Below are 98,769 nucleotides of genomic sequence, written 5' to 3' on the forward strand. Positions count from 1 at the left end.
AGCATGACTCTTTTTATTTACAAGCTCTTTTTACACAAAATTACGGATTTAATCTTCTGAGTTTAAAAAATTCTCCATTTTAAGTTTACTTTTATAACTCAATGACTCTAAAGCCAGTTACACAAGGAGGTCGTTATGTATCCAAGATCTCTTTTCCAGCTCGTCTCGCTTCTGATGCTTTGTGCTCTTTTTGTGCCGATTTATTTTCTGTGGGCAACGGTTCCAGCTCCGCCTGTACAGGTCCAAATATCGATGGGACTAGAAAAGCCTGTCATCCTAAGAGCGATTGACCGTGAGTTTCCTGTGCAGGTCATGGTATTTTTTCTGCCTCATCTTGATGAAAAAGCCTTAAAAAAATTCGATCGAGGTCTGCTGCTGCGCGTGACCATGCAGCCGATTGATCCGACGCAACGAACAAAAGCTGAGCGACTGTTCGAGCGGCGGATCAGTTACAGCAAAGATACGCTGACTGTAGCGATTCCTTTGCCGTTATTCATGGCCGATAAAGCCGATTTGGAGGTGGAATTCTGGATCGGACCGGTCGACGGCGATGGAGCCATCGATCGTCAAATCCGCTATTTGATAAAGGGAAGTGACGGCACCCTGTTGTTTATGACGCCTAAACAATATCAAACCAAGCGCCACCAAGATCGCTATCTCAGGTTTGAAGAACAACGTCGACGCGAGCCCGATAACCCGGATATCCGATTATTATGGGATACTACAAGAAAGATAGACGACCGCCAAGTCATATCACCTTTCTCAACCGAACAGCAGTTGTTGGTTGATCCTGTTGGACCTGCCGATGCCTTGCGGCCGTACTATCGCTCCCATTCTACGGAGCGGAAAAAAACCGATCCATTGACCATTAAGGGTCGCGTGGTCTATACCGATTTTGAGGGCACGCAGCGGCCTTTACCGATTGTCAGCATCGATATTTATGACAGCGACTGGGGACTGGATGAACATCTCGGAACCGTGCTGACCAATTACAATGGCGATTGGAGTTTTTCCTGCGATAATGATGACGGCATTGGCGCAGACGGGCGCGATATTTACTACACCTTTAAATTGGAAAACAGCCGTATGCGGATTCAGGACTGCGGTCCGTGGCCGGATGTGACCTATACCTATGAATCAGCGACACACGATGATCTGGACGATGGTACGATTTTGGATTTCGGTACGGAAACCGGATCCGGTGATATGGGACCCATGATTGTTTGGGGATTTGAGGTCCGTGCATGGAATCATGCTGTCAAGACCGGCAAACAGGATCCGGGATTCGTCGATACTTGCTTTCCGGAGAACGGCACTCATTGGGATCGATATTGGGAAGAGATCGATTACGAGCAAGGTTATACGGACGGACCGGATATATATTTGCACGAATACGGCCATGCCATCATGTACTATGCCTATGGCGAAAACAGTCCCAGCCCTGGAGGCTACCACGATTTCACTCAGGTGACGCAGAATGAGGGATTGGCGTGGAGCGAAGGTTGGGGCACCGGGTGGATGCTTTCCTTATGGCCGGACGGCATCTATGATTGGCACGAAGGAACCACGGAATCGGCCGGTGAATATCCGACCGGCACCCTGCAATTGGATACCGGCGGCGAAAGCATCGAGTACTACTCATCAAGCAACCGTTCGGGATATTTGAATGAAGGGCGGGTCGCCGCTGCCATCAACGATATGCTAGATAGCCACAATGACAACAACGGCGGTGACACGGACATCGGCCGCTCTGACCGCAGCGACGCTAACTCGTCCTATCGCGTAACATTGGATCTTATGATGCATAATACACTGTGGGGTTCTTATCATAATAATTTTCTCGAATTCTATAACAGTCTGACCGGCGAACTCGGCAGTCTGGAATGGAATGAGGCGCTGCAGGCCTGTCAGTATAATTGGATGGCTCTAGCGGATCCGATCATACTGTGCGTGGCAACCCGCATCGTCACCGGCGATATGGCCGGTCGGGGTGAAATCTTTGACGGATTGAAAAAATTCCGCGATCTGGGACTCAAATCATATGACGGCGGCAGACAATTGGCCCAGTTGTATTATCGACACAGCCCGGAATTAGCCTTCATCTTTCTGCAAAATATGGCACTGAAAGAAGAAGCCTTGAAGGTGCTCGACCACTTTGCCCGTATCGGCCATGCTCTGGCGAACAACAAATCACAAAATGAATTGTTCCGCGTCGAAGCGCCGGTCATACCTGTTGACCTGGAAGCCGTCATTGATCACTTGTTGCAGGAAATTGAGAAAAATGCAGGTGAAAAGTTGAAAAGCGATCTCATCGATGTGAAATCTTACTACCGTAGCGTTCGTGGCTTGACGTTTCGACAACTCTCCCAAAGGATGGAGGATAAAGCGCAGTTTAAGGGTGACCGAAGCGGGCGCTCGATTAAGCCAATGGATATTTCCCCGGATAGTCAGGAACGTCTAAGATTATTGGATTTGCATTTGCCGAAAACAGAAATGGAAAAAAAGCAATGATTTTTATAAAGATTGATTGGTTGAATACCGCATGCTTGTTCTGATAAAGAGGTCTCTTGTTCAAATCCAAAATCTGTCTAACGGATGCATCATGATATTGTAAATCTCCAATTTTATTCAATATTTTTTTGATAGAGGTTATCAATATGAAAGCGAAGTTTTTGTTCGCCTCAATCTTTAACTTTTTGGCGACGATTTTTTCTAATTCTCCTGGTCAAATCCCTGCAAGCGTCCCGAAACGTCTTGCCGTGTTACCATTTGCCAGTCTGAGTACCGATGAGACTTCGGTGCTGACCGCTCAAGCCCTCTTACGGCAGGCACTTCTTGATTATATTGCTTTTTTTTACAGGCGAGCCGCGAAACCGGCCTATATGGGAAATGACGGAAATTTCGAGCCTGCTGTCGGAAAACTGATGATACAGGCGCCGCATCAGCTGGGCAGCAAGGATCACGATTAATTTATTTACATAGCTTTAACCGCCTACAAGGTGCAGGCACGCCCTTTGCAGCATGATTGATGATTGGATATGCATTTTAATGGAGGCCCCATGAAGAGATGGCATTGGCTGGGCATGATGGCGCTGCTGCTCCTAGCGGGCGCCGCTTCCCTTCCGGCCCAAATGATCGCCGAAATCAGCCGTCCGGTGGCGACTGAATTCGGCACCTATATCCCCTACCCGGTCACCATCACGCCGGCGGCGCCAGCCTGGACGGTTGCACCGGATCTCAGCAACGTCGTCAACAAGGCCGATTTCTCTTTCACTGCCCAAGAGAGCAGTCTCCTCGTCAACCAGGGCTTTTTTGTCACGCCCCATGATAACGGCTCGGGATACCGCGAGATCTATGACAGTTATAACGAGGCGCGGGAACAAAACATCCCCATCTTCGTCACCACCGACGCCCTCCTCCATACCTTTCACCTCGTCTTCGACCGCATGCTGATGGAGATCGAACTCGATCATTTTTACGGCGATCTCGACCGCCTCCTTACCGGACTGCTCGATATCACCCTGCACCGGCACTATCCGGCGCTGAGCGACGACTCGACGCGGGCGGCGCTGATGCGCACCATCGACTATCTGATTGTCGCCAAAAAACTGCTCGAGCCGAACTATGATCCCGGCATCAACGGCGGCAGGTGGCAGCTGGAGCTGCCGCTGATCGCCGCGCATCTCAAGCCGGAGAATTCGCCCATCTTTGGTTATGAAGAAGACTATACCCAGTACATCGTCCGCGGCCACTATACCCGCAGTGACTCGCTGCGCCGCTATTTTCAGGCGATGATGTGGCTCGGCCGCATGACCTTCGCCGCAGACCCCCGGCTCACCGCGGAAGTGAACCGCAGCGCCACGCTCAGCGCCCTGCTCCTGTTGCAGGCGCTGCAGCAGCTCGAGATCACCGGCCAGTCGGCCCTGTCTGTCTGGGAGCGCATCTACTCACCCACCGTCTTTTTCGTCGGCAAATCCGACGACACTACCCCCTCTACCTATAATGATCTCATCGGCCAGGCCTGGGGCGATAAATTTGCGGAAATGGAGATCAATACAATCCGGCTTGCTCCGGCTTATGACCAATTCATGCAGGCGGCCATGGCTCTGCCGGGCCCGTTGATAAAATATCCGGGACAACCGCAAGGCTTCCGTTTCATGGGACAACGCTTCATCCCCGACTCCTATGTGTTCGATCAGCTGGTTTACAGCAATATCCCCGGCCGTTTCATGCCCAAAGGATTTGATGTGATGACGGTTCTGGGCTCGCCGCGCGCCCGGGCCCATCTGCAGGCCATGGGCGAAATGGCCAACTCCGACTATAAAAAACGGCTGGATGAGCTGTGCGCCGAGTTCGCCGGCCTTCCCGATACCGCATGGGCGCAAAACCTCTACTGGAACTGGCTTTACAGCCTGATGCCGCTGCTCTTTCCCAAGGGCGCCGGTTATCCCCCTTTCATGCAGAATCCGGCCTGGGAGGATAAGGAGCTCTTCGCCGCCCTCGGCTCCTGGGCCGAGCTGCGCCACGACACCATCCTCTATGCCAAGCAGAGCGGCACCGAGAGGGGCATTGCCGAAAAAAATCTGCTGCAGCGCGGCTATGTCGAACCCAATCCCCATTTCTATGGCCGCATGGCCTCACTGGCGCAGTTTCTCATGACCGGGCTGGAGAACCGCGGACTGCTCACGGCGAAGTACAAGCTGCATCTCAGCGATTTTTCCGCGCTCTGCCTGCAGTTTAAAACCATCTCCGAAAAGGAGCTGCTCGGCGAGTCCCTCAGCTTTGCCGAGTACCGTGCCATCGTCGAATTCGGGCTGGCGCTGGAAAAACTGGCCGAATTCAGTGAAACCGGCGAGGTGACCGGACCGGGACCGATGCACGACCACAATATGCCGGTCATCGCCGACGTCCACAGCGATTTCAACAGCGGCAATTGCCTCGAGGAGGGTGTCGGTTATCCCTTCACCCTCTATGTCGTCTGCCGGATCGAAGGCCTGCTGGTGATCACCCGTGGCGCCGGCTTTTCCTGGTACGAGTTCGAGCACCCGATGAGCGACCGCCTCACCGATGAGGCGTGGCGTGAGATGCTGCAAAAAGGATCAGCACCGGCGCCACCGCCGTGGACCAGCAGTTTTGTCACCAACACACCGCACTCCCTTGTTCCGCAGTTCTATGAGCTCGATAAAATAGGGCTGGAGGCGCTGATCTTGGAGACCGGCCGGGATACCCTCCTGGCTGGCGAGGAGCAGAGCCTCTTCATCGCCTCGGCGGGTAGCGCCCTGACCGCAGCGCCAACCCTCTGGCTCATCGCCCCAAATGGCGATCAGTCGCCCATCACTAGTATCACCCCCAAAGGTGGCGGCTGGGGGGCGCAGATCATCACCGCGGCGCTGCTGCCCGGCCATTACTGGCTCAACGCCCAGGGCAAAATTCAGGATCCAATGGGAAACGTCACCCGCCTCGACGGCCGCACCGGCTTTGTGGTCCGCGGCGCGACCGGCGTGCATGAACGAAACGAGGAGGCCCGGCCGCACACGGCCAGGCTCATGGCCAGCTATCCCAATCCCTTTAACAATTCAACGCTGATCCACTTTACCCTGGCTCGAGCGGCGGCGGTTCGGATGACGATTTGCAATCACCTCGGACAGGAGGTCGCCTTGCTGGTCAGCGGCCGGCAGCCGGCCGGCGCGCAGGCGATCCGCTGGGACGGCCGCGACGCGGCGGGAAGGCTCCTGGCTTCCGGCCTCTATTTTGCCGTGCTCGAGGTGGAAGGCCAGCGCCTGGTGCGCAAGATGGTGATGGTGGAGTGAGAAGGGTATAATTCGAGCGTCCGAATACGGAGGTGAGGCAGCCGTGTGAAAGGCCTGCAGATCATGACGCTCTGGTGGCAGCTGCCAGGCCAAAATCGAAGGAATGAGCTGTGATGACAGAAGAGGCGGAACTGCAACTGAGACGATTTTAGCGCGCAAGGCGCGACTGCGGATGATACGGTGATGTTCCTGATCCATGCTCAGCCGGAAATCCTGGAGAACGTGCGTTCCGACTATGGGCTCGGAGCCGGCAGGGCCGAAGATAATATTGCCGGCGACCCTCTCACCGCCGAAATCGAAAAGGCAAAAGCCATAGGCCAGCTCACACGGGCATGAATCCGCCCGTTCGACGGAGATGGTCCCCTCGCGCAGAATGCCCAGCCGGTGGACGATATCCTCGGGCAGCCATGCGCGTGACGCTCCGGTGTCTACCAATAATGCATCTTCCTGGTGCATCTCCGGATCGTTAACATTGAGAACAGTCAGGTCGATATAAATATCACCCATACTGATCCAACAAAGAGTGACTGACAAGTCGCAATAAAGCCACATTATACTATTACAAGACCTTTCCGATCTGATATCGCAATGTGTCAATAGCTCTGCCTCTTTTCAAGGGGAAAAATCGCCATTCAGGCCTTCTGCTAATTTGCAGGTATTTCTACCACCCAACAGGCCGCCGGATTTAAGCTGTCTTCCTGCGGCGGGTCCTGGAAGGCAAGCCGCGGCCGATCAAACTCGTCGAGGGTGAAAGAGTGGAGGTCCATTCTGCCAACGGCCGCGTCACCTCGCTGCCGTATCTCGAGACCATACTCATCCCGGCGGCCGCTGAGGCGGTCACCTTTGTCAAGAGGGGGGAGCTGTCCTGCCGCCTCATACTCCTTTACGTCAAACCCGAGGCCGGCCTTTCCGTGACGGTCAACGATCCCAATGATTAGCAGCGAGGCCGCCGCACAATGGCCTGGTTCAGCAGCTCGGGATCTATTGCAATCGTCAAAGAATTCATTCAACCATCAACGATGCAGTACCATCACAGTTCGAAATCTCAAACCATGCGGCTTAACGTATGTCGCAATTTTCGGGGACAGACCAGGCCGACAGAATGCACATCAACTCCGCTGATTCCGCACAACGCAGCGGTTTTTCCTTTGAGCTGTTTTGGAATCTTTGCGGCGGGAGGTAAAATCAAGGCGGTTATTCAAACGAATAGAGGTATATTATTAAGATTCTTGCCCTCATCGCAACGTCATCTTGTGGCTCTTCTTTTGCATGGTCGTGGTGACGGATGGATTACCAGCGGGAGCTGACATTGGCATCGCACTGTTCTCCTTCCATATGCCGATACTCAATGTCGTGGTGATTCGGTTCTTCTTTTCCCCCGCCCGCAGCTTGAAAATTACTTTGTTGATCTGCAACCTTATCTGGATTGGTCTCGCTGGCTGGCTGATCGTCTCCCGATATCCCTCACATCCTCAATAGGCAGGATTGATTGAATATCTGATCATAAGGGCGGTGACACCAGTCATCATCGCAGTGGTGATCGGTCTTGGATTGCGGACACCTAAGGCTTGAGTTACGCCAATCCAACCAGAGGCAGCAAGACCCGCAAGCCCAGCCAAATCAGAATTCCCCCGAGAAGGTCGAAGAGGATCCCTGCCCGTATCATTTTGGTGATTGGCACCAGGCCGGATCCATAAACGATGGCGTTCGGCGGTGTGGAGACCGGCAGCATGAAGCCCCAACTCGCCGCCAGGGTCGCACCGAGCGCAGGTGGAACAGGATTGATATGAGCCGTCAGGCACAGGGAGAGCATGACAGGGACGACCATGTTGGCGGCCGCGGTATTGGAGGTGGTTTCGCTGACCATGATAGCGATGTAAATGGCCGCCAGGGTCACTCCCCAAGTGGAACTGGCCCCGCTCCACGACAGTAATTCCTTGCCGACCGCTTCGGCCAGCTTGGTTTCGAACATCAGCTGCCCTAACGCGATGCCGCCGCCGAAAAGCACCAGGGTGCCCCAGTCTATCCGGGTTGCTTGTTTCCAGGTGAGCGTGAATTTCCGCTTCGGCCAATCTATGGGCAAAACAAAGAGAAGGCCAGCGCCAATAAGGACTGCAGCTGCCTCGGGCAGTCGATCGTTGATGCTTTTAGCCAGAGGTGAATCCGCTCCCTGGAGGAGAGTTATAATCCCGGGCATGATCCAGAGCAGCACGGTGACGAGAAAGGCCCACAGCGCGTTGAACTCGCCGCGGGAGAGGGGGCGGATTTCTTTTTTAAAGCGGGTGAATTGGAGATTGCCCGCAGCGGGCCGGTGCGGACGGTGCAGCAGATAGAGCAGGGCAAAGAGCAGGGCGTACATGCAAATCAACAGCGGGATTGCAAAAAGCATCCACTGGAAGAACGAGATCCTGATCCCGGCAAACTTTTCAATCATAGCCAGACCGATTAGATTAGGAGGAGTCCCAACTGGTGTACCAATGCCTCCAGCCGATGCAGCATAGGCCGCCATCAGCAACATTCCGGTGCTGAAACGGGGCTGAGGTTGTTGCTCATCCAGGGCGCTGACGATGCCCAGACCGATTGGCAGCATCATAGCCGTTGTGGCTGTGTTACTGATCCACATCGATATCGCAGCGGCCGCTGCGCCATAAACCAGCAGGATGCGCGCTGGACTGTTACCGACCCAACGCATCGACATCAGGCTCCAGGCGATACGTTTATGCAGCCCGTGCACCGACATCCCTTCTGCCAGAATGAAACTGCCGAGAAACAGATAAATCGTCGGATCGGCAAAGGGGGCGAAAACCTGCCTGGCCGGAGCGATCCCGAACAATACGCACAAAACAGCGCCGAGCAAGGCGCTCATGGGAATGGGGATGGGCTCGGTGATCCACCAGATCACGATCCATCCGATGATCCCCGCGAGCTTGTGGGCAGCCGGGCTCAACTGCGGTATAGGCCAGAGCATCAGCAGCAGGGCAGCCAACGGGCCGATAAAAAGTCCCACTGTATGGCGACCCCGCTCGAAATGACGCTCTGCCGGTGTGAGCTTTTCCATTAGCGCACCAAAAGTATTTTGCGCATCTGCAAGGTGTCGGTTCCCTTCATTGTGCGGCAGTAAACGACTCCGCTTGGCAGAATGCTGGCATCAAGCCGGATGAAGTGGCGCCCCGATTGCTGCGCTTCCGCATGCAGGTTGTTCTCCTGTATTAACACACCCAATCGCCGTTCCATAATTTACGGCAGAAGCACCGAGTCAGTAATTGTGAATGGACTCATTGACAGAAGCTTCCCTGCTCACTCAACACCTTAGAGTTCTCATTTTTTTAATTCGAGGAGGAATACGTCACCGATCTCCGTACCGGCGGTGATGTAATTGCCAGCCTGGTCAAAACAGCTCACCGGCAGAGGGAAACGCCACATGGCTGGAGGGACGCCAATATCGCGAATCACCAGGGATCTCTCAACGCCGCCCATGATAATTCGTTGCCCCTCATTGCAGCACATGACGCGGACATTCTTAGATTTAGATCGTATAGAAAACAAGAGCGACCGACGGGATAGTTGTAAAATTTCTACAACTGTGCCATCCGGAATGTTGCGCACCACGGCTGCGATATCGCCAGATGCCGACACGGCCGCAATATGTCCATCACGAGCCCCGATGATGTCGATTTCGGCGAGTCTCGCCGGATCGAGCAACCGGAGGGAACCATCCGGCCATGCGCAGACAATTGTCCCATTCCCGGCCAGGCTGATTGCAGATAATGGATTCGCACTATTTCTTGCGGCACCGGGACCGCCACGCACAAGCAATCGTCCGCTAGCAATTTCCCACAAGATGACCTGGCCATCATCCCCGGAAGAAACCAGATTCCGGCCATCTGCTGTACAGAGGAACTGCCGCACCCGGGCTTGATGTCCGGCAAGCTTGAACAACGGCTTGAGTGTAGTCGCATCCCACGCTTTGATGATCGAATCCAAACTGTCGGCCGAAACCAGTATCTGATCGTGATTCACGAAACGGAGCGGTGCAATCGTCGGGCGTTGCAGTTCAAAGAGTAGCTGAGCAGCCAGATCATGGGCGGGAGCCTTACCGTGTTCCGTTGCGGCAATGGTGCGGCTTGCCAGTTCCACTCCTTCGAGCATATCCCAGATCTTGATGGTCGCCGATCGGTCCGCCGCAGCAATGCGGCGTTCATCAGAGCTCAGGGCCAGGGATGAGAGGCCATGTTTATGGCCTTCGAATACAAGTTCGGTGGTTCCTTTCTCGATTTTCCAACTCCGCACGGTATCGTCCAGGCTGCCCGTGACCGCTCGTTGCCCCGAACGCCCCATCTCGACACAGGTCACACTATTAAAATGCTTTCTGCTCCCGGACATGAGGTAAAGTAATCCTTCGAACAAGGCAGCAGAGCGAACGGGATCGCGATCATCGGCCGCAGTCCCATACTTTTCCCTCAGCTGTTTACGCGCATGTTCGATAAAGTCGCGATCGAAGTTGGGATCCCACACGCGGATCATCCCATCAGCGCAGCCGGAAACGAGACGCGCCCCATCCGGAGTGAAGGCAACGCAAGAGACCGGCCCAATGTGCCCACGCAAGATGGTTTGCATCTCCCCGCGGATCAAATCCCAGATGATGATCGATCCTTCGATTCCGGCGCCGGCCAATTCTGAACCATTCGGTGAAAACGTTAGATCCTGCACGACTCCTTGCCGGCTGTGTATAGTCCGCTCCACCTGCCAAGGCTCGCACTTCCAGAACTGGATATCGCCGCCCCATGAACTCGCCACAACCGTGCATTCATCTGGGGCAAAACGCAGCCATGAAATGTATTCGCCGCTCGTATGTGCAGTGCCTGTGACCGCCCGGTTGTTTGTATCTATGGTCTGCAACGCTGAACCTGACCCAGCGATCAGCAGACGCGCACCCCGGCTGAGAGCCAGCGCGTTCACAGGTGCCGTGAAGCTCCCGAAATCCACAGCTTTGCCGCTTTGCAGATCGTATAGGAGTATGGTGGTGACCTTCTCTTGCAGAGTCGCGGCTGGAAGCGTTGATGCTCCGGCGGCGAGGTAACGGCCACTTGCATCGACGGCGAGGGACGATGCCTTATATCCTGGAGCAGCCAGCTCGCCGGCTGGTTGCAGGTGTTCGTAATCCCAAAGCACGATTCGGCCGCCAGAACCGGTCACTGCCACAAGGCTGGATCCCGGGATCAGTGTCAGCCTGGTCTCGCTCGCAACGAAATCGCGAATAATCTCCATAGCACTCCCGGTGCGGAGATCCCAGACGCGAAGAGTATTATCGACTCCGGCCGAAATCAACCGCTCGCCGTTAGGTGTGACCGCCACGGCCGTTATCGCACCCTCATGACCGGCAAGCGTCATCAAACACGCGCCGGCGGTTGGCTCCGGATTGAGCCGTCTAATCCATGGCCGGGATTCCAGACCCATAAGCTGGCGGTAGATCGCCGCCTTGGCCGGAGCACTTTGACTGCCCTGTATTGCGACTGAGAGAATGGTATTGGCGGCCTGCTGAAAGGTTAATTCAGGCCAGCGCGCCAGAATGTGCGCTTGGTGTCGAACAAAATCAGCAAATTCTGTGAGAGGGATGGTACGCATCGACTCAGGGAGTTGTAGATAATCATCGACCAATTCATACATCTGGCCCGCCGCGGATTTGGCCTCGATGAATTCGAGATCGGTAAGCACTTTCTCCAACCTTTTACCCTCGCCTGCACGACTCAGATGGTAGGGGAGCTCTCCGGTCTTGCGTTCATTGGGGCTACGGCCATTGCCCGATGATACTATCCAGAGCGGGAGGGCATGGAAATAATTGCCCAATATCGTGTGCCAGGCCGGAGCAGGACGCGCTGCGGCAGTTGCGCCTTCGTTCCCGATGACATACCGGGTAGACGCCGCCTGCCGGAAGGTCTCATAGAAAAAATCAAACCGTCCCTGACGCCGGGCCAGAAAGGGGCGCACTTGCCGAAGAACCAGGTAAGTCGCATCTTTTGCTCTCTCCCATGCCGCCGGTTCCCTTGAATTCTCCCCTAGGGTTGTGCAGAGCATGGTCGCAAGCTCATCGCCAGAAAGGCCGCGGCGGGCATGCGCCATCAAGCCAAAGAGGAGTGGAACTGAAACTGAAGGATCGATTTCAGAGTAGGCTGGATCGGTTTCAAGTCGACGCAACACAGCGGTAAATGCGCTTGCAGGCGTCGTGCCGAAATCATTTTGGATTTTCGCCGCTAGATTGCCGAATGCACCAAAAATACGCAGCTCACTGAGTGCTACTTTCAGAAAAAGGGGATTCGAGGCGCCGGGCGATGTGATCAACGCCTCAAGATGTGGCGTATCGAGTTCCTTGAGATACTGGTCAAGATAGGCCTGGACGAGTTTTCGTCTGTCGTTCAGTTCCTGAAACGGCGGCACCTCTGCTAGATAAGCGCCTCCCTGCTGAAAATAGGCGATTGCATTTTCACCTCCCCGGGCGTCGCTGCGGAAACTGATGATAAACTTGACATCGGGGGGAAGAAGACGCGGCACCCAGGTGAGATCATCCAGGCCTGAGTTGAGTTGATCGAGCGAGTCGATGACGATAAACAAGGGTCCCTTTGAAGCTGCCTGCGCCAGCAATTCCGGCCAGGCTTGACGCAGATGGACCGGATCGTCAGGAAGATCGCCGCTGATCCTTCCGGCAGAATCCTTCAACTCGAGGAGAAGCGAATTGATCAGATTGATCACTGACGTGGACTGGTCGCTTGCGCCGATAAAGCGATAGAGCAGCGTCCTGTTCTTGCCTGCCGCTGGTTCAGCCCGGAGGCGATCAATCCAGCACGCCAGCAGCATGGACTTTCCCGCCCCGCCTGGCGCAGTAAGGACAAAGGGCCTGCAGGATTCGCCCAGCGCATAGGCATCGAGTACTGCAAAATCACCCTTCCGCTCGATGAAGCCTTCTGCTGCGGCAAACTGAAACTGCTCCTGCTGCGAAAGCTCGACCGCCAATGGGCTTTGGGGCAATACGACGGTCCGGCCTGGGAAGTGCGTCTCGATTGCCACCTGTAAATCAGTCAGCACACGTGCAGGAAAAGATTCATTCCCTGCCCTCAGGTCGCCAAGGCGGCCGGTGGTCAAACGCTCATTATAGCGGCGCGCTTTTTCCTCTTCCTCTGGTCGGTCCGCGACATCCAGCCCTTCCACAGTTACACCGGCCTTCTGCCATTGCCGGCGCCAGCGTTCGACGTTCTCGGGCAATACGGATGGACACCGCAGCGGCATTGCCAGTTCAGGAGAACGTGCTGCGCTGTCCCAGGTGCCGCGGTAAAGCACCACCGGGCGTTGGGTGGCCGGCAGTATCTTTTTTCGAAGCTGCCTTCTCCGGGTCAGAAGAAATCGGCGCGCAGCTGGCTCCGGTTCGGCTATGTCCGTGAAGGTGCGCCAAAGCTGTGTCGGTTCGTGTGGGAGGTGTCGTAAAGAGGCGGGGTGGCGTTGATAGAACAATGCTTGTCCGGAAATGACCTGTTCCGATTGTTCGCTAAAGGGCCGGACGATGGCATGGAGAATTTCAAGTTCAGTAACAGACCGCCCGTCATCAATCGCTTCGGCTAGACCCGGGAAGCTATCAAGGGTTTCGGCAGAGACTTCACGGTGGCTTGGCACCCAGCCGTAACGTTGCCCAAGCAAACAGAGGAAAAATGGCCGGCACTCGTCGATGCGCTGGAGGCAGACTTGAACTACATTCTGATTACGGGTGGCATCCTGTTCCGTCACACCCCAGCGTAAATCGATATCGACCATGCGCAGACGGCGAGCTTCGCACCAATCCGCCAGCTGCGGGAACACCTTCTTCACCAGGACGTCCCGCTCCGCATGCATATCATTGAACGTGCTGCTGATAAAAATATAGACCTTCTCCCACCGGAGGTTTTGAAAAACATCATCTGACCTGCTCTCGTCGATGGAATCCATCTCTACGGCCTAGCTATAGAGGTACATGACTTCATCAAAATGGCTGGCGCTAATCCCGGCGAGCTCAATGGGTGAGAGATTGAAAATATACTCCAGACTCGTTTTTGCTGTCCTGATATCTGTCTTGTTCCAGGGTCCCAGTGCATTGCCCGGCTGGCGTGAAAGCACCTCCTTCGGAGAGAAGAAACTTTGCAGTGTACATTTCCTGCAGTTGAGATGGAAAAAAACAGCATGAGCCGTAGGGTCGATAATAGCTTGTTTTAGAACTTCCAGCGTTTGATTGAGATCCCCCTTTTCAAGCGGAAGACCGCAATTCTTACAGAGAAATTGTCCATGTAAATCATAGATAGGGTAGGTTCCATCGAAGATGATTCCTGGAAATTGCTGTGCCATGTACATCCGGACCTCTTCGACAGGAATCGGGGGAAGAGATGGAATCTGCAAGTCAAAGCTGGCCACAGATCGATCTGAGCAAAATGAAGGTTCGGGTTTTGGCGTGCGCAGTCGTTTGTACCAGGGGAGGTTCTGCCACGCTGCCAGGCGCGGATTCATGGTACCGGCCGGAGCGACCGCAGGCGGCGGCGTGAAGGCTGACGGCTTCATCTGCAGATACCCGCTTTCTGAGATGTCGATGGCGGCTGGAGCAGCCGCCGGTGGTGGTGTGGAGGTTTCTTTTAGAGCCGTTGGAGCTAGGGAGGAGGCGGTCACATCAGAATTGGCGCCCAGCATCCCCATGACAGGGGCGATCATACCATCCACCAATGCTGTCAATCCATGGGCCCGCGCCAGTTGATCCGCTTCCTTCACGATAGGCACACCAGTACCGGGATCTCCCATCTGGCTGTGCAGCAAAGCCTGCATGGTGAGTGCTTTGGCCAGGCCTTCCACATCGCCCAACTCCCGGCAGATGCCGGCGGCTTCCTGCTGCAAAGAGAGGGAGACTGTGTACTCGCCGCGCTGCATTAGAACAATGGCGCGGCCACCAATAGTGTTGGCCAGTTGCTGGCGGTTCGAGCCTTTACGAAGCAGGCGTTCCGCTTCATCGAGCAGTCCTTGAGCTTGTTCAAGGTCATTCTGGGAGATCAGCAGCAACCCGCGATTGCTAAGTGTAATCGCCACGTTTTCTTCACCGCCGAGTTCCCGGGCGAGCGCTTCCGATTGTTCAGCCAACTCAGCCGCATGTTCGGAATCGCCAGCCCAATACAGCAATTTCCCTTGAATGGCGAGGCAGTTGAGTAAACCATTCTGATCGCCCATCTCGCGACAAATTTTCACGTGTTCGGCCACAAGCGGCAGCACGTGCTGGTTGTCACCAATCGCCATCAAAGCTTCGGTCGCACCGGAGAGGGCAGTTTGCAGCATTCGCTTATCATCGGCCTCGCGGAAGTACTGTGCAGCCTCCTCGTACCCTTGAGAGGCTGCCAGCTGATCACCTGAACGGCGTGCCACCCCGGCGAGTTGCATGATGATGACGCCCACTTGCCGCCTGCTATCCAATGGCAGGTTTTTCGCCGCAATGCGGTCGCGGAAAAGTTCGATCACGCCTTGCATGTCACCTGATTTGCCAGCGTTTATCGCCTGGTTTTTCAGAGACTGATAGAGAGCCTCCGTCGTTACTTCAGAATTATCATTCATTTGTCATCTCCTATCCGCCTGAGCGATTTAGAATAGCGGAATTTATTACCCAAACCGGCCTTGTTAAGCAACATAAGTAAAGGCTAAATGCCGAAGTTTGCGCCACTGGCAAGAGTTTTTTGAGATGTTGACGAAATAGGAGGTGGGCGCTCGGACAGAAGGGGCGTGCGTCAAATTATGAATTTCTTCAGGATGCCCTTAAATCAAAGTAGCGATTTAGCTGTCGAAATGCAAGCGCTAATAAAAAATTCTAGTCTAAGCCCCTTGTCTGTGAAGAATCGAGCCGTCACTCTGATCCTCGGCATCAAATCCCTCGAAGGCGTTTCTCGGGCGCAGCAGCGGGAAGGGAACAATTGGTCGATGGCCTCGATCTCCAGAAGCAAGGGAAGAGGAGCGGCGGGATGGCCCGCCTGCATTTCCCGCATAAAAATGCACGTGGGCAGGGACGATGCGTTGAAATCAACCTCATACTGGGAGGAACCCTGCCTTTATTCTACGGAGGTGACGGTGAACCGGGCTGCATGATGAAAATAGTGGGACGAAGATCATTGGGCACGGTGCCGGCCGTTTTTAATTCTCGCCAGTGCTCCATTGATAGCGAATAGGAATAAATCACAACACCGTTTGGTACACGGGCATCCAGAGGGCCTATCTGAATTTGCCAACTGGTTACATTCAGCTTTTCAATGCATCCAATGACCATAACCCCGATGGGGGGCACCTTTCGCGCAAAATAATGGTTCGCACCTGAAGATACCGCCTGATCTCCCTTGTACACCTGTGGCCAGGCCTTGAAGCTGTGCGCGTTTTCTCGAGCAGCGTATCGGCAAGACGCCGGCATAGATTCTGGAGTATGCCGTTCCCGAGGTATCACCGTTAGGTGAAAGTGATGGCTCTACAATGCACTGGCTGCCAAATTCCGGGACCATCACTTCAACGGGCGAAAGCTCCAGGAAATGAATGCCCACGGCCGCCTCCGTCAACCTGGTTGAAGTATTCAAAATGGCATCTGTTTCATCCCGAACCATGACCGCAATTTTGCCGGCCTGTGCAGACTGGTGGAGATAGTCGATATGCACCTGCACGCTCACCCTGGATTGGGGCGCCCAGGAGGCGGATCGATGAACGTTCTTGGGCCTTCTCCGGGCGAGCGAATGTTCAGGTCTGAATCCGTTCGCACATAGAACAGTCGACGGCGATCTCCTTGTCAGAGGCGAATCAGCATCTCCTTAATCGCCATGATGATTTCATCGTATCAAATCCCTCCGAAAAAATCAATTCTGTGCCTGTTGTCATCCCAAGATTTTCTGAATTGAATTATCCAGCCAGATGGGCTATCTTAGGCGCCCAGAAAGAATTTCGGATGAATTCAGGAGTGTTCTATGTTTAATAATAACATTTATTTTAACCTCCTCCTTCTGATTATTTCTTCTGAGGTCTCCGCGCAGGACTTTTCTGCCGGCGGCATGGCCGGTTTCTCTCAGGGACCCGGTGCTGAAGCGCAAATCAGCGCCTCCGGTTTTGCTCAGGGATTCCCGTTTGTGCTTCGATTCACAATCGGCTTTTTCACGCTTGATCCCGGAAATCCGCAAGCGGCCCGCGAGATTTTCATCAACGACGCTACCAATGGTGTACCGGAAGAAAACGGCCATTTCTGGAGCTTTCGGCTTGATTTCATGTATCCCGTAAAATAGTTCGGCTGGAACCGATGCTATTTATATGGTGGACCGCGGCGCTCTTATTTCACCGGCAATTTTAAATTTGTCGGCGGCAACGAGGACTTGGACGTCAGATGCAAATCCTGGGGCGCCGGCTTGGAATTGGAGGAACTTTATGCCATCAATCCGGCGCTGGATTTATCGCTCACTGCCGGCCTGGCTTATTATCCCAAAAGCACCCTTTCAGGGCATGACACGGAGTTCTAGCCGGATGGAGAGAGCGCAAATGGCCGCAAAGGTTTTGGCTATCAGGATGCGGACAAAGCTGTCAATCAACCCTAGCGGGTGACACGCTTGCTCATCGGCGCGACGGTCAGGTTGTAGGGAACAATAAAAAGGAGCCGGCCGCCTCCAGTGACAAGTAGAGGTTCCGACGGCGAGATGGGTGCAACTTACAGCTATTCGAAGCGCGTCTGCATTTCGAGTCCTTTCCTGGTTTCTACGCAAGTTGATCCCGCAGCCATCTCACTTACTACCTGCTTTTAATACATCGGCTTTATTTGCAGAGCCGGACCGAAATTGATTTTCAGGGCGATATCTTTGACGCAGAAATCTGCACTTTGTTTGAACTGGCGCGGAGCGATCATTCTCTTCGCACCCTCCTCTTAGCTCTTCGCCGCCATAACGGCTACTCCGGGGAATTTGGAGGTCACCATCTCCGGAGGACACTGCAGTTCAAGAGATCTTTCAGTCATTCTCGCCAGCGAACCGGCACCCGTAAAATTGTCGTCATCATAGGGGACGCCCCTGTGCACGACTGTGACTTTTTGCCCCGGCTCTTATGGCGGTGATCCTGGACGGGATGAGGTGATGGGCACCGCCGATGATCTCGATTTTCAAACAATCGTCGCCGAACTGGCAGCAGTGGGAATCCAGGTGGTATCGATCGACAGCAGTCCACGGATTGAAGACGCCGTCAAGAACTTCACCTACATGGCAACGCAAACCAACGGCAAGTACTTCGTGGCTTCGGACGCCATTGAAATTCCTCCGGCGATTATCTCGCTGATCGGGGAGATTTTCGCCATCATCGCTTGGCTGGATCTCGAGGTCTATGATACAGCCACGGCATCCATCTCTTCAACGCCAATCCGGTCACAGAATACTGGATCCCGGGCAAACACGACGTATAGCTGGGCGTCACGAACTGCGGCGATGCGGACGTCCTGTTGCGCTGGAATTGTGACCGGTTATTCGTTCTGGTCTATGGACCCACTGGATACACCCTGTTGGAAGTGAAAGAGGCCTCCACCGCCTATGTGGATGAACCCTGGACGAACGGCATCGACGGGGATATCTGGGGATGGAAAGGCACAGATACCGTAAGCACCACCCTTACGCCCTATGCCGAAGAAACGGATCTTGTCGCAGCTGTCCCTAAGGGTTATCTCCTTAACCAGAATCATCCCTATCCCTTCAATCCGGTCACCACAATCAGTTATCAACTTCCTGAAGAATCACGGGTGAGTATAAAAATCTACAACGCCCTGGGGCGGAAGGGGCCAAGCTTATCGAAGGCTTGATGGAAGCGGGGATGCACTCGGTGACCTAGAATACCGCGGAGGCGCCTGCTGGTGTCTACCTCTGCCGGCTGACGTCAGGATCCTTCAGCAAGATGACCCGTATGCTGCTGCTCAAATAAACCCAAATAGCTTGCAGTGTTAGCGGGGCAAACGGGCATTCTCTCCACACCGCTCTCACTCAAAGGGGCTGAGTGGATTCGCTCGGCCCCTTTCTTCTCAGTCCTGGCGGATTCTGCTCTGCTACTTCACCATGGTGCCTGGGGATGCTGTTGCGAGGCCCGAATCCGCCACCCACGCCTCTCACAGGTGTCGGCGGCGGGAAAGCCAGTTCGCCGTGAAGAGGGCCGCAACGAGAAATAACGGTCCGGAAATAGCTAGCCAGGCGCTCCACCAGAATTTACGCCAGGTCATGCCTATATAAAGGATGCCCAACAGGGCAAATAAGACAGAGCCGATCCATTCCCAGCGCCAGGCGAGTACGAGAAGCAAGGCGACAATCAGGACCGGGATCTGATGAATGAAAAAAACAGCAGGTTCTCGAACCAAGGCCGCCCCGGCTGAAACGCGTCGAAACTGAACAAGCTGAGGAAAAGGGCCATGGCGATACCCGCAATTCTTGGAGCCCAATAGAGCAGACGCAGAATGTTGTTTTGCATCTTCATCTCGTTTGACTGATGCATACCGTATCCAGCCCCAACCCGGTTCGCTCTGGGCATCAGGCCTGGCGCGACCTCCTATTGCGCCCTCTGAACCTCTTCAATAAAACGCTCCATTTTACGAATATCCAGATGGCCATCGGTTCTCACCCCGCTGCAGACGTCAACCGCAAAGGGTTCGACGGTCTCAATGGCCTCCCGCACATTCTCCGGCGTCAATCCCCCGGCAAGAAAAACCGGACAGTGAACTTGCATCCGGATTTGCCGACTGAGCCGCCAGTCATGTACTCGCCCGGTGCCCCCCAATTCTTTAACCCGCAGGCCGGGATTCCCGCTGTCGAGCAGCAAAGCATCGACTGATTCCGAAATCTTAATCGCCTCTGCCACAGAGGCCGCATCCATCACATGAATGACCTGGACGATCTTGATGGCCGGTAACGCCATCTTCAGCCCGGCATGAGTTCCCTTGATCAGGGTATCGACGATCTGGATGGTAGTAGTTTGCGTCCGTTGATGATGCCGGATGATGGCATCTGTTGCGCTCTCACTCGTTAACAGGAAAGTGGCAATCGGCGGGGGCAAAGCCGCCGCGATCTCACGAATCAGATCATCCTCGATAGGGCCCGGTCCGCTGGGCATTTTGCCAACTAGGCCAATAGCGGAAGCGCCAGAGCCGATGGCCATTCGGGCTTCGGCTATACTTTGAATGCAGCAGATCTTGATCCGGGTCATTCCTCTCCTCCGCTTGCGGCTGGCTCCTGCAGCTTGCTTATGTCTCAACATAGCCTATTTCGCCTTGAATAAAAAGAAAAATAGCCAAGATCACTGTATTCAAAAGTATGGCAGGCGGAGGAGAAACCATCATACAGTTTGCCACCCGGCGTGGAGTGAAATTTGCGGCATTAGCGGGCAATATCCTATGGCTTGCTTGTGGTCTGGCTGATTGTGACCCGCTATCCCTCGCATCCAAAGTAGGAAGGCCTGGTTGCCTACCTTATTGTGATGGTAGTAATACCCCTTATCAATGCGGTGGCCATCTATTCCGGCTGGCGATCGGCAAAAGCCTGGTTCAAATCCGTCCCACCATGTGGTGGTGACTTGGCAATACCGCAATACCCGGCAGAAACTTTTTTGCCGATTGCAGATTAATTTGTGTATGGAAAACGGAAAAATGCTACTTTTCCAATGAGGTTCCGCCGGTGTAGAAAAGTTTATTTTTGCAGTACGACTTTTTGTGTTTGTATCCTATCCTCTAGATGTAACCGGATCACATACTCCCCGCTTGCGAGCCCTGTCGTCTCCCACCGCACCGTATGTTCGCCTGCATTGCGATAGCCGTCGGCCAGGGTAGCGACCTTTTGGCCGCGTATATTGAAAACCTCCATAGTGACCGAACCTGCCTTAGGCAGCTCAAACCGCACCGTCGTGATTGCATTGAAGGGATTGGGGTAAGCGGGGTAGAGGATGAAGCGATCGGGTTGATCGCTCCGCGCCGCTATTCCCGTATTGACCTCGGTCAGATAGGCCGTATAAATGCCGTTACCGTGGCTAGCTACAGCGATATAACCGTCCGATTGGCGGACGTCGATCATATCTATCACGATGTTACCGATACTCCCGGCGCCTTCCTGCACCCAGACGGTATTCATGCCATCGAGCTTGATAGTGGAGAACAGGCCGACACTGGTGCCGGCCAGATAGACCGGCTGCTCCTTGACATAGAGTGTCGCCAGCCAGCGTACAGACGGACCGCTGCCAGACCCGTCAGGTTTTTCCTCGAGGTTACCGGCGACCGGGATCCAGTTGTCGCCGCCGTCCTCAGAGTAGTAGATGCTCATCGTCTCATAATTGGGGAATACAGCCAATACTTTATCGATATTCCTCGGATCGACAGCCAGGCAATGTACATAACGGTGGCCATACCACTGGATGCCATTGCCAGCCACCTCGACAGGGATGGGCTGGCCATCGTGGGGATTATCCAGGCGATAAATTCGTCCGACAAACGTGCCATAGTACAGCCGCCGCGGCTCCGCCGGTGACATCCCCAGAGCGGAGATATGGAATTCAGGCTGAACATTCTCTAGTTTGTTCCAGTTGATGGTGGTGGGCGTCCCCGGGAACACCTCGGGGATGGCGGTCAGATCAGAGTTGCGCCACAGTTCTCGTTGGGAGGGAAGATACATGATCCGGGTGTCGTGGGGATCGAGGAGAAAAGGATTCATCCACAAGCCCATCCCGATGGCCGAGGCTGGCGTGATTACCGTCCAATGATGGATGCCGTCAATGAATTCGTTGCGGTAAAATCCGAACGAGGCCGCCTCGCCGGTATACAAGTACTGTCCCCCATCGCTGATGGCGCAGAAACCGCCATCCATCGCCCCCGGGAAGATCCCCGTCCACGGCAGAGATGAGTCGGTCGCCGCGGTGAAGAGGAAGGAGTTGTCCTGGGTTCCCCCCAGAACCAGTTCACTGTATGGTGTAGCATGATCGATGGCGACGCTGTAGAACTGGGCGGTTACATAGCCGTTATTCAGGGAACGCCATGAGATACGATCGTCGCCATAGACGGGATCCTGGACCGTCACGGCAGTATTATCATCGGTACGAAAAAGCCCGCCGTCATTCCCAACGATCATCGCCTTGGGATTGCCAGGGAGGAATGCGATCGTGTGCTGATCGACGTGGAAATCACTGAAACTGCCGATCACCTCCCAGGTCGATCCACCATCCCGGCTGCGGTACAGGCCAACCGTGCCCATAAAAAGGGTCTTTTCATCATCCGGTTTGACGTGCAACATCATCATATTGGCGCCATAGGTTGTCATCTGGGCATGATGGGGCAGATTCCCGGTTAGATCGCTCCAGCCCTCCCTTTCCGTATATTTTTTTAAGGTTTGCTTCAGATTCGCGACTTCAGTGAGGAAATAGACTGTTTTTTCGTTGGATGAAGGTATAGCGATCACCGTCCGGGTGGTTGTGTCTGGCCAGTCCGGCGGTGAAAAATCCTCCCAAGTCAGGCCATCGGCCGACCGGTAGAGGCCAGTGCTCGGCCCTGCGCCATCGATAGCAGCATAGAAAAAGCCCTGACTGGTTATGGCGGCATCGCTGCTGGGATAATTGGGACCGAAATCGAGAACATGTTGCCAGGATGCCCCGCCGTCGCTGCTGACAAAGATGCCGCTTGAAGTGGCTGCTAGCACGCCCTCTTCATTGAAGGTAAGCACCTTGTAGATAAAATCAAAGTTGTCGGTCTTTTGCGCCGTGCCGGAGACCGTGGCAGGCAACAGCGACCATGTGGAACCGCTGTCTGTGGATTTGAATATCCCGTCTCCGCGATCGAACGCGGTCGTTCCCAAAGGCCCTGCAGCGCTGCTTCCTCTACCGCCGGAATACTCGCCTGTTCCATAGTACCAGATATTTTCTTTGCCCGGTCTTTTATTTTGCGCGATACAGGAGACACTTTGCAGCTGGTCCGGTGCGGTGGTCTTGCGCCAGGTTTTTCCGGCATCGATGGATTTCCACATGCCGCTGGAGGTGCAGCCGGCGAGAATGAGATTCTCGTTCTTGATATCAATGGCCAGCGCTTTGGTACGCCCGCCGATGTTGGCAGGTCCGCGGTTGGACCAATGCAGCACCTGGGACAAACGCCCCAGCCGGCGATTTTCTTCTGCCAACCGATGGATGAAGGCATTCTGCCGAATGCCGATATCCTTCGGGATGGTGTTGGTCTGCGGACTGCTCAACAGCATCCACTCATAGCGGCTGCGTGCGGAGGGGTCCTCCTCGCTCCCCTCGGCAGCGGCTCTTTTCCCGACAGCCGGCTGGCTGCTGATATGATGATCCCGCCGGGTGAGAAAGAAACCTGCAAGCAGGATCAGGATCATTCCAATCAGCACAACAGTTCTTTTCATGACAGCGCTCCTTTCAAAAAGTCACCCAGCGTTAAGCATCGTTTGAAATCTTTTTTAAATGACCTAGCAATTCATTACTTTCTCTATTAAGAAAATAATGTAAATGAAGAGAAAAAACAAGATGCCGCAAGGAAATACTTCAGCTGCATTGGCAAAATATATCGCAAAACGCCAGCAACCTCTGATGCAACGGGCATTCCGGTTCGCTCCTTCACGTTCCAGGATGAATGCCTGCATACCATTCCGGATCTGTATTGCCGTGTTTTTATTGTTCCTCTCCGCACCGGCGCAAATACTTACGATTCGCGATCATGTTTCAGGATACCCGCTGGAGCGCGCGTTGGTGGCAAGCATCCACGGCCATACCGCCACCACGACCGATGCGGAGGGACGAGCGGATCTTACCGCGTTCGACCATTCCGACACCATCCGCGTGGAGCTCATCGGATACCATCCGGCAAGACTTGCCTATCTCCAGCTGGAACGATTGCGCTTTGCCCTTTATCTGGAGAGGATGCCCCTCCACATCGGCGATGTGGTAGTCTCTGCCACGCGCTGGCTCTTGCGGGAGCGGGATATACCACATCGATCCGTTCAGATCCGCGCTGAACAGATTCAGCTTATAAATCCCCAAACTGCAGCGGATCTCGTCGCGTTCTCCTCTGAGGTATCTGTGCAGAAAAGCCAGCTGGCTGGCGGCAGTCCGATGTTGCGCGGCTTCGCCACCAACCGCGTGCTCATAGCCGTGGACGGCATTCGCATGAATACGGCTATTTTCCGCACCGGCAACGTCCAGAATATCATCTCTCTCGATCCTCTCACGACTGAGCGTACCGAAGTATTATTCGGTCCCGGTGCAGTGATGTACGGCAGCGATGCCATTGGCGGAGTGATGTGTTTCCAGACACTCGTGCCTCGTCTGTCTCATGACGCCCGCCCCCTTTTCTCCGGCCATGCCGTTGTCCGCACTTCTTCCGCGAATCGCGAGAAAACCGGGCATCTCGATCTCTATCGAGGATGGCAAAAGTGGGGATGGGTATCCAGTGCGACCTGGTCGGATTACGGCGACCTCACCATGGGCAGCCATGGCCCCGCGGCTTTTCTGCGCACACGCTACGTACAGCGCATCGACGGCCTCGACAGCCTAATCACGAATCCCGATCCAAAAAAGCAGGTCCCCAGCGGTTACAGCCAGCTGAACCTGTTGCAGAAAATCCGCTGGCGTCCCGGCGATGCCTGGGATGCCACCTATGCCTTTCACTATTCGGCCACCTCGGATTATCCGCGCTATGACCGTTTGCTGCGTCCGCGCGGCAAACTCCTCCGTTCCGCGCAGTGGTATTATGGCCCTCAGATCTGGATGCAGCAGGCCTTGGTTGTTGCGAATAGGCGCGGAAATGCCTTATGGGATGAAGCGAAATTGATCCTGGCCTATCAATATTTCAGGGAGAGCCGGAATGACCGCGACTATCGCAGCCCGCTTCTGCTCCACCGCACAGAACGGGTGGATGCTTTCTCTGCCAATATCGACCTGATCAAAGCGCTCCTGCCGGTGCACAGCATATCCGGCGGCGCTGAACTGCTGTACAACCGCATCGGATCGACCGGCGAAAACGAGAATATCATCACGGCAATCCGAACTCCAGGTCCCAGCCGCTATCCCGACGGCGCCAGTTGGAGCGCCCTCGCGCTCTATGCCCATTACCGCTGGATTCCCGACAGCACCTTTACCGTCCAGGCCGGACTGCGCTGCTCCCTGGTCGGACTTGATGCCCGCTTTGATACCACGTTTTACAAATTCCCCTTCACTTCAACCAGCATGCTCAATGCCGCAGTGAACGGCAGCCTTGGCGGCGTCTATTCCCCTGCATCCGCACTGCAGATCAAAGTGGCGTTGTCGACTGGTTTCCGGGCGCCCAATATCGATGATGTGGGTAAAGTTTTCGACTCATCCCCCGGTTATGTCGTCGTGCCGAATCCCGCTTTGAAACCCGAGTATGCCTGGAATGCCGAGTTGGGGGCGACGCTCACCTGTTCGGAGGCGATCAAACTGGATGCAACCGCTTTTTATACTGTTCTACAAGATGCCATGGTAAGGAGAAACTTTACCCTGAACGGCCGCGACAGCGTGATGTATGACGGCGAAATGAGCAGGATTCAAGCCATCCAGAATGCTGCTGAGGCAAATGTGCGCGGCATGCAGGCCAGCGTGGAAGTGCAACTGCCGGCCGGATTCGGGCTCAACGCACATCTCACCATCATGCGCGGCACCGAGGAGATGGACGATGGCAATCTGGGCACGCTGCGCCATGCTCCCCCGCCTTTCGGCGCCCTGCATTTGACCTGCAAACGGCATCGCCTGGAGATGGATGGCTATATGGATTACAGCGACGGAGTGAATGCGGCGGACCTGGCACCGGGATTGGAGGGGATGGATTATCTTTTCGCACGCGATGCAAGGGGTAGACCGTATGTTCCTTCATGGTATACATTTAACCTCAAGGTGCGACTGATGATTTCGCATGTTTTCAGCATCATGACGGGGGTGGAGAATATTACCGATCAGCGGTACCGGACCTACGCTTCAGGAATAACCGCCTCGGGCCGCAACTATACCGTTGCGATAAGCGCAGCCTTTTGAAAACAGCACCAGTTGGAGATGAGGCGATAATTCCCCTGATGCTGTCTGAAATACCGAGGCGATAAGGAACTTCCGGTTCGTTCACTTGATCAACAGCATCTTGAGCGTCCAGGTCTTGGTACCGGCACTCAGTCGCATAAAATTGACAGCGTTTGAGATCTCCTGCGCGTTCCAGATCAGCTGGTGGATACCAGCATTCTGCATTTTCTTGTCCAGAATGACCACCTCGCGTTCGCGCAGATCATAGATAGCCAGTTTTCCCTGGCACTCTTCCGGGAGGGCATAGCGGATGAACATTGCGTTGTGGGAGGGATTGGGACACTTCTGCTCAAGTGTATACTCCTCCGGCAGAACGGCCACCTCAACGGCCGTCTCACCCGCCAGTCTGGCGCCCTGGTGGTTCCGCTCGTTCACCTTGAACTCCAACGGCTGACGCCAGCCACCCCAGTTAGGCTCATTTCACCAAAGTGGATATGGATCGATGTACAGAGGCATGGCGTGAGATGGTATTTGATCTGCTGCTGCGTGAGGAAAAGATCGATATGGAGGTGGTGCGATCGACGCGGGGATGGTTGCACTCGGGATTCAGCATCGATAATTTGGTACAGATTGGGTCAGAGGATGAAGAAGGCATGAAGCGTCTGGTCTCCTATGTATCGCGCTGTCCCTTTTCGCTGGTGCGGATGATCAAGGTCACGAGAGATGGTCAGGTGATTTACCGGGCGGGGAAGAGTGGGTGCGTACGGTTTCCGCGGCCCGGAGATGAGCGGCTGCGGGAAGGGGTATCGCGCAATTTTCAGGTATTTGAACATATTAATCTTTATCTTGCATAACTCCATAATTTAATTATATTGCCAATAGGCCCGCTTCACTTCCTACTACTCTAACGCCGCCTTTGAACACTTCTACCCCCGATCATTCCAGATCGACAAAAAAAGAAACGATATTTTTAGGTAAATAGCAGAAAACCGCATAATCAATTGTTCCGCTTTCACTTACATTCCGGCGGAATCGTGGCGCTGAGCATCGAGTGCCTGCGCCTTCTCAAGCCCGGGCGGAACCAGGCACTTGAGCAGATACGCCGCCTTCGGGGGCTACTGCTCAGCGCCGCGATTGGTCTCATAGAAATAAAGTACTTTGTAAAAACAAACAGTTAATTGGGGAGGTTTGTTATGAAAACTAAAATGAAATTAGTGACGTCTCATTATTATTTGCATCGTCTTTAATTTGGGCTGCAAATTCGTTTTCGCACAAACCGACTTTTGGCAACAAACAAACGGACCATATGGGGGTTCAATTTGGTCTCTTGCCGTCAATTCGAGCGGGTAAATCTTCGCCGCGACTTATGGCGATGGGATTTTTCGAAGTGTGCAATCAACGACGTATGTGAAAAAAAACACACAAAGGTGCCGTTAGCTTTTGAGCTGAAACAAAATTATCCGAATCCATTTAATCCAATAACCACTATTGAATATCGACTGCCTAAAAAAACTCATGTCATAATAATAGTCCTGAATATAAAGGGCGAGTTAATTTTAATCTTAATAAACGAGGAACAATCATCCGGGCTTTATCAGGTAAACTGGTATGCCTGTGACAAGCACAACAATCCTGTTGCAAGAGGGATATATTTTTATTGCTTGCAAACTTCAGGCTTTTCGTATTCAAAAACAATGGTTTTCGTCAAGTAATCGGCTGACGATTATGCGTTCACACCCGACGCGCTAGTGTGGGTGTGCAACGCGGGGCTTGACTAGGCAACCGAGAAGCGGCATTCTTCGGACAGCACTTGTTCGCTCGCGCAAGCGCTTGTGAAATTAAGAGTTCAGTGCGAAATTTTCGTGGCGATTTTGTCCCTCGATAGCATTTGATAGAATGCTTTTATTCCAAATGTGGCATAGGGGCCACTGCTTTTGAATACCGCACCTTTCTGGAAAGGCGCAACCGAGCGCCTGATCAATCCTTCTCACCTATCGGGCGCTTTTTATTCCCGTCGGTAACTTCCCAGTTATCAATTTTACTGCATCCGCTTCGACAATCAGCAGTTCCCACATTTTTCCGACGTCCATCTAATACCCCTTATTTCTATTCATTTCATTTTCATCGATGATTGCCAACTGGTAGTCCATGGGAAAATATCTGGATATAGTGAGTCGAAAACGTCCACTTCAATTCTCTATTTGACATGATTGGTTTGAACAGTTAATGGACAAATTCAATGGCAGATCACTGCTACTCGTGTGCGGGCGCTAGCCACTTTGCTGCGGTTCAACAGAACAGGCAGTGATCGAAAGAATTGAGTTTTTTCTTGTTTCGTGTTGTTTTTTACTGTATACTTAATTGAATATCATATAGCTTATCTGTATATAGCTATAAATGGTCCGCAAAGGCATGGTGCATTTATCCACTGGATAAATGCATAATGCCTTTTTTATTTTCTTTTCCACTGGAATCGTATGGAAGATCAAATCATTATTTCATGGAAGGAGTGTTCTAATGAAACGACTGTCCCTGATGAAATGGATGACCATACTGTTATTCACTTCAAACCACCTGCTGGCACAGTGGATTCAAACCGCCGGTCCTAAAGGCGGTGAAGTAAAATGTCTCGCTTCTGTTGATTCGATTCTTTTTGCAGGAACTGAAGATGGTGTTTTCCGCTCTATAGATAACGGTGCAAGCTGGAACCCGACCGGCCTAGAGAACATTGTATATTCTCTGGCTGTCAAATCCGACGACGAATCCAGCTTGAACCTCTTTGCAGGCACTTATAATGGTGGCGTGTTTCTATCGACCGATAATGGCGACAATTGGAATCAAATGAATTTCGGACTTTTAAACCATTACGTCAATTGTCTTGCCGCGAGTGACTCCAATATTTTTGCAGGAACAAAAGATGGCGTTTTCCGCTCGCCGAGTAACGGCACCTACTGGATTCCAGCCAGTAGTGGACTTGGCAGCAAATCCATTAGATCACTCAATATTTATGGAAAAAATCTGTATGCCGGTACGGATTCGGGATTATTCATTTCTACCGATAATGGCGCCAACTGGACTTCAGCCGGGCTGAAAGGCGAGGCCGTCAATGCTTTTACCATCAATGGCTCATATTTCTTTGCTGGTACGGATACCAGCGGCGTTTTGATTTCAGCGGATAACGGGGTAAATTGGCAAATGATCAGTATTCCTGATATGAGCAAAAGAGTCTTTTCCCTTGCGGTTATGAATAATTCGCTCTATGCGGGAACAGGTATGGGGATATATCGTACGCCCAGCAACGGTGCCTACTGGATTCCCTCCAACACTGGACTGGGCAATCAACCTGCTTATACGCTTTATATCAGAGGAACCGACCTGTTTGCAGGAACAATGGGTGGTGTGTTTCGCTCTACAAATAGTGGAGATAACTGGACTGATATTAATACCGGTCTGATAACGACTAAAGTTCACTCTCTCATCAGTAGTGGCACAGATCTTTATGCCGGCGTATGGGGCGGAATATTTCAATCACATGACAACGGCAATACCTGGACGGCTCTCAGCAGGGGCAGCGCTTGTTTTTCCCTTCTCCTGAGCGAAACTAAACTCTATGCAGGAGGCGGAAATCATGTGGGGTGTTATGATCTGGTCAAAGGCAACTGGGAATGGGTCCCGGTAGGTATGGGATGGATCAGGGCACTGGCGACCAACGGAACAACATTATTTGCTGGATCGGAAGGCTCTGGAGTATTTCGTATCATACATCACGCGCCTGGCTGGTGGACTATAACCAAAACCAATATGCAGGATACCATGGTTTTTGCGCTCGCTGTCAAGGATTCGTTTATTTTTGCGGGGACTGGAGGGGGTGTGTTTCGTTCATCAAATAATGGTGCTACCTGGAGTGATGTAAATAACGGTCTAACAAACCTTTCAGTTGCTGCTCTGGCTGTCAATGGCGCCAAGCTTTTTGCAGGAACAGCTGGTGGAGGTGTGTTTCTAACAACCAATGATGGAGCTAGCTGGACTCCTGTAAATGATGGCCTATCGGGACTGGCTCTGGATATCTTGTCTTTTGTATTTAGCGAAAACAATCTTTTTATCGGAACCTGGCAAGGAGGCGTCTATGTTTTAAAAGAAAATGCAACCAGTTGGACTGCCATAAATACTGGTTTGATGCATTCGATGACACAACCATCCTCAGTAGTTCATGGTTTGGCCATTGCAGGTACTGACCTTTATGCCGGGACCCGTGGTGCTGGGGTTTGGCATCGGCCTCTTTCTGAAACAATCACTTCAGGTGGCAGCATTTCAAGAGAACAGTTAATGATTTATTCTTTAGAGCAGAACTATCCCAATCCCTTCAATCCCAGCACTACTATCGAATTTGTACTCCCCAAATCAGATTTCGTCATGCTCAAGGTCTTTAACTTGTTGGGCGAAGAAGTCGCCACGCTGGTTTCTGAACAACGGGCAGCGGGAATTCATCGCCATAACTGGGATGCCAGTGGACTGGCAAACGGGATCTACCTGTACAGGCTGGAAGCAGGGGAGTTTGTGCAAAGCAAAAAGCTCGTTCTAATGCGATAAATATCAGGCTTGCTTTGCCTACAAAACTGCTCAACGAACCAGATACTTGAGTTTCGTGGCGCTTTTCTCCCTTGACAGGATCTGTTTAAATGCTTTTTCCCCTAATGTGGAATAGGGCCACTGCTTTCTAATACCGCTCCTTTCTGGAAAGGTGCCCATATGCGCTCGATCACACCCTTCCGATCGGGCGCTTTTAAATTGGTCGCCGCTGAAAAACCCTTAATTGTAAGAAAAATGTAGATTCGAAGTTGATATGCCCAAAAATGAGAGATATATTGCGGCCAGTCGTTGGACCAGCTGCCAGATTTTTTCTGGCAAAAAGAAAACTGCCAGCAGTTTTCTCAAGTTGTATCCACAGGCGCACATGACAGCGTTGATCTGGTCGCCGTCTCTACCCTTGAGGTAGTTCCTTGACATTCTGTGATCAGATTTCAAGTGGCCAAAGACAGGCTCGATGGCAGATCTTCTTTTGAACCAGTAACGGATCGCTCGAGTTTTCCGTTTCATGTGCCGCCGATCGACGATGTGAACCAGTGTTTCTTTCGGGTCCACCGCATGCCCGCGATAGCCGCGATCGACATAGGCTTCAGCAGGCTGCCAGCCGGTGTACCGTTTGGTCTCTGACAGACAGGCCGGCAGGGTATGGCCGTCGAAGGGATTATCGTGAAACGCCTGAACGCCAACAATCCAGTTGTCCCGGCTGGTGGTAACCAGACCGACTTTGTTGCCGAACTCGTAACGCTTGTGAACCTTCCCTTTGGCAATGCACTCCACCTCAGGGGCATGAACACTGTAGAGTTTGTGTGAATCGTTCTTTTCTTGCAGCAAGAGCTTCTCAGCTCTTTTCAATAGCTCAGCCAACGGCTCATCCGGATTATTGATTTTTCGAAGGATATCTCGATAAACCCGTCCCAGCATGGTCTTTAATCGTTTGGTTTCCCGACGAGCCCGGCGATACTGTTTGGCGTGTGAGTAATGCCCTTGTTTGGAGAGAGCTCGTTTGGCGAGGCGACGGTAGTTTTGCCGTAGGACGATCTCCCGTGACTCGGCCGCCCGAACCAGCGCTTCACGCATCTTGTAGTAGAGCCGGGCATCGGTCGGGAAGGCGATCGCCTTTTCCTGAACCGTGGTGTCGACATTGACCTTGTTCAGATGGCTGCGGGTAAGATGGCCACCCCGCTTGGCAGTATCGATCACTTGCTCAAAGAGCTTTTCTGCACCACCGGTGCCAAGGCGTTTCCGGAATCTGGTCATGCTGCTGGAATCGATCGGAAGCTCGTGTTGAAAGTACTCAAAACCACAAAAGAATTGCCAGTAGGGATTCTCCAGAAAGCGATCCAGAACCGATTCATCGCTTTCATTGAAGGCATATTTCAGATAGTGCAGGCCAACCATCAACCGGGTTGGACAGCCTGGTCTGCCGGTCTTGTCGTCATAGGACTGACCAAAGACTTCATCGAAAACTGACCAGTCAATCTTGTTGGCCAAGACATAAAGCTGATGAGAATGATCGAGTATCTGATCCAGTCTGGCGCGGAAGAGATCGGGTGTTTCGAAGTGCTTTTTGGGCTTCATAAATCACCGGATTTTGAGGTCCTTTTCTCAATTTCTGGCAATTTATGAAGCTAAATCGAATTTTCAAAGTCAATATTTATAATCTGTTAAAATATTTTTCAACGGCGACTAAATACCCTCGGCTTCCTGGTTGAAGTATTTTGAATTCTGCCGACTAACCCCTCCTGGGGTCATATGATACTTATCTAAGAAACAATAGCTTTTTCGTTTCAACGAATGTTCCTGCCTTCATCCGACAATAGTATATTCCGCTCGCGACATAAGATCCGTCCTCGTTTTTACCATTCCATGCTGCTTGATGATGACCTGCTGATTCGGTTGCGTCGACCAATATACGAACCTCCTGTCCAAGCATATCATAGATTGCCAGTTTGATATGAATACTTTTGGGTAAAGAGTAGTTGATAGTCGTGATCGGATTAAAAGGATTTGGATAATTCTGCTCCAATTTAAATTCATTCAATTCAGCTTCTTTTTGTGCGATTGCCGTTGGTCGTTGTGCGAGTTCATAGATACCTACATATGACTGCCCCAGTTTATATCCCCAATCTATCACATAAGACACATATAGGAAATTTTTATGCAACATTAACCATGGACTATGAGCTCGTTTATTAACTTCCGGCGTTGTGACGGTAATGTCATCCAGGGAATTCCAGTATTTATCAAAAGAGGCCAGACGTATACATGATTCTTCGCCCAGACTGCGGTGGGTGTAATCAATATAAGCAACATAAAATCGATTACTGTCCGCGGCTATACCTGCTGGGAAACGCCCTGGTTTATCAAAAGTTTTCTGCTCAATGCAGTTCCATTCCTTGTCAAACTTAAGCAATTGTATGTTTCCATTGAAAGATGTAGCTGCAAACATTATAATATCTCCCTCTTCAGTCTGGAACATCGATACTTTCGGGCAGTGAGAGGGATAGTGCGGCGGCTCAAGGATCATCTTGCCTTGAGGTACAAGATCTGTTGTAAAGAAATGATGATGTGAACCTTTTCCCAAGAGACTTGCGGGATCGCCATTAACATAGTACTCGCCCGAAATATCCAATAGTCCGTTGACGTAGGAAATCGTCGGGCTATTGTTAGCTTCAAGGAGAGTCGAGTTAGGCACAGAAAGCGGGATATCGATGCTGTTCAATTTGATCCAGCTGCTGGTATCAAATTTTTCAAGCCGCCATCCGATCCACTGAGGCTCTCCTGTTGCGGGCGCAGCGGGTCCTTCAACCATACTTACTAAATAAAGATAGTTCCCGATCACTTGTGAGGCAACATCGGCCAACGCTCCATTCAGAGGCCACGCCCGTCCAGTAGGCTGCATGGTCGTGAAATACTCCTTTGCGATTGTTGCTTTGCCTATATAGCCCCCTTCCGGTTTGTCAAGGAATGTTGAGGCAATTACAATAATGCGATCTGTCTGCGGAAGGTAATGGATATTACAAAAGCTGCTATTTTTAAAATTTTGAAAAATTGTATCCGGTGTGACCTGTACCGTTCGGATGAATTTAAAGATACTGGATGGCTTGGAGAGTGATGCAGGTAATTCATACACTATTACACACATCGGGGGCACCTCGAAGACCTGGGAGGCAGCACTTTGTTCTCCTTCTTCAATCGATACTCGTGGCGGGTGACCTGGTTCGTTATAAGCAAGCGGATCCGGCGACTCAATACGCCACCATCGTCCCTTATCGGTTAGCCGGGCATTTTCTAGTTCAAGAGAGAGAACTCGGCTCTGTTGCATTGGATTCACAATACTCAATGTAATGTAATTGCCATCGTCCGTCCACGCAGCTGCGACATCAAGTGTGTCGATGTTGCCACTTATGGTGATGGGCAGTGAGCCGAAATGGTGGCGGTAGATGATCAATGGCAGAGCGGTTACTTCGAATGCTGCGTCGGTATCGGTTGTTTTTATATTCCCGAGAACATTGACCGGCTGTGTATTTGCCATATAGATTATGTCGCTGTTGCGAAACATTGCATTCAAAGCGCGGGCAAAACCCAGTGCATCTCTAAAATAATACCGCACGCCGGTATCGCCATATAGATACGGCTTTTGAAACCAGATATAATTCCATTCATCCAGTGCAATACGTATATCTTTACCCTGAAGAAACGGCAGCTGTTGTCTGAAGCGTCGATGAGCTTTTGCATATAATTCTACCCCGATGGCGATCATTTTAGAGTGTAGAATAGGGTCGTCCTGGGGCATCATGTAATCATGTTCGCTAATCAGGTGCATGTAATCTGCGCAATGAGTAAGCATAATTTCAGACCAATCGCCTTCGCTTATGGCAGGACCTGAGCTTTTATAGCCGCCGACGGCAATAATTTTAATACTTGGATCCACTGCCTGCATTGCTTGAGCTACTTGGTTATGGATCGCGGTGTAGTCGCTAAGTTTCGAGTAAAAATAAGCTTCATTGCCGATGCCCCAAAACCTTACACCATAAGGATCAGGATGGCCGTTAGCGGCCCTAAGCAATCCCATGGGCGTATTTGTTGCTCCATTAAAATATGCAACTTCATCAGCGGCAAGCTGAGCGTCCCCGGCATTTATCGCTTTAGCAGCTATATAGGCTTCTGCACCTAATTCCTGCACAAAGATCATAAATTCATCCGGGCCGAAATCAAAAGACTCGATTTGTTCCGGTCCATAAACATGGTTTATAGACGGGGCACGCTTGTCTCGGTCGCCGATGGCATTTCGCCAGTCATAAACATTGACAAAACTTCCTCCAGGCCAACGATAAATTGTTGCATCAAGTTTTTTCAACAAATCTATTACATCAGCGCGCATTCCTTTTATGTTATCGGCGGGCATTAACGATATTGTGCCAATACGAAAAAAGCCTTGTCCCTCCCCAATAATCTCAATATGACCGTAATTGGTGCTGGCCGCACAGGTGAAACGCAGAGGTATTGTGATATATTTTGGAGAGAGCCTATCGATAATAATGGTCTGTCGATCGCTCGGCTCATCTCCCCAAATCAGGCTTACTTTCACTGCGACCGACTCGCTGCCCATGAGGAGGATACGGCCTGTATATTCTTTGCCTTGCCGTACAGCCAGGCTATCCTGGATGATCCCGCCAGGAGAATGTCCATCAAGATCGATTCGAGGACTATGTTTGCCAACAAAAGCAAAAGCTGTATCCATTGTCACGTGAGAGCCTATCGTTGCAATATGCCATGGCGATTTTGCCGCAGTATCATCAGGAGCATAGGTATTGATCGGGTAGAAAAATTTACGGTCCTCGATCATCTCTGCCCAAATGCCGCCATAGATACAGCGACCCTGGTGTTCGATAAATTCGCCATAGATATAAGGAGATATGGGTTCACCAATCTGATCGGTATGGAGCACCATTGAAATAACTTCATTAGATGTGTTTTTAACCTGCTTTAAGCGCAATTCCGGTTCTAAGGATTCGTTTCTGGCGCTGATCCGTGAGTTGCGTGACGGCACTGATAGATTTTTTCCAATTCTTGAACCATCTTTTGCATGCTCTGCAAAGGCTGTGTCTTTTCTTTGTTCCATTTTCGCCGTCATGTTGGAAGCAAAGGTGATAACGGCACAAAAAGCCAAGAGGCCAATTCGGCTTCTCATGCCTCTAGCCAATTCGGTTTTCATCTTTTTGCCTTTCTTAATCTTTTCGCTCTTGAACCTAACTACAAACAAACGTGAGAGGTATTCGTCAACTGGCTGGCGATGGGAAATGCAAATTCTGCATAACAATGATACCAATAAAAAAGGCACTCTCAATGCAATTAACTTGCATTAATAGTGCCTTTCCAGTCTGCATAGAAACATCAGTAGAGCGAAATATGCCTCTATTTTAATATACTATAAGCACTATGAGAATGCAATATTTTTTTTTATCAAGCAACTGGTCTATTCCCGAAAATTACGAAGCACGGTTAAGCCGCATGATTTGAATGTTCACACTACAGGGACTGCGTAGTTGATGGTCGAATGTAGTCTCTGGCGGTTGCACAAGATCTCGAGGTACTCAAACAGCTGGATGTTGGCCTGCTCTCTGGGAAGCTGGAAGAAAAATATCCCAAGGTCGCCGTCTGGGTCGATGAAAACATGGAATCGTGTCTCACGGTCTTGCATATCCCTGTTGAACACAGACGAAAAATGAAATCAACCAACATGCTGGAGCGATTCAACGAGGAACTGCGACGGCGCAGCCGGGTTGTCCGCATTTTTCCTAACCCAGATTCCTGCTTGAGATTGGCTGCTGCGCTATGCCAGGAAACTTCGGAGATCTGGGAGACGGGTAGACGCTACCTCAATTTTGACGAAGAACAGGAAGCCAGCTCATCAGAAAACGATGAAAAGGATACCGCGTAAACCTGTTAAGGTTAACCCTTAATGGGTTTAATCCTCAAAGGCATGACTTTTACACAAGATTTTGGACTTGACTTCTTTAGGAAAAAACATTGTCAAAAATTATTTAATCAATAAATCAAATTTTTACTTAAATTACCTGTCAGTTATCAACCTATCGGTCACCTGTCAGTTGAACTCTCAAATTAAATTCCCCGTCAGTCACTCAATCGGATGTGCGGAAAATGAAAAGTGCCTGCCCCCGCTCGGTTATCTTATCCGCTTCATCTCTTTTGTCCGTGTTTCTTCTCTCGTTCGCGGTCACCCCATCCGCCCGGGCTAACATCACCGCCCAGTGGGACGAAGCCGCTAAAACGCGTACTATCACCCGTGACGCGGACGACGACATTGTCGTCTCGGGTGAACCAAGCGACCCGGACCATCGTGGAGTGCTGATCAACGGCAACATGTACATTCTGCCGACCTTTGGCACGGTGGATCCACTCGTGGTGGAAAAGATCGTCGTTAAAGGAGGGCCCGGCGACGACTTTCTGGACGGCGGTCTGGGCCATGACGAGCTGGACGGCGGAGCCGGCAACAACACGCCGATCTTCGACTCTAAAGGATTGAACGCGACAAGGACCGATTCGATGATCACCCTGCCGGGATACGCGCCCGTCACGTTTTTCAATTTCACCGAGGTTCGCATTGTCGAAAGGGCCGGATTGACGCCGCAGGACGTTTGCCCACCCGGGGAGTTTTGCCTGTTCCAGAATTTCCGGAATCCCTTCAATCTGTCGACCTCGATCGGGTTCAGCCCCGCGCCCGAGGGTTCGGTTTCGGTGCAGGTGTATGACGTAATGTGCCGTCTTGTCGCCGTTCTCGCGGCCCGCCGCATGGCCGCGGGCGTACATCGCCTCGAATGGAACGCTTCCGGGCTCTGCAGCGGCGTGTATTTCTGCACGATCCAGGCCGGCGGATTCAAGGCCATGAGGAAGATGGCCCTGATGAAGTGAGCACCTGCTGCGTGATGGTGAAATTTTAGGATCAGGAGAACGCATTAAAGAGAAAAGCCAATTCCGGTTGCTCCTGTTAGCTTTGTCATGCATTATCAATCGTTGCACAGAACATCCCGCGGCGTCGGATGTAAATCACCGCGGGCAGATCGATGTCGTACCAGCGGAGCCGGCCGTTGCCGATCCGGAAGAAGGTCCTGTCAAGGCCGCAGCCCAGGCAGACGATGGTGCTCCCGGGGTGCCCGGCGAGGATCCGATTGAGTTCGCTGCCGGTGGTCCTGGCGAGAGCCATCCAGGCCAGCCGGTTTACGGGGTGCTGTTCTTTTCGCACGGGGACAAGTCGATCCCGTTGCGCTCCACCAGATCGAAGCATCGCGCATCGTGGATCAAGCCGTCGTTTTTTTGCTCTCGGCGTACCGGCCCCAAAGCGGAAACAGCATCGTTCATCAGAATCATATTGTCTCTCCTTCAATCAACGGAACCGGTGAATGATTTCTTCGGAGAGTAGCGCACCATGATTCCATTCTCCCAGAGGACATTCTATCCCGCAGGCCGGCTTTGGTTCAAAGCATTCCTGCTGGTGATGATCCTTCTCCCGTGCATGAACTACGCCGCAGGAGAAGCCGCCTTGCTGCCCAAACCGCAAAAAGTCATCCTGACGACCGACCGATTTTACTACGCCGTCAGCGATCCCTGCCTCGACCCGAGGGTAAAGTGGATCACGGCCGACTCGATCGCCGGGGTGACCATGAACAGGAAGGAAGCCTACCGCCTGATCGTGCGCTCCGATTCGGTTTTGGTGACCGCTGCCGGTGACGAGGGCTTCTTCAGGGCTGCGGCCACCATGCGACAGCTTGTAAATCGGGACCAGAAGGGCAGCAATATGGCCGGCTGCAGCATCACCGACTGGCCGGCGTTCCGGATACGGGGATTTATGCACGACTGCGGCCGGAGCTTTATTCCTGTAGAAGAACTCAAAAAGGAAGTCGAGATCCTTTCCGGGTTCAAAATCAATACCTTTCATTGGCATCTGACCGAGGACATTGCCTGGCGGCTTGCCAGCGATATCTATCCGGGACTCACTGCGGAAGCAGTTGCTCTCAGGGACAAGCAAGGATATTATTCCCGGGAGGCGGTCAAGGATTTTATCGCCTTCTGCAAAGCCCATTTTGTCGAGGTCATCCCGGAGATCGACATGCCCGGCCACAGCGCCGCATTCACCAGGGCGACGGGGCAGACCATGCAGTCGGTGGAGGGGAAGAAAATAGTCAGGGAATTGCTCGTCGAGGCCTGCCGGCTCTTCGAAGGCGGCTATTTTCATGTCGGCACGGATGAGGCGGCTATTTCCAGCCCCGATTTTGTCTCCGAAATGATGCAGGTGGTCAGGGATTGCGGCAAGGAGGTGATCGGCTGGCTTCCCGGTGCGCCTATGGATCAGATGGCCGTCCGCCAGTTATGGGCCGATGTATCCCTGCCGCAGAACACTCCGGTGATCGACTCGCGGTACCGTTACCTCAATCATACCGACTATTACGCCGACCTCTTTGCCATCTATAACGCACGTCTCTGCGACTCACCTTCAGGGTCCGATCTGCTGGCCGGGGGGATCTGCAGCGTCTGGAACGACCGGAAACCGGCATCGGTTGAGGATATTCTCCTCTCCAATGCCTTTTACCCGGTCATGCTCGCCTTTGCCGAGAGGTCATGGCTGGGCGGCGGCGAGGATATCAAGAGCCGCGGAGTGCGCATGGGCCTGCCGGGCGATCCCGCCTTTGAGAGATTCAAGGACTTTGAGTGGCGCATGATGGCGGTACGGGACAAATTCCTCTGTGATGTCCCGTTTCCCTACCTCCCACAGACCGGGATTATCTGGAAGATCAGCGGTCCATATCCCAATGGCGGTGACCTCTCCTTTGCTGCACCGTTCGAAAAGGCGCTGACCGCCGATCCGGGCAGCATCTCATCCTCGCAGAAGGATTTCAGACCGGCAGCGGGCGCCGCGATCTACCTCAGGCACACCTGGGGAGAAAAAGTGCCTGCCTTCTACTCCGATCCGCAGCCCGACCGGACGGCCTATGCCTTTACCTGGATTTACAGTCCGGTGGACCAGAAGGCCGGGCTCCATTTCAGTACCCACAACTATGGAAGGTCCGAGCTGGATATGGCGCCTCCTAAAGGGGAATGGGACTATAAACAGAGCCGGATATGGCTCAACGGAGAACAGCTTCACCCCCCGGTCTGGGATAACCGTGGCATCAAGCCTGATCATGAAACACCCTATGCCAATGAAAATTTCTGGAGCAGGCCGCCTGTGCCGGTCACGCTTGCAAAGGGATGGAACAGTTTGGTCATAAAGCTTCCGGTCGGCCGCTTTTCGTCCCCTGAAACCAGGTTGGTGAAGTGGATGTTCACCGCCATGATAACCACACCCGACGGCAAGGGCCAACCTGCCGGTATCGTCTATTCACCGGAAAGGTTACGGCCTGAGGATAAAACCAGGATCGCCTGCATCGGCAACTCGGTTACTTACGGAGTCGGTGTTGCTGGCAGGGACACCAGCGCCTATCCCGCTGTGCTGCAGGGCATGCTGGGCGACAAGTACACGGTAGGCAACTTCGGCCGGAGCGGCGCAACCTTGCTGAAGAAAGGATTCAGGCCCTATTACCGGACGGAAGAGTCCATGGCGGCGCTCTCTTTCAGACCGGATATCGCGGTCATTCACCTGGGTCTGAATGATACCGATCCCAGGGCCTGGCCGGATTATCGTGATGAGTTCATCAGCGATTACCTCTGGCTGATCGATACCCTCAGGTCTGTGGGCACAAAAGAGTTCTACATCGCCAAATTATCCCCGATTTTCAACGGCCACAAGCGCTTCAAGGCCGGTACGCGGGACTGGTACTGGCAGATACAGGAGAGAATAGAAGAAGTAGCCCGCCTCAGCGGGGCCACCCTGATCGATTTTAATGCGCCGCTGAAAAACCGGCCTGACCTGCTGCCGGACAATCTGCACCCGGATAAGCGGGGCGCCGCCATGCTTGCGGCAACGGTCTTTTCGGCCTTGACCGGCCACTATGGCGGCCTGCAGCTGCCGCAAGCATGGAGCGACGGGATGGTGCTGCAGCATGACCGCAGAACAAGACTGCGCGGCAGGGCGGACAGGGGTGAGAAAGTGCAGGTCTACATGGCCGGCAAAAAATACTCGGCTGTTGCTTCTGCAACCGGTGCATGGGAGGTCTCTCTCGATCCGGTGCAAGCAGGAGGTCCCTACAAACTTTTCGCCACGACGGCAAAGGATACCGTCATCATAAAAGATATCCTGGCCGGCGAAGTATGGCTCTGTTCGGGCCAGTCCAATATGGAATGGCCCACCGGCAGTGCTGCCGGATGGGAGGGGATCCGCGAGTCGGTTTCGGACGAAAATCTACGGATCATCAATTTTCGACATAAGCCGCTGGCGTGGGATGTGCCGTGGGATTCCCTTGCGCTGGCACAGGTCAACAACCTGGAGTACTTTGAGGGCGGCAGTTGGAATGCGGCCTCGGCTGCGACGGTAAAAGACTTTTCCGCGGTGGCCTATTATTTCGGCCGGAAGCTCAGGGAAGAGCTGGGAGTGCCGGTCGGGCTGATCGAGATGGCGGTGGGAGGCTCCCCGGCCGAAGCATGGATTGAAAGGAAAGCTCTCGAGCTGCATCCACAACTGGTTGACCTTCTTTATGACTACCGCAAGAGTGAGTTCAGGGATCCCTGGGTCAGCAAGGTCATGACCGCAAACCTGCAGCGGACGGATAATCCAAGACAGCGCCACCCCTTTGAGCCGGCTTACCTCTTTGAGGCAGGCCTTTCCAGGCTTGCAGGTTTTCCCATCCGGGGATTCATCTGGTACCAGGGCGAATCCAATGCAAATTTCTCCGAACTCTACCAGGTAATGTTGCCAGAGATGGTTAAAAACTGGCGGGCTTCGTGGGCGGATAGCACCCTGCCTTTTTACTTCGCCCAGCTTTCAAGTCTCAACCGGCCGGCATGGCCGGAGTTCCGTGATGTCCAGCGTCGGCTTGCTTTGCGGATACCTTACTCGGGCCTGGTAGTGACCACGGATGTGGGTCACCCGACCGATGTCCATCCCCGTGACAAAAAAAGTGTGGGCGATCGATTTGCCTTCCTGGCTTTGAAGGAAATCTACCGCAGGGATTCCTTCGCGAGAAGTCCTGAGCCAGTGAAGGCCGCCAGAAAGGGCGACAAGGTGATCGTCTCTTTCAGATATGCCGGCAAACTGAAGACCTCCGACGGCATGCCCGTGCGGGAGATCGAAGTTTCCCGTTCGGGTGAATTCTTCGAGCCGGCCTCCGCAACCATCCACGGCGACCGGATCCTCATCGCATCAGCCGGAGCCGTTTCGGTACGATACGGATGGAAGCCTTTCTCGGGAGGGAATCTGACCGGGGCATCAGGGCTTCCCGTGCCGACATTTAAGCTCAGAGTCGAGTGATCAAGAGAATACATACAAACAAGGCTGGTGTCAGCATGCAGATCGAAGAGGTTCTCGTCCTCCACCACAGCCATCTCGATGTCGGCTACACCCACACCCAGCCCATCGTCTGGGAGTTGCAGCGCGAATTCATCGACCAGGCCCTGGAACTCCTCGAGGCCACTGCCGGGTGGGATGAGCTTTCCGCCCCCAAATGGACCATCGAGGTGACCGCCCAGGTGCAGAAATGGCTCGAAAGCGCCGATGAGGGGGCCATCGCCCGCCTCAAGCGTTTTCTCGCCCAGGGCCGGGTCGGACTTTCGGGCCTCGAGTTCAATACCACGCCCCTCTGTTCAGCGGAGCAGTTCGTCAAACAGCTCGAACCGATCCAAAGGTTGCGCCGGCTCCTGGGTGCCGAGATCCGCACCGCCAACCAGCACGACGTCGACGGCATCCCCTGGAGCGCGGTCGACCTTCTCGCCGATGCCGGCATCGAGCTGCTGATCATGGCGGTCAACATCCACCTTGGTGGGCCGGTCGCCAAGCGCCCCTCGGTCTTCCGCTGGCAGGGCCCATCCGACCGCGAGATCCTGGTCATGAACGGGGCCCACTATACCATGTTCGATCAGCTCCTCTCCACCTGGGAGAACTCGATCGAGCGGATGCAGGAGGGGCTGGCGCGCTACCTCGAGCACCTCGCCGCCATGGACTACGCCCACGATTTCATCTACCTGACCACCGCGGCCACACCGGTTTGCTGGGACAATTCGCCCCCCTACCTCGAAGTCGCCCGGCTGATCCGCGAGTGGAACGCCCGCGGTCTCCAGCCCAGGATTCGCTTCATCACCCCCAACGAACTGCTCGAGCGCATCAAACTTCAGCCGCGCGACCAGTACGAACTCTTGCGCGGCGACTGGACCGATTACTGGAATTTCGGCTGCGCCAGCACCGCCGATGTCACCCGGATCTCGCGCTGTGCCAAACAAAAGCTCTTCAAGGCCGATCTGCTCGAAATCCAGGCGCCGGCACCCCCCGCGCATTACTCCGGCCTCGCCACCGCGGCCTGGCGCCAGCTCAACCTCTTCGACGAACACACCTGGGGCTCTTTCAACTCGATGGACCCTGACAACGATTTCTCCAAGGCCCAAGCCGCCATCAAAGACCACCACGCCTGGCAGGGCCACGAAATCGCCGAGTATCTGCTCGTCGACCGCCTTGAAGCCTTCACCGGCAATGCGGCGGACGCGGACCAACAGGCGGGGATCGCCGTTTTCAATTTCAGCGGCCGGCCGGTGCGGGAGTTCGTGCACATCCCGGAGGCCTGGCGCGCCGAGGGCAAACGGCTGCGCACCGCTCGCTTCGGCTGGGAGGCCCGCATTAATCGGCCCGTCGCCGCGTCCCTCCATGGCCCGGTGGCCCTGCCGCCTTGGGGCTGGGCCTGCATCCCTTTTGCAGAGCTGCCCACAGCCGAACCGGATCCTTCCCTGCTGGAAGGCGAGATTGCCCACGAAAGCGTGGCGCGCCATCTCAATACCCTCGAAAAAACCGCCAAGAGGGAGGTGATGCGCTTCATCGAGTCGGCGTACTACCGCCTCGAGTACGATCCCGCCACCGGACGGATCATCCGGCTTTTCGACAAAATCAATCACCGCGAGCTGCTCGATGCCTCCTCGCGCTATACCTTTTTCCAGTTCGTCCGGGAGCGCCCGGATCCCCTGTTTCGAGAGGACCGGCGCGCCTATTACGCCCGCGAGCTCGAGAAGGAGATGTACGACGTCTCCTGCTGGAACAGCGACTGGCACCGGATCATTGAGACCGCCGCAAGATGCCTAGGCTGTAGGGTCGAGCGCACCGCCGCGGGGATCACCCTGATCCTGCGCTTTGAAGCCCCGGGGGTGGAAAATTTCACCCAGCGGATCATGCTCCACGCCCTCAAGCCGCTCATCACGCTGAATGCCGCGTTTCACAAGCAGGAGGTGCGCACACCGGAGTCACTCTACTTCGCCTTTCCCTTGCCGCTGGCGGAGGGCTGGCGCTGCCATTTCGACAGCGCCGGCGTACCGGTGGAGCTCGACGCGGAGCAACTGCCGGGGGCGAGCCGCGACTGGTTCACGGTCGAGTCGTTCGTCGCCCTGCACGAAAAAGAGTACGGTCTCGCGCTCTTCTGTCCGGACGCCCCGATGGTCCAGGCAGGGGGATTCAATTTCGGCCGGCGCAGCCGGGCGATCGCGCGGGAGAAAAATCCCCTCCTTCTTGCCTGGCCGCTCAACAACTACTGGGATACCAATTTCCGGCCCGCCCAGCCGGGATTCATCTCCCTGACCTGGCATATGGCCAGTTTTGCCGTATTTGATGCTGCCGCGCTCAAACAGGAAGCGGAGGGATTGAAAGCGGGAGTGGAGGTTCATCCGGCCCTGGTGATGCCGAAACCGCGGGAGGGACGCTGGTTCGAGTTCTCCGACGCGCGGGTGCAGCTGCTGCACGCCCGCCGTTCCGCCGACGGGCAGGGGATGGTACTGCGGTTGGTCAGTTATGCAGAGCAAGAGCTGGAGGTGTCGGTTTCTGTAGTGAGGATGACGCGTGCAGAGCGGGTGACGGTTCTGGAGGAGAAGCTCGAGGAGTTGCCGGTTGCGGATGGCCGCTTTTCGCTGCGGATGCCCACCCGGGCGATCGTCTCGGTGCGGCTTTTGCCCTGACTCTCGTTCCCACCCGATTTACCACCTCCACACAGGCCTGTCGTTCCCGCCCGGCAGCTCTGCTTATCATCCACACTCTCACCGTCACCCGGAAGGCAGATCTCCGGCCGGTCCCGCAGCTCTCCCTCTACAGCAACGAGCCGACCGATTCAAGTATGCGCGAGAGGACACGGGTGGGTGCGAGAAATCTCTCTCATTCCGGCACCCATTGAAATCTTTCCAGATCGATACAGCCGCGCCCATCTACTTCCACACCCTCCTGACGCAGCAGCATCACTTGCACCGCCTTGCCCTCGAACTCGGGCAGCCGGATATGCCCCCCGGCACCGATCACGCGATGCCAGGGCACCTCACTGCCCTCCGGCAAGCCATGCATCGCCCAGCCGACCATGCGGGCACCCCCCGGGATCCCCAGTTTTCTCGCGATCTGCCCATAGGTCGCCACCCGGCCCGGCGGAATTTTCGCCACCAGCTCCCGGATACTTTGAAATGTCCTCTCCATGTATTAAATTTAACCAGCAGGCGTTAACGTGCAAGAGTTATTTCGACGGACCCGATTTTAAGGGAAACAGCATGCGCGCCATGATACTGGTACTGTTTCTCACAGTTGCAGCTTTGGCCCAGCCCGATACTGTGCGGGTCGCCGGCGATTTGCCTTCGGGCGAGGGGAATCTGAATCGCGCGATCCGCACCGCCGCTGCGGCGAATGACCTCGCCCACACTGCCTTTCTGCTCGAGCGCGGGGGCCGTTATGTTCTTTCGGAGAGTATCATTGTGCCGGCAGGCCAGAGGCTGACCCTAATCGCTCCGGAGCCCGGCCAAACCCCGGAATCCCGCCCGCCGCTCCTCTGCTGGAGTGCCGCGGACAACATCGATCGGCGGTTCCTTTTTGATTGTTTCGGCGATATCACCCTGAAAAATATCTGGCTCTTTTATGCCACCACAGCCGGCTGGCAGACGCCATCCAGCCTGCAGATCGAGGATGACCCGGCCGCCGACACTAGCGGCAAAGGTGAGATCGGCCTCTTCGAGAATGTTCTTTTCGACTATGCCGGCTGTCCCGCCAATGCCAGTGGTGCGGTCGGGATCTCGGCCAAACATTTCCATGGGACCTTCCGGAACTGTTATTTCCGCAACTGCGCCGATCTCCATCTCAGCTATTACGGCCGGGCGGTCTCTTTCCCCTTTGACACCTGGGGCTGGCATATTGACAGTCTCTCCTTCGAGAACTGCACCTTCGCCAATCTCGGCTATGTCTACATGCAGGAAAACGATGAGTATGCCGATTTCATCCAGCTGAATCACTGCACCATCCTGAATACCGTGATGTTCCCGCTTGAGCGAGGCATGTGGCACCGGCTCGCCGTAACCAACTCGATTTTTTTCAATACCTGGATGTACGGCGATATCCCCGCTTTTACCTATCCCGGCCGCGGGCCCCATGGCGGCACAATCGAGATCGACAGCCTTTCGCAGTATCCTCTATCGCTGCCATTTGCCGAGGAGGAACGGCACATCCTCTTTTCGCACAGCAGCTATTTCATCGAAACATGGTTGAGCGACTGGATGCGGGATAATCCCTACTCCCAGGACTTGAGGCGCCAGGGTGAGGTGCTGTTGATTCCACACCCGCAGCCTATGTTGAACGCCACAACCCGTGCTTTTTTCGAGTCGGAGCGGTATCCCTTCATCAACCAGGCCTGCCTCCATGATTCGACCGATCCGGAATTCATCACCGCCCCGACCAACCGGGAAGCGATCAAGACCTTCATTTATTTCAAGTGGTTTTGCTGCTGCGACACCAACTGGGCCTGGGAGCCGCTGGCCGCCCTCGACGGCCGCTGGCCGCTGCCGGAGGATCTCGCGTACCGCAATCCAGACTTGTTGAGCGCAGGCATGGCGGGATTCCCGCTCGGGGACCTCTACCACTGGTTTCCCGACGACTATCCCCGCTGGCTGGCCCAGCGGGAAAGCGAAAACCAGCGGATTTCAGCTTGGCTTGAGTCAGGCATCGACCCTTTACCGGCTGCGGCGGCCGGCCGGCCGCTCCAGCCCGTGGCCTGTGAATTGTTCCAGAATTACCCCAATCCTTTCAATGCGATCACGCGAATCGTCTTTTCCGTTCCTGTTGACGGAACGTTTTCACTGAGGCTTTATACCATCGCCGGGCAGGAGGCAGCTGTGCTCTTTTCGGGGTTCAGGCAGGCTGGAACCTACAGCGCTGATCTGGACGGCAGGGGACTGGCCAGTGGCATCTATCTCTATCAGCTGCAGGCGCACGGGAACGCGTGGAGGGGAGGAGAACTGCGGTCGGTTGTCCGGAAACTGGCGTTGGTGAGATGAACGGCGGAGCGATTCAACGGTCTCTGCGGCGGTATTGGTATAGGGATGAAATCTGCAAAATCAACTCGGGAGTGAAAAATGCACAAGCCCTTTTTGCTGGGCGTCAACTACTGGCCGCGGCGCAAGGCCATGTACTGGTGGTCGGATTTTGATGCCGGAGAGGTCCGTGAGGAATTCGCAGTCATCCGCGAGATCGGCCTGGAGGTGGTTCGCCTCTTTCTCCTGTGGGAGGATTGGCAGCCGGCTCCCGACGTGGTCGACCCGGAGGCCCTCAACCATCTCGAGCAGGTTTGCGACATCGCTGCCAGCCTTGGCCTGCGGCTCAATGTGACCTTTTTCACCGGCCACATGAGCGGTCCCTCTTGGACCCCTTCTTGGATGCTGCAGCCGGACAAGCCGATGCCGCCGCGCATCTGGCAGGTGGTCAGCGGTGGGCGCGTCGTCGACTGCGGCTATCGCAATCCCTTCACCGATCCGGCGGTCCTGCGTGCGGCTGAACTGCAGCTGCGCACGGTGGTCGCACGCTTCAAGGACCATTCTGCCATCGAAGTCTGGAACCTCGGCAACGAGCCGGATATCTTTGCCTGGCCGGCCGATGCCGCCGGGGGAAGAGCCTGGACCCGGCGAATGGCCACCCTCATTCGTGAGATCGATCCGCGCCATCCGGTCACCTGCGGGCTGCATGTCGCCAGCCTGCTGGTGGACAACGGACTGCGGGTGAACGATGTCTTCAAAGAGGTCGATATCCCGGTGATGCACGGCTATCCGATGTATGCGGACTGGTCCAACGGCCCGCTTGACAGCGATTTTGTCCCCTTTCTCTGCGCCCTGACGAGCGCGCTCTGCGGCAAAGCCACGCTGATGGAGGAGTTCGGCGGCTGCACCGCGGCGCCGGGCCAAGCCTCCTTCACCGACGAGTGGCAGCGCTATGGCAAGCCCTTCCGGCAGTTCATGGCCTCGGAGGAGGATCTCGCAGCCTATATCGAGGCGGTGCTTCCCAAACTTGTGGAGGTGGGGGCTCGTGGGGCGATGATCTGGTGCTACGCCGACTATATCCCCGGGTTGTATGACCGCCCACCCTGCGACCAGGCCCGGCATGAGCGCTTTTTCGGCCTGGTACGGCCGGACGGCTCGCTTAAACCGCACGCGGAGGTGATCAAGCGGTTTGCCGCCAGCCGCCCGGCCGTGCAGCCGGCGCGGCACCGGGTGGAACTGGATCTCTCTCCCGAGGAGTACTATCGCGATCCCCGCCGGCATGCGGTACGCCTGTACCGGACTTTTGCCGGCGGCTGCTGAGGCAAGCGGTCATTTTTCCGGGCAGCGGCGGAGGTAGTCGAGCAGCTCTTTGAGGCTGGCGGTGGCCAGGGCAATGCAGGTGTCGGCCCCGCCGTAATAGAGGCGCAATTCATCGCCCTCCTGGGTCCAGCCGCAGGGGAAAACGACATTATCGACATCCCCCTGGCGTTCATAATGCTCCGTTGGTCCAAAGATCCATTCCTCGCTGCGCCGCCGCAGCCGCCGCGGATCCTCCGCGTCAAGCAAGGCTAGCCCCAGCCGGTAGATCACCCCACCGCCGGTCACCCGCACACCATGGTAGAGTATAAGCCAGCCTTCGGGCGTATAGATCGGCTGCGGCGAAAGGCCGATCTTGTTGGCGTCCCACCAGCCTCCAGAGCGGGCGCGCATGACGATCTGATGATCACCCCAGTGCTTGAGGTCCGGCGAGAAGGCGATCCAGATATGGGCGCCGCTGTGCAGGACATGGCGGTGGAGCATGGCATAACGGCCCTTGATGCGCCGGGGAAAGAGTGCAGCATCCTTGTTCTCGGGCAGCAGGACGCTGCCGAGACGCGAGAAATTTCTAAAGTCCTTGGTACGGGCCAGCGAGACCAGGGGGCCGTCCTGCGAGTAGGCGGTGTAGGTGAAGTAGTACTCGCCCAGCTCTTCCATGAAGGTAATACGCGGATCCTCCACGCCCCAGAGCTCCTCCGGGAAATGCTCCGGATCGGGTGAAAAGGTGGGCTGCGGATCGATCCGCCACCCCGATATCCCGTCCGTGCTGCGCGCCACCGTGAGATGCGACATGCCGCGACGGTCCTCGATGCGGATCAGCAGCACGGTTTCCCCCGCGACCCGCGCCGCTGCGGCATTGAACACCGTATTGGCTTGATAGGGGAGATCTGCGGTGACGATGATCGGATTCTGCGAATGACGGGTGAAGAGTTGCTTGAAATCTGCGGTTGACATACGATGGCCTCGTTTATTTATTCGTGTTGGTACAGGACATTCTCATTCAACAATGATCCATGGCGGGACCACTTGCGCGTTGTATTGGCCGGGGCGCAGCGCCAGCAACGGGATGGAGCTGAGTTCGATGCCGCGCAGCATGGCGCTGTCGGCCTGTATGGTGCTTCCCTGTCTCAGTTGCTGCAACACGGCGGCCGCCGCCTGTCCCTGCCGGTTTCTCTCCTCCAGCCAGGCCAGAGCCAGGTAATGATCCTGCCAGACGCGCACCTCTCCGCGAACCGCAGCGGAGTTGTCCAGCCCGCGCCGCCGCGCCTCCTCCGCCAGCATGGCATCGCGGACGATCAGGCTGAAACTGCGTACGATCGCCCGGAGGCGTGCGCGGGCTGTGACCTGACCGATGGCCGGGTTGATCCCCTGCCAGCGTTCCAAAAGCTGCCCGAGGGTGATCGACCCGCCGCTCCAGGTGGCCAGCGGCGTTGCGAACTCGGCGGCGAGTGCCTGGCGCGCCCCGGCGATGACCTCCGTCGCAGCGAGGCGCTCGACAGGCAGAGACTGGCCATTGCCTTGTGCCGGCACCGCCTGGCTGGCCAGCACGCCGGCAGCCCGCTCCACCAACCCGCGGTTGAACTGCAGCTTCTTTTCGAGTGCAAAAGATGCAATGAACCGGTCGCTTTCCGCCGCCTCCCGGCGATTGCGCAAAACAGTGCGGGCACGGCGGCTCCTCTCCGCCACGGCACTCTCCGTCAATGCCGGCGAAGAAGTGATCTCCTCGAGACGCATGACCATGAAAGCGCCGTTGACCTCGATTACCCCGGAGGTCTGGCCGGGCTCGAGGGCCCAGGCGGTTTCCTCGATCACCGGCTCATTCTCTCCCCATCGTATCAGCCGCCGGTTGGCTGCGGTATCCGCAGCGGTGCCGTATAGGGCGCGCAGCGCGGCGCTGAACCGTTCCCCGGCGGCCAGCCGCTGCTGATAGCGGTGCGCCAAAGATTCATCCTCGAAAACCAGATAACCCACCTTGCGGATCTGCGCCTGCCGCTGGACAGCGCGGTCGATCTCGGCCGGGTCCAGCGTCACCCTGTCGCGAACCTCCACCCGGTACAGTTCCCGCGCCATGGCCATCTCCTCGATGTATCGAGTGAGCTGCCGGAGGAGGGCTGTGGTGTCCATTCCAGCCGCCTCTGCGGCCTGGGCGGCCAGTTTTTCATCGATCAAAAGACCTAACAGATAACCCGGCCGCGCCGATTGAGGTCCTTGGAAATGAAGCTCCGGACTGAACTCGGCGCGCTCGACAAATTCGGCGCGGGTGATGACCCGGTCGCCGACGCGGGCGAGGACCGGCTCCTCCGGCGCTCTGGCACACGCCAAAACCAGCAGGGGCAGCAGAATGACCTGGCGCATCTTCAGCTTGACCTTCTCTTTCCCGGATTCTTAGCGCAGCAGCAGCACCTTGCGCACCAGCCGCTGGCCCCCTCCCTCGAGGATGATCAGGTAGACACCGCCGCTTACCGCCGTCGCGGTATCGTCGCGGCCATCCCAAAAGGCCTCGCCGCGGCCTGATTTTTTATTTACCGGCAAGAACCGGACTTTGCGGCCGAGAATATCGTATATGCTCAGGCTGTATCCCGTCTTGCTGTCGAGGCCCGCCTCGGTTATCTGCCAGCTGATCCGCGTGCCGGCATTGAAGGGATTGGGGTAGTTCTCCAGCAGCACCGGCTGCGGCTGTGGCAGCTCCCCTTCAGCAGATCCAATTCCGGTGGCCAACTCGGCGGCAAAGACCAGGGGCGCACCGGCGCCGTAAATCTGCTGGCCGAGCGAACCCGATCTCTGCCAACCCTCGCGCAGATCTTCCAACGGAATGTGAAAAGAGGGCACATTCCAGGAATCATAGACCGTCGGCCCGATGACCAGCGCCGCGCCCGGCAAATAGGGCGGCAGGGTGTATTTCATCACCATCGGGGTATAGGCAATAAAGCCGTCGAGCAGCCGCGCCAGGCCCGTGGGCAGATTGCCAGCTGCACGCTCCCGGTATTCGCGCAGATAGCTCCAGCTCTGATGCTGCTCCATCGGTGTGATTACGGCCGCCCCCGCCATAGGGCTCAATCCGAAAAAGGTGCGGTAGTCCGCGGCATACCCGTAATCGCACTCCCAGAGCCAGGAGATCGCCATCAGGTTGGCGAAGGGCATGTAGCTCAGCTCGAGGTAGCGGCGCTCGCCGGTGATCGTGTAGAGCCGAGCCAACGCGGCGCAGGTGGCTGCGGTCATGTGGGCTTCATAGGTATAGCCGAAACCGTGGCCGGCAATGTGCTCGGCGGCCAGTTTGGCCTCCTGAAGGTACACCTCGCTGCCGCTGAGCTGCCAGGCGTCAAGCATGAGGTAGATATAGCCACCGGTGACATCGTATTCATGACCGGAGATGGCTGTATCATCCGTGTAGCGGAAGAAGACCGGGAATTCATAATTCACGGCCCGGGCGAAGCGCATCAGCTTGGGCAGCGAGAGGAAGAGCAGCGTGCGCGCCTGGCCATCGCCCAATCGCGCCAGCCGCGCCAGCCCGAGATGGATGTGCAGCGCGTACCAGCTGTCCCCTTCCTGCACCCCTTCATTGGGTGCGTCATTGACCATGGTGTTGAGCCGCAGGTTGTAGAACTGCCAGAGATTCTCCGCGAGATGGTCGTCGAGGGCGCTCACCTCGCCGTGCACGGCTTCGTAGCGGCGCAGGGCGACTAGCACGTCGAGCTGGCTGATCGCCTCGGCATTATCGAGGCGCGGCACCCCGACATAGGAGCGGAGAAACTTCTGGCCGTTGACAGTGGACTGACAGCGCTCGTCACCGAGATCGGCCAGCAACTTGCCGGCGATCTCCTTCCAGTCGATCTCCTCGAGGCCGGGTTTGTAGATCCACCTATAGATATCGGCCAGAGCTGTCAGGAATCCTTCCGCTACCGCGCTCTCCGTCGCCGGCTTGCCGGAGGTAAGAACGAGCCAGGCGTCGGTGAGGACCACCGGCTCACTGCGCAGTGGCCGGTTGCCGCCCGGGCGTTCGAAGCCGAATCCCGTCGAGGTGAGCTGCACACACTCCCATGGAGATGTCCGCTGCAGCGAAAAGTAGTCGTTCAACGCGGTAAAATTCTGGAAATAGAATAGCGTGCCCTTGAGGGCAAGGGGATCGTAGCCGCTGGTCAGTCCAGCGGCGAAGGGCGCTTGCTCGACCCAGGAGAGGACGTTGGAGCTGACGGCATAATTGCGCTCGCGGTCGAAAAAGGTGCATTCGGCCGCGCCATTGGGGATGCTGATACCGGTTGCGCCGGTGAGCAAGCACTTCCAGTGGAGCAGACCGGGATAGCTGGGGTAGGCGGTCAGAATAACCTCGTGACGCACACCGCCCCAGTGGCCATACATCCTCACCTCGATGCATTCGCATTCTCCATTGGCTGCGATCCGGATGCTGTCGAGGAGCGCCGGGTCGAGCACGGCAAAGGGCAGGCCGTTGGCGATGGTGTTGCGCACCACATACTGCCGGCCCTGGGCGGAGGAGAGCCAGAGCGCGGCGCCGGTGCGGGCGCTGTCATAGAGGGCGGTGAAGGCGCCGGACTGGATTTCAAACTGTTTATGCCCCTGGCTGAGCAGACGCACCGGGCCGGTCGCCGGCGGGATGTACAGCTGCGCGGTAAAAACCGAGTCGCCGCTGATGCCGTCGGGGTCGCGGAGGGTGACGCGGAGGTCCCAGGTTTCGCCGCCGCTCAGGCCGCTGAGGAGCTTGCTGAACCGTCCCGGCGCGCGCGTCATGGGACCGTCCTCCTGCCAGAGCAGGGCGGAGGCGGGCTTGTGGGCCAGCAGCGCCGCATTGTCCGCGTCACAGTCGTCGCTGAAGGTCAGCTCCACCTGCACGCTGTTGTCACTCTGCAGCGTGGTGTAGAGCGCGCCGCCGCGGCTTGCATTGGGAGCAAGCTCGACATTTAAAAGGGTCTGGATGGCTTCTCCCTGGACGCCGTCGGGATCGCTGAGCCAGCCGCGAAGGTAGTAGCGGCCGAAGGTCAGATTCGCAAAGGCAAAGCTGTAGCCGCCGGCGCCCTTGTCCATCCGCTGCCGGGCGCCCCACTGGGCGTCCCCGGCACGGGCCAGGGCGATCTCGGCATAGCCGTTGCCGTTCGCGTCGCCGCGACAGGGCCAACGGACCGAGATGGCGCCGGAGGCGGCCGAAGCCGTCAGCGCCAACGCGATGGTCTGCGGACTCGAACTCGCCAAAAGCAGCCGGAGACGGGGCCGCAGTGAGTCGGCTGCGAATTGGGAGGAGGCAAAGTTGAGGATGCCGGTGCCGGCTGAAACCGACGGTTCGCGCAGCACCAGCCCGAAATTGCTGTCCGGACGACTCAGCCACTCCTGCACCAAATCGGTCACCTTCCAGCCATACCAGCGCCCAGCGGGATCGGCGGGATCGATCAGCCGCTCTCCTTCCGGGCGGGCGGCATGGTCCTGCGGCACGCCGTTGGCGCCGGGGAGCGACCAGGGCACATCGGGGAAAGCGGCATGGGACCAGCAGACCTCGCCGGCGGCGGCGGGGTGGCCGTCATAGCCGCCGGCATCATCACCGCTGCCCTCGCTCCAGGAGCGGTTGAGGCGGTAAGCTGCCAGGGTTTTGGGCACGCTCTGCGGCGTCCGCCGTTTGACCAGATAGAGCTCGATCCAGGCCGAATCGATCCGGCTCTCCGCCGGGAGGCTGCTCAGGTCAAAGCGGAGCAGAAGATGTTTGGCGTCCGCCTCGCCGCCGTTACCGGTCGCCTCCAGCCCATCCTCGCCGCCGGTATTCCAGCCGGGTTTGTTGGCAAGGAGGTGGGCATCCTGGCAGCCGGCATAGCCGTCACGCCTGTGCTGTAGAATCAGCTCCTCCTGGGCGAGGAGCGGCCCGCCGATGAGCATGGTCAGCAGGAGGAATTTGTACCTGGCTGTGATCAGCATGAGAGGCGTCCCGTCTGGATTAAGGGTTCAACCGCTGCAGGGTGAATCCGTCGCTCCCCGCGGTAAGCAGGAGGGCCCCCTGTGCGGTGCGAAAGGTGCGGCGCAGCTCCGGCTCGTTCGGCCACGCCGCCTCATTCCAATTTTCAGTTGATCTGGCTTGCAGCCAGGCCGCAGCAGCCGGGACCTTTTCGATCTCGATCAGGGTGAAGAGCGCCTCGATGGTCGACTCGGCGCCGGCATTGCGGTTGACGCCCTCGCGGTCGATGCCGTCATAACCGCGCCCGGTGGCGGCGTCATAGAGGGGCGCGCCGGCCAGATTGTTGCCGGTCAGCCAGGAAGCGGCGATCCCCGCCAGCACGGCATACTCGTACTGGCTCGTCACCCGATGGAGCGCGAGAAGACCGAGGGCGGCCGTGCGCACATCATAGGCGATCTGTGAATAGACGGCGGCCTTGCCGGAATTGAAATCGTATTCATGCAGCCAGCCGCCGGCCAGCATCCGGCTGAGGAAGACGCGGCCGCAGAATTCCGCCCGGGTCAGCAGCTCGGGCTCGGCGAGCAGGGCCGAGAGGGGGGCCAGGGCCTGGAGCTGGGCATTCCCCCAGCCGTGCCAGATGCCCGGCCAGGAATAAAAGGCGCCCGCCAAAGCTGTCTCGCCTGCGAGCTGGTCGGTTGGGGTCCGCGGGGTTTGGCCAGAAGCCGGCGCCCGCGGCTCTGTCCCCGCCTGGCGCAGGATCACGGAATCTTCTCCCGCCTGCATGGCGCAGAGTCCCTCGGCCAGCCGGGCGGCATGCCGCTGTAGGGCCGGATCCGGCTCGACAGCGAGAACGGCGGCTGCGCCGAGGAGAAATTCGGAGGTGGCATCGGCCGCATGGCGGTTTAGCAGCCAGTTGGGCCACGCCCGGCCGCCGATGGTTTCATAACTTCCATAAGCTGAAGCGAGTGCATCGAGCTGGGGTAGACAGCGCCAGAAGGCGCTGCGCAGCACCGCCGCGAAGGCAGGATCCCTCTCTCTGAAAAAGGCATAACCTTCGCCCAGCGCCCAGTAGCCGCGCGCCGCCCAGAAACCGAAGGAGGCGAAGCTGGTTGCTCCCTCCCGGTTGATGGTCAGGTCCCTGTGCACGAAATTATAAAACGTGCCATCGCTGTTCTGGAGAAGCAGGACGAAGCGGAGGAGGCTGCGGATACGCGCGAAATGGCCCGCATCGCCGGCGCGCATATAAACCACCGCGGCGCGGGCAATATCGTCAACGCAGGCGATGCCCTCGCCGGCGGCATCGGTCCACCCATAGCCCGGGGCATCGCTGTAAATGTGGACAATGGTGCAGGGCTGGCCCGCGATGGTCACCTCCTCGCAGAGGCGGTCAAGATGGGCGAGATTGACCAGGCTGCGCGGCTGTGAGGAACAGCTGCTTCCCAACGCTGCCAGGAGCAGCACCGTCCGGAACCGCTTTATGCTCAGTGCCTTCATCCCTTCAGACCCGTGCTCGCCAGACTTTCGATAAAGTAACGCTGGAAAAAGGCGTAGGCGACGATGACCGGCAGGGCGAGCAGCGTCGCGGCCGCCAGCTTGACACCCAGCTGCGCCTCCGCCATCCCGCTCACCGCAAAGATGGTCACCATCTGCGGCATGGTCATGATCGACTGGTCGCGGATGACGATCAGCGGCCAGAGGACGTCGTTCCAGGTGTTCATGAAGGTAATGATCCCGACCGTGATCAGGATGGGCCTGGAAAGCGGCCAGATGATGCGGAAGAGGATCTGCATATCACTGAGACCGTCCACCCGCGCCGCATCGATGAGCGACTGCGGCACGGACTGAAAAAATTGGCGGAAGAGCAGGATGCCAAAGCCGCTCATCATCCCGGGCACGATCAGGGCGAGATAGGTGTCGGTCCAATGGAGCTTGACCATGAGGATGTACAGGGGAATCATGGTGAGCTGAAAGGGAATCATCATGGTGAACAGGATCGCCATCACCATCAACTCGCGGCCGCGGAAGCGCAGGCGCGAGAGGGCATAGCCCACCATGGAGCCGAAAAAGAGCACCGAAGCGGTGATGGAGAAGGAAACCACCAGACTGTTGATCAGGGCGCGCAGGAGGGGGATCTTGGCGAAGACCTGTTCATAGCTGGCCAGGCTGACATGCGAAGGCAGAAGACCAAAACTGGGGATTTCCATTTCCGGCTTGAGGGTCGCCGCCACCATCCAGAGAAAGGGATAGAGGAAGACGACTGCTCCCAGAATCAGGATGAGATATGCGATGCCACGTTTCATTCGAGGGCCTCCTGCTCGACCACCTTGCGCTGTACCAGCACTACCGCCAGAATGATAAAGGCGAAGAAGAAACCAAGCGTGGCGGCATAGCCCATGCGGTTGAAATAAAAAGCCTGTTTGTAGATATAGAGCATCGCCGAGAGGGTGCGGTTCATCGGGCCGCCTCCGGTGAGCACGTAGGGCTCGATGAAGAGGCTGAAGCCGCCGATGGTCGAGAGCACCAGGACCATGATCACCGCCGGATTGAGCATCGGCAGGGTAATGTGACGGAATTTTTGCCAGGCAGAGGCGCCATCGAGGCCGGCGGCTTCATAGAGCCACGCCGGGATGTTTTGCAGGCCGGCGAGGAAGAGGATGATATAGAGCCCGACGTTTTTCCATGTCGCCATCAGCGCCACTGAGGGCATCGCCCATTCCGGGCTGGTCAGCCACGGGATTTTCCATAGGCCGAGCCGGGCGAGCAGGAGGTTGAAAATGCCGTTTTCGAAGGAGAAGAGCTGCTGCCACAGCAACGAGATGACGATGCCGGAAATCACAACCGGCATGAAATAGGCGGCACGAAAGAAGCCGCGGCCGCGGATCCTTTCGTTCAGCAACACCGCGAAGAGGAGGGCCAGGCCGATCTGCAGGGGGATGTGGATGACCAGAAAAAAGAGGGTGTTGAGGATCGCCTGCCAGAAGAGGTCATCCTGGAAAAGGCGAGCGAAATTGCCCAAACCCACCCAGCGCATCGGCGTATAAATGTCCCATTCGTGGAAAACCAGAACCAGGGAAAAGAGCAGGGGATAGGCCATGAAAAGAGCGAACCAGACCCAATAGGGCAGGGAGAAGAGGAGCCCGGCCCGGCTCTCCCCGGCTTTATGACGGCTGTGTTTCAAGTTCAATCGATCTCTCCCCCCGCTTCATCGGGGTTTGCGCATATTTTCAGCGGGACGATGTTCACTGCAGGACCTGCCGCGCCCGTTCAGCCGCGCGGCGCACCGCCTCCTCGGGGGTGCGCCGGCCCAGCACACAGCAGGCCTCGAATTCTTGCGAGATGGCATCAAAGACCTCGCGCAGCTCGGGGGCGGAGTCCACACCCCGGGTCCGCGGGGCCTGTTCGGCAAAGCGCACCATCTTGGGATGCTCTCTAAAATATGGGATATAAAGCGAATCCGTCAGCAAACCCCGACGGATCGGCAGCTGGCTAGCGATCCGGAGCAGCGCCAGATCCTGCCGGCGCGAAACCAGAAATTTGACGAAAGCCCAGGCTGCGCGGGGATTCTTGCAGGTGGAAAAGATGGCGATATTTTTCGGGTCGCCATAGGTCACCACCGGTCCCGCACTGCTGTCCGGCAGCGGGACCGGTGCATAATCGAATTCAAAGCCCGCCGGTTTGAACTTGTCGACATGGGCGATGTTCCAGGGCCCGGTTATGTGCGTGGCCACCTGCCCCGCGAGGAAGGTATCGCCCTGAAAGGTTGCCTTGGGGAAGATGCCCAATTCAAAACAGCGGCGGAAGAAGCGGAAGACCTCCACCGCGGCCGCATTATCAAAAACCACCTGCCGGTTTTTGATCAGGGTCTGGCCACCCGAGGCCGCCAGATAAAAGGTGTAAAAATCGAAGTAGCGCAGCCACCATTTGACGTTGATGTCGACGTAGAGCATCCACTGATCGGGCTGTCCGTCGCCGGTCACATCCCTGGTCAGGGCCTGACCGGCACGGATGAACTCGGAGTAGGTCGCAGGAGGGTGCGTGAATCCGGCCTCCTGCAGGCGGCGGACGTTGTATTCCATCATGATCGGGTTGCTCTTCCAGGGCATTTGGTAGAGACGGCCGTCGTCGTACTGAAAGGCCTCCCGCTGCCCCTCCGGCAGCCGTGCCGCGGCGACGGAGTCGAAATCAGCGAAGGAATCCAGCGCCACCAGGGCTCCGGCACGCACAAACTGGCCGACCACGCCCGGCCATATGTTCGAACAGACATCCGGGGTGGTCTTGCCGACGACCGCCGCCAGCAACACCTCTTCGGTCGACTGGCTCTCTGGAATCGGCTGAACCGTCACCGGCACGTCGGGATGGGCCGCATTCCATTCCGCTGCGGCGAGCCCGGCCAGTTCGATCTCTTGTGCATTGGCGGCCGGCCAGTAGACCAGCCCCTCATGCCCGGCCTTCCCACGCGGACCGCTCCGGCAGCCGCACAGCAGCGCCCCGACTCCAAGCGCGAGCATCACCCAGACCAGCCGCTGTCCGGTGTCTACTTTGCGTTCTCTACACTCCATGCGCATTTACTCCCGCCCGCCCTTGAAGCGCAGACTGATTTCTTGCTCTCCCTGCTGCAGCACGGCATGAAGCACGATCTCCCGGACCTCGCCGTGCCGGACAACTGTACCCTCCAACCCCGCACCGGCCTCCCGGAGCGGCTCCCAGGGAGATACGACGGCCAGCTCGGCCTTCTGTCCGGCCTGCCCCCGGACGCCAATCCGCAAACGCCTTTGCCGGGAATCAAGGCGAGCCGAAGTGACCACGCAGGTGGCGGCGGCCAGGTAGGGGAGAAGCGGCTGGCCGCGCTCGAGCAGGAGCTGACGCCGCGGTGAGACGGATGCAGCGGAGGGGATGACCGCTGTGTGCAGCGGCTGTCCGTCGGCCCTGATACGTCTGAACCATGCGCCATCGCCGCGCCAGGCCACCTCGACCTTGCGCCCGTTGAGCATCACCTCATAGCGGAGCTTTTGCCACCCTTGCGGCAGCCGGGGATTAAAAGCAAGGTTCCATTCGTTCTCTCGCATCCCGGCCAGCTGGTAGAGGGCATGCAGGAACCAGCCGCCAGTCCATAGAAAGGTAGGCTTGTCGATCTCGCCATAGCGCGGCGAGGCGGGGTCCGCGTTGCGGTATTCGAAAAAGGCCGGTTGGCCCAGGGGTGAGCGGCCGATGCCCTCGAGGGTCAGGTAGTGCCGCAGGACTTCCCGGGCCGAGTCGGGCTGGGCTGCGGCCAGCCAGCCGAGGGCGTACCAGACGATGCCGTGGGGCCAGACGCCGCCGTTGAGATAAAGCCCGCGGGCGCCAACCTCGCCGGGGAGGAATTCATACAGCGCATTGTACTGGTCAAAGTCCATCGGCGCGGCGATGCGGATGCCAAGGCGGCGGTCGAGCAGCTCTGTGGCGGCGGTTCTCATCAGCCGGGCGGAGCGCTCCTCGTCCAGAAGTCGCCAGGCGGCGGCCAGGAGCGAGCCGGCGTAATAGTGGCGGTCGGTGGCGCCACCCGCAAGCCCGTTGAAGAGGAATCCGGCCTGTTCATCCCAAAGCCGCTCGCCGAGGCGCTGCCGGAGCCGGTCCGCCAGCTCGAGGCCGCACGCCAGCCCCGCTTCTGGCCATCCCAGCTCTCCGCCCATGAAGGCATATTCGCGCAGGGCGCGGATGGTGAGGATGGTGATATAGGCGCGGGCACCGCGGGAGTGGCCGATATCCCACCAGTCGGGCTGCCAGGCGTACATGAGATCGTCATCGCCGCGGTTCTCGAGCATCATGCGCAGGCTTTTCTCCAGCATTGGCGCCAGCCGCTGCACCGTGAAGGCATCGCCGCTGTGGCGCAGATACGAGGCGGTCAGGAGGATGAACCAGAGGTGGTTCCAGTTGTCGGTGGAACAGAACTCGGTCTGAAAGCCGGTATCGCGCCAGTAAAAGGCATGCGGCAGGATGGAATCGGCCTTGGCTAGGCTCTGCACATAGAGCAGATCGTTGCGCACGCGTTCGCAGTCAAAATAGACGGCGCCCAGGTCGGTCAGCAGGAGGTCGTGAGTGAAAAAGAAATTGTACTCGGCTGGGCAGGGCATCGGGACGATGCGGCCGTCGAGATAGTGGCGGTTGGCCGCCATCACCGCCCGGGACCACTGGGCGGTCTGCATCAGGTCGGCATCGGGCATTTCCAGGAGCGGGCTGGCGGTGCCATAGCGTCCCGTCTCCGCCTCATAGGCCGTCACCTCGTTCCGCCAGTCCCGCACGGCCCGGGTCGCGACCGTCTCCGCCTCGCTTTGCCGGCAGGAGCCGAGCAGCAGGATTATGGACCACGCCTCACCCGGCTGAAGCACTCTCCGATAGTGGAGTTCGAGGGTTTCGCGACTGGAGCGGGCGGCGGGCAGCGCCCCGGCGTTGGCGATGAAAACCAGGGCCGAATCGGTCTCGGGGGCGTCATAGGCCGCTGCTGCCAGAGAGCAGCCGGAAGCGGTATCAGTGGGGTCCTGCAGAGTGCAGGCGACGCGCGCCGGCCGCATCCAGGCATAGGTCTGGCAGGTGCGCAGGATCCACTGCAGCGTGCCCACAAGCTCGAAGGATCGCGCTTGGTCCATATTACTGGTCAACTCGAGCTGCAGAACCAGCACCGGCAACGTCCGGCAGAAACGGTAGCGGATCGTACAACGATAGTCCGGGTTATGCTGCTGAAACTCGATCGCATAGGGGGTATAACGATAGGCCCAGGGCGCGGCGCCGAGGGAGTCGGTCCGGCCGTCGTGGGTGAGTGCAAACCGCAGCGGCCGCGACTCGCCGCGCCGCCAGTAATCGGTGCTGAGATCAATGCTGTTGGCCACGGGATAGTAAAAGCTGATCCGGGCGGGCAGCGGCCGGCTGTCATGAAATTCAGCGCCGGCGAAGGGTCCGCCCACCTCCACCTGGCCGCGCTTGCCGCTGAAAGCCGCCGCCAGCGTTTCCCAGGGATCGGCTGGTTTTCCGCCTCCGGCGGAAGCAGCCAAACCCATCAGCAGCAGCCAGGCGGCTGCCAGGGAGCGGGAGGTTCGTGATATCATGGGAGCACCTGCACTTTGCCCAGGGCCTCGCCCGCGGCCATCCGCGCCAGGATCCCGGGCACCTCCGCCAGAGGGATGCATCGGGCGATCAGGCTGGCCGTATCGATCGCAGCCGCGCCGATGAGTTGCGCCGCCTGGGCAAATTCGTGGCGGTAGGTGAAGGAGCCGAGGATCTTCCAGTCATGCGTAAAGATCTCCGTCGGCGCAAGATCGAGGCGTGCTGCGGTGGGATAGACCCCGAAGAGCAGCGCCTGTCCGCCGCGACGCAGATAACGGAACATACGGCCGGCCGCCGCTGCATTGCCGGTGGCATCGATCGCGATATCCCACAACTCGCCCCGCAGCAGCGGCGGCTCACCGTTCTCCCAGAGCAGGCTCTGCGCGGCGCCGAGCCTTGCGGCGGCCGCAACTCGCGCCGCGTCCCGGTCCACCATGGTGACCCGGGCGCCGCGCAGCTGCTGGCACACCTGCAGGTGCAGCAAGCCGATCGCCCCGGCGCCCCAGATGATCACCCGCAGGCCGGGTTCCCAGTCGAGCCGGCTTTGGCCATAAAGGACACAGGCGAGGGGCTCTGTGAAGGCCGCCGCGCCGGGATCGGCGCCGGAGAGGCGATGCAGATTGGCTGCCGGGGCGCAAACCCGTCCGGCGAAGCCGCCCGGCCGGGTCACGCCAATGGCTTCGTAGGCTTCGCAGAGATTGATCTCTCCCCGCCGGCAGGCTGGACAGCGGCCGCAGCGGATATTGGGATCCACGGCGACGATATCGCCTATCTCCAGGCCGGTCACGCCGAGTCCGGATGCGATCACGCGGGCGGAAAATTCATGGCAGGGGATGACCGGATAGCGGCCGAGGAAATCACCCTGCCAGATGTGCACGTCGGTGCCGCAGATGCCGCCGGCGAGCGGCTGCAACAGACACTCGCCGGCACCTGGCTCCGGCTCGGGGACCTGCCGGTGATGCGCCGCCCCCGGCTTTTCGATGACGATGGCCTCCATACTGCTCCTTAAAACGCCATGCTGAATGAGAAGCGCTGGGCGTTTTCAAGGCGGCCGAAATCGGCATAGGCATAGTCCAGCTGGATCAAAATATTGCCGAGATTCCGGGTGGCGAAGCCGGCCCCCAGGGTGAGACCCTGCTCGCGATCGCGCAAAAATAGATCGCGATAGCCGGCGCGGAGAAAGAGCATCTCCCGGAATCCGTACTCCATGCCGAGATTGATCGATTCGGTATTGTCACTGGGATGGATGGCATCGGCCGCGACCGTCAGCCGGTGCAGGGGCGATTTCCAGGGCTCCATGGCCAGACCGAACTGGAAGGTCAACGGCAGCGACCACTCCCCGGTCTTCAGGTTGGCCGGGATGCGATCGTTGTTGCCGAGGATGTTGGGATCGATGTCCTGATAGACCAGAAGATCCTTGCCCTCCATGCGCATGTCGGTGCCGAAATTGCTCAAGGAGGCACCGATGCGCAGTCCGTGCAGCCCGGTGACGAAGAGGGTGCCGAAATCGATGGCAAAACCATCCGCATTCTCATGCCAGATGCTCTGGGTGATGTATTTGACGTTGAAGCCGATCGAGAAACGGTCGGTCAGACTGCGCGCATAGGTAAGGCCGAGGGCGAGATCGCTGGACGAAAAGATCTCGCCGGTTCCATCCGGCTGGTCGGTGGTGCGCACCGGCATGTCACCGTAATCGAGGGAGGTCAGCGAGGCCCCGAGGCTGCCGAAGGCCCCCAGCGGGAGGGTGAATCCGGCGAAATTGAACTTTAAATCGGCGAGCCAGCGGGTATGCATCAGCAGAAGCTGGATATCGCTGCTGCGGGCGATGCCGGCGGGGTTCCAGTAGAGCGCGCTGGCATCGTCGGCGGTGCCGACAAAGGCCCCGCCCATTCCGGTCGCCCGCGCGCCGACGCCGATGGAGAGGAAGGGGGCGGCGGTGACGCCGACCTTGGCGACATCCCCGGCGAAGAGCGCCGCAGCCGTCAACAGCAGGGAAACTGTCATGACGATCTTTTTCATAAGCGATTCCGTAAAATGTTCAACGGCAGGTCACTTGATGACCGCGAATTTGTCGATGTGGGTACCAATGCCGGGGGCGTCGACCTGGAAGAGGTAGATGCCGTAGGCGATGTCCATCCCGTCCTTGGAGACCAGGTCCCAGCTCTCGGAACCGTCGTCGATGCTGCTGTCGTGCTCGATACTATCGACCAGATAGCCACGCACCGTATAGATGCGGATGGTGCAGCGGGCGGGCAGGTGATTGAAAAAGATGCGGCGCTCTCCCCGGCCAAAGCGGAAGGGATTGCGCGGTTCCCAACTGGCGGCGGCGCAATAGGGATTGGGCACCACCGTGATGGCGGCCAGGCCATCCCGTGCCAGGCTGGTACTTGCGCGCGCGCCCTGGACCGTGAAGCGGAAGCTTTCGCCGTCGCGGAAGGGCTTGGTGGTGCGGATCCGGAAGATATCTCCGGCGGCCGGCCGGTCGTTTCGCCCCGCAGCCGGACTGTAAAAGAAGGTCCAGGCCACCTTGAATCGGGATTTGGGCGTAGGCAGCGGCTCACCCAAGCGCAGACCGGTGACGATGGTGACCGAATCTCCAGGCGAAAACTGGCCATCCTTGTCCTTGTCGCCGAAGAGAAAATCCATCACGCGCCCTTCGGTGGTATTGTAGATCATAAAGGGCACGGCGATCGCCTGTTGGCCGAACAGAAGGGCTTGCGAGGTGTCGACGATGTGATCATAAAAGGTCATTTCGAAATCAGCGGGATAGGGGACGAAGCGCCCGCTCAGGCTGGCATTCTTGCCCACGCGGAAGCTCCAGCCATGCTGGCCCTTGACCCATCCGGTCTCGGCCTCAATGACCTGACAGGTGGTGTCGCCGTTGACATGGAGCACCATTCCTTCCAGAACCGGGGTGGTGCCGAGGCCCTCCTCCAACTGCGCTCCTTCGAGCAACTTGACCTGCGACGCGGTATTGTTGCAGTCGAAGGTCGCCCTGCGGTTGAGCGCGAAGGCAGAGGTGTCATGAAAGACCACTTCATAGGTGGCGTTATCCTGCAGGGCATTGGCGTCGAGCAGCTCCACCTCGAGCCGGCCGGTGCCGGGACCGTTATGCTGCAGCCCGCCCGCCAGCTGTGGCGGCTGGTACCCCGCGGCAGGCGCGCGCGGAGTGATCACCGCGCAGTTGATGTCGACATACTCCACTACCCCGGCGGCGCTGACGCGGATGACGCTGGAGGCCTCGGAGGGGGATATCCCGGAGGTCACGCCGGTTGAGGTGACGGTCACCAGGCCGCGGTCATAGGGGACCACGGCATAGTAATAGGTCTGGCCGTTTTCGACGTCGGTATCGACATAATAGTGGCGCAAACCGGTGTCCTTGCCGAGGTCGAATTTGATGCCCTCGATGTCGATCGGGTGTAGTCCTTTGATGCCGTTCTTGAGGTCGAATTCAGCGATGTACTTGCGGAAGCGCGCCTTGCCGTACGAATCGGTGATGACCTGGGCCTCGGAGAATTCCGCATCGGTGGTGCGGTAGATGCGGTAGCCCTCGAAATCATGCGCCTGCAGGAAGGGATCCCATGACTTTTCCGCCGTATCATCCCAATAGAGCACGACCTTGTGGTCGCCGGGTACCGCGGTCAGACGCGACTTGTCCGGGGGCCGGGCGAACTGATAGGTGGCGTTGTAGATCTGCTGCACCGTTTTTTTCTCACGGGCCAGCTGGGCCTGGTCCTCACCGAAGAGGAGCGACATGGAGTAGAACTGGGTGTCGCCCGCTTTCAGTTCAAAGGGACCGGAGCTGAAGAACATGCCCAAATTGGTGTTCTGCACCAGTTTTTCACGCGGCGGCGGTGCCGATTTCAGGCCATTCCAATAGGCCTCATCGTTCTCCATTTTGTACTCGTGCAGCACGAAAACCTGAAAGCCGGTCAGACCGATCTGGTCGGATTCATCCTTGTCGAGAAAATCGAAATCGGGTTCGCCAGCGGTGGGGATGCCATCGCCCTCGCCCGCATCGGGTCCCGGATAATTGCTGTCGTTGGGATCGAGGCCGTCGGCGCCGAGATCGTCGTTGAGCGGCTCGCCGGCATCCCACTGACCGTTCCCGTTGAGATCCGAATAGGGATCCCAGTTGATGTTCTCATCGCCGGACCAATGCGGCTTGATCTCGCGGTCAGGATAAAAGTCTTGAAAGGCCTTGATGTCATCGACCCCGTAGGGATAGGTGGAGAGGAACACCCCAGGTCCGCTGTCGCGCCGTTCGTTGATCAGACCGTCATGGTCGTTGTCGCGGCTGTCACGGAAGATGCCGGGGCTCTCGAGGAAAGCGAAGCCGGCCACACCGACAGGCGCCCAGTTGTTGGGACTGCCGTAGCCGTTGCCGTCAAAAGCCCAGGCGATGTCGAGGTCGAGGTCATAACTGCCGGCATCGTCGGCGGAATCATCATGACCGCCGATACCCCAATCGATGTGGAAGGCGAAATAGGTGCTGTCATAATTCTTTTTGCCCTCGTTGGTGATAAAATAAATGGAAAAGATGCAGTCCTGGGCGAGCACCTGGTTCCACTGAAAGAGGCGGGAAGCCACTTCGATGCCGAGGCCACGGCGCGACGAATCCGCCGGATCGGGGTAATAGAGAAATTTTTCATCGGGGTCGTCGTCGAAGACGAAATAGGTCTCGAGATCCGCGTTGGTCTTGCCGCGGCCGAAAAAGCCGTTCCACTGGCCATCCCACTCTGAATTCTGATCGGGCCAGGTGGCCGGCCAGGTGGTCGGGTCGTTGCTCATCGCCGGATAATTGTGGATGTTGGTCTTGACATCCGGATTGAAATAGCCCGGCAGGGGGGCAAAGCCCCAGGGGATGCCATCCGGCGAGGTCGACATATCCTCGCGATAGCGAGTGACTACGTCGTGATAACGCTTGCCGCGGATATCGACGATGGGGGCTGCGACTATGAGGGCAACACCGTCGACGTAGGTGTGGCCGCTTCCTTTGGGCCATTCGCCGGAGGGCCAGGCCGGCTCATCCCAGTTGGCGATTTCACCGTGGTTGGCGAAGACCGTGCGCACCACGTTGCCGTCCATCGTGCCCCAGCGCGTGTTGGGCAGGGCGCCGACATGCGGATCCGGTTTGCGTTGGGCCCAGAGCGGCTGCAGGGAGAGGGCCAGGAGCAGGCAGCAGAGTATTTTCAGGCGATTCATAATCACCACTTTCTCGTTTTGATTCAGAACTCAAGCCCGATACCCGCCAGGATCTGCCGCGGATCGGAATAAAAATTGGGGCGGGCGAGATATTCGGAGAGGCTGTTGACGCCAAAGATCGTCCCCGAAGTCTGCGCCGACAGGGTGTAATTGGCGCGGCCTGTATCGCTGTACACATCCAATTCGTTTTTCTGATCCAGGAGATTGTAGATGCGCACAAAGATGTTGAGATTCTGCTTCCCTACCTTGAAATTACGGTAGGCGTAGAAATCAAAGTTAGAAAAGGCGGGCTTGCGCTCGCTGTTCTCGACCGCGGTACGCACATTCTGCTGGGTCGGCGTGTAGGGCAGCCCGCTGCCGAGACGGCCGATCAGGCTCGCCGACCAGACCCGGGCATCGCCGGCCGTGAGCGAGAGATTAAGACTGTGGGTGCGGTCCCAGTTGAGCGGCACCAGCTGCTTCTGCGGCTCGCGTCCGGCTTGCGCATCGAGGAAGGCCGAGGCTGGGTCGGAGGCGTCCCCGCGCGCGATCTGATAGGTGTAATCGACTGTCGCGCCGAATCCTCCTGTCAGCCGTTTTTCGAAGGCGAAGGTCAATCCCTTGACCCCGCCGTAATCCCGGTTGATGTACCGGGCATACCGGATGCCGGTCGTGGTGTGGAGGATCTCCGTACCGAGGAGGTTGCGGATATCCTTGAAATAGGCGGTTACCTCCAGAGAGAGATCCGCCCCCAGCTGCTGCTGCAAACCGATCTCGTAGATCGTGGTCTTTTGCGGTTTGAGCTCGGCATTGCCGATGGTGTTGGGCACCCGCTCGGGCGGTGAGGTGCTCCCGTAATCGGAGGTGGCGTAAAGCTCGAAATCGGGATTCGAGAAGAGGAATTCAAAATTGGGGATCTGGAAGAAATGGCCATAGGAGATGTGAATCGCTCCGCGGTCGGTGATGGGATACGAGAGGCCGAAACGCGGACTGAGTTGCTGGCTGGTTTTGGGCGTGCGCAGCGGGGAGGCCGCGGGCTGGAGAAAATCGACGGGCACAACCCCGGCCGACTTGAAATAATCGTAGCGCACCCCCGCATTGACAACCATGTAGGCCAACTCGATCTTGTCCTGCACATAGGCCGATACCTCGAGTGGATGGAGGAGGTATTCGTCGTTGTTCTGGACATTCTTCGTCACCGCTGGGACATAAGGCTTCCAATGGGTATCGCGGTTGAGGCGGATCTCGAAGGAGCGCAGCCACATCCGATGCTGACGGTATTCCAGTCCCATCTTGAGCTGGTGCTCGTTGGTCGCCTGTGAGGTGAAATCTACCTTGCCGACGCTGGTGGTGGTGTTGCGCAGGAAGTGCCACATCTGCTGGCCGCCGGTGAGGAAGGCATTGCCGCTGGCCGCGTCGAGCAGTTTGGGATTGACATAACGCGCATCGTACGGATCCGCATAGACATACTGCTTGTAGTCGGTGTAAAACCGCGCCATCTTGACGGTGAAGAAATTGCGCTGATTCAGCACCGAGGTCCAAGTCAGGTTGTTGTTCCAGCCGAGCTGATGGCGCCAGAAATCGCCATCAGGATTGAGGCGGAACTGGTGTTCGTACTCGCGGTATTTCTGCCGCTGCACCAGCCCCTCATATTCGAGCTTGTTGGCGTTGGAGAGCTTGTACGCCAGCTTGATCTGGCCGGTATATCGCCGGCTCGGCCGCATGGCCACATAATCGGTGCTCTGTTTGAGGCTGTCGGCGTAGTGCGCAAAATCTTGCTGTGAAGTGAAACGCCGGCCCTTGCCATGTGACTCGATATACCAGTCGCGCACATCGCTACTGGGAAAGTTGGCCGAGTCGGAGGGGAGGAAGATCCGGCGTCCGTAGAGCGCCCCCTCGTTATCATAATAGCGGCCGGAGGCGAAAAAGGTCAGCCGGTTGTGCAGGGCGGGGACCGGTCCGCTCAGAGTGCCTTCGAGGTTGGAGATCGGATTGAAGGCGTCGACATTCCAGAAGATGTCGGTATGGGTGCTGACATAATCCCCGACATAGCTGGTGAGTGAACCGTGATACGATTCGCCGCCTTCCTTGGTGACCACGTTGACGATGCCGGACATGGCCTGGCCGTATTCGGCATTGAAGGTGCCGCTGATCACCTGCAGTTCCTGCACGGCGGTATTCTCCACCTGCACCGCGGAGCTGCCGGAATAGACATCATTGATCGAGATGCCGTCGATGAGGTAACCCACCTCGCCACTGCGGCCGCCGCGAAAGTGCCCGTCGACCACACCGGCCTGCAGATTGATAACATCCTGCATGTTATCGACCGGCAGGCGGCCGATGATCTCGGAATTGACCGTAGCGACCGTGGAGGTCAGATCGCGTTCGACCAGCGGTTTGGTGGCCGTGACCGTGATGGTCTGGCCGGTTTGCAGAACGGTTTGGGAGAGGCTGAAATCGACCGTAGTGGTCTTGTCGATCGAGACCTGCACCCGGTCGTAGGTCATCTCGGTATAGCCGAGCATTTTGGCGCGCAGGGTATAGATCCCCGGCGGCACCCGCAGGATCAGGTACTGCCCCTCGAGATCGGAGACGGCGCCGAGGCTGGTCCCCTCCACGATGATATTGGCGCCGGGCAAACCCTCACGGGATCCGGCATCCGCAACGCGGCCGACAATTTTTCCGGTCGTCCCGGCCAGCAGCGGCGCCGCCAGCGCACAGGCCACGGCTAGCAGCCATAAAACACGTTCAAGTCGCATGGGTGGCTCCCATTATAGCAGTATGCCACGCACCCGGATGGGTGCGTGGCATATGCGGTTTTACTTGAGCAGGGTCATCTTGCGCATCATGCGTGCGTCTTTGGTCTCGAGAACGTAAACATATATCCCGGAGGCGGCCATCTGGTTGTTCTCATCGCGCCCGTCCCAGAGGATCTGGTGTTCGCCCGCGGCCATTTTAGCGGAGATCAGGGTGCGGACGAGATTGCCGAGGAGATCGTAGACCGCCAGCTTGACCCGGTCTTCCTTCGGCAGGGAGAAGCTGATCCGCGTCTCGGGATTGAAGGGATTGGGATAGTTCTGGGCGAGGCGGTAAACCGCCGGCAGCGCGGCTGTTTCCTGGCCGGGAACCCGGGTCACATTGCCCTCGACCACCGCGAAATCATCCCAGTAGACCTTGCCGGTAGCCTGATGCTGCATGCGCGCCCGGATTGACATGCGCGTCGCGTTCGCTGGCGGTGCGACGGTGAAGGTGTAGAGGGTCCAGTCCTTGTCCGCCACGCTCTGGTCGACGACAAAGAAATCGGTGCCACCAACCTCCGCCCATCCCGCCTCATTGGTATGATAGGTCAGGGTGAAAAAGACCGATTTTTCGACATCCTGGGTCGTGTTGATGGTCACGCCCTCGGTTTTCACCCAGGCCTGCACCGTGTAGAGCCGGTTGGGCAGGATCGGGTTGCGGTCGCTGATGGCGACCACCTCGGCCGGATTGGAAGCCTCATCCGAGAGGAGCAGGGAGTAATCACCGGTATGAGCGGCATCACGGGTGATGCTGACCGTGCCGTAATCCTGCTCGCCCTCACTCATCCGGTCCTTCCAGAAGAACCAGCCTGCAGGCACGCCAAAGTTGGCATTGTAGAGATCGCCAAGCCAGCCGCTGGCCCCTGGGGCCACCTTCATAAAGATATCATCCAGCCAGACCGTGCCGGTGGCGGCAGGGCCAAAAGCGAACTGGATGCTCATGGAGTCGGCATCGGTCGGAAGAACGATGGGGGCGTCGTTCTTGATTTCGGTCCAGTCGCTGGTCGTCTGGGTCTGGGGGACCTTGAGGACGACCGGCTGGCCGAAAATGACGGCCTTGTTCTTGTCGAAGAAGGTGTAAACGAGGTGGATCTCGCCGTCGGCGGTTACCGGATTGACATTGACATTCTCCGTCTTGACCCAGCCGCCGATCACCATCTCGATGTTGGCCGGTATGCCCGTCGTCGGATTCCACTGCAGTTTGGCCATGTTTGCGCTGGTCTGCCAGGCGGGGGTTTCATTGCCCGAGCCCTTCTGGATCATCAAGCTGCGCTGCGGCGAACGCGCCACGTCGCTGGTCCAGGCCAGGGTCGCACCGCTTTCATTGACCTTGGTCCAGTAGGCGGGCAGGTCGGCCTCAAAACCCATGCCATTGGCCACCTGGGCGATCGGCATCACCTGGAAATCATCCCAGTAGACATCCCCGGTCGCCTGGTGCTGCAGCCGGGCACGGATCGAGATGCGCCGGTCAAGTGGCTCGGTTTTGATGCGGAAGGTGTAAAGCGCCCAGTCGCGGTCGGCCGCACTCTGATTGACGACAAAAAAGTCCGAGCCGTGACGCTCGGCCCAGCCGGCCTCGTCCGAGTGGTAGGTGACGGTGAAGAAGATCGATTTTTCGACGTCCTTGGTGGTGTTGACCGTGGCCCCTTCAAGCTTGACCCAGGCGGAGATCAGATACTCGGTATCGGGCTGCACCGGATTGCGGTTGGAGATGGCCACCACCTCATCCCCATTCGTCGCATTGTCGGAGACGCGCAGCGAATAGAGGCCGCTGTGGGCGTATTTGCTGGTAATGGTGACGATGCCCTTTTCATCCCCGATGCCCTCGGACATGCCGCCCTTCCAGAAGAACCAGCCCTCGGGGACGCCGAAATTGGCGTTGTAGAGATCCCCGATCCAGCCGCTGGCGCCGGGTGCCACTTTCATAAAGATATCGTCCAGCCAGGCAGTGCCGGTGGCCTGTGCGCCAAAGCCGAAGCTGATAACCAGCGAATCGGCGTCGACGGGCAGCACAATCGGGGCCTCATTCTTGATTTCGGTCCAGTCGGTGCTCGCCTGCGCTTGCGGCGCCTTGAGCACCACCGGCTGGCCGAAGATCAGATTCTTGTCCTTGTCGTAGAAGGAGAACGCCAGCTGAATCTCCTGGGCCGCATTCGCCGGATTGACATTGACGTTCTGGGTTTTGACAAAGCCGCCGATCACCATCTCGATGTTGGGCGGTATGCCCGTGGTCGGATTCCACTGCAGCTTGGCCATGTTGCCGGAGATCCACAGGGGATCGGCGCTGCCGGCCGTCTTGCTGATCTTCAGGGAACGTTCGGCTGAACGCCAGACATCCGTGGCCCATTCCACCGTCGCATCGCCGTGTGCATAGCCGGACCAGTTGGCGGGTTGCTGGGATTCGTCAAAGTTAAGGTTCGCCTTGGCAATGCCGAGCGGATAGATGCGGATATCATCCCAGTAAGTGTTGCCCGTAGCCTGATGCTGCATGCGGGCGCGGACCGAGATCCGCGAGGCATTGGCAGGCACCTTGAAGGTGAAGGAGTAGAGCCGCCAATCCGAATTGTCCCTGGACTGATCTACGACGACAAAATCCTCGCCACCCACTTCGGCCCAACCCGCCTCGCCGGAATGGTAGGTGATGGTGAAAAAGATCGCCTGCTCGATATCCCGTTTGGGATTGACGGTGGTATTCTCCAGCTTGACCCACGCGGAGAGGCCGTAGGAGCGGCCGGGTTCAACCGCATTGCGGTCGGAGATCGCGACTACCTCGGCGGGGTTGGTGGCGTCATCGGCGACCAGCAGCGAATAGCGCCCGCGATGGGCGTACTTGTCGGTGAGGGTGACGGTGCCATAATCCTGTTCACCTTCGCTCATCCGGTCCTTCCAGAAGAACCAGCCCGCCGGAACGCCGAAATTGGCATTATAGAGATCGCCGAGCCAGCCGCTGGCTCCAGGCGCCACCTTCATAAAGAGGTCATCCAACCAGACGGTGCCGGTGGCATTGGCACCGAAAGCAAAGGTGATGATCATCGAGTCGGCATCCGCCGGCAGAATGACCGGGGCGCTGTTCTTGATCTCCGTCCAGCCGATGCTGGCCTGATTCTGGGGAATCGGAATCGTGACGGGCTGGCCGAAGATCATGTTTTTGGACTTGTCGTAAAAGGTGAAACTGAGGGTGATCTCGGAAGCCGCCGAAGTGGGGGCGGTGTTGACATTTTCGGTTTTGACCCAGCCGCCGATCACCATCTCGATGTTGGCGGGAATGCCGGTGGTCGGATTCCATTCCAGCTTGGCCATGTTGGCGGATTGCCAGGCCGGAGCATCGGCGCCGCCGCTCTCGGAAATCTTGAGCGAGCGCTGCGGGGAACGGTACTGATCCGTCGCCCAGGCGACTTCGGCATCGTTGGCATCGACCTTGTACCAGTTGGCGGGGAGTTCGGCGTTTTCGAAATCGCCATTGCTGATCGTATTGATCTGGGCAAGGGCAGGCTGCAGGGCCATTCCCAGACAAAGGATCAAGGCGCCCCACAGGACTTGTTTGCAAAGTGTCATAGTTACTCCTCCAGGTTGATTAGGGTAAACAGCAAATGGTTGCGAAAAAGCCAGGCGAGCCCAACGCAGCGATGAATCCTGGGAAGAGTGCGGGAATACAGGGCTGCCGGCCTGGATCCGCCTTGCGGGCGGACTACCGGCCGTCTCACCTCCTCTCTTTTATTCGGTCACAGTTTGTAGTGGCGATGGCGTCTGATTGCATACTTAATAGATAGCAGGCGGGCTCCGGAATGAAGCACGACATCCGGATGTCGGCGCCCGCCGTTCAGGTTGATTCCCGGCAGACCAGCCGGACCGGAACAACGATCTTGGTGCCTACTGAAGCTGTCCCCGCGATCAGCTGGACCAGCAAACGCACGGCCAGCGCGCCCATCTCCTCTTTAGGAACGTGCAGAGTGGTCAGGGTCGGCCGGGCGGTGATGGCGGTCTCGACATCATCAAAGCCGGTGATGGCGACGTCCTCCGGGATGCGCAGCTTGCGGTCACGGCAGGCGCGCAGGATGCCGCTAGCCAGGGCATCATTGGCCGCAACGAAGGCGGTCGCCTTTATCCCGTTCTCGAGGGCCTGTACGGCGGCCTCAAAACCCTCCTGGGCGCCGCTGAGAAGGGCATCGGCGAAGATCCGCGGCGCACTGGCATCGAGGCCATGCTCAGCCATGGTCTGGCAAAAGGCCTCCCGCCGCTCGCGCATGCCGGGATGCTGAAAATCGCCGCCGACAAAGACCAGATCGCGGTGGCCCTTTTCGATGAGATGGTTCACCGCCTGGCGGATGCCATCGGCGTTGTCAATCAGCACGGAAGAGTAATTCCCCGTCGTCGGATAATAGTCTATCAGCACGCAGGGAAGGGCCCGTTCCTTGATGTAGTCGAGGATCTTCTGGGGCACTGTGCCGGCGAGGATGACGCCGTCGACATTTTTTTCCAGCAGGAAGCGGGGGATATTTTTTTCGGAAAACTGCTGCTCGATTGTGGTCAGGAGCACATAGTAATCGTGGGAGCGGGCTTCGAATTCGGTGCCGAGGAATATCTTGGTGTAAAAGGGTTCTGCGTTAGAAAAGTGGTCGGAGCTGAGGATGAAACCGAGGTTGCCGCTGTGTCGGGTGACGAGGCCGCGCGCGGAGCGTTGCGGGTGGTAGTGGAGTTTTTCGATAGCTTCGAGTACCTTGCGTTCGGTCTCGCGGCTAACGCGTCCCTTATGGTTGAGGACCAGGGAGACAGTGGAAACCGCCACGCCCGCTTCACGCGCGACTTCGCGAATGGTCACATTCATCGAAACGATTTTCTTTTTAAATTCGTCAAAAAATAGTAAATTACATGCTTTTGGTGCCTCATTACTGGTAAAATTGTCGAAACGTTTCGACTCTGTAAGATAGCCTATTTTATCACGTATGTCAAGTGAAAAAAACTATTTTTTTGAGTTTTTACAAGGGGGAAATCATCACAAGCCTTACGCCACCGCACGGAATACACCCGTTTTTTCTGGGATTCAAGCCTTCTTATGAGAGGACTAGATCGCCTTGAGCAGCGCCTGCGCAAGGGGGGCGAATTCGCTTTCGGGCAGTGTGGAGAGCAGTCGCTCTAGGTAGGGGTGGGCCATGGCGGCATGACCCTCGCGGACGAGGGCCGCCGCAAGCCGCAGCAGGGCGTCGTCGTAGAAGGAACTGCCGGGGTACTGCAGCACCTGGCGGAAGGCCCGCTGTGCCAGGGCTGGTTTGCTCAGGGCGGTGAGGCACTCGCCCATCTCGTAAAAGCAATCGCCGCGGCGGGGATGATCGGGATAAGTATCGGAGAGGTGTAACAGGACTATCAAGGCTTCGCGCCAGGATTTCGTCTCTTCGAGAGCGAGGGCGAGATCGAACTGCTCCCGCCATTTTTTATCCGGATCCTGCGGCGCGACGAACTCGGCACCCCACGGCACAGCTTGCGCGGCTGGCGCGCTGAGGCTGTCCGCCGAGGGGTCCAGAAGCAAGGTCGATTCCGGTGCGGGGCTGGCAGTCAGCTCAGGGGTGGATGGCCTCTCCGCAGAATCGGGCCTGGTGAGTGGACCGTGCGTACTTGCACTTTGGGGGTCCGGCATGCGGATAACGGTGATCTCGATCTTGCCGCCGCTCAAGGCCGCAATCTCCTGGATGTGCGCCAGCCGCCGCGCGGCTTCCGCCTCCGAGTACCAAAAACCGGTTTGTGCCAACAGGGCAGGCGCAAATCCCGCCAAGATGGCCACCATCCAACCGCTGCTCCTCATCATTCTCCACCGCCCTTCCGCCTGCCCTGCTGACTATCCCGGTTGCTTTCCCTTCTAATATAGGCATGATGATCCGGTTTTGCGGAGACCTGTCTTGCATTGTGTGAGCCGGATCATCTTTTGCGCCGCTCCCCGCCGCTGCGAATGATGCTTGCTTTTATGCCCAGTTCTTTGTAAGATATAAACAGATTAAAGGCCGAAAGGACGCCATGAACGAGCCCCTTGACATTCCCCTCCCTGAAGGACACGCCCAGGCCCGCGTTTCCGCGGTCGACCGTGGGGCCTTCCGGATCCTTAACGGCCTGCGCGAAGTGCCCGCGGAACTGGCCGGCAAATTTTACTTTCTTGCCGATGCGGCGGATGCACTGCCCTGCGTGGGTGACTTTGTTGAAGCGCAATACTATGACGACGACTCGGCGGCGATCATTCACAGCCTGCTCCCGCGCCGCTCCTTCCTGCGACGCCGTAAAGCCGGCGAGCGGGTGGAGTACCAGATGATCGCCGCCAACATCGACCTGGCCTTCATCATCCAGTCCTGCCATTTCGATTTCAATATACGCCGCCTCGACCGTTATCTGGTGATGGCCGCCGACGGCGGGGTCGAGCCGGTCATCCTCCTCAGCAAAACCGACCTGGTCACGCCCGAAGCGCTGACGGAGATGATCGCCGCCGTCCGCACCGCCGGGATCAGCGCGCGGATTCTCCCCCTCAGCAACACCACGGGTGCCGGCATGGAGGAATTCCGGGCGCTGCTGACACCCGGCATGACTTGCTGCCTACTCGGTTCCTCCGGCGTCGGCAAGACCACCCTGATCAACCGCCTACTCGGACGCGAGATCTTGAGCACCAGGGAGGTCAGCGCAACCGGCGAGGGCACCCACACTACCTCCCGCCGGCAGCTCATCCCCCTCGAAAATGGCGCCATGGTGATCGACACCCCGGGAATGCGCGAACTCGGTCTCCTCGGCGCCAGCGAGGGCATGGAGCAGGGCTTCGACGAGATCCAGACCCTGGGGAGCCGCTGCCGTTACAGCGACTGCCGCCACGTTCAGGAACCCGGCTGCGCGGTGCGGGCCGCCGTTTCAGCAGGGACGCTGAGCCAAGAACGCTACAACAATTATTTAAAGCTGAAGAAAGAGTCGGATTACTACGAGATGTCGTATCTGGAGAAACGCCGGAAAGACAGGGAGTTCGGCCGCTTCATCAACAAGGCCCTCAAGCAGATGAAGAAGTGAAGGGCTCTATGCACAAAGGCAACGCTCAGGCTGCGGTAGTATGGATCCTGCCCGGAGATCCTGGCACCTGGTGCGCAACCGGTCACGAACCGGGCTGATTGGAGGAGAGGTGATCCATGCGGACAGGGAAAACCATCCTTCTGCTCTCGAGGGTCCTACTTTTTCTGCTGGCCCTGAATCCGGGCTGCAGGGAAGAAAAAAATCCTGCAGCGCCGCCATCCGGTTTCGATTTTGACCGGAATCCCATCCCCCGGTTCGTCCGCCATAATTTTATCGATGCGGGGAGGATGGCACGGATCTCCAGATTCCGCTCCGCCGCCGGCGTGGACTATTCGGATGATCTCGAGCACTGCCGCAGTATGCTGCACTATTTCGAGCCCCGTCCCGATCTGGAGTGGTCGAGCCTCACTGTCTCTTCGCCGGTTAATGGCAAGATCGTCCGATTGGTCCAGAACCAGCCTGCCCTGGAGATGGTCATCCAGGCGCAGGAGTACCCCGATTTCGAGTTCCACCTGTTCAATTTCGCTCCCCTCGAATCGCTGGGCGCCGGCCAGACCGTGCAGGCCGGGCAACCTGTCGGCGACTATGTGGACCGCCTGATCCCCTCAGCCATCGCTGTGAGTGTCAACTCCACCCAGGGCCGGCGGCTGATCTCATGGTTCGAGGTGATCACGGATTCCTTGTGGCGCACCTATGGAGAATGCGGCATCTCCACAACAGATGAATTCATCATTCGCAGGCAAGCGCGCGATGCCGATCCCCTGACTTGCAAGGATGGTATTTTCACGGCCGGCGGCCACCTCGATAACTGGGTCACGATGAATTGCCACTGGGACGTCGATACCTGGGGCTACCCGCGATTTGTCGATGTCCATTATATCGATTTTGACCGGGTCTACAAGATATCAAAATTCCGCTCTGCGGTCGGACATGACTATTCCGATGAGTATGAGCACTGCCGCAGCATGAAGCACTATTTCTGGTTGAACGGCAATTCGGGTTGGGAGAACGCGCGAATTTACGCGCCGGTCAACGGCACGGTGGTCTGGCGCTTCGAGGAATTCCTCGGTACGCAACTCTGGATCCAATCGGACCGCTATCCGGATTTTCAGTTCGGCATTTTTCATGTCATCCTGGCGGATTCGACTTTACGGGAGGGACGGAAAGTGGCCGCCGGCGAACTCCTTGGCACCCACTACGGCACGCGGACTTACTCCGACATCGCGGTTGCCGTTATCACACCGTATCATCGCAAGCTCATCTCCTATTTTGAGGTGATGAGCGATGCACTATTTCAGCGTTACCAGGCGCGCGGACTGATCCGCCGCAGCGATGTGATCATCAGCCGGGAGGAGCGCGACGCCGCGCCCCTCGTCTGTTCTGGCGAGAGCTTTACAGCCGGCATGGGCGTGCTCGAGGACTGGGTCACACTGCGACAGAAAAACTGATGCGGTTCCTCGCTGGCGTGTCAGGTATCAGTGGGCCCTGGTTTTGCATCTATCTGATCGTTAAGAATCTGGCGCCGGCCGCCGCTTCGGCGAAGACCGCGGACGCAGGATGACTTTTATCCTCCGTAACATCCTGGGCATTCCGGTCTGGACCATCGGATTGGTTTTGGCTGGACACGAGCGTTCACCGCTGATTTTTTCACCCTCGCTTGTGGCAGAAACGATCGGGTGGTGCCTGAACCTCCTCGGCGGTCTGATTGTCCTCCTCGCTCTGAACGCACTGCAGCACCGTGCCGCCATGCCCTCCATGCAAGATCAGCTTATCCAGCATGGTCTCTATGCCAGACTGCGTCATCCCATTCATGGCGGCCTCCTGCTGATGCTCGCGGCCTTTATTCTCCTCAGGCCCACCCGGACGCTTGCGCTGGCTGTGGCTCTCGCAGTGGTCTGGATCGCGATGCAGTCCTGGCTGGAAGAGCGCGATCTGATCCAAAGAATGCCGGCCTACCGGGACTATATGAAACGGGTCCCCCGTTTCCTGCCGCGATGGTACCGGCCGCTGGAGTGATGGATGCCGGCGCTATCGCAGCTTTATGGTAATGCCCCGCGAAGCTGGAGGAATGCTATGCATCCGATATCTTTCAATCGATATACCCGTGGTTTTGTCCTGGTTTGCCAACTGGCCGGAATCAGCCTTGCCCCAGTGCCGGCCACCGCGGAAACCAAGAGTTTGCGCTATTGGATCAGTGGTGGATTGGGGATTTGCTCACTCGGAGATATGGCGGGGAATCTCCATGCTGGACTGCAAAACGGTGCGATCCTTCTGTCAATGCGGACGACCGTCAATTCGGCGGGGCTGTTTGACGATGAGTTTTATGATACGGCCCTATTGCTCGGTCCCTCGGTGAGGCACTCCCGCTGGCAGGCTTCCATCGCTGCCGGTGTCGCACGGGTGACCGGATCACGCGGGAGTGGTCTGAACATCTTTGCATCGGGGAGTGCAAGAAAAGCGATCAGCCCTCGGGCTGGTCTGCCTCTGGAGGTCCAGCTCTTTTATCACCTCAACAGCAGCTTGGCTGCGGGACTTTACGGATGGGCGAACCTCAACAAGGTGCAGAATTGGGGTGGCATCGCCTTGAATTTGAAATTGGGAAGGTTGAGATAAAACCATAGGCCACCTGCACGTTAATAGAGGGGAACACCGAAAAGCTGGAAAAATCCTTGGCCGGATCGCTGCTGCCTTCCAGGTGCGGCCGGAGATTGTATCCTTTACCAAGTGATAGCGGGGAGAAGATCATCCGCTTTGTGGATGATGCAAGAGAATACGGTCAGCGAATCTGAACCAAGAAAACCGCAATGAATACTGTGAGGCTTTTCCATGTATGGACTTTTGAAAACACTCCATCTCCGTGCGTTCTGGCATTCGATCGGCCGGGAGGCCCGCCTGCGCGGCAAGGACATGCTCCTCGGACCCGCGCTCAACATTCAGCGCCTTCCGGCCGGCTGCCCATGACCTGGCCGCTGCGCCTGGAGGATTCGCCCGCCTTCGCGCTCGGCACCTATCCGCAAAAGGCGCCGAAGGGAACCGGCTTTGGACACCCGGTGCCGGGGCCGGACGCTCCATATGCGGAGGAATCCCTGGTGGGCTATCGCTGTTACGATATTAAAAATGTTCCGGTGATGTATCCCTTCAGCCGCTTCACTGCCGTGAAGGGAACGGGATCCTGCCGGAGTGACGACGCAGCAGACTTTTCAAACAACACCCGGGCTTTTAGTGCCCATGGAAGAAAGGATTATTATGCGATCTGTGATCTATACCGGAGTGGCTCTATGGATGGCGCTGGGTCCGGCCCTTTTCGCCGCAGAGCCGGCTGAGCTTGGGCCCTACACTTTTCTGCTCGGGGAGTGGGTGGCATGCGATTCCGCGCACGCCGGAGCCGGTACTGCAACCTTCACACGCGGACTCCAAGACCGGGTGATCATCCGGACCAGCTATGCGATCACCCCGGCTGGCGATGGCAAGCCGGCTTCACGTCACGACGACCTGATGATCCTCTTTACCGGACCCGAGGGCGTCAAGGCCGATTATTATGACAACGAAGGACATGTCATCCGGTACGTCGTGCATTCCCCGTCGGCGGGCGAGGCCGTCTTTCTGAGCGAGTCCAGCGCTTCAGGGCCGAGGTTCCGGCTCAGCTACAAGCTGGAGGCGACTGGGAAATTGAGCGGCGAGTTTGCGATGGCCTTTCCCGGCGCCCCGGATGAATTCAAGCCCTACCTGCGATGGGAGACCTGCAGGGCGGAGGGGAAGAGCCAATAGGGAAGGACACAGCAGCCGCTCGAAGGGCTACGCTGCTGACCCGGGACCGAACAGCTCGGCTGTTTTGCGCTGGCGGAAATCAAAGATCCAGGCCAGCTTGCGGTTGATCCAGAGCCGCGCCAGCAGATCGCCGATGAGGCCAAACCCCACCACATAGGTGACATGATCGACCAGTAGGATCTCCTCCCCCTTCGGGATGAAGCGGTGCTCATGATGCCAAAGCTTGTAGGGGCCGGTGCGCTGTTCGTCGACAAAGTAGTGCGGTTCCTCCACATGCGCGATCTCGGTCAGCCACTTCGACCATATCCCCTTGATAAAGCTGATGCGGTATTCGATCATTTGTCCGGGGTACATGTGGGCGGCCGGTTGGCCGATGATGCGGAAGGCCAGATCGGGCGGCGTGAGGGCATCCAGGTTACGGGGATCGGAGAAGAAAGCCCAAACCTCCTCCAGAGTGGCGCGGACTGTCTGTTCGCGGTGAAGATGATGAACCATGAGAGATCTCCCGGGATGAGGTACTTTTTTGCCAGAATAACCGCGGCAGTGGCCGTTTTATTTCAGCCTGCGCCGGAGATCAAGCCTAGGCGTCCTAAGATCGCTGCGCCTCTGGTGCGGCTGCCCTGGTACCGGAGGGTGGGTCAATTTTTCGCCCTCCTTCCGGGCTCTGCTTGAAAGGGGCAAGGGGATGACCTTCCTGCATCATAGCCGGCTTTCGTACCAACACTGGGATGAATTTGCCAGGATCGTCTCCCTCATGTTCGGGCATGGTCCGGAGGCGCATGGCAATGTGCGTTTCCGGAGACTGGTCGGCAATGCCGTCCGTTGGGCGGGAGGATTTGCAGAATAACCGAGTGCGCGCCGACAAAACGTTGGCATGCGCGCTGCAGCCTCTGGCGCTGGAAGAATTATAGTAAATGAGAACCGGCTTATCCCGCGATACGATGGAACGCTCGCCTATTCTGCCGATGCACTATCCGGTTTGAATGTCCATACCTGACCCTCCGCAGTGGTTCGCCCATGGAAAGATTCTCCGGTCGGCAGGTCTCCTTCCCGGTATTTGAGGTTTTTGATTAGCCTGCCACTTGCGCGAAATTCTCTCGTATATAGGGGTGGGTCGAGGTGGTGCCACGGGCGAAAAATGGCATCTGGGCTGCATGATCCAGGAGGCTGTATGACATGCGGGGAGTTATTTTTTATACGGCCGGAAGTGGACCAGTAATCCGCGCATTCCGCCATTTCAATCACCAGAGCACCGGCTGCCATTTCGTGGAACGTCAAGATCGATGCATGGGACGGTGGCGGTCCCGATGAGCAGGACGGGCAGCAGTGCCGTAATAATGCTCGACCAAAATTCCGGCATTTCATTCTTGGTCGGTTGCTTCGCGCTGATGAATTCCTGCAGAGGTCTGGCTTCCACTTTTTTTACCAGCCGATAGAAAACAGGGCCGGAGAGGAAAATGGCCGGAACCGTAATAAGGATGCCTTAGAGCATGGTTTTGCCATAATCGGCGCCGAAGGTATGCAAAATAGCCTTAGGCGCCGGATGAGGAGGAGGGTATCCATGGGTGAACGATAATGCAGCCAGCATGGGCAGCCCGACGTATAACAGCGGCAGTATTATACCGGCAATGATAATCAGCAGGGGCATACATCTTTTTCTGGCTAAGTGTTCCTGTGAGGGATTCGCAAAAGATGGAGATCAGGAGAGCCAACAATCTGGCGCAAAGTCAGCTGTATTATTCTCAACGGAAATAAAAAGTGCCCTGCGATTTCCGGCAATCGATGTCATGGCGCAATGAACATTTTCCACCATCCCTGTATCCTGGCGGCGTGATGGCCCCGCACCAGCACCATGTGGTTGCCGAGCGGATGTAGGAGCAATTCGTCGAGAGGAGAAGCTTCCTCGAACCGGATCAGCGCCTGGGTGCGGCAGCGGTGGGGACTGCTGCCGGTATCGATAAGCTCCGCATCGGCGACCCAAAGCCGGTCGAGATCCGCGCCGCCAACCCTGACTAGGGTAACCGGCCCGAGTGCAAACACGCCGGCGATGGCAACCCCGCAGCCGGTCTCAAAATGGGTGGCCTCTGCATATTGGGTGACCAGCGTAGTCGGGACCGTGCAGTGCGCCAGCCACAGCCCTTTTTTCAAGGCGTCGATCTCCACGGGATTAGCCATCCAGGCGGCCTCGTCCAGTAGAAATTTCAGCCAGAGCATGGTGGCGGTGCTGACCAGATCGCCTTCGCAGCCGGCGATGATCCCCTTATCGTTCAACCTGGACAAGGCAAAACAGCCATGGGTATTGTAGCGTTGGAAGAGGGTGAAGCATTCAACGCTCAAGCCGTCCAGCTGTTCACGGGCCACCAGACGCTGCAGCCTATCAAACACCCTGTAAGCCGATCGGAACGGCAGGGCGGAGGTGTCAAATCCGCTGATCCCGTGAAAGGCCGCTTCGGGCTGAGCGTCTGTGAGACCGCCAAAGACTGCATCCAGGGCAAAGCGGGTTATCGTAATCCCCCAGCGGGTTTTGAAAACCGCATCGTCAAAGGTGCTGGCCACCAGCCATTCGGAAGGCTCGCCGATCAGTCCAATCGTGGCTAGCTGCAGGGCCCGGTGGACGAACAGGTCGCAGACCCGCACGTTCAGTATATCTCTCGCCTGGCTGTCCGCTCCGTCCTTGAAAAAAATGATTTCTCCTTTGAAATGGCGCTGGCGGATGAAGGCTAGGGCCTCTAATGCAGCAGCCAGGGAATTGTTACCCGGATGGGCGATGAGCAGCACCGGTTCCCGTGCGAACTCGGGATTACGCCTAGCCAACAGCCCGGCGATTAGGGCCTCAGTTCCGCCGGATAGAATGAGCAGGATCAAGGGCGTGCTCCCGTCCGCCTGCTCTGCCTCCACTTCATGCCCGTCGATGGCCTCCAGGCTGGCCGAAAAATCCTGACGGATCGCCTGCATGGTTTTGATATCGCTGATGGCCGAGGCCAGGGGAATGTAGCCGAAAGCCAGAGGATTCTGCCTGTTCACACGTCGCTTGTTCCTTTACTCTGATCCGATAAAAGTCCCGGGCTCTTCCATCCGAGCCATTCAAATGCCCATCGAAGCCACCCGAGCCCCAAGGTGCCGGAATTGGGCTGCTTGTGGCATAATAGTCATAAATTCCGCAAAATGCCAGAAAAAACTGGAACAAAGGAAATTCATCCCGCTGCATTGGTCAGCCTGGCCCTCACGGTGGCACGGACGCTTGCCGCCTCGACAGGAGAGAAGAAATCGGCCGCCCAGCGAACAGGCAACCCCGCCCAGAGCGGGGAGGTCCGGTGGACGAATCCAGAGGAGAATGGAAATACTTTACCGGCCGGGAGGGTTGATACATTAGAGTGGCAGGGAGAATTCACACGCCGATGATGTCCATCGGCAAACCTGGAACTGACAGGCTATACATCGCCCGCCTGAGAGGATCTCCATGAACAAGAAGCCTATTTTCATCGCACTGCGTGGCGTCATCCTTGTCACGCTCTTTGTGGCCCTGTGGTCCTGGATTGCGGCGCTGGTGCACCGCCTCGATCCTGTCCTGGGAGTAGCACTGCCGGGATGGCTGCGGCCCCTCGGCTGGATTCTACTCATTGCCGGTGGGGCCTTAGGGCTGGCGAGTGTCTGGCTTTTTCTTACAACCGGCAAGGGCACGCCGGCGCCCTTCGATCCGCCACAAGTGTTTGTGGCCATCGGGCCATACCGCTACGTTCGCAATCCAATGTATGTCGGAGGAGTACTCGTTATAGCCGGAGTGGGCTTGATCGTCCCGTCTTGCGCCATTCTCATTCTTGCCGCTCTGGTCTGGGGCCTTTTACAGGTCATGGTGGTGTATTTTGAAGAGCCGGAGTTGAAAAAGAGATTTGGCAGATCATACGAAGAGTACACTAGGAAGGTGAATCGCTGGCTGCCGCGGCTGGCATCTTGATTGGAAGCCGAAATGTTCGAACGGAAAAATGAAAAACTGGCACCCTTATCAATCTTCATTAAGCGAATGGCCACCTCTGCAGGTATGGCCGGGATCTTGATTGCGATAGCCCTCCTCATTGGAATTTTCGGCTACCATTCGATTGCCGGGTTCAACTGGATTGATTCTCTTCTTGAGGCCTCAATGATTCTCGGAGGGATGGGACCGGTTCACCCTCTTAATGATTCTCAGGTTACGGCAAAATGGTTTGCGTCCGGATATGCACTTTTCAGCGGGCTGGTATTTATTGCCGTGATGAGTATAGTGCTGGCCCCCATTATTCATCGCATTTTGCACAAGTTTCATATCGATGAAAGGGACTTGAACTAGTTTCGCGTGCGGGCGCAGCCGTCGTTGGAGCCCTGACGACGCATCAGGATTGGTCGGGCTGGTCACTTCCTGTGCCAGCGTATTCTGCTTGTTGCTGGTTGTTCTCACAAGCGGTGTTACGCTGCTGACGGTGGTCAACCTCGCGGTGAAAGGGCTTGGCGCACCCTTTGCAGTTGCACTTAGTCGCAAATTGGCAGTGGATTGGCTATATGCCTGGACGCGTAATCCCATGGTCTTCGCTGTCTTGTGTTTGGGCGTCTCAATAGGGCTTTGGTTTCAATCCCTACTGTTTGTGTTTTGGGTTTTAATCCTGTTTGCCCCTGCCTTGCTCTTCTTTGTGAAAGTCTATGAAGAGCGGGGATTGGAGATTCGATTCGGGGCATTGTATCTGGGAACAAATCCAGAACGCTGATGTTGTTGCTAAAAAGGCCAAAAGGTTTAAGCATGTTTTGTCTTCAGAGCGAATCATTGCTTCCGTTGACCAAAAGTTAACACTCCCTGGCGGGTGCGCCTCCGCAGTGCTGCAAACTGTCACGCAATTTTGCTCATCACGCATGCACAAAGTTCTGGAGAGGTATGTGATGACATCCAATGCGGCTGAAATTGTCAAGGCTTTCATCGATGCAATCAACCGCGGCGATGTTACCCGGCTCTCCGATCTGATGACCGAGGATCACATCTTTGTCGATTCGGGTGGTTCCCGCTCACCCAAATCAGCCGATTTGATCAGAGGATGGAGTGACTGTTTTTACATGATTCCTAACTATAGAATCAAGGTCGAGACAATTCTCCAGAAGGAGAACCTGGTTGCGGTCTTTTGAACAGCGATCGGAATGTACAACGGGAATCGTGGGCTTGTCCCGGAGAGCCAGATCAAAATTACCAGCAGCATGGAGGGCGGTCGTGGAGAACGGCAAAGTCAACTTGTAGCAGGTGTATGCAGACTGGACTGAAGGCTGGAAGATAACAGAGGCTGACAGAAAGCAGGGGTGAGCCTGATATGGTAACATGCGACGATTTTTCCAGTTCTGGCAGCACCTGGTGGGATATGCTCGGTTTCTATGCCAGGTTCTCGTGGCGCTTCCTGGTGTTGCGCCGTCCGGAACCCCTCATCTATGGCCTCGCTGTAACGGACCGCTGCAACTTTTCATGCCGCGGTTGCCGTGTCGCCAATACGGGCCGTCCCGATATGACCTGGGAGCAAATCATCCTCGCCATGAAAAGCGCGTGGAAGCGCGGATTCCGCGAATTGTACTTTAGCGGAGGTGAGCCGATGCTGTGGCGCGATGGCGATCATTCCCTCGAAGAAGCTGTCATCGCAGCGAAACGGATCGGGTTCTTCCATATTCACGTTTACACGAATGGTTCGCTCGGCCTCGATACCAGTGCTGACCTGGTCTGGGTCAGCATGGATGGACTGCCTGAGGTCTTTGAAAAACGCCGCGGCGACCATTTCAATCAGGTGGAGCGCGCTGTTCGCGAGAATCCGCACCGCAAAATTGCGGTGATCTTCGTGATCGACCGCAATACAGCCGGGGGAATTGAGTCCTTTTTATGTTGGTCAAGAGAAACCAGGTTCCCCATTTTGGGGGTCATGTTCTACTTTCACACACCGTATTACGGGCGCGATGAGTTATTCCTGACTGCTGAAGAGCGCGCTCCGATCATTGACCGACTGCTGGCCTGCATCAAGGCCGGTTTGCCGGTCATCAATTCGCGGGCCGGTCTGCAGGCGCTCAAATCCGGCGATTGGCCAAGGCGATTCCCCGTGGCTTCCGTCGCCGATGTGGATGGTGAGTGGATCTGCTGTCGCGCACCGGATGAGGCGTGTGCGGACTGCGGGTATGCCGCCTGCACCGAGCTCACCGAGTTTCAGCGTCTGCGCCCGAGCGCGGTACTTGGAATGGCAAGGTACTGGTGAACAACACAGGCTACAGGATGTCGCGACTCGTTACGCGAGCCGCTCGCCGTTATTTTGTCGGTGCTGGTCAGCGCTGGATCTTCGAGACGCCTCAATTGAGCTGGGTGCCGCCACGCATTGAACATACCTCTCTCTATCTGCATGTACCGTTCTGCCGCAACGGCTGCCCCTATTGTCCCTACACCAAGGTACCTTATGATGAGGCACTCCTGGAGCCCTACACGCGGGCGGCGATTGGTGAGGTGGATTGGTGGGCCGAAACCGTTGGACCTGCCGAAATCATGAGCGTCTATATCGGCGGCGGCACTCCCACACTGGCCATGGAAAGCATCACGAGTGTACTGAAACGTGTGCGCGAGCGTTTCCGTCTTGCAGGTGACATCTGCATCGAGACCAATCCGGCCGATGTGGATAGCAAGACGGTGCAAAAGCTGCATGATGCCGGTGTCAGACTCGTGTCGCTGGGGGTGCAATCTTTCAAGCCTGAGATGCTTGCTGTTCTCGGGCGCGGATACGAACCACAGGTCGCCAGGTATGCGCTGGCTTTGCTTGCAAAGGGCGGTTTCGCTTCGGTTAATGTGGATACTATGTTCGCGTTACCATCTCAGACGGTCGGTGATGTCACTGCAGATCTGGCTCTAGCCGCAGAGCTCGGCGCAAACCAGCTCACGACCTACCCGATCTTCACATTCCCCTACACTTCGGTTGGACAATATCTGCACTTGAACGCAGTCCGCATGCCCAATTTGCGCCGGCGCCGGGCGCAGTACCGGGCCATCAGCGAGTGGTGTGGGCAGCATGGTTTCGAGCGGGTTTCGGTCTGGGGCTTTAAACAGAATGGTGCTCCGCGTTATTCGTCGGTCACTCGGGATGGTTACATCGGCATCGGCCCGGGTGCCGGATCGCACTTGCCGGATGGATTCGTGCTCAATACCTTCGACTTGAACAGTTGGATCAAGGCTGTGAGTGCAGGGGGCTCAGCGATTGCTCTGCGCCTGCCATTTACCAGCGAGATGTCCCGCTGGTGGTGGTTGTACTGGCGCTTTTACGACACGCGTTTTTCAAAGGACGATCTCGATGCCGTTTTTGGGGGTGACTCACCCAGGGTGCGCTGGTGGCTGAGAGTCATAGAACAGACCGGGCTCATGGTTCAAAGGGACGGCTACCTGAAACTGACCGAACCGGGTGCGTTCTGGCTGCATCTGGCGCAGAATCACTTTGCCTTGAATTATGTGAACACGCTCTGGACCGAAGCTCGCCGGCAGCATTGGCCGCAGGCGGTGGCCATTTAAGCGCTTCAACGGGTACCTTTTTCGGCTGATTGCTTCACTATGCGCCGCTGCACGATAGAATCGAACCAACAGACCTGCCCGATAGGATATTAATCTGAATCGTTAAAGAATCAAGCAGAACTTTAATCTCGAGGTGAGATCATGAAGGCCGAAAAAATGCTCCTTGAGATGTTTTCAGATGCAGGCATTGAAATCAATGGTAAAATGCCGTGGGACATTCAGGTCCACAACAACCGGTTTTTCCAACGATTAGTGGCTGAGGCGGCCCTAGGCCTGGGAGAATCGTACATGGATGGATGGTGGGATTGTGAGGCTCTGGATGAGTGTATCAACAGGATGCTTAGAGCAAAGTTCGATTTGAAGATCAAAGGTAACTGGAAAATTTATTTTTATGTAATGCAGTCAAGACTCTTCAACCGGCAGAAGAGATCGCGGGCTCATCAGGTTGGAGAACAACACTATGATCTGGGCGACGAATTATATCGGGCCATGCTCGATTCAAGAATGAATTACACGTGTGCCTATTGGAAAGATGCCGCCAATCTGGATGAAGCTCAAGAGGCTAAATTAGACCTGGTTTGCAGGAAAATTAATCTAAGACCAGAGATGACGGTTCTTGAATTAGGGTGTGGCTGGGGGAGTTTTGCAAAATTTGCGGCGGAAAAATATGGCGCGAAAGTCGTTGCGGTCAACATTTCGAAAGAACAGGTCCGGCTCGCCAAAGAGCTTTGCAAGGGATCCCCGGTAGAAATACGGTTGCAGGATTACCGCGAAGTGGATGGAAAATATGATGCTGTCCTTTCAATTGGCATCCTCGAGCATGTGGGATACAGAAATTATCTTGCTTATATGAAAGTTGTAGACCGCTGCCTGAAAGATAATGGCATTGCTTTTATCCATACTATTGGCAGTAATAACAGCACAACTTGTACCAATAAATGGACCGATAAATACATCTTTCCAAATGGCATGCTCCCATCGATGGCTCAGCTCGCCAAAGCCATGGAAGGATTATTTGTCATAGAAGATTTGCACAACTTTGGGCCGGACTACGATAAAACTCTCTTGGCCTGGTATCAAAATTTCGAACGGGCATGGCCACAATTACGGGACAAATATGGCGAGAGATTCTATCGCATGTGGCGCTTTTATTTGCTCGGTAGTGCGGGAGGTTTTCGAGCACGGAATCAACAACTATGGCAGATCGTCATGACAAGACCAGGAACGCCGCAGCCTAATTGCCGGATTAGTTGAGAGTGGATCTTGATATTTTATTGGATGTTTGAGGATCTGATCTGCAAGGTAGTATGGGCTATTTATGATTTACTCAGAAGTGATCATCGTCGGCGGCGGCCCCGCCGGCTCCAGCTGTGCCTGGAAATTAAAACAATTCGGCATAGAATCCTTAATACTCGACAAACAGGAATTTCCCAGAGAAAAATTATGTGCAGGCTGGATCACGCCACAGGTCTTCTGTGATTTACAGATCAATGAAGAGGATTATCCCCACGGCCTGACAAAATTCAATAAATTTATTATTCATATTTTTCGTAAAGAGATTGAAATAGCGGTCCATCAATATGCCATTCGCCGGTATGAATTTGACCACTGGCTGCTCAAACGATCAGCCGCTTCGGTCCATTTCCATGAAGTCAGGGAGATTCAAAAAGAAGGTCAGTATTATATTATTGACGAACAATATTGTTGTACCTGTTTAATAGGAGCTGGCGGAACCTATTGTCCGGTATATCGCACTTTTTTCAAGCCTGTCTATCCGAGGCGAAAAGAATCATTGATCGTGGCGCTTGAGGAAGAATTCTCCTATAATTATCAGGAAAAGAACTGTCATCTTTGGTTTCTAAATAACAAGCTTCCGGGATATGCATGGTATGTACCTAAAAGCGAAGGATATTTGAACATTGGAATCGGCGGTTACTTCGATAAATTAAAAGCCAACCATGACAGTATCCAAAATCAATGGCAGCTATTTAACCATGAACTGGAACGGCTTTCATTTGTTGATCATCATCATTTCAATGCTAAGGGATATGCTTATTATCTCAGAAATGATACGGATATCATACAGATCGACAGCCTCTTCCTCATTGGTGATGCGGCTGGATTAGCCACTCGAGATATGGGAGAAGGTATTGGCCCGGCGATTAAAAGCGGAATTTTGGCTGCTGAGGCCATTGCCTCTGGCAAAGCACTCTCTTTGAGTTCGGTTGGAAAATACAGCTTTCCGAAATATTCTACTTTTGCCAGGTTGTTTTTTGCCAGCCTGTTCAAACCGGGAGGCAGGAGTCAAGCTCAAAATGGTGGATAACAGTCGATGCTTATTATTTTAATTTAATTAAGGTAAAACCTTAATTAAATGACGCGGCATCATCAGATTAATAGTTTCCAGTAAATCCCAAAATCAGGGTTCCTGTTCTGAATGAAGGGCTGTCATTGCAGATGGAGGATCCTATGTTCCGAAATCGATTGTCTCGGCTGAGTTCTATGCTCTTGTGCCTTCTGTCCTTTGGGAGAACACTTTACGGAGACACCTTTAAAGTCCTCAACACAGCCGATTCGGGCCCGGGCTCTCTGCGTCAGGCAATGCTCGACGCCGATGCGCACACAGGACCCGATCTGATCGTCTTTAATATACCGGCGACCGATCCCCACTATGATGCGACTATCGGCGTCTGGTCGATCAGGCCGGTCGAGCAGTTGCCCGTTCTCTATCACCCGGCAACCATCATCGACGGCAACTCGCAGGCGCTCTTCATCGGCAGAGACACCAATCCCTTTGGTCCGGAAATCGAAATCGACGGTTCCTTATCCCCGTATCGCACCTCTGGCATCCGCATTCAAACGGACGGCGTCGAAGTATTATCCTTGACGATCAACAGATTCAAAGAAGGCAGCGGCATTTCATTTGATAAATCGAATGGCGGGCGTGTCGCCGGATGTTATGTGGGGGTCGATCCTACGGGCATGAAAGCAGCATCCAACGGTTATGGCATTTCCCTTTACAAGTCCTCCCATATAAACCTGCAGCCGGATCACGGGATTCCCAACATCGTCTCCGGCAATCCGGTCGCCGGCATCACCATCACCGATTCATCGTATCATAATGAGGTATCTGGCAACATCGTCGGCCTCAACCGCACCGCGAGTGATACCATTGGCAACAGTTATTATGGCGGCTACGGCGGGGTGCGCATCAGTACGCGCAGTGACAGCAATACCATCGTCAACAATCTCATTGGGGGGAACAAACGGGTTGGCGTTTACCTGTTTTCTGCAAGCGATAATCTTATTGCCGACAATTACATCGGCACGGATCGCAAGTGGATGAGAAAATTTCCCAATGTCAGCGGCGGCATTTCAATAAAAAGCGATGCCGCGGATTTACCGCTGACACGGTCGACAGGGAATCGTATCGTCAACAACTACATCGGCAACCATAGCTATTATGGTATAGCCATAGAAAACCAGGCATCCTATTATAACACAATATCCGCCAATATCATCTCCAACAATGGAAATCTCGGCATCCTGCTTTCCGACGGTGCCAATCGGGCGGTAGAGGCGCCTATCATTACCTCTATTTCCACCGACCGCATTTCAGGGAATTCCAGACCGCGATGCCGCATCGAGATATTCAATGACAAGGCCAGGGAAGGCCGGTTGTATCTGGGAAGCACTCAGACGGACATCAATGGTGTGTTCAGTCTGGCAACGACAGGTTTTCCGCCTCTGCCCTATGTGACCGCGACGGCGACCGATCCCGACGGCAATACCTCCTGGTTCAGCCAACCCCTGGCGACGGGAGTCCAGACAGAATCTCATGAGTCGCTCGGAATGATCTCCCAGCTCGAACAGAATTACCCCAACCCGTTCAATGCCGGGGCGACCATCGGATTCACTTTGGCGAAACGGGGCCGCACCCGCATCTCACTCTTTGATATCCAGGGAAGATGCATCGGCATGATTCTGGACGAGGAATTACCGCCGGGCGAGCGTTCATTCCACATCGATGCCAGCGAGCTGCCCAGCGGAGTTTATTTTTACAGATTGGAACAAGCCGGATTGGTCTTGTCGCGAAAATTCATGGTGCTGAAGTAGACATCATGATGAGAAATAAGCGGCATCCATCTCCAGTGGTTAAAGGCAGTACCTTTTCGAGCGCCACGAAGTCGTTCTTTTTCTTTCCCCTGATAGATTTGCAGAGCCGCCGGCTATTCTATATAGGTTGCGCCGGCTAGAATCCAGATCCGGATCCATCTCCCTATCCCGCTCTCAATCCTGATCCATCTCCAGAACTAGGGCAGCACCTCGGTCGAGCCGATCCAGTTGGCGCCGAGATCCACATTCCAGCCATTCCCCTTGTTCGCAAAGCGGATGCAGCGCTTGTTGGCGCTTTGCTCCTTGGGATCGTTGATCTTCAGGTAAATGTCATACTCCCCGGCAGGAATGCTTCCGAAGGCATCCAACGAAATCGAAAAATTCAAATCACGCCACGCCGCGGTATGATCGGCTCTGCTGTTCAAATCGGGCCGCCAGTCCCTTGCATCGAGGTCTGTAAGTGCCGCGTAGACGTTAGAGCCATTCCGGGCTCTCAGAAGTACGGCCACATTCTTCCTGTTGACAATATTGCCAAAGCCGACGTTCTGAATCTTCCCCTCGAACCGCAAGGTGCCCTTCTGCTCCACCCATCGGCTGGCCCTGGCCTCGCGCAGCACCAGGCGGTAGCCGAGCCGGTCGCGCACATATTCCATCGCATTCCGGCCATTGTAGACCGGATCAAAGATGGCCTTGCGCGTCACGCCGTCGTGCGGCGGGGTAAACGGCGCGGTGACATTTTCTTCGGTATAGACAAAATCACCCCAAAGCTTGTAAGTGCGCCGGTTATAGTTTGTATTTAAATGCGTGGATTGCGCATAAGCGGCTTCATAGAGAACATTCGGACATCTGGGATAGATATTAGTGTCCGGGCCCGGTCCGACCGTTTCACCGCCGTAAAAGTTATTCTGATTTCTGATCCAGGTCAGGGCTGCGTTACGGTCATAATCCGCATAATTACCCGTGCCGATCAACGCATACCCTTCGGAGAGCGAGCCATTGTCATCCGGCACGGCGCCCCGCGAGCCCGCAGAATAACTGTCGTTGAACATCCCGAATCGCTGCGCTGGGGTTCCGCGAGCTGGAGCCGGCATCAAATGCGCAAAGCTGTAATCAGTGCCATACTCCATGTTATACCAGGCCATGACTCCGCCCGCATGTACCAGGATGGAACGCGAAGCGGGTACATAGCCCAACAGCGCGTTCAAAAGCCAGTGGTATCCTTCCCGCGTTCTGGCATACGAGGACGAATGCATTTCACCCCACGGGCCGAAGATGCCTCCTTTAACCGCCATGATGCACTCTTCGAATTCGCCGAACACATTCCCGAGTTGCCAGAGATGATATTGTACCCAGTTTTTCTCCTCATGACCGGGGATGCCGCAGAGATCGGATTCATTCACGACGCCGGTTTCATACCAAACCCGGCCTTTCGGCGCCCCGGGTTCGCAGTCATGAATGAGCTGGTTGAATTTATCATTATCCACATAGGTATGGCCCTGTCCGTCATAATTGAACTTGACAATGGCGACGGCCTCACTCTCTCTCACTCTTTGCAGCGCTGCTCTGACGTAATCAAGCGCAGCAGGTGTCAAGGGTTGCGTGGTTCCATAATGCGGCGGAAGAGCGTTCTTTGCGCTCCAGGGGCCGATGGGTTTCCCGTCGAGGGGGGCATTCGACGAAAAATTTTTCAGGTCGAATTCCATATACACGATGCGGGCATCCACAGGGACCGAGGTGCCCGTGATGGTGGTTGCCAGCTCCGGAAAACCCGGAGTGCCGGCGGTGACCGGAATGACATAGGCCTCGGGTCGGTAAAAGCCCCGGTCCGGATTCGGAATATCAACCGGATTCTCTGTATAGTCCAGCGGCTGTTGCACCAGCGGAGCCGTTCCGCGATCCGCCGCCCCTTTCGGGACGATGCCGTTCCCGGGTGCCTTGCCCGCGCAGGCCGCCAGCAGCACGCCAGTCAGCACTAGGCCCTGAAGAAGTTCGAATACCTTCACTCGCCATACCTTTTTCATAAGCCGACCTCTGTTTTCCATTTTCATTGATCAGGGTTCCAGATACCAGCGGGGATGCGCCGTATTGTAGGCCTGCAACGCCGTCCACTTGGCGCTGGACGAGGTTGCTCTGCTCACGTTATCCAGATAGACGCCGTCGAAGCCCATGTCGACGATCCTGTCGATGGAGGACCGACCCTCCGGGAAAAGGGAGTGATCGTAACCGGGATTTTTATATCGGCTCCCGCCGCGGACAATAATGTCCCGCCACTCCGGATGCCACCAGATCGGAGTGGCCTCATCCGCATATTGCCCGGCGTACGCCGACCAGAGCAGCCAGTTGGGGATGCCGACATCCCAAAATCTTTCACGGGCGGGGATGAACACGCCATTCTCTACCGCACCGTGTAGGAAAGATCGGGGATCGGGATTGACCATGACGGGATCGGCGAACCAGCGATACAATTCCGCTGTGCCGATGCTGAGATAGGCGATCACCTGCCGCCGGCCGCCCCGGGGTTTCCATTTGAGGCGTTCCACTTCCGCCCGGGTCAATGCGCCCCCGTCGAAATGCGCGTCGATATAAAAGGCATCCCACTCCGAGGCCGCGAGTTCCTCGATATAGGCCTTTCGGCCTTCGTGCTGCGTATAGCCTTTGGCCACCCAGAAAAAATCCCATTCCGTGCCGTGGTCCGCGATCGCCTGAGCGACCACCTCCGCCTTGCCGGTAGGCTTGAATCGTCCGCCCGGGCAAGGAACCAGATATCCGGCCGTGGCGGTGATATCGAGGCGGCTGGCGGGATTAGCCTCCCAGTCCGGCCAGTTCGTGTATTTACCGGTGCTGATCATGTAGAGATGGTTTTTCGCATCCATCATGCAATGAACATCGTTGCTGTTAAGGGTGTGCGCGATACCTGCCGGTATGGGGTGATGGATGATGTCGTAGCGGTTGGAGGAAGGCGAATAGATCGGCATATAACCGGGATTTCCCTTCCCCGGCGACTGATACACTTCGGCACTCAGGCGCGGGTGCCAGAGGATATTGTTCTCGGCGGCAATTCTTTGGTTCTCGGCAACAATCTTGACGGTGCTGCCATTGGTGTTGGCCGTACCCTTGATGCCCACCTTGGAGAGGTTGGCCAGCCGGGACACCGTCGTCGTGCTGAAATTTTCAATCCCCCAGCCATCGAGGAGGTGGAGGAGATTCCAGTCATACCCATTTTCCGGATTGCCATCCATATGGGCATATTCCAGCGTGTCCTGCGGAACGATCTGAAAGTCCGGATTCCGGGTTTTCGCTTTGATGGCGATCTCCATGATCAAGGCCTGCATCTTGCGGGCGCGCCCGACGGCGCTGACGTCATCCGGATCGCCATAATACGCTTCAACCTTCGCCGTCAGCTCGGCAATGGTCTGGCCTCCCCGGGGCTGCCAGACGGAATTCTGTCCGGACTCACCCGCGGCGGCGAGACGGCCGGGAATCCGGGCCAGGAGGGAGGGAGCGGCTCCCATGGCAGCCGCCGCGAGCATCCCGGTTCTGAAAAACTCTCTTCGCTTCATTACTCTTCCTTTATGTGAGTCGAGCCGATCAAATTGGCGCCCAGCTCCGCATTCCAGCTGTTTCCCTTGTTGGCAAACCGGATGCAGCGCTTGTTGGCGCTTTGTTCTTTAAGATCGTTGATCTTGAGATAGATATCATACTCCCCGGCAGGAACGTCACCAAATGCCTCCAGAGGAATCGAGAAGCTCAAATCGCGCCACGCAGAAAGATTGTCGGCCCTGCTGTTCAGATCAGAGCGCCAATCCCGCGCGTCCAGGTTCGTCAGGGCCGTAAAAGTGCTGGAGCCATTTCGGGCCTGGAGAAGGATCGACACCTTTTTCCGGTTTACGACATTGCCAAAGCCGACGTTCTGGATCTTCCCCGCGAACACCAGGGTACCGTGCTGCTCCACCCATGCGCTGGCTTTCGCCTCGCGCAACACCAGGCGGTAGCCCAGTCTGTCCCGGAAATACTCCAGGCCGGTTTTACCGTCATAGACCGGGTCAAAGATGGCCGTTCGGATTTTCCCATGGTAAGGCGGAGATTTTTCCGCACCATCGGCCGGAAAGGTAACCGGAGCCGTGACGTTGGTTTCATTGTAAATAAAACTGCTCCAGCGGTTATAGCTGCCGTGTCTCATGTTCAAAGCGCTGGTTCGGAGCTGCTGGGCCTCGAGAATGGCGCCCGGCATTTTGCCAAAGACATTATCGCCGATGCCCCCTTCCCCCTGAAGGATCTGGTTTTGCTTATTGATCCAGCCGACAATCTTGTAACGGTCATAGCCAAAGTCATCCCGGCCCCACCACGCTGCGTCCGTGGCTGAGTCCGGATTCCAGTCTGGAAGCAGCATCCTGCCGCCTTCGGAGAGCGAGCCGTTGTCATCCCAGGTACCGGCGGCATAACTGTCATTGAAAAAGCCAAACCGCGCCTCCGGCGAGCCCTCTGGAGAGGCCGGCATGCGGTCGATATCGGAAAAGGTATAATGGGTATCATAGGTCAGGTTATACCAGGCCAGGAATCCGCCCACATGGGTCAGGAGCGGCCGCGAAGCGGGAACCGCATCCAGATAGGCATCGAAAAGCTTCTTGTACTGCCGTGGATCCCGGGCGACCGGAGAGGTGTGCATCTCGCCCCACGGACCGAACATGCCGGTCTTGACGCACATGATGACGTCTTCATACTCGTGGAGAATCGGCTTCAGCTGGAAGATATGATATTCGATCCAGTTTTTGTCCGTATGGCCGGGGACCGTACACCAGACCGAAGGATTATTGGCGGTTATGTACGTTGGCTCAGGACCCAAAATGAGGTGCTCGTTATCTCTTCCTTCGACATAATTGAATCCATTGCCGTCATACGAAAACTTGACAAAGGCCACCCCATTGCCTTCTCGTACTTTTTGCAGCAGACCTCGAATATAGTCAAGTGCATAGGGGGTCAGCGCCTGCGTTTTGCCTGTTCTGCCGGCAAAGCTTTTCAGGCTTCCTTTATGGGGATCAGCGTCGTAAGCCTTGCCGTTCTCCCGGCTAAGGAAGGCATTCGACGAAAAGTTGCACAAGTCGAAGCCCATAAAAGAGATGGAGGGAAGGGCCGAGACCCCGGTGCCGCCGACGTAGGGATCAACTGTGACTCGATTGAACACCTCCGTCATTTCGATGTCATCGCCTTCCACCGGCGGCATCTGTCTGCCCTGGTACAGAGGTGAATTGGCGTCAACGGGAACCCGGTGATCCACTTCAGGGGTACGGCCAAACGGGGTCGGCGCAGACTGCCACCGGCCGCGATAGAATCCCCGGTCCGGATTCGGAATATCCACAGGATTCTCGGTATAGTCGAGGGGCTGTACTACCAGCGGGGCTGCTGCTTTGTGATCCGCTCCCTGCGATTCAGCAGTTTTTTGGGCAGCCATTCCTGTAGAGGCGACTAACATCATGGCGGATAACGCCAGGCCAGCGATGCCCCTGCTTGCATTCATGACCAATACTTTTTTCATGACCGAACCTCTCAACTATCCCGGCAAGCGACCGGCTCGTCGACCAGAGTATATGGAATTTGTCAACAAAAAGCGATTTCGAAAAATGCGAACCGCATAAAAAAATGTTCGGGCACTCCCCGAACGCCATTTCCCCTCTGGTTGGAATGTATTAAAAATTGTCCGAACAACAAACAAAATATTAGATTTTTTCCAAATGTTTGCCGAGACCAGCGGGATGCAGGCAGGGCGGCGGCAGGAACTGCAATCGAAGGATTCTGAATTTTGTTGATTTCCGCGCCATGATTCAGTACATTGATTCATTGGAATGCACGGTAGCCTGGTGGCGCCCGCGGACTTCATTTCTCGCCTGCCATTGGTAATTCTAAAATATACGGTGTGTCATTTACTAAGCCGCTATTATTCTAAACTACTATCTATTTTGTAAATCTCTGTGCACCATCTTCGGTCAAGTCCACATCAGTCCTCTCCAACCTGATGAGCGTGGATATTTTGTTTTCACTCAATTAAAGGTGAAAGCTCATCGAGTTCACTGCAAAATTTTCCATTGGCCAAAGGTTACACCGCCAAGCTGACAAAGGCTGTCCAAGAAGCTGGCGCATCCAGAATGATAAATGAGAGGCACAAGATGAGGGCATTTAAAATTGCATGTATCGTCTATTGCGCCTTGTATCTCATCATGACTTTCATCGCCACCTGGGATATTCAGCATTCTATGACAAGGGATTTCCTGGCATGGAAAGCAAACCGTAAGCATTGGGATCCCGGATTTCCTACTTTTCATGTCCAGGCTGATGCCACATTAGTTCCTTTCATAATCAAAGTAAAGCATAGTGCATCACTTGCACCTCTGGCCGGGCGGGGATATACGTCCTATTATTTTTGGTTTTTTGGATTCAAAAAGGTGCTCTCAGAAAGGCAGACCATGGTTTCGTGATGATCATCCAGGTGTACTTTGGAAAACAATATTTGGGGATCAGCCGCTGCCAATCTGAACCTTATGTTGAGACATGTAAAAGTTAGGTTAATAAAAGTTTAACAAGTTGCCTAACCAGTAGCATCAAGGTGAGATAAGTCTCGGATTTTTCTTGAATTCTCCAATCGGAAAAGAATTATTTTCCTAGGGTCCTCTTCGTCTCCCATCCGCTGTTTGATTGATTCACCGGCCATTCAATCGCCATCAGATATTGCATTACGATCCTTCTGTTGATGACCTCGATTTTTGGATTAATTCGGCATCGTCTTCAGCTCGCACTATTTCCATGACCTTCAGTTTTTCCTCCCCTCTTCACGTCTAGCCGAAACCGGCCATCAGGCCCATCGATTGTTTAATATCCAGACGCGCTGGCAACGGTTTCGCACCATGTTCTGACGAGCAGCAAACCCCCCATCTATAAGGCATAAAACGTTGCAAAATTTGCACTTTTTACCTTTTTTAGGTTGCATTATTTGGTAGTGTCCAGGATTTTGTGCAAAAAATTGTGTCATTATGGCCACCTAAAATCTTAGGCATTCAGTGGGTAGTATGAAGAAAGAAATTTACACAAAATCGCGGGTACTATATTGCCTAACTCACTAATTTGCTTGACTTCCAGCGGCCGTTTTCGTATCTTTTCCCATGGGAATGCACGGTAGCCTGGTGGCGCCCGCGGACTTCAAATCCG

Annotated in this window: 65 protein-coding genes and 1 pseudogene; 33 read left to right on the forward strand and 33 right to left on the reverse strand. The window is 56.2% G+C overall.

Annotated features, from left to right (window positions below; translation table 11 throughout):
• Window positions 1–135: 135 nt before the first annotated feature.
• The 5 genes from PLH32_14310 to PLH32_14330 all read left to right on the forward strand — a co-directional run bounded on the left by PLH32_14310 (window position 136) and on the right by PLH32_14330 (window position 6,748).
• On the forward strand, window positions 136–2,511 hold the full coding sequence (locus tag PLH32_14310) for a hypothetical protein (GenBank protein HQJ65783.1): 2,376 nt from the start codon (window positions 136–138) through the stop codon (window positions 2,509–2,511).
• Between the two features lie 146 nt (window positions 2,512–2,657).
• Complete coding sequence (locus tag PLH32_14315; GenBank protein ID HQJ65784.1) at window positions 2,658–2,969, forward strand: hypothetical protein; 312 nt, start codon at window positions 2,658–2,660, stop codon at window positions 2,967–2,969.
• Window positions 2,970–3,059: 90 nt separating this feature from the next.
• The gene (locus tag PLH32_14320; protein HQJ65785.1) at window positions 3,060–5,810 is read left to right on the forward strand and encodes a DUF3160 domain-containing protein; all 2,751 of its coding nucleotides are present in this window, start codon (window positions 3,060–3,062) and stop codon (window positions 5,808–5,810) included.
• A gap of 183 nt (window positions 5,811–5,993) precedes the next feature.
• The gene (locus PLH32_14325) at window positions 5,994–6,146 is read left to right on the forward strand and encodes a hypothetical protein (protein ID HQJ65786.1); all 153 of its coding nucleotides are present in this window, start codon (window positions 5,994–5,996) and stop codon (window positions 6,144–6,146) included.
• A 419-nt stretch (window positions 6,147–6,565) separates the two neighbouring features.
• Window positions 6,566–6,748, forward strand: a complete 183-nt coding sequence (locus PLH32_14330) for a hypothetical protein (GenBank protein ID HQJ65787.1) — start codon at window positions 6,566–6,568, stop codon at window positions 6,746–6,748.
• Window positions 6,749–7,383: 635 nt separating this feature from the next.
• On the opposite strand, the gene PLH32_14335 is transcribed toward PLH32_14330, so the two are convergent.
• The 3 genes from PLH32_14335 to PLH32_14345 form a co-directional block, all read right to left on the reverse strand.
• The gene (locus PLH32_14335; protein HQJ65788.1) at window positions 7,384–8,868 is read right to left on the reverse strand and encodes a DASS family sodium-coupled anion symporter; all 1,485 of its coding nucleotides are present in this window, start codon (window positions 8,866–8,868) and stop codon (window positions 7,384–7,386) included.
• A 260-nt stretch (window positions 8,869–9,128) separates the two neighbouring features.
• Window positions 9,129–13,781: a DUF4062 domain-containing protein gene (locus PLH32_14340; protein ID HQJ65789.1), complete on the reverse strand. Its 4,653-nt coding sequence runs from the start codon at window positions 13,779–13,781 to the stop codon at window positions 9,129–9,131.
• Between the two features lie 9 nt (window positions 13,782–13,790).
• Window positions 13,791–15,416 (reverse strand): hypothetical protein, encoded by a 1,626-nt coding sequence (locus PLH32_14345; protein HQJ65790.1) that lies wholly within the window; start codon window positions 15,414–15,416, stop codon window positions 13,791–13,793.
• Between the two features lie 1,382 nt (window positions 15,417–16,798).
• Between PLH32_14345 and PLH32_14350 the strand changes: the two genes are divergently transcribed.
• From PLH32_14350 to PLH32_14360, 3 genes are all read left to right on the forward strand, one after another.
• Window positions 16,799–17,110 carry a hypothetical protein gene (locus tag PLH32_14350; protein HQJ65791.1) on the forward strand — a complete coding sequence of 104 codons (312 nt, stop codon included), beginning with the start codon at window positions 16,799–16,801 and terminating at the stop codon, window positions 17,108–17,110.
• Between the two features lie 834 nt (window positions 17,111–17,944).
• Window positions 17,945–18,373 (forward strand): hypothetical protein, encoded by a 429-nt coding sequence (locus PLH32_14355; GenBank protein HQJ65792.1) that lies wholly within the window; start codon window positions 17,945–17,947, stop codon window positions 18,371–18,373.
• Window positions 18,364–18,657 (forward strand): hypothetical protein, encoded by a 294-nt coding sequence (locus PLH32_14360; GenBank protein HQJ65793.1) that lies wholly within the window; start codon window positions 18,364–18,366, stop codon window positions 18,655–18,657. The genes PLH32_14355 and PLH32_14360 overlap by 10 nt, the downstream gene beginning before the upstream one ends.
• Before the next feature lie 300 nt (window positions 18,658–18,957).
• Here the strand turns inward: PLH32_14360 and PLH32_14365 are convergent, their stop codons facing one another.
• The 3 genes from PLH32_14365 to PLH32_14375 all read right to left on the reverse strand — a co-directional run bounded on the left by PLH32_14365 (window position 18,958) and on the right by PLH32_14375 (window position 23,227).
• On the reverse strand, window positions 18,958–19,203 hold the full coding sequence (locus tag PLH32_14365) for a hypothetical protein (protein ID HQJ65794.1): 246 nt from the start codon (window positions 19,201–19,203) through the stop codon (window positions 18,958–18,960).
• 188 nt (window positions 19,204–19,391) lie between these two features.
• Window positions 19,392–20,045 carry a phosphoribosylanthranilate isomerase gene (locus tag PLH32_14370; GenBank protein ID HQJ65795.1) on the reverse strand — a complete coding sequence of 218 codons (654 nt, stop codon included), beginning with the start codon at window positions 20,043–20,045 and terminating at the stop codon, window positions 19,392–19,394.
• Window positions 20,046–20,524: 479 nt separating this feature from the next.
• Window positions 20,525–23,227 (reverse strand): T9SS type A sorting domain-containing protein, encoded by a 2,703-nt coding sequence (locus PLH32_14375; GenBank protein ID HQJ65796.1) that lies wholly within the window; start codon window positions 23,225–23,227, stop codon window positions 20,525–20,527.
• 343 nt (window positions 23,228–23,570) lie between these two features.
• On the opposite strand from PLH32_14375, the gene PLH32_14380 reads away from it, so the two are divergent.
• Window positions 23,571–25,868, forward strand: a complete 2,298-nt coding sequence (locus PLH32_14380) for a TonB-dependent receptor (GenBank protein ID HQJ65797.1) — start codon at window positions 23,571–23,573, stop codon at window positions 25,866–25,868.
• Between the two features lie 81 nt (window positions 25,869–25,949).
• Here the strand turns inward: PLH32_14380 and PLH32_14385 are convergent, their stop codons facing one another.
• Entirely contained in the window at window positions 25,950–26,282 is a 333-nt protein-coding gene (locus PLH32_14385; GenBank protein ID HQJ65798.1) for a hypothetical protein, read from the reverse strand.
• 89 nt (window positions 26,283–26,371) lie between these two features.
• On the opposite strand from PLH32_14385, the gene PLH32_14390 reads away from it, so the two are divergent.
• Window positions 26,372–26,701 (forward strand): transposase, encoded by a 330-nt coding sequence (locus PLH32_14390; protein HQJ65799.1) that lies wholly within the window; start codon window positions 26,372–26,374, stop codon window positions 26,699–26,701.
• 1,663 nt (window positions 26,702–28,364) lie between these two features.
• A complete protein-coding gene (locus tag PLH32_14395; GenBank protein HQJ65800.1) occupies window positions 28,365–30,437 on the forward strand; it encodes a T9SS type A sorting domain-containing protein in 2,073 nt (690 codons plus the stop codon).
• Window positions 30,438–30,656: 219 nt separating this feature from the next.
• Here PLH32_14395 and PLH32_14400 read toward each other — a convergent pair whose 3' ends face one another.
• Together PLH32_14400 and PLH32_14405 are read right to left on the reverse strand one after the other, a co-directional pair.
• Complete coding sequence (locus PLH32_14400; GenBank protein ID HQJ65801.1) at window positions 30,657–32,012, reverse strand: IS5 family transposase; 1,356 nt, start codon at window positions 32,010–32,012, stop codon at window positions 30,657–30,659.
• 181 nt (window positions 32,013–32,193) lie between these two features.
• Complete coding sequence (locus PLH32_14405; protein ID HQJ65802.1) at window positions 32,194–35,652, reverse strand: FlgD immunoglobulin-like domain containing protein; 3,459 nt, start codon at window positions 35,650–35,652, stop codon at window positions 32,194–32,196.
• Window positions 35,653–36,051: 399 nt separating this feature from the next.
• Here PLH32_14405 and PLH32_14410 point away from each other — a divergent pair, with 399 nt between their 5' ends.
• Both PLH32_14410 and PLH32_14415 read left to right on the forward strand, forming a co-directional pair.
• A complete protein-coding gene (locus PLH32_14410) occupies window positions 36,052–36,378 on the forward strand; it encodes a transposase (protein ID HQJ65803.1) in 327 nt (108 codons plus the stop codon).
• A gap of 275 nt (window positions 36,379–36,653) precedes the next feature.
• A complete protein-coding gene (locus PLH32_14415) occupies window positions 36,654–37,370 on the forward strand; it encodes a hypothetical protein (GenBank protein HQJ65804.1) in 717 nt (238 codons plus the stop codon).
• Window positions 37,371–37,455: 85 nt separating this feature from the next.
• Here PLH32_14415 and PLH32_14420 read toward each other — a convergent pair whose 3' ends face one another.
• A complete protein-coding gene (locus tag PLH32_14420; GenBank protein HQJ65805.1) occupies window positions 37,456–37,701 on the reverse strand; it encodes a class I SAM-dependent methyltransferase in 246 nt (81 codons plus the stop codon).
• Window positions 37,677–37,826: a hypothetical protein gene (locus PLH32_14425; GenBank protein ID HQJ65806.1), complete on the reverse strand. Its 150-nt coding sequence runs from the start codon at window positions 37,824–37,826 to the stop codon at window positions 37,677–37,679. The genes PLH32_14420 and PLH32_14425 overlap by 25 nt, the downstream gene beginning before the upstream one ends.
• Window positions 37,827–37,884: 58 nt before the next feature.
• Between PLH32_14425 and PLH32_14430 the strand changes: the two genes are divergently transcribed.
• Together PLH32_14430 and PLH32_14435 are read left to right on the forward strand one after the other, a co-directional pair.
• Window positions 37,885–41,859 (forward strand): family 20 glycosylhydrolase, encoded by a 3,975-nt coding sequence (locus PLH32_14430; protein ID HQJ65807.1) that lies wholly within the window; start codon window positions 37,885–37,887, stop codon window positions 41,857–41,859.
• Window positions 41,860–41,894: 35 nt separating this feature from the next.
• Window positions 41,895–44,534: a glycoside hydrolase family 38 C-terminal domain-containing protein gene (locus PLH32_14435; GenBank protein HQJ65808.1), complete on the forward strand. Its 2,640-nt coding sequence runs from the start codon at window positions 41,895–41,897 to the stop codon at window positions 44,532–44,534.
• Window positions 44,535–44,727: 193 nt separating this feature from the next.
• On the opposite strand, the gene PLH32_14440 is transcribed toward PLH32_14435, so the two are convergent.
• Complete coding sequence (locus tag PLH32_14440; protein HQJ65809.1) at window positions 44,728–45,036, reverse strand: MGMT family protein; 309 nt, start codon at window positions 45,034–45,036, stop codon at window positions 44,728–44,730.
• Between the two features lie 71 nt (window positions 45,037–45,107).
• On the opposite strand from PLH32_14440, the gene PLH32_14445 reads away from it, so the two are divergent.
• A complete protein-coding gene (locus PLH32_14445) occupies window positions 45,108–46,877 on the forward strand; it encodes a T9SS type A sorting domain-containing protein (GenBank protein ID HQJ65810.1) in 1,770 nt (589 codons plus the stop codon).
• Between the two features lie 78 nt (window positions 46,878–46,955).
• A complete protein-coding gene (locus PLH32_14450; protein ID HQJ65811.1) occupies window positions 46,956–48,173 on the forward strand; it encodes a beta-galactosidase in 1,218 nt (405 codons plus the stop codon).
• A gap of 9 nt (window positions 48,174–48,182) precedes the next feature.
• Here PLH32_14450 and PLH32_14455 read toward each other — a convergent pair whose 3' ends face one another.
• The 15 genes from PLH32_14455 to PLH32_14525 form a co-directional block, all read right to left on the reverse strand.
• Window positions 48,183–49,124, reverse strand: coding sequence for a glycosidase (locus PLH32_14455; GenBank protein ID HQJ65812.1), 942 nt, complete (start codon window positions 49,122–49,124; stop codon window positions 48,183–48,185).
• Between the two features lie 42 nt (window positions 49,125–49,166).
• Window positions 49,167–50,525 carry a peptidylprolyl isomerase gene (locus PLH32_14460; GenBank protein ID HQJ65813.1) on the reverse strand — a complete coding sequence of 453 codons (1,359 nt, stop codon included), beginning with the start codon at window positions 50,523–50,525 and terminating at the stop codon, window positions 49,167–49,169.
• A 30-nt stretch (window positions 50,526–50,555) separates the two neighbouring features.
• Complete coding sequence (locus tag PLH32_14465; GenBank protein HQJ65814.1) at window positions 50,556–54,083, reverse strand: DNRLRE domain-containing protein; 3,528 nt, start codon at window positions 54,081–54,083, stop codon at window positions 50,556–50,558.
• A gap of 19 nt (window positions 54,084–54,102) precedes the next feature.
• Window positions 54,103–55,554 (reverse strand): hypothetical protein, encoded by a 1,452-nt coding sequence (locus PLH32_14470; protein ID HQJ65815.1) that lies wholly within the window; start codon window positions 55,552–55,554, stop codon window positions 54,103–54,105.
• Window positions 55,551–56,360: a carbohydrate ABC transporter permease gene (locus PLH32_14475; GenBank protein ID HQJ65816.1), complete on the reverse strand. Its 810-nt coding sequence runs from the start codon at window positions 56,358–56,360 to the stop codon at window positions 55,551–55,553. The genes PLH32_14470 and PLH32_14475 overlap by 4 nt, the downstream gene beginning before the upstream one ends.
• Window positions 56,357–57,244: a sugar ABC transporter permease gene (locus PLH32_14480; protein ID HQJ65817.1), complete on the reverse strand. Its 888-nt coding sequence runs from the start codon at window positions 57,242–57,244 to the stop codon at window positions 56,357–56,359. The genes PLH32_14475 and PLH32_14480 overlap by 4 nt, the downstream gene beginning before the upstream one ends.
• A 55-nt stretch (window positions 57,245–57,299) precedes the next feature.
• On the reverse strand, window positions 57,300–58,619 hold the full coding sequence (locus tag PLH32_14485; protein ID HQJ65818.1) for an extracellular solute-binding protein: 1,320 nt from the start codon (window positions 58,617–58,619) through the stop codon (window positions 57,300–57,302).
• A 6-nt stretch (window positions 58,620–58,625) separates the two neighbouring features.
• Window positions 58,626–61,139, reverse strand: a complete 2,514-nt coding sequence (locus tag PLH32_14490; GenBank protein ID HQJ65819.1) for a hypothetical protein — start codon at window positions 61,137–61,139, stop codon at window positions 58,626–58,628.
• Entirely contained in the window at window positions 61,136–62,134 is a 999-nt protein-coding gene (locus PLH32_14495) for an alcohol dehydrogenase catalytic domain-containing protein (protein ID HQJ65820.1), read from the reverse strand. The genes PLH32_14490 and PLH32_14495 overlap by 4 nt, the downstream gene beginning before the upstream one ends.
• Window positions 62,135–62,142: 8 nt before the next feature.
• Window positions 62,143–63,156 (reverse strand): PorV/PorQ family protein, encoded by a 1,014-nt coding sequence (locus tag PLH32_14500; GenBank protein HQJ65821.1) that lies wholly within the window; start codon window positions 63,154–63,156, stop codon window positions 62,143–62,145.
• Between the two features lie 30 nt (window positions 63,157–63,186).
• Window positions 63,187–66,342, reverse strand: a complete 3,156-nt coding sequence (locus PLH32_14505; GenBank protein ID HQJ65822.1) for a hypothetical protein — start codon at window positions 66,340–66,342, stop codon at window positions 63,187–63,189.
• A 23-nt stretch (window positions 66,343–66,365) separates the two neighbouring features.
• Complete coding sequence (locus PLH32_14510) at window positions 66,366–69,080, reverse strand: TonB-dependent receptor (protein HQJ65823.1); 2,715 nt, start codon at window positions 69,078–69,080, stop codon at window positions 66,366–66,368.
• A gap of 60 nt (window positions 69,081–69,140) precedes the next feature.
• Entirely contained in the window at window positions 69,141–72,674 is a 3,534-nt protein-coding gene (locus PLH32_14515) for a carbohydrate binding domain-containing protein (protein HQJ65824.1), read from the reverse strand.
• A 265-nt stretch (window positions 72,675–72,939) separates the two neighbouring features.
• Window positions 72,940–73,944, reverse strand: a complete 1,005-nt coding sequence (locus PLH32_14520; protein HQJ65825.1) for a LacI family DNA-binding transcriptional regulator — start codon at window positions 73,942–73,944, stop codon at window positions 72,940–72,942.
• Between the two features lie 237 nt (window positions 73,945–74,181).
• Window positions 74,182–74,898 carry a hypothetical protein gene (locus tag PLH32_14525; GenBank protein ID HQJ65826.1) on the reverse strand — a complete coding sequence of 239 codons (717 nt, stop codon included), beginning with the start codon at window positions 74,896–74,898 and terminating at the stop codon, window positions 74,182–74,184.
• Window positions 74,899–75,125: 227 nt separating this feature from the next.
• Here PLH32_14525 and rsgA point away from each other — a divergent pair, with 227 nt between their 5' ends.
• From rsgA to PLH32_14550, 5 genes are all read left to right on the forward strand, one after another.
• A complete protein-coding gene (rsgA, locus tag PLH32_14530; protein HQJ65827.1) occupies window positions 75,126–76,151 on the forward strand; it encodes a ribosome small subunit-dependent GTPase A in 1,026 nt (341 codons plus the stop codon).
• Window positions 76,152–76,267: 116 nt separating this feature from the next.
• Window positions 76,268–77,599: a hypothetical protein gene (locus PLH32_14535; GenBank protein HQJ65828.1), complete on the forward strand. Its 1,332-nt coding sequence runs from the start codon at window positions 76,268–76,270 to the stop codon at window positions 77,597–77,599.
• 109 nt (window positions 77,600–77,708) lie between these two features.
• Window positions 77,709–78,167: a methyltransferase gene (locus PLH32_14540; protein HQJ65829.1), complete on the forward strand. Its 459-nt coding sequence runs from the start codon at window positions 77,709–77,711 to the stop codon at window positions 78,165–78,167.
• 57 nt (window positions 78,168–78,224) lie between these two features.
• The gene (locus PLH32_14545) at window positions 78,225–78,764 is read left to right on the forward strand and encodes a hypothetical protein (GenBank protein ID HQJ65830.1); all 540 of its coding nucleotides are present in this window, start codon (window positions 78,225–78,227) and stop codon (window positions 78,762–78,764) included.
• A gap of 633 nt (window positions 78,765–79,397) precedes the next feature.
• Window positions 79,398–79,919, forward strand: a complete 522-nt coding sequence (locus PLH32_14550; protein HQJ65831.1) for a hypothetical protein — start codon at window positions 79,398–79,400, stop codon at window positions 79,917–79,919.
• 27 nt (window positions 79,920–79,946) lie between these two features.
• Here the strand turns inward: PLH32_14550 and PLH32_14555 are convergent, their stop codons facing one another.
• Window positions 79,947–80,414, reverse strand: a complete 468-nt coding sequence (locus PLH32_14555) for an SRPBCC family protein (protein HQJ65832.1) — start codon at window positions 80,412–80,414, stop codon at window positions 79,947–79,949.
• Window positions 80,415–80,604: 190 nt separating this feature from the next.
• On the opposite strand from PLH32_14555, the gene PLH32_14560 reads away from it, so the two are divergent.
• Window positions 80,605–80,766, forward strand: coding sequence for a hypothetical protein (locus PLH32_14560; protein ID HQJ65833.1), 162 nt, complete (start codon window positions 80,605–80,607; stop codon window positions 80,764–80,766).
• 390 nt (window positions 80,767–81,156) lie between these two features.
• On the opposite strand, the pseudogene PLH32_14565 reads toward PLH32_14560, so the two are convergent.
• Window positions 81,157–81,567 (reverse strand): annotated as a pseudogene (locus PLH32_14565) (hypothetical protein).
• 137 nt (window positions 81,568–81,704) lie between these two features.
• Window positions 81,705–82,943 carry a hypothetical protein gene (locus PLH32_14570; GenBank protein ID HQJ65834.1) on the reverse strand — a complete coding sequence of 413 codons (1,239 nt, stop codon included), beginning with the start codon at window positions 82,941–82,943 and terminating at the stop codon, window positions 81,705–81,707.
• A 436-nt stretch (window positions 82,944–83,379) separates the two neighbouring features.
• Between PLH32_14570 and PLH32_14575 the strand changes: the two genes are divergently transcribed.
• From PLH32_14575 to PLH32_14615, 9 genes are all read left to right on the forward strand, one after another.
• Window positions 83,380–83,874: an isoprenylcysteine carboxylmethyltransferase family protein gene (locus PLH32_14575; protein HQJ65835.1), complete on the forward strand. Its 495-nt coding sequence runs from the start codon at window positions 83,380–83,382 to the stop codon at window positions 83,872–83,874.
• A gap of 12 nt (window positions 83,875–83,886) precedes the next feature.
• Window positions 83,887–84,243 carry a hypothetical protein gene (locus PLH32_14580; GenBank protein HQJ65836.1) on the forward strand — a complete coding sequence of 119 codons (357 nt, stop codon included), beginning with the start codon at window positions 83,887–83,889 and terminating at the stop codon, window positions 84,241–84,243.
• Between the two features lie 49 nt (window positions 84,244–84,292).
• The gene (locus PLH32_14585) at window positions 84,293–84,655 is read left to right on the forward strand and encodes a methyltransferase (protein HQJ65837.1); all 363 of its coding nucleotides are present in this window, start codon (window positions 84,293–84,295) and stop codon (window positions 84,653–84,655) included.
• 169 nt (window positions 84,656–84,824) lie between these two features.
• A complete protein-coding gene (locus PLH32_14590; GenBank protein ID HQJ65838.1) occupies window positions 84,825–85,064 on the forward strand; it encodes a nuclear transport factor 2 family protein in 240 nt (79 codons plus the stop codon).
• Between the two features lie 227 nt (window positions 85,065–85,291).
• Window positions 85,292–86,164 carry a radical SAM protein gene (locus tag PLH32_14595; GenBank protein ID HQJ65839.1) on the forward strand — a complete coding sequence of 291 codons (873 nt, stop codon included), beginning with the start codon at window positions 85,292–85,294 and terminating at the stop codon, window positions 86,162–86,164.
• Between the two features lie 17 nt (window positions 86,165–86,181).
• Window positions 86,182–87,456 carry a radical SAM protein gene (locus tag PLH32_14600; protein ID HQJ65840.1) on the forward strand — a complete coding sequence of 425 codons (1,275 nt, stop codon included), beginning with the start codon at window positions 86,182–86,184 and terminating at the stop codon, window positions 87,454–87,456.
• Window positions 87,457–87,597: 141 nt separating this feature from the next.
• Window positions 87,598–88,710, forward strand: coding sequence for a cyclopropane fatty acyl phospholipid synthase (cfa, locus tag PLH32_14605; protein ID HQJ65841.1), 1,113 nt, complete (start codon window positions 87,598–87,600; stop codon window positions 88,708–88,710).
• Between the two features lie 64 nt (window positions 88,711–88,774).
• On the forward strand, window positions 88,775–89,782 hold the full coding sequence (locus PLH32_14610; protein ID HQJ65842.1) for an NAD(P)/FAD-dependent oxidoreductase: 1,008 nt from the start codon (window positions 88,775–88,777) through the stop codon (window positions 89,780–89,782).
• A gap of 143 nt (window positions 89,783–89,925) precedes the next feature.
• A complete protein-coding gene (locus PLH32_14615; protein ID HQJ65843.1) occupies window positions 89,926–91,572 on the forward strand; it encodes a right-handed parallel beta-helix repeat-containing protein in 1,647 nt (548 codons plus the stop codon).
• 197 nt (window positions 91,573–91,769) lie between these two features.
• On the opposite strand, the gene PLH32_14620 is transcribed toward PLH32_14615, so the two are convergent.
• Genes PLH32_14620 through PLH32_14630 form a run of 3 tightly spaced genes read right to left on the reverse strand, consistent with a single transcriptional unit; the run spans window position 91,770 to window position 97,105 of the window.
• Window positions 91,770–93,593, reverse strand: coding sequence for a DUF4832 domain-containing protein (locus PLH32_14620; GenBank protein HQJ65844.1), 1,824 nt, complete (start codon window positions 93,591–93,593; stop codon window positions 91,770–91,772).
• Between the two features lie 30 nt (window positions 93,594–93,623).
• On the reverse strand, window positions 93,624–95,132 hold the full coding sequence (locus PLH32_14625; protein HQJ65845.1) for a hypothetical protein: 1,509 nt from the start codon (window positions 95,130–95,132) through the stop codon (window positions 93,624–93,626).
• A complete protein-coding gene (locus tag PLH32_14630) occupies window positions 95,132–97,105 on the reverse strand; it encodes a DUF4832 domain-containing protein (protein ID HQJ65846.1) in 1,974 nt (657 codons plus the stop codon). The genes PLH32_14625 and PLH32_14630 overlap by 1 nt, the downstream gene beginning before the upstream one ends.
• 628 nt (window positions 97,106–97,733) lie before the next feature.
• Here PLH32_14630 and PLH32_14635 point away from each other — a divergent pair.
• Window positions 97,734–98,042 (forward strand): hypothetical protein, encoded by a 309-nt coding sequence (locus PLH32_14635; GenBank protein HQJ65847.1) that lies wholly within the window; start codon window positions 97,734–97,736, stop codon window positions 98,040–98,042.
• Window positions 98,043–98,769: the final 727 nt, after the last annotated feature.

This window comes from bacterium, assembly GCA_035419245.1.
Taxonomy (GTDB): Bacteria; Zhuqueibacterota; Zhuqueibacteria; order Residuimicrobiales; family Residuimicrobiaceae; genus JAKPUX01.

What these genes read in the sequence shown, in the direction of transcription:
- PLH32_14310 (HQJ65783.1), top strand. Translation starts at nt 136, where the DNA reads ATGTATCCAAGATCTCTTTTCCAGCTCGTCTCGCTTCTGATGCTTTGT.
- PLH32_14315 (HQJ65784.1), top strand. Translation starts at nt 2,658, where the DNA reads ATGAAAGCGAAGTTTTTGTTCGCCTCAATCTTTAACTTTTTGGCGACG.
- PLH32_14320 (HQJ65785.1), top strand. Translation starts at nt 3,060, where the DNA reads ATGAAGAGATGGCATTGGCTGGGCATGATGGCGCTGCTGCTCCTAGCG.
- PLH32_14325 (HQJ65786.1), top strand. Translation starts at nt 5,994, where the DNA reads ATGTTCCTGATCCATGCTCAGCCGGAAATCCTGGAGAACGTGCGTTCC.
- PLH32_14335 (HQJ65788.1), bottom strand. Translation starts at nt 8,868, where the DNA reads ATGGAAAAGCTCACACCGGCAGAGCGTCATTTCGAGCGGGGTCGCCAT.
- PLH32_14340 (HQJ65789.1), bottom strand. Translation starts at nt 13,781, where the DNA reads ATGGATTCCATCGACGAGAGCAGGTCAGATGATGTTTTTCAAAACCTC.
- PLH32_14345 (HQJ65790.1), bottom strand. Translation starts at nt 15,416, where the DNA reads ATGAATGATAATTCTGAAGTAACGACGGAGGCTCTCTATCAGTCTCTG.
- PLH32_14350 (HQJ65791.1), top strand. Translation starts at nt 16,799, where the DNA reads ATGTTTAATAATAACATTTATTTTAACCTCCTCCTTCTGATTATTTCT.
- PLH32_14355 (HQJ65792.1), top strand. Translation starts at nt 17,945, where the DNA reads ATGGGCACCGCCGATGATCTCGATTTTCAAACAATCGTCGCCGAACTG.
- PLH32_14370 (HQJ65795.1), bottom strand. Translation starts at nt 20,045, where the DNA reads ATGACCCGGATCAAGATCTGCTGCATTCAAAGTATAGCCGAAGCCCGA.
- PLH32_14375 (HQJ65796.1), bottom strand. Translation starts at nt 23,227, where the DNA reads ATGAAAAGAACTGTTGTGCTGATTGGAATGATCCTGATCCTGCTTGCA.
- PLH32_14390 (HQJ65799.1), top strand. Translation starts at nt 26,372, where the DNA reads ATGGTATTTGATCTGCTGCTGCGTGAGGAAAAGATCGATATGGAGGTG.
- PLH32_14395 (HQJ65800.1), top strand. Translation starts at nt 28,365, where the DNA reads ATGAAACGACTGTCCCTGATGAAATGGATGACCATACTGTTATTCACT.
- PLH32_14400 (HQJ65801.1), bottom strand. Translation starts at nt 32,012, where the DNA reads ATGAAGCCCAAAAAGCACTTCGAAACACCCGATCTCTTCCGCGCCAGA.
- PLH32_14405 (HQJ65802.1), bottom strand. Translation starts at nt 35,652, where the DNA reads ATGAAAACCGAATTGGCTAGAGGCATGAGAAGCCGAATTGGCCTCTTG.
- PLH32_14425 (HQJ65806.1), bottom strand. Translation starts at nt 37,826, where the DNA reads ATGATTCTGATGAACGATGCTGTTTCCGCTTTGGGGCCGGTACGCCGA.
- PLH32_14430 (HQJ65807.1), top strand. Translation starts at nt 37,885, where the DNA reads ATGATTCCATTCTCCCAGAGGACATTCTATCCCGCAGGCCGGCTTTGG.
- PLH32_14435 (HQJ65808.1), top strand. Translation starts at nt 41,895, where the DNA reads ATGCAGATCGAAGAGGTTCTCGTCCTCCACCACAGCCATCTCGATGTC.
- PLH32_14440 (HQJ65809.1), bottom strand. Translation starts at nt 45,036, where the DNA reads ATGGAGAGGACATTTCAAAGTATCCGGGAGCTGGTGGCGAAAATTCCG.
- PLH32_14445 (HQJ65810.1), top strand. Translation starts at nt 45,108, where the DNA reads ATGCGCGCCATGATACTGGTACTGTTTCTCACAGTTGCAGCTTTGGCC.
- PLH32_14450 (HQJ65811.1), top strand. Translation starts at nt 46,956, where the DNA reads ATGCACAAGCCCTTTTTGCTGGGCGTCAACTACTGGCCGCGGCGCAAG.
- PLH32_14455 (HQJ65812.1), bottom strand. Translation starts at nt 49,124, where the DNA reads ATGTCAACCGCAGATTTCAAGCAACTCTTCACCCGTCATTCGCAGAAT.
- PLH32_14460 (HQJ65813.1), bottom strand. Translation starts at nt 50,525, where the DNA reads ATGCGCCAGGTCATTCTGCTGCCCCTGCTGGTTTTGGCGTGTGCCAGA.
- PLH32_14465 (HQJ65814.1), bottom strand. Translation starts at nt 54,083, where the DNA reads ATGCTGATCACAGCCAGGTACAAATTCCTCCTGCTGACCATGCTCATC.
- PLH32_14470 (HQJ65815.1), bottom strand. Translation starts at nt 55,554, where the DNA reads ATGAAGGCACTGAGCATAAAGCGGTTCCGGACGGTGCTGCTCCTGGCA.
- PLH32_14475 (HQJ65816.1), bottom strand. Translation starts at nt 56,360, where the DNA reads ATGAAACGTGGCATCGCATATCTCATCCTGATTCTGGGAGCAGTCGTC.
- PLH32_14485 (HQJ65818.1), bottom strand. Translation starts at nt 58,619, where the DNA reads ATGGAGTGTAGAGAACGCAAAGTAGACACCGGACAGCGGCTGGTCTGG.
- PLH32_14490 (HQJ65819.1), bottom strand. Translation starts at nt 61,139, where the DNA reads ATGATATCACGAACCTCCCGCTCCCTGGCAGCCGCCTGGCTGCTGCTG.
- PLH32_14495 (HQJ65820.1), bottom strand. Translation starts at nt 62,134, where the DNA reads ATGGAGGCCATCGTCATCGAAAAGCCGGGGGCGGCGCATCACCGGCAG.
- PLH32_14500 (HQJ65821.1), bottom strand. Translation starts at nt 63,156, where the DNA reads ATGAAAAAGATCGTCATGACAGTTTCCCTGCTGTTGACGGCTGCGGCG.
- PLH32_14505 (HQJ65822.1), bottom strand. Translation starts at nt 66,342, where the DNA reads ATGAATCGCCTGAAAATACTCTGCTGCCTGCTCCTGGCCCTCTCCCTG.
- PLH32_14510 (HQJ65823.1), bottom strand. Translation starts at nt 69,080, where the DNA reads ATGCGACTTGAACGTGTTTTATGGCTGCTAGCCGTGGCCTGTGCGCTG.
- PLH32_14515 (HQJ65824.1), bottom strand. Translation starts at nt 72,674, where the DNA reads ATGACACTTTGCAAACAAGTCCTGTGGGGCGCCTTGATCCTTTGTCTG.
- PLH32_14520 (HQJ65825.1), bottom strand. Translation starts at nt 73,944, where the DNA reads ATGAATGTGACCATTCGCGAAGTCGCGCGTGAAGCGGGCGTGGCGGTT.
- PLH32_14525 (HQJ65826.1), bottom strand. Translation starts at nt 74,898, where the DNA reads ATGGTGGCCATCTTGGCGGGATTTGCGCCTGCCCTGTTGGCACAAACC.
- rsgA (HQJ65827.1), top strand. Translation starts at nt 75,126, where the DNA reads ATGAACGAGCCCCTTGACATTCCCCTCCCTGAAGGACACGCCCAGGCC.
- PLH32_14535 (HQJ65828.1), top strand. Translation starts at nt 76,268, where the DNA reads ATGCGGACAGGGAAAACCATCCTTCTGCTCTCGAGGGTCCTACTTTTT.
- PLH32_14540 (HQJ65829.1), top strand. Translation starts at nt 77,709, where the DNA reads ATGACTTTTATCCTCCGTAACATCCTGGGCATTCCGGTCTGGACCATC.
- PLH32_14545 (HQJ65830.1), top strand. Translation starts at nt 78,225, where the DNA reads ATGCATCCGATATCTTTCAATCGATATACCCGTGGTTTTGTCCTGGTT.
- PLH32_14550 (HQJ65831.1), top strand. Translation starts at nt 79,398, where the DNA reads ATGCGATCTGTGATCTATACCGGAGTGGCTCTATGGATGGCGCTGGGT.
- PLH32_14555 (HQJ65832.1), bottom strand. Translation starts at nt 80,414, where the DNA reads ATGGTTCATCATCTTCACCGCGAACAGACAGTCCGCGCCACTCTGGAG.
- PLH32_14560 (HQJ65833.1), top strand. Translation starts at nt 80,605, where the DNA reads ATGACCTTCCTGCATCATAGCCGGCTTTCGTACCAACACTGGGATGAA.
- PLH32_14575 (HQJ65835.1), top strand. Translation starts at nt 83,380, where the DNA reads ATGAACAAGAAGCCTATTTTCATCGCACTGCGTGGCGTCATCCTTGTC.
- PLH32_14580 (HQJ65836.1), top strand. Translation starts at nt 83,887, where the DNA reads ATGTTCGAACGGAAAAATGAAAAACTGGCACCCTTATCAATCTTCATT.
- PLH32_14590 (HQJ65838.1), top strand. Translation starts at nt 84,825, where the DNA reads ATGACATCCAATGCGGCTGAAATTGTCAAGGCTTTCATCGATGCAATC.
- PLH32_14595 (HQJ65839.1), top strand. Translation starts at nt 85,292, where the DNA reads ATGCTCGGTTTCTATGCCAGGTTCTCGTGGCGCTTCCTGGTGTTGCGC.
- PLH32_14600 (HQJ65840.1), top strand. Translation starts at nt 86,182, where the DNA reads ATGTCGCGACTCGTTACGCGAGCCGCTCGCCGTTATTTTGTCGGTGCT.
- cfa (HQJ65841.1), top strand. Translation starts at nt 87,598, where the DNA reads ATGAAGGCCGAAAAAATGCTCCTTGAGATGTTTTCAGATGCAGGCATT.
- PLH32_14610 (HQJ65842.1), top strand. Translation starts at nt 88,775, where the DNA reads ATGATTTACTCAGAAGTGATCATCGTCGGCGGCGGCCCCGCCGGCTCC.
- PLH32_14615 (HQJ65843.1), top strand. Translation starts at nt 89,926, where the DNA reads ATGTTCCGAAATCGATTGTCTCGGCTGAGTTCTATGCTCTTGTGCCTT.
- PLH32_14620 (HQJ65844.1), bottom strand. Translation starts at nt 93,593, where the DNA reads ATGAAAAAGGTATGGCGAGTGAAGGTATTCGAACTTCTTCAGGGCCTA.
- PLH32_14625 (HQJ65845.1), bottom strand. Translation starts at nt 95,132, where the DNA reads ATGAAGCGAAGAGAGTTTTTCAGAACCGGGATGCTCGCGGCGGCTGCC.
- PLH32_14630 (HQJ65846.1), bottom strand. Translation starts at nt 97,105, where the DNA reads ATGAAAAAAGTATTGGTCATGAATGCAAGCAGGGGCATCGCTGGCCTG.
- PLH32_14635 (HQJ65847.1), top strand. Translation starts at nt 97,734, where the DNA reads ATGAGGGCATTTAAAATTGCATGTATCGTCTATTGCGCCTTGTATCTC.